The organism is Mesorhizobium sp. Root157 (assembly GCF_001427385.1).
Lineage (GTDB): Bacteria > Pseudomonadota > Alphaproteobacteria > Rhizobiales > Rhizobiaceae > Mesorhizobium.
In genome coordinates, this window is sequence record NZ_LMGJ01000003.1 from 1 (window position 1) to 110,932 (window position 110,932).

The 110,932-nt window shown below is 60.3% G+C and carries 97 protein-coding genes; 56 read left to right on the forward strand and 41 right to left on the reverse strand.

Annotation, left to right across the window (positions count from 1 at the left end; all coding sequences use genetic code 11):
- Positions 1-616: 616 nt before the first annotated feature.
- Positions 617-1,716, reverse strand: a protein-coding gene (locus ASD64_RS03290) for an IS3 family transposase (protein ID WP_156459988.1) whose coding sequence is annotated in 2 segments (ribosomal slippage) — positions 617-1,464 and positions 1,464-1,716 — 1,101 coding nt in all. Because the reading frame shifts where the segments join, the coding sequence is not laid out codon by codon here.
- Between the two features lie 189 nt (positions 1,717-1,905).
- Here ASD64_RS03290 and ASD64_RS20875 point away from each other — a divergent pair.
- Both ASD64_RS20875 and ASD64_RS03305 read left to right on the forward strand, forming a co-directional pair.
- Positions 1,906-2,277 carry a hypothetical protein gene (locus tag ASD64_RS20875; protein WP_156459989.1) on the forward strand — a complete coding sequence of 124 codons (372 nt, stop codon included), beginning with the start codon at positions 1,906-1,908 and terminating at the stop codon, positions 2,275-2,277.
- Positions 2,274-2,489 carry a hypothetical protein gene (locus ASD64_RS03305; protein WP_056100678.1) on the forward strand — a complete coding sequence of 72 codons (216 nt, stop codon included), beginning with the start codon at positions 2,274-2,276 and terminating at the stop codon, positions 2,487-2,489. The genes ASD64_RS20875 and ASD64_RS03305 overlap by 4 nt, the downstream gene beginning before the upstream one ends.
- A 596-nt stretch (positions 2,490-3,085) precedes the next feature.
- On the opposite strand, the gene ASD64_RS03315 is transcribed toward ASD64_RS03305, so the two are convergent.
- The 7 genes from ASD64_RS03315 to ASD64_RS03345 form a co-directional block, all read right to left on the reverse strand.
- A complete protein-coding gene (locus tag ASD64_RS03315) occupies positions 3,086-4,594 on the reverse strand; it encodes a tripartite tricarboxylate transporter permease (RefSeq protein ID WP_056100684.1) in 1,509 nt (502 codons plus the stop codon).
- 10 nt (positions 4,595-4,604) lie between these two features.
- Entirely contained in the window at positions 4,605-5,066 is a 462-nt protein-coding gene (locus ASD64_RS03320; RefSeq protein WP_056100687.1) for a tripartite tricarboxylate transporter TctB family protein, read from the reverse strand.
- A gap of 84 nt (positions 5,067-5,150) precedes the next feature.
- A complete protein-coding gene (locus ASD64_RS03325; protein WP_056100689.1) occupies positions 5,151-6,128 on the reverse strand; it encodes a tripartite tricarboxylate transporter substrate-binding protein in 978 nt (325 codons plus the stop codon).
- Positions 6,129-6,342: 214 nt separating this feature from the next.
- On the reverse strand, positions 6,343-7,698 hold the full coding sequence (locus ASD64_RS03330; RefSeq protein ID WP_056100691.1) for a sigma-54-dependent transcriptional regulator: 1,356 nt from the start codon (positions 7,696-7,698) through the stop codon (positions 6,343-6,345).
- The gene (locus tag ASD64_RS03335) at positions 7,695-9,536 is read right to left on the reverse strand and encodes a sensor histidine kinase (protein ID WP_082549840.1); all 1,842 of its coding nucleotides are present in this window, start codon (positions 9,534-9,536) and stop codon (positions 7,695-7,697) included. Before ASD64_RS03335 ends, ASD64_RS03330 begins: the two co-directional genes overlap by 4 nt.
- 88 nt (positions 9,537-9,624) lie before the next feature.
- Positions 9,625-10,788 carry an alpha/beta hydrolase gene (locus ASD64_RS03340; RefSeq protein ID WP_056100694.1) on the reverse strand — a complete coding sequence of 388 codons (1,164 nt, stop codon included), beginning with the start codon at positions 10,786-10,788 and terminating at the stop codon, positions 9,625-9,627.
- A gap of 95 nt (positions 10,789-10,883) precedes the next feature.
- On the reverse strand, positions 10,884-11,990 hold the full coding sequence (locus tag ASD64_RS03345; RefSeq protein ID WP_056100698.1) for an alpha/beta hydrolase: 1,107 nt from the start codon (positions 11,988-11,990) through the stop codon (positions 10,884-10,886).
- Positions 11,991-12,168: 178 nt separating this feature from the next.
- On the opposite strand from ASD64_RS03345, the gene ilvA reads away from it, so the two are divergent.
- Both ilvA and ASD64_RS03355 read left to right on the forward strand, forming a co-directional pair.
- Positions 12,169-13,425, forward strand: a complete 1,257-nt coding sequence (ilvA, locus tag ASD64_RS03350) for a threonine ammonia-lyase IlvA (protein WP_056101473.1) — start codon at positions 12,169-12,171, stop codon at positions 13,423-13,425.
- Complete coding sequence (locus tag ASD64_RS03355; protein ID WP_056100700.1) at positions 13,422-13,973, forward strand: DUF1697 domain-containing protein; 552 nt, start codon at positions 13,422-13,424, stop codon at positions 13,971-13,973. The genes ilvA and ASD64_RS03355 overlap by 4 nt, the downstream gene beginning before the upstream one ends.
- An 8-nt stretch (positions 13,974-13,981) precedes the next feature.
- Here the strand turns inward: ASD64_RS03355 and gloA are convergent, their stop codons facing one another.
- Positions 13,982-14,422: a lactoylglutathione lyase gene (gloA, locus tag ASD64_RS03360; protein WP_056100702.1), complete on the reverse strand. Its 441-nt coding sequence runs from the start codon at positions 14,420-14,422 to the stop codon at positions 13,982-13,984.
- Positions 14,423-14,698: 276 nt separating this feature from the next.
- Between gloA and ASD64_RS03365 the strand changes: the two genes are divergently transcribed.
- The 3 genes from ASD64_RS03365 to ASD64_RS03375 all read left to right on the forward strand — a co-directional run bounded on the left by ASD64_RS03365 (position 14,699) and on the right by ASD64_RS03375 (position 16,683).
- Positions 14,699-15,226 (forward strand): cold-shock protein, encoded by a 528-nt coding sequence (locus ASD64_RS03365; RefSeq protein WP_320410177.1) that lies wholly within the window; start codon positions 14,699-14,701, stop codon positions 15,224-15,226.
- Positions 15,227-15,354: 128 nt separating this feature from the next.
- The gene (locus ASD64_RS03370; RefSeq protein ID WP_056100707.1) at positions 15,355-15,897 is read left to right on the forward strand and encodes a DUF192 domain-containing protein; all 543 of its coding nucleotides are present in this window, start codon (positions 15,355-15,357) and stop codon (positions 15,895-15,897) included.
- Positions 15,898-15,915: 18 nt separating this feature from the next.
- A complete protein-coding gene (locus ASD64_RS03375) occupies positions 15,916-16,683 on the forward strand; it encodes an alpha/beta fold hydrolase (protein ID WP_056100710.1) in 768 nt (255 codons plus the stop codon).
- A 23-nt stretch (positions 16,684-16,706) separates the two neighbouring features.
- Here ASD64_RS03375 and ASD64_RS03380 read toward each other — a convergent pair whose 3' ends face one another.
- Genes ASD64_RS03380 through ASD64_RS03390 form a run of 3 tightly spaced genes read right to left on the reverse strand, consistent with a single transcriptional unit; the run spans position 16,707 to position 18,278 of the window.
- Entirely contained in the window at positions 16,707-17,315 is a 609-nt protein-coding gene (locus tag ASD64_RS03380; RefSeq protein WP_056100712.1) for a hypothetical protein, read from the reverse strand.
- Positions 17,316-17,328: 13 nt separating this feature from the next.
- Complete coding sequence (locus ASD64_RS03385) at positions 17,329-17,982, reverse strand: hypothetical protein (protein WP_056100716.1); 654 nt, start codon at positions 17,980-17,982, stop codon at positions 17,329-17,331.
- On the reverse strand, positions 17,979-18,278 hold the full coding sequence (locus ASD64_RS03390) for a DUF3572 domain-containing protein (protein WP_056100718.1): 300 nt from the start codon (positions 18,276-18,278) through the stop codon (positions 17,979-17,981). The genes ASD64_RS03385 and ASD64_RS03390 overlap by 4 nt, the downstream gene beginning before the upstream one ends.
- A gap of 258 nt (positions 18,279-18,536) precedes the next feature.
- Between ASD64_RS03390 and ASD64_RS03395 the strand changes: the two genes are divergently transcribed.
- Positions 18,537-18,893 (forward strand): response regulator, encoded by a 357-nt coding sequence (locus ASD64_RS03395; protein ID WP_082549853.1) that lies wholly within the window; start codon positions 18,537-18,539, stop codon positions 18,891-18,893.
- Between the two features lie 34 nt (positions 18,894-18,927).
- Entirely contained in the window at positions 18,928-20,301 is a 1,374-nt protein-coding gene (locus ASD64_RS03400; protein ID WP_056100721.1) for a PleD family two-component system response regulator, read from the forward strand.
- Positions 20,302-20,807: 506 nt separating this feature from the next.
- On the opposite strand, the gene groL is transcribed toward ASD64_RS03400, so the two are convergent.
- Together groL and groES are read right to left on the reverse strand one after the other, a co-directional pair.
- Positions 20,808-22,457 (reverse strand): chaperonin GroEL, encoded by a 1,650-nt coding sequence (gene groL, locus ASD64_RS03405; protein WP_056100723.1) that lies wholly within the window; start codon positions 22,455-22,457, stop codon positions 20,808-20,810.
- Between the two features lie 67 nt (positions 22,458-22,524).
- On the reverse strand, positions 22,525-22,821 hold the full coding sequence (gene groES, locus ASD64_RS03410; protein ID WP_056100728.1) for a co-chaperone GroES: 297 nt from the start codon (positions 22,819-22,821) through the stop codon (positions 22,525-22,527).
- 328 nt (positions 22,822-23,149) lie between these two features.
- Here groES and ASD64_RS03415 point away from each other — a divergent pair, with 328 nt between their 5' ends.
- From ASD64_RS03415 to ASD64_RS03430, 4 genes are all read left to right on the forward strand, one after another.
- Positions 23,150-23,674 carry an OsmC family protein gene (locus ASD64_RS03415; protein WP_056100731.1) on the forward strand — a complete coding sequence of 175 codons (525 nt, stop codon included), beginning with the start codon at positions 23,150-23,152 and terminating at the stop codon, positions 23,672-23,674.
- Between the two features lie 141 nt (positions 23,675-23,815).
- Positions 23,816-24,304 (forward strand): MarR family winged helix-turn-helix transcriptional regulator, encoded by a 489-nt coding sequence (locus tag ASD64_RS03420; RefSeq protein WP_413813569.1) that lies wholly within the window; start codon positions 23,816-23,818, stop codon positions 24,302-24,304.
- Positions 24,301-25,461: an HlyD family secretion protein gene (locus tag ASD64_RS03425; protein WP_056100734.1), complete on the forward strand. Its 1,161-nt coding sequence runs from the start codon at positions 24,301-24,303 to the stop codon at positions 25,459-25,461. The genes ASD64_RS03420 and ASD64_RS03425 overlap by 4 nt, the downstream gene beginning before the upstream one ends.
- Before the next feature lie 74 nt (positions 25,462-25,535).
- Entirely contained in the window at positions 25,536-27,068 is a 1,533-nt protein-coding gene (locus ASD64_RS03430; RefSeq protein WP_056100737.1) for a DHA2 family efflux MFS transporter permease subunit, read from the forward strand.
- A gap of 26 nt (positions 27,069-27,094) precedes the next feature.
- Here the strand turns inward: ASD64_RS03430 and ASD64_RS03435 are convergent, their stop codons facing one another.
- The 3 genes from ASD64_RS03435 to ASD64_RS03445 form a co-directional block, all read right to left on the reverse strand.
- Positions 27,095-27,610: a CAP domain-containing protein gene (locus tag ASD64_RS03435; protein ID WP_156459991.1), complete on the reverse strand. Its 516-nt coding sequence runs from the start codon at positions 27,608-27,610 to the stop codon at positions 27,095-27,097.
- A gap of 50 nt (positions 27,611-27,660) precedes the next feature.
- A complete protein-coding gene (locus ASD64_RS03440; protein WP_056100740.1) occupies positions 27,661-29,637 on the reverse strand; it encodes a pilus assembly protein in 1,977 nt (658 codons plus the stop codon).
- 184 nt (positions 29,638-29,821) lie between these two features.
- Positions 29,822-31,735, reverse strand: coding sequence for a TadE/TadG family type IV pilus assembly protein (locus tag ASD64_RS03445; protein ID WP_056100742.1), 1,914 nt, complete (start codon positions 31,733-31,735; stop codon positions 29,822-29,824).
- Between the two features lie 231 nt (positions 31,736-31,966).
- On the opposite strand from ASD64_RS03445, the gene ASD64_RS03450 reads away from it, so the two are divergent.
- The gene (locus ASD64_RS03450; RefSeq protein ID WP_056100743.1) at positions 31,967-32,827 is read left to right on the forward strand and encodes a TIGR01459 family HAD-type hydrolase; all 861 of its coding nucleotides are present in this window, start codon (positions 31,967-31,969) and stop codon (positions 32,825-32,827) included.
- A gap of 16 nt (positions 32,828-32,843) precedes the next feature.
- Positions 32,844-33,818, forward strand: a complete 975-nt coding sequence (locus ASD64_RS03455) for a bifunctional riboflavin kinase/FAD synthetase (RefSeq protein WP_056100747.1) — start codon at positions 32,844-32,846, stop codon at positions 33,816-33,818.
- Positions 33,819-33,829: 11 nt separating this feature from the next.
- Here ASD64_RS03455 and ASD64_RS03460 read toward each other — a convergent pair whose 3' ends face one another.
- The gene (locus tag ASD64_RS03460; protein ID WP_056100750.1) at positions 33,830-34,384 is read right to left on the reverse strand and encodes an HdeD family acid-resistance protein; all 555 of its coding nucleotides are present in this window, start codon (positions 34,382-34,384) and stop codon (positions 33,830-33,832) included.
- A gap of 193 nt (positions 34,385-34,577) precedes the next feature.
- Here ASD64_RS03460 and ASD64_RS03465 point away from each other — a divergent pair, with 193 nt between their 5' ends.
- The 3 genes from ASD64_RS03465 (at position 34,578) to ASD64_RS03475 (ending at position 39,414) form a co-directional block, all read left to right on the forward strand.
- A complete protein-coding gene (locus tag ASD64_RS03465) occupies positions 34,578-35,378 on the forward strand; it encodes a MipA/OmpV family protein (protein WP_413813570.1) in 801 nt (266 codons plus the stop codon).
- A gap of 266 nt (positions 35,379-35,644) precedes the next feature.
- Positions 35,645-38,563 carry an isoleucine--tRNA ligase gene (gene ileS / locus ASD64_RS03470; protein WP_056100755.1) on the forward strand — a complete coding sequence of 973 codons (2,919 nt, stop codon included), beginning with the start codon at positions 35,645-35,647 and terminating at the stop codon, positions 38,561-38,563.
- A 170-nt stretch (positions 38,564-38,733) separates the two neighbouring features.
- Positions 38,734-39,414: a hypothetical protein gene (locus ASD64_RS03475; protein WP_244480702.1), complete on the forward strand. Its 681-nt coding sequence runs from the start codon at positions 38,734-38,736 to the stop codon at positions 39,412-39,414.
- A 47-nt stretch (positions 39,415-39,461) separates the two neighbouring features.
- Here ASD64_RS03475 and ASD64_RS03480 read toward each other — a convergent pair whose 3' ends face one another.
- A complete protein-coding gene (locus ASD64_RS03480; RefSeq protein ID WP_056100758.1) occupies positions 39,462-39,914 on the reverse strand; it encodes a nucleoside deaminase in 453 nt (150 codons plus the stop codon).
- A 50-nt stretch (positions 39,915-39,964) separates the two neighbouring features.
- On the reverse strand, positions 39,965-40,696 hold the full coding sequence (locus tag ASD64_RS21570) for a hypothetical protein (protein ID WP_244480710.1): 732 nt from the start codon (positions 40,694-40,696) through the stop codon (positions 39,965-39,967).
- On the opposite strand from ASD64_RS21570, the gene ASD64_RS03485 reads away from it, so the two are divergent.
- The 5 genes from ASD64_RS03485 (at position 40,607) to ASD64_RS03505 (ending at position 46,220) form a co-directional block, all read left to right on the forward strand.
- Positions 40,607-42,001 (forward strand): pseudouridine synthase, encoded by a 1,395-nt coding sequence (locus tag ASD64_RS03485; RefSeq protein WP_244480707.1) that lies wholly within the window; start codon positions 40,607-40,609, stop codon positions 41,999-42,001. The two genes, ASD64_RS21570 and ASD64_RS03485, sit on opposite strands and share 90 nt — an antisense overlap.
- Positions 42,002-42,556 (forward strand): 16S rRNA (guanine(966)-N(2))-methyltransferase RsmD, encoded by a 555-nt coding sequence (rsmD, locus tag ASD64_RS03490; protein ID WP_056100765.1) that lies wholly within the window; start codon positions 42,002-42,004, stop codon positions 42,554-42,556.
- Between the two features lie 94 nt (positions 42,557-42,650).
- The gene (locus tag ASD64_RS03495) at positions 42,651-44,018 is read left to right on the forward strand and encodes a M16 family metallopeptidase (RefSeq protein ID WP_056100767.1); all 1,368 of its coding nucleotides are present in this window, start codon (positions 42,651-42,653) and stop codon (positions 44,016-44,018) included.
- 4 nt (positions 44,019-44,022) lie between these two features.
- Positions 44,023-45,378, forward strand: a complete 1,356-nt coding sequence (locus ASD64_RS03500) for a M16 family metallopeptidase (RefSeq protein ID WP_056101490.1) — start codon at positions 44,023-44,025, stop codon at positions 45,376-45,378.
- The gene (locus tag ASD64_RS03505; protein ID WP_056100769.1) at positions 45,375-46,220 is read left to right on the forward strand and encodes a patatin-like phospholipase family protein; all 846 of its coding nucleotides are present in this window, start codon (positions 45,375-45,377) and stop codon (positions 46,218-46,220) included. Before ASD64_RS03500 ends, ASD64_RS03505 begins: the two co-directional genes overlap by 4 nt.
- A gap of 18 nt (positions 46,221-46,238) precedes the next feature.
- On the opposite strand, the gene ASD64_RS03510 is transcribed toward ASD64_RS03505, so the two are convergent.
- A complete protein-coding gene (locus ASD64_RS03510) occupies positions 46,239-46,655 on the reverse strand; it encodes a VOC family protein (RefSeq protein WP_056100772.1) in 417 nt (138 codons plus the stop codon).
- 171 nt (positions 46,656-46,826) lie between these two features.
- Here ASD64_RS03510 and ASD64_RS03515 point away from each other — a divergent pair, with 171 nt between their 5' ends.
- The 6 genes from ASD64_RS03515 (at position 46,827) to lpxK (ending at position 52,421) form a co-directional block, all read left to right on the forward strand.
- Positions 46,827-48,170: a TldD/PmbA family protein gene (locus ASD64_RS03515; protein WP_056100775.1), complete on the forward strand. Its 1,344-nt coding sequence runs from the start codon at positions 46,827-46,829 to the stop codon at positions 48,168-48,170.
- Positions 48,157-48,966 carry a 3'(2'),5'-bisphosphate nucleotidase CysQ gene (locus ASD64_RS03520; protein WP_056100778.1) on the forward strand — a complete coding sequence of 270 codons (810 nt, stop codon included), beginning with the start codon at positions 48,157-48,159 and terminating at the stop codon, positions 48,964-48,966. Before ASD64_RS03515 ends, ASD64_RS03520 begins: the two co-directional genes overlap by 14 nt.
- A 75-nt stretch (positions 48,967-49,041) precedes the next feature.
- Positions 49,042-49,287 carry a DUF4170 domain-containing protein gene (locus ASD64_RS03525; RefSeq protein WP_056100781.1) on the forward strand — a complete coding sequence of 82 codons (246 nt, stop codon included), beginning with the start codon at positions 49,042-49,044 and terminating at the stop codon, positions 49,285-49,287.
- 14 nt (positions 49,288-49,301) lie between these two features.
- Positions 49,302-50,078 carry a lysophospholipid acyltransferase family protein gene (locus tag ASD64_RS03530; RefSeq protein ID WP_162249053.1) on the forward strand — a complete coding sequence of 259 codons (777 nt, stop codon included), beginning with the start codon at positions 49,302-49,304 and terminating at the stop codon, positions 50,076-50,078.
- Entirely contained in the window at positions 50,075-51,391 is a 1,317-nt protein-coding gene (gene waaA / locus ASD64_RS03535) for a lipid IV(A) 3-deoxy-D-manno-octulosonic acid transferase (protein WP_056100787.1), read from the forward strand. The genes ASD64_RS03530 and waaA overlap by 4 nt, the downstream gene beginning before the upstream one ends.
- Before the next feature lies 1 nt (position 51,392).
- A complete protein-coding gene (gene lpxK, locus ASD64_RS03540) occupies positions 51,393-52,421 on the forward strand; it encodes a tetraacyldisaccharide 4'-kinase (RefSeq protein ID WP_056100790.1) in 1,029 nt (342 codons plus the stop codon).
- A gap of 6 nt (positions 52,422-52,427) precedes the next feature.
- Here lpxK and ASD64_RS03545 read toward each other — a convergent pair whose 3' ends face one another.
- Positions 52,428-52,661 carry a DUF2093 domain-containing protein gene (locus tag ASD64_RS03545; RefSeq protein WP_056100792.1) on the reverse strand — a complete coding sequence of 78 codons (234 nt, stop codon included), beginning with the start codon at positions 52,659-52,661 and terminating at the stop codon, positions 52,428-52,430.
- 52 nt (positions 52,662-52,713) lie between these two features.
- Positions 52,714-53,664: a LysR family transcriptional regulator gene (locus tag ASD64_RS03550; RefSeq protein WP_156459992.1), complete on the reverse strand. Its 951-nt coding sequence runs from the start codon at positions 53,662-53,664 to the stop codon at positions 52,714-52,716.
- Between the two features lie 87 nt (positions 53,665-53,751).
- Between ASD64_RS03550 and ASD64_RS03555 the strand changes: the two genes are divergently transcribed.
- Positions 53,752-54,645: a DMT family transporter gene (locus ASD64_RS03555; protein WP_056100795.1), complete on the forward strand. Its 894-nt coding sequence runs from the start codon at positions 53,752-53,754 to the stop codon at positions 54,643-54,645.
- A 23-nt stretch (positions 54,646-54,668) separates the two neighbouring features.
- Here ASD64_RS03555 and mutL read toward each other — a convergent pair whose 3' ends face one another.
- Positions 54,669-56,522 carry a DNA mismatch repair endonuclease MutL gene (gene mutL, locus ASD64_RS03560; RefSeq protein ID WP_056100798.1) on the reverse strand — a complete coding sequence of 618 codons (1,854 nt, stop codon included), beginning with the start codon at positions 56,520-56,522 and terminating at the stop codon, positions 54,669-54,671.
- A 248-nt stretch (positions 56,523-56,770) separates the two neighbouring features.
- Between mutL and ASD64_RS03565 the strand changes: the two genes are divergently transcribed.
- Together ASD64_RS03565 and ASD64_RS03570 are read left to right on the forward strand one after the other, a co-directional pair.
- On the forward strand, positions 56,771-58,339 hold the full coding sequence (locus ASD64_RS03565) for a trimethylamine methyltransferase family protein (RefSeq protein ID WP_056100800.1): 1,569 nt from the start codon (positions 56,771-56,773) through the stop codon (positions 58,337-58,339).
- 29 nt (positions 58,340-58,368) lie between these two features.
- Positions 58,369-58,839: a DUF3828 domain-containing protein gene (locus ASD64_RS03570; protein WP_056100803.1), complete on the forward strand. Its 471-nt coding sequence runs from the start codon at positions 58,369-58,371 to the stop codon at positions 58,837-58,839.
- A 41-nt stretch (positions 58,840-58,880) separates the two neighbouring features.
- Here ASD64_RS03570 and queF read toward each other — a convergent pair whose 3' ends face one another.
- Together queF and ASD64_RS03580 are read right to left on the reverse strand one after the other, a co-directional pair.
- Entirely contained in the window at positions 58,881-59,342 is a 462-nt protein-coding gene (gene queF / locus ASD64_RS03575; protein WP_056100806.1) for a preQ(1) synthase, read from the reverse strand.
- 179 nt (positions 59,343-59,521) lie between these two features.
- Entirely contained in the window at positions 59,522-61,600 is a 2,079-nt protein-coding gene (locus ASD64_RS03580) for a putative bifunctional diguanylate cyclase/phosphodiesterase (protein ID WP_056100810.1), read from the reverse strand.
- Positions 61,601-61,891: 291 nt separating this feature from the next.
- Here ASD64_RS03580 and ASD64_RS03585 point away from each other — a divergent pair, with 291 nt between their 5' ends.
- Together ASD64_RS03585 and tdh are read left to right on the forward strand one after the other, a co-directional pair.
- Positions 61,892-63,079: a glycine C-acetyltransferase gene (locus tag ASD64_RS03585; protein WP_056101498.1), complete on the forward strand. Its 1,188-nt coding sequence runs from the start codon at positions 61,892-61,894 to the stop codon at positions 63,077-63,079.
- Positions 63,080-63,109: 30 nt separating this feature from the next.
- The gene (tdh, locus tag ASD64_RS03590; RefSeq protein ID WP_056100813.1) at positions 63,110-64,144 is read left to right on the forward strand and encodes an L-threonine 3-dehydrogenase; all 1,035 of its coding nucleotides are present in this window, start codon (positions 63,110-63,112) and stop codon (positions 64,142-64,144) included.
- A gap of 496 nt (positions 64,145-64,640) precedes the next feature.
- On the opposite strand, the gene ASD64_RS03595 is transcribed toward tdh, so the two are convergent.
- A complete protein-coding gene (locus ASD64_RS03595) occupies positions 64,641-65,084 on the reverse strand; it encodes a MarR family winged helix-turn-helix transcriptional regulator (RefSeq protein WP_056100816.1) in 444 nt (147 codons plus the stop codon).
- 113 nt (positions 65,085-65,197) lie between these two features.
- On the opposite strand from ASD64_RS03595, the gene hmgA reads away from it, so the two are divergent.
- The 3 genes from hmgA to ASD64_RS03610 all read left to right on the forward strand — a co-directional run bounded on the left by hmgA (position 65,198) and on the right by ASD64_RS03610 (position 68,208).
- A complete protein-coding gene (gene hmgA / locus ASD64_RS03600; RefSeq protein ID WP_056101500.1) occupies positions 65,198-66,511 on the forward strand; it encodes a homogentisate 1,2-dioxygenase in 1,314 nt (437 codons plus the stop codon).
- 106 nt (positions 66,512-66,617) lie between these two features.
- A complete protein-coding gene (locus ASD64_RS03605) occupies positions 66,618-67,631 on the forward strand; it encodes a fumarylacetoacetate hydrolase family protein (RefSeq protein WP_056100820.1) in 1,014 nt (337 codons plus the stop codon).
- 40 nt (positions 67,632-67,671) lie between these two features.
- Entirely contained in the window at positions 67,672-68,208 is a 537-nt protein-coding gene (locus ASD64_RS03610; RefSeq protein WP_056100823.1) for a DinB family protein, read from the forward strand.
- A gap of 21 nt (positions 68,209-68,229) precedes the next feature.
- Here the strand turns inward: ASD64_RS03610 and hppD are convergent, their stop codons facing one another.
- Positions 68,230-69,342, reverse strand: a complete 1,113-nt coding sequence (hppD, locus tag ASD64_RS03615; RefSeq protein ID WP_056100827.1) for a 4-hydroxyphenylpyruvate dioxygenase — start codon at positions 69,340-69,342, stop codon at positions 68,230-68,232.
- A gap of 141 nt (positions 69,343-69,483) precedes the next feature.
- Here hppD and ASD64_RS03620 point away from each other — a divergent pair, with 141 nt between their 5' ends.
- Positions 69,484-69,948: an Lrp/AsnC family transcriptional regulator gene (locus ASD64_RS03620; protein WP_056101503.1), complete on the forward strand. Its 465-nt coding sequence runs from the start codon at positions 69,484-69,486 to the stop codon at positions 69,946-69,948.
- 20 nt (positions 69,949-69,968) lie between these two features.
- On the opposite strand, the gene ASD64_RS03625 is transcribed toward ASD64_RS03620, so the two are convergent.
- From ASD64_RS03625 to aztA, 4 genes are all read right to left on the reverse strand, one after another.
- Positions 69,969-70,307, reverse strand: coding sequence for a TIGR01244 family sulfur transferase (locus ASD64_RS03625; protein WP_056100830.1), 339 nt, complete (start codon positions 70,305-70,307; stop codon positions 69,969-69,971).
- A 129-nt stretch (positions 70,308-70,436) separates the two neighbouring features.
- A complete protein-coding gene (aztC, locus tag ASD64_RS03630; RefSeq protein ID WP_056101506.1) occupies positions 70,437-71,408 on the reverse strand; it encodes a zinc ABC transporter substrate-binding protein AztC in 972 nt (323 codons plus the stop codon).
- Positions 71,409-71,427: 19 nt separating this feature from the next.
- Positions 71,428-72,303 carry a zinc ABC transporter permease AztB gene (aztB, locus tag ASD64_RS03635; RefSeq protein WP_056100831.1) on the reverse strand — a complete coding sequence of 292 codons (876 nt, stop codon included), beginning with the start codon at positions 72,301-72,303 and terminating at the stop codon, positions 71,428-71,430.
- Positions 72,300-73,115, reverse strand: coding sequence for a zinc ABC transporter ATP-binding protein AztA (gene aztA / locus ASD64_RS03640; protein ID WP_056100834.1), 816 nt, complete (start codon positions 73,113-73,115; stop codon positions 72,300-72,302). Before aztA ends, aztB begins: the two co-directional genes overlap by 4 nt.
- Positions 73,116-73,334: 219 nt before the next feature.
- Between aztA and ASD64_RS03645 the strand changes: the two genes are divergently transcribed.
- On the forward strand, positions 73,335-73,676 hold the full coding sequence (locus tag ASD64_RS03645) for a RidA family protein (RefSeq protein WP_056100839.1): 342 nt from the start codon (positions 73,335-73,337) through the stop codon (positions 73,674-73,676).
- A 109-nt stretch (positions 73,677-73,785) separates the two neighbouring features.
- On the opposite strand, the gene hutC is transcribed toward ASD64_RS03645, so the two are convergent.
- Positions 73,786-74,532, reverse strand: a complete 747-nt coding sequence (gene hutC / locus ASD64_RS03650; protein ID WP_413813571.1) for a histidine utilization repressor — start codon at positions 74,530-74,532, stop codon at positions 73,786-73,788.
- Positions 74,532-75,896 carry a formimidoylglutamate deiminase gene (locus tag ASD64_RS03655; RefSeq protein WP_056100842.1) on the reverse strand — a complete coding sequence of 455 codons (1,365 nt, stop codon included), beginning with the start codon at positions 75,894-75,896 and terminating at the stop codon, positions 74,532-74,534. The genes hutC and ASD64_RS03655 overlap by 1 nt, the downstream gene beginning before the upstream one ends.
- 115 nt (positions 75,897-76,011) lie before the next feature.
- On the opposite strand from ASD64_RS03655, the gene hutI reads away from it, so the two are divergent.
- From hutI to ASD64_RS03700, 9 genes are all read left to right on the forward strand, one after another.
- Positions 76,012-77,226 (forward strand): imidazolonepropionase, encoded by a 1,215-nt coding sequence (hutI, locus tag ASD64_RS03660; RefSeq protein WP_200957792.1) that lies wholly within the window; start codon positions 76,012-76,014, stop codon positions 77,224-77,226.
- On the forward strand, positions 77,223-78,758 hold the full coding sequence (hutH, locus tag ASD64_RS03665) for a histidine ammonia-lyase (protein ID WP_056100846.1): 1,536 nt from the start codon (positions 77,223-77,225) through the stop codon (positions 78,756-78,758). Before hutI ends, hutH begins: the two co-directional genes overlap by 4 nt.
- Positions 78,755-79,573 carry an N-formylglutamate deformylase gene (gene hutG / locus ASD64_RS03670; protein WP_056100849.1) on the forward strand — a complete coding sequence of 273 codons (819 nt, stop codon included), beginning with the start codon at positions 78,755-78,757 and terminating at the stop codon, positions 79,571-79,573. The genes hutH and hutG overlap by 4 nt, the downstream gene beginning before the upstream one ends.
- A gap of 30 nt (positions 79,574-79,603) precedes the next feature.
- Positions 79,604-81,280: a urocanate hydratase gene (gene hutU / locus ASD64_RS03675; RefSeq protein WP_056100853.1), complete on the forward strand. Its 1,677-nt coding sequence runs from the start codon at positions 79,604-79,606 to the stop codon at positions 81,278-81,280.
- 3 nt (positions 81,281-81,283) lie between these two features.
- A complete protein-coding gene (locus tag ASD64_RS03680; RefSeq protein ID WP_056100858.1) occupies positions 81,284-81,871 on the forward strand; it encodes a HutD family protein in 588 nt (195 codons plus the stop codon).
- Between the two features lie 277 nt (positions 81,872-82,148).
- Positions 82,149-90,707, forward strand: coding sequence for a GH36-type glycosyl hydrolase domain-containing protein (locus ASD64_RS03685; protein WP_056100862.1), 8,559 nt, complete (start codon positions 82,149-82,151; stop codon positions 90,705-90,707).
- 252 nt (positions 90,708-90,959) lie between these two features.
- Positions 90,960-92,741, forward strand: coding sequence for a glucan ABC transporter ATP-binding protein/ permease (locus ASD64_RS03690; protein ID WP_056100865.1), 1,782 nt, complete (start codon positions 90,960-90,962; stop codon positions 92,739-92,741).
- 71 nt (positions 92,742-92,812) lie between these two features.
- Complete coding sequence (locus ASD64_RS03695) at positions 92,813-93,568, forward strand: heme ABC transporter permease (protein WP_056101512.1); 756 nt, start codon at positions 92,813-92,815, stop codon at positions 93,566-93,568.
- 60 nt (positions 93,569-93,628) lie between these two features.
- A complete protein-coding gene (locus tag ASD64_RS03700) occupies positions 93,629-94,315 on the forward strand; it encodes a D-lyxose/D-mannose family sugar isomerase (protein ID WP_056101515.1) in 687 nt (228 codons plus the stop codon).
- A gap of 211 nt (positions 94,316-94,526) precedes the next feature.
- Here the strand turns inward: ASD64_RS03700 and ASD64_RS03705 are convergent, their stop codons facing one another.
- The 7 genes from ASD64_RS03705 to ASD64_RS03735 form a co-directional block, all read right to left on the reverse strand.
- The gene (locus tag ASD64_RS03705) at positions 94,527-95,345 is read right to left on the reverse strand and encodes an MBL fold metallo-hydrolase (RefSeq protein ID WP_056100869.1); all 819 of its coding nucleotides are present in this window, start codon (positions 95,343-95,345) and stop codon (positions 94,527-94,529) included.
- Positions 95,346-95,347: 2 nt separating this feature from the next.
- Positions 95,348-96,142 (reverse strand): TatD family hydrolase, encoded by a 795-nt coding sequence (locus tag ASD64_RS03710; protein ID WP_056100872.1) that lies wholly within the window; start codon positions 96,140-96,142, stop codon positions 95,348-95,350.
- Positions 96,142-97,692 carry a methionine--tRNA ligase gene (gene metG, locus ASD64_RS03715; protein WP_056100876.1) on the reverse strand — a complete coding sequence of 517 codons (1,551 nt, stop codon included), beginning with the start codon at positions 97,690-97,692 and terminating at the stop codon, positions 96,142-96,144. Before metG ends, ASD64_RS03710 begins: the two co-directional genes overlap by 1 nt.
- An 85-nt stretch (positions 97,693-97,777) precedes the next feature.
- The gene (locus ASD64_RS03720; RefSeq protein ID WP_056100881.1) at positions 97,778-98,830 is read right to left on the reverse strand and encodes a DNA polymerase III subunit delta'; all 1,053 of its coding nucleotides are present in this window, start codon (positions 98,828-98,830) and stop codon (positions 97,778-97,780) included.
- Complete coding sequence (gene tmk, locus ASD64_RS03725) at positions 98,827-99,501, reverse strand: dTMP kinase (RefSeq protein ID WP_056101517.1); 675 nt, start codon at positions 99,499-99,501, stop codon at positions 98,827-98,829. Before tmk ends, ASD64_RS03720 begins: the two co-directional genes overlap by 4 nt.
- 88 nt (positions 99,502-99,589) lie before the next feature.
- Complete coding sequence (locus ASD64_RS03730; protein ID WP_200957793.1) at positions 99,590-100,759, reverse strand: D-alanyl-D-alanine carboxypeptidase family protein; 1,170 nt, start codon at positions 100,757-100,759, stop codon at positions 99,590-99,592.
- A gap of 124 nt (positions 100,760-100,883) precedes the next feature.
- Entirely contained in the window at positions 100,884-102,125 is a 1,242-nt protein-coding gene (locus ASD64_RS03735; protein ID WP_056100884.1) for a septal ring lytic transglycosylase RlpA family protein, read from the reverse strand.
- Between the two features lie 407 nt (positions 102,126-102,532).
- Here ASD64_RS03735 and ASD64_RS03740 point away from each other — a divergent pair, with 407 nt between their 5' ends.
- From ASD64_RS03740 to ASD64_RS03775, 8 genes are all read left to right on the forward strand, one after another.
- Positions 102,533-102,754, forward strand: coding sequence for a hypothetical protein (locus ASD64_RS03740; protein ID WP_056100888.1), 222 nt, complete (start codon positions 102,533-102,535; stop codon positions 102,752-102,754).
- Positions 102,754-104,163, forward strand: a complete 1,410-nt coding sequence (locus ASD64_RS03745; RefSeq protein ID WP_056100891.1) for a 50S ribosomal protein L11 methyltransferase — start codon at positions 102,754-102,756, stop codon at positions 104,161-104,163. Before ASD64_RS03740 ends, ASD64_RS03745 begins: the two co-directional genes overlap by 1 nt.
- 8 nt (positions 104,164-104,171) lie before the next feature.
- Entirely contained in the window at positions 104,172-106,691 is a 2,520-nt protein-coding gene (locus tag ASD64_RS03750) for a sulfatase-like hydrolase/transferase (RefSeq protein WP_082549841.1), read from the forward strand.
- A gap of 294 nt (positions 106,692-106,985) precedes the next feature.
- Positions 106,986-108,185, forward strand: coding sequence for a tyrosine-type recombinase/integrase (locus tag ASD64_RS03755; RefSeq protein WP_056101522.1), 1,200 nt, complete (start codon positions 106,986-106,988; stop codon positions 108,183-108,185).
- A 276-nt stretch (positions 108,186-108,461) separates the two neighbouring features.
- A complete protein-coding gene (locus tag ASD64_RS03760; RefSeq protein WP_056100896.1) occupies positions 108,462-108,668 on the forward strand; it encodes a helix-turn-helix transcriptional regulator in 207 nt (68 codons plus the stop codon).
- Positions 108,665-110,152, forward strand: a complete 1,488-nt coding sequence (locus ASD64_RS03765; protein ID WP_056100898.1) for a DNA N-6-adenine-methyltransferase — start codon at positions 108,665-108,667, stop codon at positions 110,150-110,152. The genes ASD64_RS03760 and ASD64_RS03765 overlap by 4 nt, the downstream gene beginning before the upstream one ends.
- On the forward strand, positions 110,149-110,409 hold the full coding sequence (locus ASD64_RS03770) for a hypothetical protein (RefSeq protein ID WP_056100901.1): 261 nt from the start codon (positions 110,149-110,151) through the stop codon (positions 110,407-110,409). Before ASD64_RS03765 ends, ASD64_RS03770 begins: the two co-directional genes overlap by 4 nt.
- Before the next feature lie 58 nt (positions 110,410-110,467).
- Positions 110,468-110,728 (forward strand): hypothetical protein, encoded by a 261-nt coding sequence (locus ASD64_RS03775; protein WP_056100904.1) that lies wholly within the window; start codon positions 110,468-110,470, stop codon positions 110,726-110,728.
- Positions 110,729-110,932: the final 204 nt, after the last annotated feature.

A 110,932-nucleotide genomic window follows, 5' to 3' on the forward strand; every position in this document is an offset into this window, starting at 1 on the left:
CCCAAAGGGATCAGCCTAGCCACTGGACGGTTTTTACTCCGCCCGCACCAGCATTATGCCGGCGCTCCATGGCCTAATTTGTCACCGCCGCGCACAAACCATTCCTTACCTGATTGAGATATGCATATGCGAGCCAAGAGAACCGTGCTCCACACAACAACTAGCGAGATAGTTGTTAGAATTTCTGACATTCCTTCCCCCGGGTGCCAACAGAATGTGTGTGCTCTAAACCCAACGCTCCTGTTTAACAAGAATGAATAGGCCTCGACCGACCACGGAGTTACCTTCGCGAATCTCATCGCCATATAGTTAAAGCCAAGGCGTGGCATGCACCTGTCAATCGAGTCACGGTGCACCCGGCTGCGTCCGGTGTATCCCAACCATATCTGACCCTACGACTTGGCGGGCGTCGACAACGGCCTCAAAAATTCCACTACGTAGGCTCGACTGCGATGCCGCCGGACTAAATGAGGACTTTTCCAGCCTTCACAATTAAGGTGACAGCCGATGACCTGAGACCCAGATCTCCTCCGGTTTGGGAGAGAGTCCTAGGTTTTGATTGACGTGCTCCCCGATTTTGGACCGCCCGGCTGGGGGAATTTCCCGGGGGTAGCACTCACGGCGGACCGGATGCGCCGGAGGCATTCATGAGCGATATCGGCGGCTTGTTACCGATGGCGCTGTGAGGACGAACCTCGTTGTAGTCTCGACGCCATTCCTCCATTTTCTGACGGGCGTCGTCAAGGGTCAGGAACCAGTGCTGGTTCAGGCACTCGGCGCGGAACTTGCCGTTGAACGACTCGATATACGCATTGTCCGTGGGCTTGCCGGGCCGTGAGAAGTCCAGGATCACGTCTCGCTGATAAGCCCACAGATCGAGGTCTCTGGAGATGAATTCGCTTCCATTGTCCACCCTGATCGTCTTGGGATAGCCAACCTCCCGGCAGACCCGCTCGAGCGTCTGCACAACGTCTTCACCCCGGTAGCTGAATCGCGGATCCGTCGCCGGCGCATAGCGGGAATGGGTGTCGACGATGGTCAGGATGCGCAGCTTCCGGCCGGTGGCCAACTGGTCATGCACAAAGTCCATCGCCCAGACCTGGTTGGAGTGGGTGGCATCGGTTCTATCCTCCCGCAGCTTGGCCTTTACACGCCGCTTAGGCGTCTTGTTGCGCAGTTGCAGCCCCAACTCGTTGTAAAGCCTACGAGTTCGCTTCATGTTGATTGGCCATCCTTCGCGCAAAAGCAGGACATGCACCCGCCGGTAGCCGTAGCGAACCCGCGTCTCGCAGATCTGCTTGATCCGATGCTTGAGATCGGCCTGCTCACCGCGCTTCGACTTGTAGGTGTAAAGGGACCGGTCGATCCGCAAGGCATTGCAGGCTTTGCGGATCGAGACCTTCCAGACGTCCCTTAACTCATCGACAAGCTGGCGCCGGCGGGCAGGCCTCAGAGCTTTTTTGCCAAGACGTCCTGCAGCATCGCCTTGTCCAGCGACAGATCCGCGACGATGCGTTTGAGCTTGGCGTTCTCTTCCTCGAGCTGCCGCAGCCGCTTCACCTCGGACGGCATCAGACCAGCGTAGCGCTTGCGCCAGTTGTAGAACGTCGCCTCGGATATCCCGATCTTCCGGCACACCTCGCCGATCGCCGTTCCGTCCTCAGCCTGCTTCAAAACAAAGGCGATCTGCGCCTCCGAAAACTTCGATGCCTTCATCGGATTCTCCATATCCCGGTCGAGGGATCATAACTGGAAAATCCCAGCCCAAAACGGTCCGAATTACTGGGAGCACGTCATCATTTCTGGCCTCATCGTGCGAGCGTCGATAGGCTACAAAAATTCAAATCGCGCCTCACGGACAAAGTCCGGGAAATTCACTCGCCATCCGGGAAGATTATAACCAGCGTGAGCGTAAAGATAAGCCATGCGGCCAAATTCGCGCTTCGCCACCTGGCCAGCTTCCGCTATGCACCAGACGATCATTTCATGCTCTGCTGGTCGGTCGTAACAGCCTTCACGCCATATCGGGGAAATCCAGACGTTCGCCAATTAATGCCTCACATTGAACGGAAAGCGCCCTCCGATGCCGAGCGCGAAAGGAACCGCCTTTCCGCGCCGTCCGTCCGGCAGGGCCGGCAGAGAAGGGCCGTTCACATGCTGACAATCCCCAAGGGTTTCCGGGTCAATAGTGTGGTTATCGATCCGGCAGATCGGCCTGCGCGAATTGCCTTTGTTGAGAAAGTCATCGCCAAAATGAGAGAGAGGATGACCCCATGATGAATATCGTAGTGGCTTTGGTTTTGGCGTGGGTGTCGGGAGGATTGTTTTTTATTCGAAGCGCGACAACTGCCGCACCAAACTCCAACTCCGACGCGTTCCTATCGGGACTTCGACGGGCCGAGCCTGCCGCCGTGGTGGCTTTGGTATTCTTCATGGCGGTCTGGCCGGCGGTGTGGATCGGCGCGCATGTCAGAAAACTAGTAGGCTAACCGGGGAAAATTGAACCCGGTTGCAACGAAATCGACAAAATTATCAATAAAATCAATGCTTGGCTGCTTTGAGCAGAGCTGACAACTACGATCTTACATTGGACAGGCTCAAAGCGGCCAGTGCGACCGTGGCCCATCTTGTAGTCGAAGACGAGGTGTATGCGCCGATATTTGCTAGGCTCGATTCGGAGATAACTGCCGAAGAGGCGAGGGCCGATGTTGTCGCCCACGCCCGTGCAATTGTTGCAAGACTTTTTCAGATCAGTGGGATTTGTAATTCCAACACCGGTTCCAACTTTCGGCTATAAATCATTGTTTTCATTAAATTATTATGTATGAAGTTGGTTCCCCGTCGTCCGCACCATTGCCAATCAGGCAATATGGTGGAGACGCAAGGCAGCCGGCACAAGACCCCTTTGGCGTTAGCCCTTTACCCTTGCGCCGAGCATGCCCTGCGCCCCCGGCATGTTTTGCCAGAATCTGGATCGCGGCGCCACCTAAACGCATTCTTAATCTTAGCCGCTAACGTTAATATTACCGGCGCGCGAGGGCGTGTTTCTTCCAATTGGCGAAGAATCCGCAAGATGGGTGCATGGTCAATCGTCCTCGACGAAGACCTCTTCGCGCTTTTTCTGGATGCTGGGCAGGAACACGACCACCAGCACGGCAACCGATATTGCCAGCAGGATCGCGCTGATCGGGCGCGTGACAAACGTTGTCGCGTCGCCGCGCGCCAGGATCATCGCCCGGCGCAGGTTTTCCTCCAGCAATGGCCCAAGCACGAAGCCGAGCAACAACGGTGCCGGTTCGCAGCGCAGCTTGAGCAGCACGTAGCCGAGCAGGCCGAAGAAGGCGACGGCATAGAGGTCGAAGACGTTGGAATTCACGCTGTAGACGCCGATCGAGCAGAACGCCATGATGATGGGAAAGAGCACGTAGTAGGGGATCGTCAGCAGCTTAACCCACAGGCCGATAAGAGGCAGGTTGAGCACGATCAGCATCAAATTGCCGATCCACATCGATGCGATGATACCCCAGAACAGGGCGGGCTGCTCGGTGGCCACATTGGGGCCGGGGACGATACCCTGGATGATCATCGCGCCGATCATCAGGGCCATCACCGGGTTGGCCGGGATGCCCAGCGTCAGCATGGGAATGAAGGAGGTCTGGGCGCCGGCGTTGTTGGCTGATTCAGGACCGGCAACACCTTCGATGGCACCTCGGCCAAATTCCTCGGGGTGTTTCGAAACGCGCTTCTCGACGGTATAGGAAGCAAACGAGGCCAGGATTGCGCCGCCGCCGGGCAATATGCCCAGCGCCGAGCCAATCGCCGTGCCGCGGATGATCGGGCCTATCATGCGCCGGACATCGTCGCGTGACGGCAACAGGCCGCTGACCTTGGCCATCAGGACGTCGCGGCCCTTTTCGTTCTCAAGGTTTCGCAGGATCTCGGCGATGCCGAATACACCGACTGCGACGGCGACGAAATTCAGGCCGTCGGAATACTCGCGGATGCCGAGCGTGAAGCGCGGTGTTCCGGAATAAATGTCGGTCCCGACCAGGCCGAGCAGCAGGCCGAGGACGACCATGCCTAGGGCCTTGATGATCGAACCATGCGCCAGCGCGATAGACGACACAAGGCCGACGACCATGAGCGAGAAATACTCTGCCGCGCCGAACTTGAGCGCGATTACCGTCAGTGGCGGTGCGAAAAGCGCGACCAGGAAGGTCGACACCGTGCCTGCGAAGAACGAGCCGATGGCGGCAATCGCCAGAGCAGCACCAGCGCGGCCATTGCGGGCCATCTGGTAGCCATCGATGGCAGTGACCGCCGATGACGATTCGCCCGGCATGTTGATGAGGATCGCGGTGGTCGACCCGCCATACTGAGCGCCGTAATAGATGCCCGAAAGCATGATCAGTGCCGACACCGGGTCGCCGATCTGGAAAGTGATCGGCAAAAGCATGGCGATCGTGGCGGTGGCGCCGATGCCGGGAAGTACCCCGATCAGCGTGCCAAGTATCACCCCGATCAGGCAGAACAGGATATTCCAAAGGGTTGAAGCGGTGGCGAACCCGAGCGCCAGATTGTTTAACAGATCCATCGGTTTGCCCTTAGAATCTCGTCCATGGGCCAAACCGCTGGAACGGCAGTCCGAGGGCGTAGCTGAAAACGACGACTGCAAAGAGGGTCAACCCGGCCGAGAGCAGCAACGCGGTCAGCGGCTTCATTCTCTGGCTGGCGAAACCCGCGATCAGGCCCGTCAGGAAGATCGACGGCACGAAGCCCAATCCGCGCACGGTAAGGCCGAAGAAGATCGGCGCAGGCAATATAAGGAAAATGCCGCGCCAGGCGATGTGTCCGATAGGTTCGCTTTCCGTCTTGATGGCGCTGAGAAAGACGATCACGCCGAGCAGGATCAGCAGGATCGCAAGGAGAAGCGGGAAATAGCCCGGCCCCATGCGGACCGCCGTGCCAAGGTCGAGACCGAGCGACTGGGCGGCAAAGAAAATGCCGAGCCCGATGAAGAACGCCGCACACAGCCCGTTGGTCTTGTCGATGGAGAAGGACTTCATGACAGTTCCCGTGCACCAAGTGACTTAAGGCTTTGAATTCACGGTGGCGGCGGAAGGCTCGCTCGGAGCCTTCCGCCTGGACCATTAGTCCGCGTATTGGCCAGCGGCCTCGATCACCGGCTTCCAGCGGGCGATCTCGCTCTCTACCTTCGCCTTGAGCGCTGCCGGCGTCGCATCTTCCTGTGAGGACGGTGCGGTGCCCAGTTCTGCAAAGCGCGCAGCGACGTTTTCGTCCTTCAACGCGAGTTGAAGCGACTTGGAAAGCCGGTCGACGATCTCGGCAGGGGTGCCTTTCGGAGCATAAAGGCCGTGCCAGATGGAAACTTCCATGCCGTCGACGCCGGCTTCCTTGGTGGTCGGAACATCCGGCAGGACGTCGAGCCGTTGCGGCGCGGTGACGGCATAGGCCTTGATGGTGCCAGCCTTGATCTGCTTGGTCGTATTGGTCGTCTGGTCGCACATGATGTCGACCTGGCTACCGAGCAAGTCGGTCATCGCCGGACCGGTTCCCTTGTAGGGCACCGTGACCAGAGGTGTGTCGATCGCGCTCATGAACAGCATGCCGCAAAGGTGGGATGCCGCACCAATGCCGGCATTGGCCACAGTCACGGTATCCTTGTTGGCCTTCGCATATTCCACCAAGGACTTGAAATCAGTCGGTTCGAGATCCTTGCGGGCAACGATCGTCATCGGCACTTCGGTGACGAGGCCGATATATTCGAAAGCGTTCAGCGTGTCATACGGCAGTTTGCGGTAGAGCGTAGCACTGGTCGCCATGCCGATGTGGTGGAGAAGCAGCGTGTAGCCGTCAGGGTCGGCCTGGGCCACGCGCCCGGCACCCAGCGTACCGCCGGCACCGCCGACATTCTCGACCAGCACCTGCTGGCCAAGGTCTTTCGACATGGCTTCGGCGACAAGACGGGTGACCGTATCGGTCGGACCACCGGCCGAGAACGGCACGACAACTGTGATCGAGCGCTCAGGGTAGGTTTGGGCACCAGCGAAAGATGTGCTGAACGAAAGGGCGGCGACCGCGCCAAGCGCGGCAATAAGCTTCTTCATCGAGATCCTCCCAGGACTTTCAATTGCCATCCGGGGCGAACGGACTACTTCATCCCCAATGGTTGGGCACATTAAGCGAAGCTGAATTATACCGCTGCAAACCCAAATTGGCCAAGAAGGAGCATTTCTCGGGTGTCTTTCGGCGGACATGGGTAGAAAAAGTGACATTCGCGGCAAATGCATGTGTGAGAATCCACACACATGACGGGGCTCTCTAGTCCTGCGGGAGATCGTAGCCGGAGAGGTTCTTGTCGAGGCCGTAACGGCGCATCTTGTCGTAAAGCGTCTTGCGGGAGATCCCCAGCGATTCGTAAACCGCTTTCAAGCTGCCGCCATGGGCAAGCAGGCTCCCGGAGATGACGCTTTTTTCGAAATCCGCCACCCTGTCGGCGAGCCCCGATAGTGCGGCGCCGGACAAAGCGTCCTCATTCATCCTCTGATCGATGCCAAGCACATATCTGTCGGCGGCATTTCGCAGCTCGCGAACGTTTCCCGGCCATTCCTGGCGCGAGACATCGGCGATCACATGCGGCGGGACGTCGATCTCTTCGAGACGATAGCGCGCCGCCGCCTCACGGACGAGTTGGAGAAAGAGCAGCGGAATGTCTTCGCGCCGGGCTGCCAGGGGAGGCAAGCGCAATGTGACGACGTTGAGCCGATAAAGCAGGTCCGGACGGAAGCGTCCGGCTGCGACCTCAGCTTGCAGATCCGCCTTGCTGGTGGCCACGAAACGGACATCAAGCGGAATTGATTCATTCGAGCCAAGCCGGGTGATGACGCGCTCCTGGATAACGCGTAGCAGCTTGATTTGAAGGTCATCCGGCATCATGCCGATCTCGTCGAGCAATATGGTGCCGCCGCGTGCATGCTCGAATTTTCCGTAACGGGACCGGATGGCGCCCGGAAAGGCGCCGGCCTCATGGCCGAACAATTCGCTTTCGATCAGAGCGGCAGGCAACGCAGCGCAATTGATGGCCACGAAAGGTTTGCTGGCGCGCGAACTGATGTCGTGCAGGGCGCGTGCCGCTACCTCCTTGCCCGTTCCGGTGTCGCCGATAATCAAGACATCGGCGTCGGTTGCGGCAACCGCTCGCAGCCTATAGCGAAGGTCGATTATCGCCTGGGTGCGGCCGGGCAGGCGGGCCTCGATATCGTCGCGCTTGCCAGCAACGGCGCGCAATAGTCGGTTTTCGAGGATCAGGCTGCGCCAATCGAGTGCGCGCCGCACGACTGCCGCAAGATTCTGCGTGGTAAATGGCTTCTCGATGAAATCGTAGGCGCCTTCGCGCATCGCCTTGACGGCAAGCTGGACGTCGCCATGACCCGTCGTGATGATGACCGGGATGTCCGCATCGATTTCGTGGACACGGCCCATGAACGTCATGCCGTCCATGCCAGGCATGCGGATGTCCGTCACGACGATACCGTTGAGGCCCGGATTGATCAGATCGAGGGTACGTTCGGCGCTGGCCAGATCGCGCACCTTGAAGCCCGACAGGTCCAGCGATTGTGCGGTTGAACGGCGAAGCTCGTCTTCGTCATCGACCAGCAGGACAAGCGGCTGCTTCATTCCGCAGCCTCATGGGTGAGCGCGTTAGCCGCTGCAAGCTCGATGCGGAAAACGGCGCCGCCATCGGAATGATTCTCGACGGTGAGACTTCCGCCGAAATCCTTGATGATATTGTAGGAAATCGACAGTCCAAGGCCAAGGCCCTTGCCGACGCCCTTGGTGGAAAAGAAGGGGTCGAATATGCGCCCCGATATGGCCTCGGGAACGCCTGGGCCGTGATCGCGAACGGTGATCTCGACGGTGTCGGCATTGTGCCGCGCTGTTAGCTCGATCGTGCGGTCGGTCAGGCCCTCTACGGCGTCGGCTGCATTGGAGATGATGTTCACGAGCACTTGTTGAAGGCGAACGCTGCCGGCACGCACGGTGAGGGGTTCGACGCCGAGATCAAGGATGACCTCCGCATCCGCGGCCGTGAGACGCCAGCCCACGATTTCAAGCGTGTCGTGAACGACTTCGTCCAGATGGACCAAGCCCAGCCGTTCATTAGGCTTGCGAGCGAAGTTCCTGAGATGCCGGCTGATCGAAGCCATTCGATCCGTCAACGCGAGGATGCGAGCGACGTTGTCGCGTGCCTCTGCTATCCGCTTGCGGTCGATCAGGATCGCGGCATTGTCGGCATAGGTCTTGACCGCAGCGAGCGGCTGGTTGAATTCATGCGACAAGGCCGCCGACATCTGCCCCAACGCGGCAAGCTTGCCTGCCTGGATGAGATCGTCCTGTGTCTTGCGCAACTGCAGTTCCGTGGCTCTGCGCTCGGTTACTTCGAGTTCAAGCTGGCTGTTGACGGAAGCGAGGTCCGCGGTGCGCTCTTCGACACGCTGCTCGAGTTGCTCGCGCGCTGTGCGTTGCAGTTCCATGCGTTCGGCAAGACGCGCACGGCGCTGAAAGACAACGGCCCCCAACAGCGCTGCTAGGCCAAGCAGGAGCAACGCCGCCAGTACGCTGGTGATGGCCTGGGCGCGTGCGGAATTTGTGTCCAGAAGCACGCTGACCGTCCAGCCGGCTTCCGTCATGGGTTCCTCGACAACGAGGTACTCCCGCGCGGATTTCTCGGCTTCGATGTTCATGAGTTGGCGCGCGTTCTGAAAACTGGCGCGCACGACAGGAAGTTCCCGCAACGGCGCGTCGGCGTACCGCCGTGAGATCGCGGTCCTGGCCAGTCGATCCGGCGTCAGGGGCAGAAGGCCGGAATAGAGCCATTCAGGCCGCCCGGACATGAAGATGATGCCCTCCGGATCGGTGACGACGATCTCGTATTCGTCCGATTTCCACGATGCTTCGATCGGCTCGATATCGACCTTGAATACGACCACGCCACGAATTTTGCCGTCGATGCGAACGGGCGAAGAAAAATAGTAGCCACGTTTCAGTGATGTCGTTCCAAGTGCGAAGAACCTTCCCTGCTTGCCCTTGATCGCATCCTGATAATAGGGCCGGTAATTGAAGTTCTCACCGACAAAACTCAACGGCGCATCGTAGTTGCTGGCGGCGATCGTGAAGCCACCGGTCAGCATGACGTAGATATCCGATGACTTCAGAAGCCCGTTGATTTCCTTAAGATATGTGTTGGCCCTGGCCCGCAGCGAAACGTTGGCCGGGTCGGCAACAAGGGCCTGGATATCGTCGTGGTCGGCTATCAGCGCCGGCAAAGGCTCGAAGCGGCTCATATGACCGCGCAGCGCGGCTACGGCCAGCCGCAATGTCGTTTCGCCGCGCGTTGCAGCCTGGTCCAGATAGGCGCGGGTGGCAAAAGCGTTGCCGAACACGGCAATGACACCAGCAATTGCGAGCAGTGCCAGTCCGAGCAGGATCGCGCGTGCCTTTGAAACTGCCCTCATCGCATTGCCACCCGGAATTCCGGCCGTTTGTTCCCTTGGGCTCTACTATACCGTGCCGGACTTGCGCACAATCGGCGCCGGATTGGTCCTAGTTGCCTTGGACAACCACGTTCAGCACCTTGAATGGCGTGGTGATGACGATATCGGCAACGGACCCAACAGCCTGACCAATTCCTCTCCCGAGATTGCTGACCGGTTGCCCGAAGTCTTCCTCGGGAGAGGCCAACCCGGCCGGTGTCTGCAGGCTGGTTCCCAGCAACTGCACCAGGATGGGGTTATCGGCGAACTTGGCGTGGTTCAGGCGGTTGGCCGACTTGGCCTGCGTCAGGTCGACGACGACGACGCCGTAGCTTGCGAGGTCTGCCGCATCTCCGTAATCGCCGACGCGCGGCTTGTCGCCCGAGATCAGGCTGGACAATTTCAACGCCCGGTCGTCATCGGACAAAAGAATGGCGAATGGCTTGTCCGGCTTGCCGTAGCGGATCATCTGCTTCTTGAAGACATCGACGTCGATGTCGGGGGAGGCGAGGACGACATAGCCGAGCTTGCCGCCGAGATCCCGGTCGCCGGTGATCGCCAGTTGGCGCAGCGCCTCCATCGTCACCCACGTTCCCATTGAATGGGCGATGATGTCGATGCTTTTTACTTTGGTTTTGGCTAGCATGCGCAGCGTCGCTTCGAGATCGTCGCGGGCGGCGTTGGCGCTCTCCTTGTCATAGATGTAGCCGGTGGTCTTGCCGCTGGACGCCCACGAAAACAGGACCGGCGTGCCGGTGTAGTTGGTATCCTGCGCGATCTGCGTGATGCGGTAGATGCCGTCGTCGAAACCATTGTTGAAGCCGTGCACGAAGACAAGCACGCGCTCGTCGCGACGCTGGATATCCGCGCCGACCGCCTGAGCGAATTGCGGCGCGCCTTCGTAGAAGGTGACGCTGGAGGCAGTGAAATGCTTGGCGGGGTCGGGTGACGCCGAGCCTTTGGGGCGTTCGATATTTCCGACCTTGTGCGTCTTGGGAATTGTAATGTCGACACTGGCAAAGCTTGTCGTCAAGGAGCGATCGCCATCGAACACCTGGCGTGGCTCCGTCATCGCCTTGTTTCGTGTCGTGGCGACGAAAATCTGATGTGTTGCGGCGATTTCAGAAGCGGGCGCGGTGACGGCAGTCTTGGCGAGGAGATCGTGGGAACGCGGCCCGGCGCATCCAGCGACAAACAGGGCCAAGGCAACGAGGGACAATACCTTCAAGCGCACGGTACGTCGCTCCTTGAACTGGGGTGGGGACCTTGGGCGCTCCTGCTCAGCGCGTGGTAACCGATTATCGTTAGATCGGACTCCAGGTCCAGTCCCTAAAGAAGACCGGCCTGAATCTGCCGGCTAAGCTGATTTATGCGATCGGTCACGTCTCGGTCGCTGGCAAAGCCGTCGTCCTCGCGAAGCCGTTGGCCAAGCATCTTCACCATTGTGGGGTTGTCGGCGAATTTGTTGTGGTTGAAGGTGTCCATGCCTTTTGCCTTGGAGAGATCGACCACGGTGACCCCGTAGTCGGCAAGGTCGGCGGCGTTCTTGTAGTCGCCGACGCGCGGGCGCGACCCTGCGATAATGCCCGACAGGCGCAACGCCCGGTCATCGTCGGACAAAAGCAGGATGAACGGCTTGTCCGGTTTGCCGTAGCGGCGCATCTGGCTCTTGAAGACGTCGACATCGATGTCGGGCGAGGCCAACACCACGTCGCCAAGCTTGCCGCTCAGGTCGCGGTCGCCGGTGATTGCCAGTTGCCGCAAGGTTTCCATCGTGACCCATGTGCCCATCGAATGGGCGACGATGTCGATGCGCCGCGCGCCGGATTGTGCCAGCAGCCGCAGTGTCACCTCGAGTTGATCGCGCGCCGCGCTGGCGCTTTCCTTGTCGTAAACATAGCTGGTGGTCGACCCTCCTGAAGCCCAGGAGAACAGGACCGGCGTTCCGGGATAGCCGGAATCGTGCGCGATCTGGGTCAGGCGGTAAACGGCAGCGTCAAAGCTCGTATTGTAGCCGTGGACAAACACCATGACGCGGCCGCCGCGCGCGGCTATGTCGGCATTGAGGGCTGCGGAGAATTCCGGCGCGGTATCGTAGCCGATCGCCTCGGACGCCATGAAATATTTTGAAGGATCGTCGGATTTGCCACGCTTGCGGCGTTCGATCTGGCCGACCTCGTGGATCTTCGGCACCGTGACGTTGACCCGCGCGTAGTTCAGCGTGGCTGAACGTTCGCCGTCGAAAACCTTGCCCGGATCGCTCGCATGCTTGCGCGTCGTGGCAATGAAGATCGAATGGTTGCCGGAAATGTCTGCGACGGATGCCGTGACCATGGCGCTGCCGAGAATTTCCTGTGGCTGGCGGCCAGCACAGCCGGTAACCAGAAGCGCAAGGGTGATAGCGAAGATGGTCTTCAAAGGCACGTCAAATTCCATTTGATTTCAGGCGTGAACGATACGGGACACCGTCAGCCCGCTCTCCCCACGTGGAGAGTGCGGCGGAAGTAAGTCGATCCATATCGAAACCGGCATCGGGCGGGCGGGAACTGTCGCGGTGTTGCGCAAATGCCAAAATGGCGGCAGGAACGATTGCTCCAACAACCGGAACCAGACCATGACCAATTTTGCCGACAGGGTCGCATCCGCTGCGACAGCCATACGCGGGATATTCCCGGAGACGCCCTTGCAGCAGAACGACTATCTGTCGCGCAAGTTCGGCGCGCGCATCCTTTTGAAACGCGAAGACCTGACGCCGGTGCGCTCTTACAAAATTCGCGGCGCATTCAATTTCTTTCGAAAGACGCTCGCCGCCGGCAACGAGGCCGAATTGTTCGTCTGCGCATCGGCCGGCAATCACGCGCAGGGCTTCGCCTTTGTGTGCCGCCACTTCGGGCGCAAGGGCGTGGTGTTCATGCCGGTGACGACGCCTCAGCAGAAGATCGACAAGACCCGGCTGTTCGGCGGCGATTTCGTGGAGATCAGGCTGGTTGGGGATTTCTTCGACGATTGCTATCGCGCGGCCCTCGATTTCACCGACAGTGCCGGCGCCCACATGGTGCCGCCCTTCGACCATCGCGACATCATCGAAGGCCAGGCGACGGTCGCCCATGAGATATTCGCCCAGATGGCGGGAGCAAAAAACCCGGATATCGTCATGCTGCCTGTCGGCGGCGGCGGCCTTGCTGCCGGCATCACCCAATATTTCGCGAGCATGGACAGGCCGACGCGCTTCGTCTTTTGCGAGCCGGCGGGGGCGCCAAGCCTCAAGAGCAGCGTGGGCGAGGGCAAGCGCGTGAAACTGGCCAAGGTCGACAATTTCGTCGATGGCGCGGCGGTCGCAGAGATTGGCCGCGAGAATTTTCGACTCCTGAAGGATTTTCCGGCCGATGCGATAAGGCTCGTGCCTGAAAACAGGCTGTGCGCGACGATGATCGAAATGCTGAACGTGGAGGGCGTGGTGCTGGAGCCGGCCGGTGCGCTGGCGATCGACGCGCTGAAGGATTTTCCGAAGAAGGAAATCAAGGGCAAGACGATCGTGGCCGTGGTTTCGGGCGGCAATTTCGATTTCGAGCGGCTGCCCGATGTCAAGGAACGGGCGCTGCGCTTCGAGGGATTGAAGAAGTACTTCATTATCCGCTTTCCGCAACGGCCCGGCGCGCTGCGCGACTTTCTTGAAATGCTCGGCCCGGAAGACGATATCGCGCGCTTCGAATACCTCAAGAAGTCTGCGCGCAACTTCGGTTCCGTGCTGATCGGCATCGAAACCAAGGACAAGCGCAATTTCGACCTGCTCAAGGCAAAGTTCGACGCCGACGGGGTGCAGTATCAGGATATAACCGACAACGAGACGCTGGCAGCCTTCATCATATGAGCGGCAAATCTGAGCGGCATGTTTTCATCGTGTTGTTTCGTGGCGTCGGTGGGGCAACGCAATTGCCGACGGCGCCTTTGAGGAAGGCGTTGGGCGAAGCCGGCTTTGGCGACGTTTCGACTTATATCAACAGCGGCAATGCAATCCTGTCCTCGACGCTGGGGTCGAAGCAGACACATGCGCGGATAGCCGAAATCGTCAAGCGCAAGTTCGGCTTCGAAAAGGACGTCATGCTGGTCGAACGCAACCACTGGCAGCGCATCATCAGGGAAAATCCATTTCCGGATGCCGGGAATCAACCGACCACAATGCATGTCTTCGTGCTGGCAAAAGCGCCTGATCGCGCGGCGGTGGAAGCCTTGTCGGCGCGCGCCGTTGGCGGGGAACGCCTGGAGGTCAGAAACAACGTTCTCTACCTGCATGTCCCCGACAGCTTCTGTGTTTCGAAGCTGCCGCCGGTCATCGACCGTGTCCTTGGGACGGTCTCGACCGCACGCAATTGGCGCACGGTGCAGGCTCTTGGAAAAATGGCCGCTGAAGTCGGGTAGGGCGTGCCCTACCAGGTTCCGGTATTGGCCATGGAGGCCCACGGCTCGACCTTGGGCTTGGCCGGACCCTTCTGCAACAGTTCAACAGAGATGCCGTCTGGTGATTTGATGAACGCCATATTGCCGTCGCGGGGCGGACGGTTGATGGTGACGCCCTTTTCCATCAGGCTTTGGCACGTCGCGTAGATGTCGTCGACTTCGTAGGCAAGATGGCCGAAATTGCGGCCGCCTTTGTAGTTCTCAGGGTCCCAGTTGTAGGTGAGTTCGACGAGTGGCGCCTTGTCGCTGACGCCGGTCTCTTCGTCGTCGGGCGCGGCAAGGAAGATCAGCGTGTAGCGCCCTTGCTCGCTCTCGAAACGGCGCACTTCCTTGAGGCCCAGCTTGTTGCAGTAAAAATCGAGCGAAGCATCGATGTCTCCGATACGGATCATGGTGTGCAGATAGCGCATGGGGTTCTCCTGGCAGGTCGCCGCTAACATAGGCAGGGGCTCGGCGGGCTGCAACTGGAACGGCGCTGGGCAAAATCGGCGACACTCTGTGGCCGTCAAGATGAACCGTGAAAAAAGGCACGTCAGGTCTTGCGCATTCTCGAAGAGGAAATGTTATCCTCCGTTCAAGAATCAGTTGCGGTATTTTCGACAAGAGGGGGCATTCTTATGGGGGAAAAGGCCTCTTTCGCGGAGCAGGACGATATCCTTGGCGAAGCAGCCAAGCGCGACGAAGGCATGGATTCGGCGGACCTCACCGAGGTTTCGGGCGCCATCAAATGGTTCGACGTAGCCAAGGGTTATGGGTTTATCTTGCCCGATGACGGCACTTCCAGTGACATTCTTCTCCATGTGACTTGCCTCAGGCGCGACGGCTTCCAGACCGCACTCGAAGGTGCCCGGGTGGTCTGCCTGGTCAAGCAGGGGGAACGGGGGCTGCAGGCGTTCCGCGTCCTTTCCATGGACATTTCGACGGCTATCCATCCTGCCGAAATGCAGGAACAGCGCACGCACGTTACCGTTACTCCGCAAAGTGGCCTGGAGCGGGCTCTGGTCAAGTGGTTCAACCGCACCAAGGGCTTTGGTTTCCTGACGCGCGGCGAGGGCACGGAAGACATTTTCGTGCACATGGAAACATTGCGCCGCTATGGCGTGACGGAACTGCGGCCGGGGCAGGTGGTGCTGGTGCGGTTCGGGCGCGGCGACAAAGGCCTTATGGCTGCCGAAATTCACCCTGATATGGGTACCTTGCCGGTTTCGCACTAGAGCGCGTCGCGATCTTTCAGATTCGCTGGCGCGCTCTAAGTACCTGTTTTTATGCATGTCGTTATCCCGAAACCGGTCCCCACTTGCGGGCGACAGGCATTAGGCGTTGCCGGATCGAGGGCCGTAGAATGATCGCAAAGCTTTGGCCGGTGGCGGGTAAGGTTTTGGCCGCATGTGCCGTCATGCTGGCGGCCTTGATTTTCCTGTATGTACCACAAACCAGTTCGGCTGATGGGCAAGCCATGATGCTGCCTGTCGATGAGGCCCCGCTGGTGGCATCGACGCCGAATGGAGAGCGTGTGTTCTCCGTCGAGATTGCGGATGAAACAGCGGAGCGGGCAGCGGGCCTGATGTTTCGTGAAACCATGCCCGACGATCGCGGCATGCTGTTCGTTTTCGAGGAAACCCGGCCAATCGGCTTCTGGATGAAGAACACGCCGATGCCGCTCGATCTGATTTTCATCGGACCGGACGGCAGGGTCAAGGCAATCATGCCCGGCGAGCCATATTCGGAGGCTGCCATCTCGCCCGGCCAACCTGTGCGCTATGTTCTTGAACTCAAGGCAGGCACGGCAGCAAAGCAGGGAATTTCAGATGGGGTTCTGGTAAAACATCCCCGGATTGTGGAGTCGCCGTTGCCGAGTGAAGCACCGTCCGGCAACGGCAATTGATGCCGACGGGATATTTCGATGCAGTTCTTCAACCACGATGGATTCGATTTCGCGTTTCTTGACCGCGAGCCGGCGAAAGGGAAAGGCGATCCTGTCCTGCTCATTCACGGGTTCGCGTCGAGCCACTACGTGAACTGGGTTTCGCCCGGCTGGTTCAAAACGCTCAACGATGCGGGATACCGCGCGATCGCGCTGGACAACCGCGGCCATGGCTCATCGTCGAAAAGTTACAACGAGGCCGACTACACGCCGGACAAGATGGCATCCGATGCAGCGGCGCTGCTGAAGCATCTCCACATCGAACGCGCCCATGTCATGGGCTATTCGATGGGCGCGCGCGTGTCGGCTTTCCTGGCGCTGGCGGAACCGGACAAGGTTGCCACGCTGGTGTTCGGCGGTCTGGGCATCGGCATGGTGGACGGTGTCGGCGACTGGGACCCCATCGCTGCAGCATTGCTGGCAGACGATCCGTCGAAGACAAGCCACCCGCGCGGGCGGTCTTTCCGGGCGTTTGCCGACCAGACCCGCAGTGACCGGCGGGCATTGGCTGCCTGCATCACCACGTCCAGAGAACTGCTGACGGATGAACAAATGGCGCGTATTAGCCAGCCGACGCTCATTGCGGTCGGCACAAAGGACGACATCAGCGGTTCGCCTGATGAGTTGGCGGCGCTGATGCCGCGCGCTACGGCATTCCATATCGAAGGCCGCGACCACATGCTCGCAGTTGGAGACAAAAGCTTCAAGCAACGAGTATTGGAATTCTACGCCGAGAACCAGCTTTAGAAAATGCTGACAAAATACAGAAACTAGGTGTCTTTTCCTTTGAGAGATGCCAGCGACCGCTCAATGTTGGCACGGGCCCGGTGCTCTAGCCGGACGCGAAATTCCTCGCTGTGGTAGATGTAGGGCCGATCAAGAAACGTGCGCAGCACCGCGCTTCGTCCGGCAATCCAGGCATCTTCCGGCACCCAGGCATATTCGCGGCGGATCGCCGCTTCATAGGCGTCGAAGACTTCAGGTGAAGCTCCAAGGATGGACAGATCCATGTCGAGGAACAGGGCTGCATCGCGCACGGCGTCGATATTCGCGAAGACTGGCACCTCATGCATTGCCGTGGCAAGAATCATGGCGGCGACGCGAGCCATCCGAGCTGGCTGCAACCGGTGAGCAAGGAGCTGCCGGGCGAGTTCCGCACTCCTTGCCTCATTGTCTTTGGCTCGGCTGTCATAGATCGCGTCATGAAACCAGATTGCCGCCTCCACCGCCTCTGGGTCTGACAGTTTCGAGCGGCATTCCACGGCCAGCGCCAGCAGTGCCTCGATATGCGCGAGGCCGTGGTAGTGACGGTTCTCATCCCGATAAAGCGCGGTCAATTCGCGTTTTGTTTCTTCATCGATTGGATGTGAAGTCGCCATTGGTGATCTCAAATCACAGGCCGAGAACTCTCGCGATTTTCGGCGTCGCCTCATGCCAGTCCTGGACGACGTTGATATCGTCGGGTAGCGGCGGTAGGAATTCCCGCAGGCTGTTGTCGGCCATCAGATGGAAAAGATGGGCGTCCGCAACTGATTCCCGCGCCGATACGAGATTTGGCGGCTGGTCGTCGACAAAGGCGATCGGGCGCCCATGCGGGCCGCGCAGCTTAGCAACGGCAGGCCCCTTGGCCATCTCGGTGGTGAGAAGCGGGTAGGACAGGCCCAGCGCGTCGAGATGGGCACGGCGGATGGCACGGTGCCTGTGGGGCATGGCCGTGAGCAGGACGATCTCGGCCTGTTCGGAAAACCGCGACAGCGCCTCCGCCGCTCCGTCAGTGATGCTTTGCCACGTAGCCTGGTCCTGGAAGAATTCGTCGAGAAGCGCCCAAACCTCGGCCTGCTCGACCAATCGCCCATTGGCACGCTCGGCAATGTTTCCCGTCAGGCGGAAAGACGCGATGGTCAAGGCGAAGCCACGCTCTTCAAGGAAACGCGGAAAAGGACGAATGAACTCCAGGATCACATCGTCGACATCGAGAACCAGCAAGGGTCTGTCGTCGGAAGCCAGTTCCTCGATCTGGCGCGCGGTTTCGGGATCATCACTCATGTCGAACTCTCATATCTGTCTTCACCTGCGGGCAGGTACTTTTGTGCTTCTCCGACCGAAGCCGGAGGTACACCGGTTTCCTGTGCGAACCGCAACAGCGTCGGTTCATGCGCCAGGATGAATTGCAGGACGCCGGCCAGAAAGCCGGGTTCTGCGGCTGCGCGTCTTATCGACGATGCTTCGATGCCGGTGATGGCAAGGAATCTCGGCAGAAGTTCGGGATCGGCGGCAATGAACCCCAGAGCCTTGACGGCAATGGCCTCTGCTTCCTGGCGTATTGACGCATTGTCTGGCATCGCTACCTTCCCCATCGTCGGGATTGGGATTCTTGAGTCACCCCGGCAAGTAGTTGCATCTGCCGCCCACGGCAAGTTGCAGAGGGATACTTATCAGCGGCCAGGCGGATGCGGATGTTTTTCGAACGGTTGATTTCCGTTTTGTCAATCATCTTGCAGTAGTGTGGGAACCGGGTTTGGTGCGTTCCGGCTGAACGCATGGCGGTTGCTGCTCCTATGGATGGCAGCCGGGACGGGAAGTCGATGCCGAAAAAAGTTATGATCGTCGAGGACAATGAGCTCAATATGAAGCTCTTTCGCGACCTCATCGAGGCCAGCGGATATGAGACCGTGCGCACGCGCAACGGGCTTGAGGCGCTGGATCTGGCGCGCACCCACAGGCCCGACCTGATCCTGATGGACATCCAGTTGCCCGAGGTTTCCGGGCTAGAGGTGACCAAGTGGCTGAAGGAGGATGATGACCTTCATGTCATTCCGGTCATTGCCGTTACCGCATTCGCCATGAAGGGAGATGAGGAGCGCATTCGCCAGGGTGGTTGCGAGGCTTACATCTCCAAGCCGATCTCGGTGCCTCGATTCATCGAGACCATCAAATCCTATCTGGGTGATGCCTGATGATAGCCCGTTCCAAACATCGAGGGCGCTGTAGATGACTGCCCGCATTCTCGTGGTCGACGACATTCCGGCTAACGTCAAACTTCTCGAAGTTCGCCTGCTTGCCGAATATTTCGAGGTCTTGAAGGCAAGTTCCGGACCGGAAGCCATCGAAACCTGCGAAACCAGCAAGGTCGACGTCGTACTGCTTGACGTGATGATGCCCGATATGGACGGCTTCGAAGTGTGCCGCCGCCTGAAGAGCGATCCCGCCACCTCCCACATACCGATCTTGATGATCACCGCTCTCGGCCAGGTGACCGATCGCGTGCGCGGACTGGAGGCCGGTGCCGACGATTTCCTGACCAAGCCAGTCAACGACCTGCAACTGATGACACGGGTCAAGAGCCTGGTTCGGCTCAAGATGCTGACCGATGAACTGCGCTTGCGTGCGGCAACGACACGCAACATCGGCATCGAGGAATTGCTCGGCCGCAACTTCCCGTCGCAGGAGACCGCACCCAAGGTGCTGCTTGTCGATGAGCGCCAGAACTCTTTCGAACGCATCCAGGCGATGTTGCGCGGCTCAGTGGACCTCGACGTAGCGACCGATCCGCATGCTGGTTTCTTCCAGGCGGCGGATTCCAATTATGAATGCGTGATGATTTCGACCGGCTTTGCCGACTTCGATCCGCTGCGGCTGTGCTCGCAGTTGCGGTCACTTGATCGAACCCGTTTCCTGCCGATCATCCTCGTCGCCGAGGCAGGTGAGGAAGACCGCATCATCCGCGGACTGGAACTCGGTATCAACGACTATCTGGTGCGCCCGATCGACCCGCATGAATTGACCGCGCGGCTGCGCACGCAGGTCCGCCGCAAACGCTATAACGACCAGTTGCGCGCCAGCGTGACCCAGACCATTGAAATGGCCGTCACCGATCCGCTTACGGGCCTGCACAACAGACGCTATCTGGATAGCCATCTGCAGACGCTGTTCGATCGGGCCGTGGCGCGCCGCCGGCCGCTGTCGGTCATGATCACCGATCTCGACCGCTTCAAGTTGGTGAATGACACTTACGGCCACGATGGCGGCGATGACGTGCTCAAGGAATTTGCGCGCCGGCTGCGCCAGAACGTGCGCGGCATCGATCTGGCATGCCGCTTCGGCGGCGAAGAGTTCGTCATCGTCATGCCGGACACGGACGGCCCCATTGCCGAGAAGGTTGCGGAGCGAATTCGCGCAGAGGTCGCGCATCTGCCGTTTTCGGTCGGCAAGGATGGAAAGTCGATCGACGTCACGGTGAGCGTCGGGGTCTCATCGATCCGCAAAGGCGCGGACAGTGTCGAGGCACTGATGAAACGTGCCGATCTTGCTCTCTATGAAGCCAAGAGCGGTGGCCGCAACCGCGTGGTTGCCAAGGCAGCCTAAAGGCTGAAGGCAAGTCAACCAACAGATTTAGCTGGTCATGCCGTAAAGGTTATGAATTTACCTTAATCCGAGCCTTCGACAAAGCTTGGTTAAGAAAGTGTTGATTTTCATAAGCTCTTGCGCAACTGTCCGTGCTGTTGAGAGGACTGTTCCGGCGCGAGGTGAGTTGCGGAACGGTCCGAAAAATACCCCATGATGCTCAGGTCCGCCGCATCTCCTGGGTCCGTGGGGTCGGCCGGCCGGCGCTGGCACATAGTGGCCTCCTCGTACCGCTGCCAACCGTCGACCGGCCCCCTGTTCCATTTCTCGGTTAGAAATCGAAACGTGTTCCCGCGCCGGGATGGACTGGGGCCGGCTGTGTGCGCCAGCGTGTGAGCCACATGCGTGATCCCGAAACCGGTTAAGCTTTCAAGCGACCTACTTTAGGCGGATGACCTCAGCTCAAAAAACTCAGGCCCGCCGAAGCGAGCCTGAGCTTAGTCAGTTTGGATGTTGCGGTGGACTTCTTAGAAGTCCATGCCGCCCATGCCACCCATGCCGCCGGGCATGCCGCCGGGCATACCGCCGGCGGATTCCTTCTTCGGCGCATCGGCAATCATGGCCTCGGTGGTGACCAGCAGGCCGGCAACCGAGGCTGCGTCCTGAAGCGCCGTGCGAACGACCTTGACTGGGTCGACGATGCCGAGCGAGATCAGATCGCCATACGTGTCGTTGGCTGCGTTGTAGCCGTAGGAAACGCCCTTGTTGTCGAGGATCTTGCCAACGACGATCGAAGCTTCTTCACCGGCGTTCGAAGCGATCTGGCGGGCCGGGGCCTGCAGAGCCTTGCGAACGATGGAGATACCAGCGGTCTGGTCGGTGTTCGCGCCTACAGCCTTGATGCTGGTGGAAGCGCGCAGCAGAGCGACGCCGCCGCCAGCCACGATGCCTTCTTCGACGGCAGCGCGGGTTGCGTTGAGCGCGTCGTCAACGCGGTCCTTCTTTTCCTTGACTTCCACTTCGGTCGAGCCGCCGACGCGGATGACGGCGACACCGCCGGCGAGCTTCGCCAGACGTTCCTGCAGCTTCTCCTTGTCGTAGTCGGAAGTGGTTTCCTCGATCTGCTGCTTGATCTGGGCAACGCGACCCTGGATCTCGGCCTTCTTGCCGGCGCCGTCGACGATGGTGGTGTTCTCCTTGGAGATCGACACCTTCTTGGCGCGGCCGAGCATGTTGAGGCCGACGTTCTCGAGCTTGATGCCGAGATCTTCGGAGATGACCTGGCCACCGGTCAGGATGGCGATGTCTTCCAGCATGGCCTTGCGGCGATCACCGAAGCCCGGAGCCTTGACGGCAGCGATCTTCAAGCCACCACGCAGCTTGTTGACGACGAGTGTGGCCAGAGCCTCGCCTTCGACGTCCTCCGAGATGATGAGCAGCGGCTTCGAAGTCTGAACGACGGCTTCGAGGATCGGCAGCATCGCCTGCAGGTTGGACAGCTTCTTCTCGTGGAGAAGAATGTAGACGTCCTCCAGATCAGCAACCATCTTGTCGGGGTTGGTGACGAAGTAGGGCGACAGGTAGCCGCGGTCGAACTGCATGCCTTCGACGACTTCGAGTTCGGTCTCGGCGGTCTTGGCTTCTTCAACCGTGATGACGCCTTCATTGCCGACCTTCTGCATCGCTTCCGCGATCATCTTGCCGACGGATTCGTCGCCATTGGCCGAAATCGTGCCGACCTGGGCAACTTCTTCCGAAGTCTTGATCTTCTTGGCCGACTTGACCAGCTGGGCGACAACGTCGGCAACGGCCAGATCGATACCGCGCTTCAGGTCCATCGGATTGATGCCGGCGGCAACGTATTTATGGCCTTCCTGAACGATGGCTTGTGCCAGCACGGTTGCTGTCGTGGTGCCGTCGCCGGCCTTGTCGTTGGTCTTCGAGGCAACTTCGCGAACGAGCTGTGCGCCCATGTTCTCGAACTTGTCTTCCAACTCGATTTCCTTGGCGACGGAAACGCCGTCCTTGGTGATGCGCGGGGCGCCGAACGACTTGTCGATGACGACGTTGCGGCCCTTGGGACCAAGCGTCACCTTCACTGCGTCGGCGAGGATGTTGACACCGCGCAGCATGCGCTCGCGGGCGTCACGGGAGAATTTTACGTCTTTAGCAGCCATTTCTTACTCCTGGGCTCTGCGCCCGAAATTCTGATTGCCAGTTTCTATGCAAATGCGAACGGCGTTATCAGCCGATGATGCCCATGATGTCGGATTCCTTCATGATCAGAAGGTCTTCGCCATTGAGCTTGACTTCGGTGCCCGACCACTTGCCGAACAGCACGCGGTCGCCGGCCTTGACGTCCAGCGGAACCAGCTTGCCAGCCTCGTCGCGCGCGCCGGAGCCGACAGCCACGATCTCGCCTTCCTGCGGCTTTTCCTTGGCCGTATCGGGGATGATGATCCCGCCAGCGGTCTTTGCTTCGGATTCAACCCGGCGAACGACCACACGGTCATGAAGCGGGCGGAATTTCGACTTTGCCATTTGATTTCCTCGATGACAGTGATGAGAAACGATTTCCTCTATCCGGCGATGCCGGACTTTGGTTAGCACTCCTGATAGGCGAGTGCTAACGTGCCGCTGAAATAGTCTTGCCTCCCGTGCGAGTCAAGGAGGCGGGGGAGATCAGGCGCGAAGAAAAATACGCCAGTCGCGTAACGAGGGCGGATTTTCGTTCTCCATGCGGCCAGAACAATGAAACACGCGGCCTCGTTTCGGCGCTCCGGCAGTTTGCACTTTCCTTCTTAAGCGCGGTCAGGCGAGCGAAACTCGCACGCTGGGCATTCACGCCGAAGGATAGTGAGGAATTTCGATGAGTTTTCGTTTCAAGGATGTATTCGACCAAACCAATGCAGCGCTCGGCGCCGACGCCTCGCAGGCGCAGGTCGTATTCGAGGCCCGTTCACAGCTTGCCGATGGGTTCCGTAGCAATGTGGCGGTGCGCCAGTTCGACGTTGGTGTCGACGAGCCGCCGGCTCTAGGTGGTCAGGACTCGGCTCCCAACCCCGTCGAATACATTCTGGCAGCACTGGGGTCATGCCAGGAAATCACGTACCGGCTCTATGCCGATGCACTTGGCATTCCGTTGACAGGTGTTTCCGTTCAGTTGAGCGGCAGCATCGACCTGCGCGGCTTCTTCAACGTGGATCGGAATGTCCGGCCTGGATACCAGCAGATCAACGCCGAGGTCATCATCGACAGCCCAGCCTCGCAACAGGATATCGCTCGGCTGAAGGAGACAGTGGATCGGCACTGCCCTGTGCTGGACATCCTTCGCAATCCGACGCCAGTCAATCTCAGCCTTCGAACCGAAACTGCGCAGATCGCTGCGGAATAGATTCGTTCCAAGCGCTTGTTTATTGAGGCCGGGCCATTTGCCCGGCCTTTTTTGTTCGGTGACGATATTGGTCGAGCCACCATCATAAATTTCTACGTTTGTGCGATGCAGTATCTTGAAAGATAAGCACGCTTATTATATATGCCGCTCATGATTACGGAAGGCACTGAAAGGCTAGGATTTCTAATCCATGACGCAGCACGGCTGATGCGCAAGCGATTCGAGGCGCGCGCCAGCGGAATGGGTCTGTCGGCAGCACAGTGGCGCCTGATGGTCAGGGTCACCAAGGAAGAGGGTGTTGCCCAGGCCAGACTGGCCGAACTGCTTGAAATCGAGCCTATCAGCGTTTCACGACTGATCGATCGTATGGAAGAGGGGGGCTGGATCGAGCGCCGCGCCGATGCGTCCGACCGCCGTGTTCGCACGATCTTCCCGACGCCGAAGGCCCTTAAGGCTTACGCCCAGGTAAAGGGCTTGGCTGGCGAGGTTTACGAGGAAGCACTTACCGGCATGTCCGATGACGACAGGCGCGCATTGATCAAGGGGTTGCGAGGGCTGGTCGAAAACTTGTCGGATGACGAAGCCATGTCATGCAAGCAAACGAACAAACTGGAAAGCACCGCACAATGAACGCAGTGACGAAAGTTGATGACAACGCGACCAAGCTGGAAATGGAATCTCCGGCGGCGCAGGTGTCCGCCTCCGCCATGTCGCATCCGCTTGCGGAAAAGGCCAAGCGCGGTCGCCCATCGAATCGCTTCGTATGGATGGTCTCGCTACCGCTCCTGCTTGCCGTGGCCGGTGGCTATGTGTGGGTGACAGGTGGCCGTTACCAGGAAACCGAGAATGCCAACCTGCGCCAGGCGCGGGTATCCATTGCCGCCGACACCGCGGGCCGCATCGTCAAAGTCGATGTCAACGACAACCAGGCGGTGAAGAAGGGCGACGAGCTTTTTGCCATTGACCCCGAGCCCTATCGGATTGCGCTGGCGCGAGCCGAAGCCGCGGTTGCGGGTGCAAGGCTCAATGTCGAGCAGTTGCGCGCGGCCTACAATCAGGCGACGTCGCAGGAACGGGTGGCTTCGAGCGAAGTCGACTACCTGCAGTCGCAATTCGATCGCGCGACCGACCTGTCGAAGAAGGGCATCAGTGCGAAGTCGTCGCTGGACGAGGCGCGCAACGACCTCGACAAGGCACGCCAGCAGCAGGCCGTGGCCGAACAGGGCATCGCCAGCGCCAAGGCAGCGCTCGGGGGCGATCCCGACATTGCAACCGACCGGCATCCGACCGTGTTGGCGGCGCTCGCCGCGCGCGACCAGGCCGCCTATGAACTTGCCCAGACGACGGTGCGCGCACCCGCGGATGGCATTGTCTACCAGGCGTCGTCATTCAAGGTCGGACAGTTCGTCGGTGTGGGTACGCCGCTGTTTGCGCTGGTTGAGACCGGCGACACCTGGATCGACGCGAACTTCAAGGAAACGCAACTTACCCATATGAAGCCGGGCCAGAAGGCCGAGGTGGTGCTCGACACCTATCCGGGCCGCACCTTCGAGGCGACAGTTGAGGCGATCGGCGCCGGCACTGGGGCGGAGTTCTCATTATTGCCGGCGCAGAACGCCACCGGCAACTGGGTGAAGGTTACCCAGCGCATTCCGGTCCGCATCAAATTCACGGACGAAGACGCCAAACTGGCGCTGCGTACCGGCATGAGCGCGACGGTCAGCGTGGACACGGGCGTGTCGCGCGGCCTGCCGCATATATTTGGTCACGCGGTCGCGGCCGAGTGATCGACGGCAGGCCGAACTGAAGACCGGACGGCCGGGCTGATTTCGTATCCACAGAGTTTCGGAAGCGCGAACCCATGTCACAGGGTGAGACCCATCGCGAGGTGCCGCATCGCGGCCTGATCACATTTTCGATCATGCTGGCGACCATCATGCAGGTGCTCGACACGACCATCGCCAACGTCGCCTTGCCATCGATGACGGGCGACCTCGGCGCGTCGCAGGACACGATCAACTGGGTGCTCACCTCCTATATCGTGGCGGCGGCGATCATGACGCCGGTTACCGGGTGGTTGTCGGACCATCTCGGCCGCAAGCAACTGTTCCTGGCCTCGGTGGTGGGATTCGTCGTCTGCTCGATGCTGTGTGGCGTTGCCTGGAGCCTGGAAAGCATGGTTGCCTTCCGTTTGCTCCAGGGCGTATTCGGCGCGGCGATCGTGCCGTTGTCGCAAACCTTCCTGCTCGACATCAACCCGCGCGAGCGCCACGGACAGGCGATGGCCATATGGGGCGCCGGCATCATGGTGGGGCCGATCATCGGGCCGACGCTCGGTGGCTGGCTGACCGAAAGTTTCAACTGGCGCTGGGTGTTCTTCATCAACCTGCCGGTGGGCATCGTCGCCTTTCTTGGCTGTGCTGCCTATCTGCCAAGCGTTGCAAAGCGGGCGCGCGGGTTCGACTTCTTCGGCTTTGCCATGCTGTCGCTGGGCGTCGGCGCGTTGCAACTCATGCTGGATCGCGGCGCGGAAGTGGACTGGTTCGCCGCGGTCGAGATATGGATCGAGTTCGGCCTGGCCATTACCGGCTTCTGGATCTTCATCGTTCATATGGTCACGGCCAAGCATGCGTTTATCGACCCCAAAATTTTCCTAGATCGCAATTTCGCGACCGGGCTGGTCTTCATCTTCGTCATCGGCGTGATATTGCTGGCAAGCTTGGCGCTGCTGCCGCCGATGCTCTCTGTGGTTTTCGGTTATCCGACTATAACGACGGGCATGGTTATGGCTCCGCGAGGCGTCGGCACGATGATTTCGATGCTTCTGGTCGGCCGGCTTGTGCGCGTCGTCGATCCGCGCATGCTGGTCGTCACCGGCCTGCTTCTGACTGCCTATTCGCTTTACGACATGTCCGGATTCTCACCGCAGATGGACGATTGGCCGATCATTACTACCGGGGTGATCCAGGGCCTGGGGCTTGGGCTGGTGTTCGTGCCCTTGTCCACGGTCGCTTTCGCCACGCTCGATGCGCGTTATCGCACGGACGCCACGGCACTGTTCAGCCTGGTGCGCAATATCGGTTCGTCGATCGGCATTTCGATCGTGACAGTGATGCTGACTCGCAATGCCCAGATCAATCACGGTGAACTGGCAGCGGGGATCAATCCTTATAACCCCAATCTCTGGAGCGCGTCGCCCGGCGCAGCGCTGGGAGACCCTGCCGCGCTTTCGCAACTCAATGGTCTCATCAACGTCCAGTCGCTGATGATTTCCTACGTCAATGATTTCAAGCTGATGATGATGGTGACGCTGCTGGCGCTGCCATTGGTGTTCCTGTTGCGCCGGCCGCAATATGCACCGGCGGGCGCCGCCCCCGCAGCGCATATGGATTAGGAGAGTGTCGCCTAACCTCTATTGCTTCACTTGCCCAACAACAGCGCCCAGTAGCGCCACTCCGGGTTTTTGCCATCGCGGACATAGGCAAGGCCGAAGCGGGTGAAACGGGCATCCAGAATATTGCGCCGGTGGGGCGGAGAATCCATCCACATCTCGAACAGCCTGCGAATATCCATGCGCCCTTCGGCAATGTTTTCTGCCGCTGCTCCCTTGATGTCATTTCCGTCGACGCGCGAGGCGAAATCCTTGCGCCAACCGGTGGTATGCGTCATGCGCTTGGCACCGGCCATATAACCTGCTTGCTGCAACGCGGCCCGTTCCAATTGGTTGTCGGGAGCTAGCCCGGATCGTCCTGCTGCGCTGCGGATGCGACCCAGCGTATCGGCGGCGGAATTCGAGGCCCCGGCTCCGGAGCCTATCGGCGCCACGGTGCCGCAACCGGCCAGGACCGTAAGAAGGCCTAGACCTATGATGAAGGTGCGGCGCTCCTGATGGAAAGCCGTGTTGGAAGCCAGGTCTTTGGAATCGATGCCGGTCATGCTCATGTCGCCTGATAGGCAGGCGATCATGGCTTTTGGCGGGCAGGGCGCTAACTGATGATGCGCAGGTTCGACAGTTCGTTGCCGATTTCCTCGAAATCCTTCGATAGCGATGCGCCGGTGGCGTTCCAAAACAACTTGGCCGGCTTGCTCGGATCGCTCGAATCCTTGCGGAAGCGTGATTCCGAGGCGCATGCCTTGAGGGCTTCGATGGCTTTGTTTTCGCTAGTCTTGGTTGTGGACAGGTCGAGCGCCACGGTCATGACAATGATCTTGGCGGCCTTGGCGTTGTCGCACAGCTTGGTCAGCTGTTCATTCAGCGCGTTGGTATAGTTGCTGTTCGTATAGTTGAGCGTGCCGATTGCACCGGACGTGCCTGAAAACAGGCGCGTCGTGGCGGTGCCATTGTAGCCAACGCCAGTATAGCCATAGGCCGCATAGGTCGACTTGTTGCCGGCGGGATCGTTGCCGGGTACCGAATAGGTATTCTCGCCGTCGGTCAGCACGATGACGACCTTGTCGTTGCCTTTTTCCGTTTCAGCACGACCCTGCGCGAAAGGTTCCGTGCTGGACACCAAGCGCCATCCCCAGGCCATGCCTTCCGGAACATCGGTGTTGCCATTGGCGATCATGCCGTCGATGGCAGTCTTGATCGTCTCGAGACCTTCCGGCGTCGTGACGTTGGTAAGCGGCGTCAGCGGCTTCGTGGTGCAACTGTAGTTGGGGCCGGCGCCGGTTTTGAGGACGGGCGCATCGTACGACCTGGCCTGGAAGTATTTCGCCATATTGTTCTGGCGTGTCTTGCCCGTCGTGCTGGATGGGTCGTCGTTCCACCAACTATTGGTAGCACTATAGGTCTTGGGTGCGGATTCATCGGGATCTTGCGTCAGCTTCCAATGGTTTCCCGGCTCGTCCGGGGCAAACATCGGTACGAACATGGTGGCAGGATCGCCAAAGCCGACGCCCGTGTTGTTCGGGCCGCCGGATGCCGCGCTATCGTCTATATTGTAGGGGTAGGGGCGAGCCTCGATACAGCCTTGCCAACTGGCAAAGGGTCCATAGGAATCGACATAGTCGTATTCCTTATGGCTGCGCTCGCAGGTGTTGTTCCAGCGGTATTTGTCACAGACCACGCGCTCGCTGCCGTCGACGCGCTCATGGCTGGTGACGACCTTCATGTCCTTGTAGAGCGAGAAGCGCGTGAGCATCTCGCCCTCTTCAGATCCCCAGCCGGTTCCTGCCTTGCGCCAGATGCCGAAACCATCCTTGGTTGCGTGTTTGTCCGGCGCCGACAACGTCGACCAGTCGAAATTCTCATTGTGGACCGGCGACAGGCCAGCGATGTCGATCCAGGAACTGCCATCGTTCTGCGGACCGACATTGACCGAGGCGGCAAACGGCACCAGCCCGAACTGCACGGGCTTGTCCACCTGCTTGATCTGGTTTGCCTGGAGTGCAAGCGTATCGACCAACTGTTTGGAGGCATCCTTGAGCAGGTCGATGCGCCGCTGTCCCGAGCCGGTGCCGTAATTGGACATCGAACCGGAATTGTCGAGCACCAGGGCAACTTCCAGCGTGTTCTTCAGGCGCACTTCCGAATCGACGCCGAAGGAGATCTTGCGGTTCGCCGTTTCGGCGTCCTCGCCCGCCATTCGAGCGAAAGCCGGATAAAAATAAGGTTTGTAGTTCAGGTTTGCGGTTAGCTTGAGCGTGCCGCCACCCGCAGTGCTATCCGGGAGCTTGACGCTCAAGGCCGTGTTGCCCGGATCGACGCCGTTCAGGTTGGCGTGGAAGAAATCCAGCGCATAGGCGCGCAATTGATCGTCCGTCGCACCCTCCACGATGCGCCTGGCTGTTGCGATATTGGCGGCATCGAGCGCGTTGGTGACGATCTGCTTCTGGCGCACCATCTCGCTGTAGTCCACCGCAAGTGCGACGGCGCCCATGATCGGCAACAGGGCGATTACCGTCATGAGAGCGTAGTTGCCGCGTGTGTCGCTGCAGAACGTACGCCAAAGTGCAGGCATGATGGTTGCGGCCCCCGCCGGATGGATATGTCAGGCGTTCATTGTGTCAGCAAATGCTGAAAGACCAGTGTTGGCCGACGATTGATTTGCACGATCGGACTTCAGGGCCTGTTAACCAATCGGATAGCTGCAGGAAAGAAAAACCCCGCCAGGCGGCGGGGCAGTCGACATCCGTCGGCGATGATCAGCTTACGATGCGCAGGTTCGACAATTCGTCGGCGATTTCCCTGAAATCGTCGGAGAGCGTTGCTCCCGTAGCGTTCCAGAACAGCTTCGCCGGCTTGTTGGGATCCGAGGGATCCTTGCGGAAGCGCGATTCAGACGCGCAGTCCTTCAATGCGTTGATCGCTTTTTTCTCGGCAGATTTCGATTCCAGAAGATCAAGTGACACCGTCATGACGATGATGTTGGAATTCTTGGCGTTCTTGCACAGCATCTGCATCTGCTCATCGAGCGCGGCGGTGAAGTTGCTCGACGTGTGCGTGGACTTTTTGACGTCCGAGCTTGTGTTGAGGAAAAGGCGTGTCATGCCGGTGTCAAGGTATTTGACGCCCGTGTAGCCATAGGCGGCGTAGGTCGACCTGTTATTGGCGTAGCTTGAATCGTCATCGGGCGAATAGGTGTTGGCGCCGTCCGTCAGGACAATGATGATCTTGTCGTTGCCGCGTTCGACTTCCGATCTGCCTCGCGTGAAAGGTTCGGCACTCGATACCGTGCGCCAACCCCAGGCCATGCCTTCAGGAACGTTGGTATTTCCGTCGGCCTGCATCGCGTCGATGGCAGTGGTCAGCGTGGTTTTCTCGGCATCTTTCTGCAAATCCTGCATAGGGGTGATCGGTGTGGTGGTGCAGGAATAGTTCGGAGTTCTGTCGGAATTCGCAGATGAGGAGTTGTAGGGCTTGGTCACGAAGTATTTGCGCATGTCACGCTGGCGCTGCCTGACATCTTGGCCGCTTCCGCTGATTTTCGCCCAACTGGCGTATTCGTTCCAATCCATCCACCAGTTGTTGCTGTAGCTATAAGACGCACTGCTGACATCGTTGTTGCCGTCGCGATTGAAATCCCTCCATACCGTTCCTGCTTCGTCAGGAGCGAACATCGGTACGAACATCGACGCCGGCGTTGAGGTCGACGGCGCGAAGTCGCTGGCATTGTACGGGTAGGGGCGAGCTTCGATGCAACCGGCCCAACTGGTGTATGGGCTCGTGCCATACACGTACTTGCCGCCGGAGGTCGTGCGGCTCGATTCGTAGATAATATCATCGTAGAGGCTGAACCGGGTCATTTCATGATCCTCGGTCAGCCCCCAGTTCTTGCCGCGTTTGTACCAGATATCCCCGACCTTCTCGACATATTTGTCCGCGAACGGCGAGTTGTTCTTGGTCATCGAGGACCAGTCGAAATTTTCGTGATGAATGGGAGATATGCCTTTCGTATCCATCCAGCTCGCGTCGCGGTATTGCGAGCCTACATTGACCGAAGCGGCGAAAGGGACGAGCGAGAATTGAATCGGCTTGTCCACCTGCTTCATCTGCTTGGCTTCGATGGACATCTGTTCGACGAGTTGCTTGGCTGCGGCTTTCAGGAGAGCCAGGCGCTGCTGCCCGGTACCGGAGCCCTTGGTTGTCATGGAGCCCGAATTGTCGAGCACCAATGCCACCTCCAGGGTATTCTTGAGCCGGACTTCCGAGCAGATGGAAAAATCGAAGTCGCTGGATTCCTTGCCGATCAGTTTTGCCGCCGCCGGGAGGAAATAGGGCGAGTAGACCAGACTCGCGCACATGCGCATTTCGCCGCCGCCGGTGCTTCTGTCAGGCAGGGTAACGAAGAGCTCGGTCTTGCTTGGACTGACGTGGCGAAGATTGGCTAGGTAAAAATCCTTGGCGTAGGCCTTCGCTTCGGTTTCGTTTGCCCCAGCCTGGATCTGGCGGGCCGTGGCAATGTTGGCCGCGTCGAGCGCGTTGCGCGTATCGAGCCGCTGACGCGACAGTTCGGTATAGTCGATGGCGATCGCCAAAGCCCCCATCAATGGCGCCATTACGAGCGCCGTTATAAGGGCATAGTTGCCGCGCGTATCTTTCCGGAATTTGTGGAACATCGGCTTCGTGACCCCCTGCCAAGCCCAATTCGCAGCGGTAAGATGACAGAAACAGCTAAATTTCAGGTTCGTGGAAACCCAGCAAAATGAGGCGCGACATTTCCGTCCGGTTAACCACGACGTGGCCTCTCCGGAGAGGAAAGCTGGTGACAGTGCCGGGCTCATCGGCTAATTCGAGCCTCACAACGGCGATCGACCGAGACAATTCCAGCGACAGGTTCGGGAAACGACATGACGGTGCACTCCGGGATAATTGCTTCGTTCGACAAGATATCGACGCGCTATGCAGCGTTGCTGTGTGATGTGTGGGGCGTCGTGCACAATGGCGAGACACATTTTCCGGCAGCCGCCGCAGCACTGGAACAGGCACGCGCGGAAGGGCTTGCGGTGGTCATGATCACCAACTCGCCGCGGCTCAGCGCCGACGTGATTGCCCAGATGCGCCTCATCGGCGTGCCGGATGGCTGCTTCGACAAGGTGGTGAGTTCAGGCGACGTGACGCGCGACCTGATCGCTGAGGGACCGAGGAAAGTCTTCCATCTCGGACCCGACCGCGACGCCAACATCTATGACGGGCTCGACGTCGAACTGGTCGAGGAATTCGAGGCGCAAGCGATTGTCTGTACCGGACTGTTCGACGACGAGACGGAAACGCCGGAAGATTACAAGGATATGCTTTTCCGGCTCCGGTCCCGCAATCTGCCGTTCATCTGCGTCAATCCCGATATCGTGGTGGAGCGTGGAGAGCGCCTGATCTGGTGCGCCGGTGCGCTGGCACGCGACTACAGCCAGCTTGGCGGGCGCACCTTGATCGCCGGCAAGCCGCATGCGCCCATTTATCGGGCCGCGCTGAAAGCAGCGTCGCAGATTATCGGGCGTGATCTTGACCGCAGCGAGGTGCTGGCCATCGGGGATGGCATGATGACCGACATCAAGGGCGCGTCTGACAATGGGTTCGACGTGCTTTATGTCTCGGGCGGCATCCACGCCCGCGACTATGGCGATCCGTTGGCGCCTGACCCGAACCTGCTTGCCGCATTCCTTGGCAAACACGGCTACCGCCCCGTGGCGGTCATGCCGAGGCTTCGCTAGCACGGACATCGCCAGGATGTGTGTCCGCCTCCCGGGAAATCAACGGCTGCCCGAAAGCCTCAGGGGCGGCGTTGTGGCAATCGGCAATTTCGATGGTGTCCATCGCGGCCATCAGGCTGTGCTCGGCCGTGCGCTGGGGGAAGCTGAAAAGCTGGGCGTTCCGGCCTTGGTGCTGACCTTCGAGCCGCATCCGCGCAAGGTGTTCCGGCCGGACGAACCGCTATTTGTGCTGACGCCGCCGAAAATGAAGGCGAAACTGCTTGCCAAGCTGGGATTTGCCGCTGTTGTCGAGCAGGCGTTTACGCGCGAATTCGCGACGAAGTCGGCCGAAACCTTCGTGACGGCAATTCTGGAGGAGAACCTCGGCATCGGCCATGTCGTCACCGGTTTCAATTTTCATTTCGGCAAGGACCGGCAAGGTGGACCGGCCTATCTGATGGATGCCGGCAAGCGCTATGGTTTCGAGGTAACCTTGGTCGATGCGTTCCGAGACGAGGACGCAAGCATCGTCTCGTCGAGCCGCATCCGCTCGCTGCTGGCCGAAGGCGATGCCGTGCAGGCAGGCGGGCTGCTCGGCTATCGTTTTACCGTTCAGGGCGAAGTGATCGGAGGGCAGAAGCTTGGTCGCACACTCGGTTTCCCGACCGCCAACATGCGTCTGCCGGCTGATACGGCTTTGAAGGAAGGCATCTATGCGGTGCGCTTCCGAAGGGCCGATGGAACACTGCACGATGCGGTTGCAAGCTTCGGCCGTCGCCCGACCGTGGACGACAATGGGGCGCCGCTGCTTGAGACGTTTCTGTTCGATTTCTCGAGCGATCTCTATGGCGAGGTCTGCGACGTTCATTTCTTCGGCTATCTGCGCGGAGAGGAAAAATTCGACGGGCTCGAGGCGCTCGTCGCGCAGATGAAGCGCGACGAGGCCGAGGCGAGGGCGTTGTTGGCGGGCGTCAGGCCCTTATCGGAACTGGACGCCATGATCGCCTTTTGAGCAATGCGGCGCTATCTCTTCAGCGCCAGCCCGAAGGCGACGAAAGTCCATCCCTGGAAAAACAGGTCGACCGCAAGGAACAGGCCAAGAATCCACAGGCTGTTGACGGGCCAGCCCATGGCAATGACAAGCCCGGCGAGCATGGTGACCACGCCAGCCGTGATGATCCAGCCAGAGCCGCGTTGCTCGCGATGCTGGTAGCCAACCCAGGCCCTCAATGCTCCTGATGCCACCAGAGCGACTGCCAGCAGGAATGTGAGCACGGCCGAGGCAAGCAGGGGATTGTAAAAGGCAAAAAAGCCGGCGAACGCATAAAGCAGGCCGCTTGCCAGCCAGTAGAAGAAGCGCCCCCAGGTCTTGACGCCGAAAGCATGGACGATCTCGATAATGCCGGAGATCAGCATCAGCCATCCGACGAAATAAACCGAAGCCACCGTGGCGACGACAAGGTTGGCAAAGGCGATGCCGCCGAGAATGAGCAGGATGACGCCCAGCGCCACGAACCATCCCCACTTGTCGCGCGCCTCGCCAATGGCATTCTTGAGCCTGTCGTTCTGAAAAGTCATGTCGCCACTCCAGAGACGTTTCAAACCAGCAGCATTGAAACTAGCGCGTGCAGCTACGTCGGTCCAGCGCAGGAGGTTTAATTCGTCACCATGACAGAGTTGGTGCGCTGCGTGTTTAAATCAAATTTTACCGACCTTCGCGCAAGAGTTGTCCTGCTCCCATTGTCAGGCGTAACGGCGAGGCATGCATCCGATGAGAACAATTTCCGCGCTTGCGGCAGCAGTGCTGTTTGGTGTCACGACAAGCGCAACCGCTGGTGAAGGCCTTGGCGGGTGGCTGTCCGGCGATTGGTATTTGACACTCGGCGCAACAGGACTGGTCGCGCCGAATTTCGAAGGCGGCAAGAAATACCTTGTCAGCGCCACGCCGATCATTTCGCTTGGAAAGGCTGGCAGCGCGGTGCGCTTTTCCTCGCGCAACGACAACATCTCGCTGGCCTTGATCGACGACGGCAATGTGCGCGCCGGCCTGACCGGGAAGTTCCTTTGGGGTCGCGACAACGATGCCGATGAACTGCGTGGCCTCGATCCGGTACGCTGGGGAGGCGAGGTGGGCGGTTTCTTCGAAGTCTATCCGCTCGATTGGATGCGGTTGCGTGGTGAATTGCGACACGGTATCCGTTCCCACAGCGGTTTCGTTGCCGATATCGCCGCCGATGCGTTCTACGACGTCACGCCAGAAGTGCGCATCTCAGGCGGACCGCGCATATCGATCGCCTCATCCAAATACTTCGATGCCTACTACGGTGTCAGTGCAGCGGAATCCGTTGCCTCGACACTAAGCGAATACCATCCCGGTGGGGGCATCAAGTCCACGGGCGTAGGCGGGGCCATCACTTGGAAGGTCACCGATCCGATCACGGCCAGCCTGTTCGGCGAATATTCGCGCCTGGCGGGCCCGGCGGCCGATTCCAGTCTGGTGCAGGAACGTGGTTCTCGCGATCAGTTCACGATCGGCGTCTCGACCAGCTACCGTTTCGATTTCTCCATGTGATCCGGGTGGCCGATTTGACGGCCGCGACCCGCAGGCAGCACTTTATTCTTCGCCGATCATCAGGTAGAAGCGCCGCGATGACCCATCCAACGCGTCATATCGCGCTCGCGATACGAATTAGCAGCCCGGTGTTCCGGGCGGCCTGAGGTGCGCCTCAGCCGCCGGAGTCGCCGGGAATCGTGGCGCGTGCCTCTCGCGCTTTTTCCAGAACATGATAGGTCAACGCCCGAGGCCGGTTCCGGCCGGGCAATCCATATGGCGAACTGATGAACGACACCACGGAAACGATCGATTATTCAAAGACACTCTACCTGCCGCAGACGGAGTTTCCGATGCGCGCCGGGCTGCCGGAAAAGGAACCGCTGCTGGTCAAGCGCTGGCAGGAAATGGACCTTTACAAGCGGCTGCGCGCAGACGCGGCCGGACGCACCAAATATGTGCTGCATGACGGGCCGCCCTATGCCAATGGCAACATCCATATCGGGCACGCGCTGAACAAGATACTCAAGGACGTCATCACTCGTTCGTTCCAGATGCGCGGCTTCGATTCCAACTACGTGCCCGGCTGGGATTGCCATGGCCTGCCGATCGAGTGGAAGATCGAGGAACAGTACCGTGCCAAGGGCAAGAACAAGGACGAGGTGCCGGTCAACGAATTCCGCAAGGAATGCCGGGAGTTCGCCGCGCACTGGATCGGGGTGCAAGGCGCGGAGTTCCAGCGGCTTGGCGTCATCGGCGATTTTAAGAACCCCTACACGACGATGAATTTTCACGCCGAGGCGCGGATCGCGGGCGAGTTGCTGAAATTCGCCATGTCGGGGCAGCTTTATCGCGGCTCCAAGCCGGTTATGTGGTCCGTGGTCGAGCGCACCGCGCTGGCCGAAGCCGAAGTCGAGTACCAGGACTACGAGAGCGACACGATCTGGGTGAAATTCCCGGTCGCCCAATCCACCAATCTGGAAGGCGCCCATGTCGTCATCTGGACGACAACGCCGTGGACGATCCCCGGCAACCGGGCCGTGAATTTCTCGCCCCGGATAAACTACGGTCTCTATGAGGTAACCGCAGCCGAGAACGACTTCGGTCCGCGACCCGGTGAAAAATTGATCTTTGCCGACGCGCTGGCGGAAGAATCCGCTCTGAAAGCCAAGCTGACGATGAACCGCGTTCGCGGCGTGTCAGGGCAAGAACTTGAAGCTATTACGCTTTCTCATCCTTTCATGGGCTTCGGCGGCGGCTATCATTTCACTGTGCCGATGCTTCCCGGCGACCATGTTACCGACGATGCCGGCACCGGTTTCGTTCACACCGCCCCGGGTCACGGCCGTGAGGACTTCGACGCCTGGATGGACTCAGCGAAGGATCTGCGCGAGCGCGGTATCGACACCGCCATTCCGTTCACGGTGGACGACGCCGGGTTCCTGACCAAGGATGCGCCGGGTTTCGGGCCGGATCGAGAGGGTGGATCTGCTCGTGTCATCGATGACAATGGCAAGAAGGGTAATGCGAACCAGGCCGTCATCGACGAACTGATCAAGCGCAATGCGCTGTTTGCGCGGGGACGGTTCAAGCATTCCTATCCGCATAGCTGGCGCTCGAAGAAGCCGGTGATCTTCCGCAACACGCCGCAATGGTTCGTCCACATGGACAAGGAGCTTGGCGACGGCACCACGCTGCGCAGCCGTGCACTGGCCGCCATCGACGCCACGCGCTTCGTACCCGAGGCAGGGCAGACGCGCCTGCGCGCCATGATCGCGGAGCGCCCGGACTGGGTGTTGTCGCGCCAGCGCGCCTGGGGTGTGCCGATCGTCGTGTTTGCGGACATGGACGGCAATCTGCTGAAGGACGAGGCGGTCAATGCGCGCATCGTCGAGGCCTTCGAGGCGGAGGGCGCGGACGCCTGGTTTGCCGAAGGCGCGCGCGAGCGTTTTCTAGGCAGCCGGGCCAATGAGCCGTGGACGATGGTCAAGGACATCCTCGACGTCTGGTTCGATTCCGGCTCCACCCACACCTTCACGCTTGAGGATCGGCCGGACCTGAAATGGCCGGCTGACGTTTATCTCGAGGGTTCCGACCAGCATCGCGGCTGGTTCCATTCCTCGCTGCTGGAAAGCTGCGGCACCAGGGGCAGGGCGCCTTACGATACGGTCGTCACTCATGGTTTCACCATGGATGAGGAAGGCCGCAAGATGTCGAAGTCGCTCGGCAACACAGTTGTCCCGCAGGATGTGATGGCGAAGTCGGGTGCCGACATCCTGCGCCTTTGGGTGATGACGACCGACTATTGGGAAGACCAGCGGCTCGGCAAGAACGTGCTGCAGACCAACATCGACGCTTACCGCAAATTGCGGAACACCATCCGCTGGATGCTGGGCACGCTTGCGCACGACGAAGGCGAGGAAGTGCCGCTTGCCGAAATGCCGGAACTGGAGCGGCTGATGCTGCACAGGCTGGCCGAACTTGATGAAGTGGTGCGCTCCGGCTATGACGGCTTCGAGTTCAAGCGCGTTACGCGGGCGCTGCTCGATTTCATGGTGGTCGAGTTGTCGGCCTTCTACTTCGATATCCGCAAGGACGCGCTTTACTGCGAAGCGCCGTCGAGCACCAAGCGCAAGGCGTCGGTTCAGGTCGTGCGCCATCTGTTCGAATGCCTGGTGAAATGGCTGGCGCCGATGCTGCCGTTCACTACCGAGGAAGCGTGGCTCGATCGGCATCCCGAGGCGAAGTCGGTCCATCTGGAGCAGTTCCCGCAGGTGCCTTCCCAGTGGAAGGACGAGGCGCTGGCGGAGAAGTGGCGCAAGGTACGCCAGATGCGCCGTGTCATCACAGGGGCACTGGAGATTGCCCGGGCCGGCAAGGTCATCGGGTCGTCCCTGGAGGCTGTTCCAGTCGTCTATCTCGACAATTCCGCGCTGGAGCAGGAGATCGCCGGGATCGACATGGCCGAGATCAGCATCACCAGCGGGCTCGACTTTTCCTATGCGGGCGTGCCTGCCGGCGCGTTCACCCTTGATGACGTCAAGGGCGTGGCTGTGGTGGTGGAAAAGGCGGCCGATCGCGGCCTGAGCAAGTGCGCGCGCTCGTGGCGCTACACCGACGACGTCGGCAACGACAATGACTTCCCCGACGTCTCGGCGCGCGATGCTCTTGTGCTGCATGAACTGCAGGCGAGCGGCCGGATCTAGGGTCAGGAGATGCGCAGGACGGTAGCGCGCCAACGGTGCGCGTTGCTCTCCATGAAGGGTTCGGGTAAAGAACTGAAATTGCGGACGACAAATTGTCGCCGGATTCTCCGTTAGAACAGCGGTGCAAGATACGCCGGCATCGGCTGGCAGCGACCAAGGGGCCGTCCAGAGTGAAGTTTATAGGCATCACCGATAAACGCCATGCGCGCCTTGCATGGTTGGCGCCACTTGCTGTGTCGGGCCTCGCCCTTTCGGGCTGTATGTCTTCGCCGACCTACGGGACGGACAAGACGGCGATGGAGCAGCTTACCGAAGACGTGAGCGGAGCGATTTCGTTGAAGCCGCCGCCGCGGGAAAAGATCGATTACACGCCTCGGCCCACGCTTGTGAAGCCGGCTGCCGGCCAAAAAGGTACATTGCCGCCTCCGCAGGACAATATCGTGCAGACGGCGAGTGCGCAGTGGCCCGAGTCGCCAGAACAGCGGCGGGCGCGCATCCGCGCAACTGCGACTGCCAACCAGGACAATCCCCTGTTCGAGCCGGAAGTCATCAATGACGTGTCGGTGCAGAAGCCGTCAAACGGGCCTCGAGAGGGTGACGATGACTTCAATCCGGCAAGAGCGGCCTACACCAACAAATCGGCTCGGGAAGAAGTCAAGCGTCGGCTGATTGAAACCAAGCAGGGCAATCCGACCCAGCGCAAATTTCTGAGCGAGCCACCGTTGGACTATCGTGTCGCCGCCTCGACGGCTCCACAGAACGATATCGGCGAGGACGAGTACAAGAAAGAACGCCGGCTGAAGAGAGAGGCAAGCAAGGGTGGCGGTCTGTTTGGCTGGTGGCCCTGGTAAGGCCTTGGGTCAAATGTGACGGAGCGGTTTCGCGTCCGCTTTTTACGCTATGCCTGCCGCAATCCCAGGAAGAATTGCTTGAGCAGCGAGCCAGCCTCGACTTCGCCAAGCCCTGCATAAATGTCGGGCACGTGATGGCAGGTGGGTGAGGCGAAGAAGCGCACGCCGCTGACTATGGCACCGCCTTTTTCGTCCGTTGCCCCGAAGTAAAGCCGGCGCAGGCGTGCAAACGAAATTGCTGCGGCGCACATGGTGCAAGGTTCCAGCGTCACGTAAAGGTCGCATTCGCCTAACCGCTCGCTCGACAGCTTGCCGCACGCGTCGCGGATCGCCAGAAGCTCCGCATGGGCGGTGGGATCTGCAAGCTCGCGTGTACGGTTGCCCGCTTGTGCCACAACGATGCCGTTGAAGACGATAGCCGCGCCGACCGGCACTTCGCCGCGCTTGGCAGCGGCTTGTGCTTCCTCCAGTGCAATGGCCATGAAGTCCGGCCGCGTCATCGCGGTTCTACTCCCATTATGTCCTCGCAACCCGAGGGCTATCCTGTTATCTAGCCGCGCAAACGAGCAAACACCACATGAGTGACGACGACAAATTCAAGCGCAAGCCCGGCGCAAAGCCAGCCGGCTTCCGTAATCGCACGTCTGGCGACGTTAAATCTGGCAAGCCTGCTTTTGCGGGCCAGAAGAAACCTTTTGTCAAGCGATCCGATACGGCTGCTACAGGCGAGCGGCCAAAGCGCGATTTCAAGCGTGATGAGCGGCCACGCGACGGTGAGGCACGTGCGGAAGGACCCTTCCGCAAGGGTCCGCGTCCAGAAGGCAAGCCTTTCGAGAAACGCGACGGGCCGCGCAAACCATTCGTGCCGCGCCAACCCCGCCCCGAGGGCGGCGAACGCCCGCAGCGCGATTTCAAGCGCGACGACCGGCCCCGCGAGGGCGAAGCACGTGCAGAAAGACCGTTCCACAAAGGGCCTCGTCCGGAGGGCAGGCCCTTCGAGAAGCGCGACGGGCCGCGCAAGCCATTCATGCCGCGCCAACCCCGCCCCGAGGGCGGCGAACGCCCGCAACGCGATTTCAAGCGCGATGAGCGGCCACGCGACGGTGAGGCACGCGCGGAAAGACCGTTCCACAAAGGACCTCGTCCGGAGGGCAGGCCCTTCGAGAAGCGCGACGGACCACGCAAACCATTTGTGCCGCGCGAGAACCGGGCCCTTGGTGAAGGTGGTGAGCGAAGCGACAAGCGCTTTGCCCGCCCCAAACGCGACTTTGGTGGTGATCACAAGCCATCTGGCGGGTTCAAACCCAGACCTCGCGCGAGCGACGCTTCCGTGGAGACTGGCGAGCGCATTGCCAAGCGCCTGGCGCGGGCTGGTATCGCCTCGCGCCGCGACGCCGAGGAATTGATTGCGGCAGGCCGGGTCAAGGTCAACGGCAAGATACTGGAATCTCCGGCATTCAACGTTGCGCAGAACGATATCATCCACCTCGATGGCATGGAGATTCCGCCGATCGAGCGCACCCGTCTGTTCCTGTTCCACAAACCAGCCGGCGTGGTGACGACCAATCGCGATCCCGAAGGGCGCAAGACAGTGTTTGATGTGCTGCCTGCCGATTTGCCGCGGCTGATGACGATCGGCCGACTGGATATCAATACCGAAGGCCTGTTGCTGCTGACCAACGACGGTGGCCTGTCGCGTGTGCTGGAATTGCCCGCTACCGGCTGGCTGCGGCGTTACCGGGTTCGCGTCCATGGTAAAGTGGAAGAAAAAGCGCTGGCGAGCCTGAAGGAAGGCATTGCCGTAGACGGCGTGTTCTACGGCGCCGTGGAAGCCAGCCTGGACCGGGAGCAAGGCACCAATGCCTGGCTGACGATCGGCTTGCGCGAGGGCAAGAATCGCGAGGTTCGGAACATTCTCGGCGCACTCGGCCTCGACGTTACGCGGCTGATCCGCATTTCCTACGGGCCGTTCCAGCTGAACGAACTGCCGGAAGGCCATGTTCTGGAAATCAAGGGACGTATGCTGCGCGACCAACTGGGCGAGCGCCTGATCGAAGAATCCGGTGCCAATTTCGAAGCCGACATCGTCAAGCCGTTCTCCAACCAGCCGGTGCGGCGCGTCGAGCCGCGGGCGGAAGAAACCCCGCGCCCAAGGCCGGCGCGCTCCGAAATCGGCGAGGGAGGCCTGATCAAGCGGCGTAAATTCCGTGAGAACAGCCGCGACGAAGCGTTGGGCAAACTGTCGACGCGTCCAAAACGTGATTTCGGCGAGCGTGGAGGAAAGCCGGAGCGTGACGGATTCGGCGGTAAGCCGGGGTTCAAGAAAGCCGATCGCGACAAGCCGCCGCTCGATCCGCCTGGACAGCGCAAGGCCAATGTTTGGATGGCGCCTGGCGCTCGCCCGCCGGGCAAGGGCCGGGAAGCGGAAAAGGCAGAGGCCGATACCCGCAGGCCCGGCAGATCCGGCCCAGGCAGGTCGAGGGACGATCGTCCACACGGCAATACGCGTAGCGACCGGCCAGACCGGAACGGTGGCGGAGACAGGCCCTTCCACAAGGGCCCGGGCAAAGGCCCGAAGGCGCGCTAGATGCGAATCGTCGGAGGGGACCTTCGCGGCCGCCCACTGGCCACGCCGCACTCTAACGCCATCCGCCCGACCTCGGACCGGACACGTGAAGCCGTGTTCAATGTGCTGGCGCACCGCTTTTCCGACAGGCTTGAGGGTGCAAGGGTGCTGGATCTTTTTGCCGGCACCGGTGCGCTGGGGTTGGAAGCGCTCTCGCGCGGCGCCGTCTATGCCGTGTTCATCGAGGAATCGGCCGAAGGGCGCGGCCTGATCCGCACCAATGTCGAAGCCTTCGGTCTAACTGGACGCACGAAGATATTCCGGCGCGATGCCACCGGTCCTGGAGACGCCGGAACGTTGGCACCGTTCAACCTGGTCTTCGCCGACCCACCTTACGGCAAAGGCCTGGGTGAACGAGCGCTTCGCGGTGCCAAGCAAGGCGGCTGGTTGGCGGCGAACGCGCTGTGCGTGGTGGAAGAGGCCGCGTCGGCATCTTTTGATCCGGGTCCGGATTTCTCTGTCGTTGACGAGCGCAACTATGGCGAGACGGTCATCCGTTTCATCGAGGCCGCCTGACTTTAGCCGCCTTCGACGGTCAGATGACGAACAATTCACTTTTGTCGTCATATCTGCCCGCCTATCGTCCTTGGCATGATCACCGGAGCCAGCAATGAAACCTGACGCCCATTGGCTGCGCCGGACCGTATTGACACTGGCGGTCGTCGCCATATCGGTCGCACCAACTGCCGCGGAAACAGCGTCGAGCGAATGGAAAGTTACGGATTTCCTGCTTAGCAACGGTATGGAAGTGGTCATCATCCCGGATCGGCGTGCGCCGATCGTCACTCATATGGTGTGGTACAAGGTCGGCAGCGCCGACGAACTGCCCGGCAAGTCCGGCATTGCCCACTTCTTCGAGCACCTGATGTTCAAGGCCACCACCAGCCATGCAACCGGCGAGTTCGACCGTGCGGTGGCGGCCATCGGCGGCAGCAACAACGCCTTCACCTCCTACGACTACACGGCCTTTCATGAGACAGTGGCGCCCGAAGCCCTCGAGCAGATGATGGGGTTCGAAGCCGACCGTATGCGCAACCTGATCCTCAACGACGAGGTGATCGCGACGGAGCGCGATGTGGTGCTCGAAGAACGCCGCTCACGCGTCGACAGCAATCCCGACGCGCTGTTGGAGGAAGAGGTCAGCGCTACGCTTTACCAGAATCAGCCTTATCGGATTCCGGTCATCGGTTGGATGCAGGAAATTGAAAAACTGAATAAGACAGACGCAAAGCTATTCTACGACCGCTATTACACACCGAACAATGCCGTTCTGGTGGTAGCCGGCGACGTGGAACCCGACGCGGTCAAAGCGATGGCCGAACGCACCTACGGCAAGGTGGCGCGCGGGCCGGACCTGCCACCGCGCTTGCGACCGGTCGAGCCGGAACAAAACACCATGCGTGCTGTAACGCTGACCGACGCGCGGGTGAATGTGCCAAGCTTTTCGACTCAGTGGGTGGTGCCTTCATACAACACCGCCAAGCCTGGCGAAGCGGAAGCGCTGGACCTTTTGGCCGAGATTCTCGGCGGTGGTTCGCGTAGCCGGCTTTACCAGGAGTTGGTGGTCAAGAAGGGGATTGCCGCCAGCGCCGGTGCTTCTTTTGCCGGAACGATGCTGGATGACACGAGTTTCTCGGTCTATGGCGCGCCGCGCGGTGATGCCTCGCTCGATCAGGTAGAAGAAGCGGTGAAAGCCGAGGTGGTGCGCATCGCTCGCGACGGGGTGTCGGCGGACGAACTGGAGAAGGCCAAGAATCGCTTTGTGCGCTCGATGATCTTCGCACGCGACCGGCAGTCGAGCATGGCCAATATCTACGGCAGTACACTTGCCACCGGCGGAACGGTCGAAGATGTCGAGAAATGGCCCGAACGCATCCGCAAGGCTACTGCGGAGGACGTAAGGGCAGCGGCGCGCTATCTGGTACCGGACCATGCGACGACGGGATATTTGTTACCTGAAGCGCAGACGGGGAACTGAGTTGATGACTTATCTCAGACTTGCCCGGAAACGGTTGATTTTCCCTTCGATTGTTCTTTTCCTGTCGGCGTTTTTCCTCATCCTGCCAACGCTGACCGCGCGTGCGGCGGTGACGATCCAGGAAGTGAAGTCCGAAAAAGGGATCACCGCATGGCTGGTGGAAGATTATTCGGTCCCTATCATCGCGCTGCGTTTCGTTTTCGACGGCGGTAGCACTCAAGATCCTGACGGCAAGGAAGGCCTCGCCAACCTGATGACCGGCCTGTTCGACGAGGGAGCGGGCGATCTTGACAGCGACGCTTTCCAGGAACGGCTCGACGACGCGGGCGCCGAGATGCGGATTTCAGAAGGCCGCGACGGCATATCGGGTGCCATGCGCATGTTGGCGGAGCAGAAGGACGAGGCGCTGGACCTGTTGCGGTTAGCCATCGAGAAACCGCGCTTCGACCAGGCGCCGATAGACCGCATACGCGGGCAGATACTGGCCGGCATCACCGCCGGCGAGCGCGATCCTAACACGGCAGCGGAGACCGAATGGCGGCGTGCCGTTTATGGCAGTCATCCCTACTCGCGGCCGAGCGAGGGTACCAAGAAAAGTCTGGCAACGATTACCGCAGACGATCTCAGGGCTTTTCACAAGGCGACCTTCGCCCGAAGCGGCCTGCATATCGCCGTTGTCGGAGCAATAGACGCAAAAACCTTGCAACGTGAACTGGATCAGCTTTTCGGGGGGCTCCCGGAAAAGCAGTCCCTGGAGCAGGTGCTCGATGCGGACCTGAAACTCGGTCAGCAATTGCAGGTGACCTACGATCTGCCGCAAACTTCCATCCAGATGGCGTTTCCGGGTGTAAAGCGATCGGCGCCGGAATTCTACGCGGCGACCTTGATGAACGAGATACTTGGCGGCGGCACCTTCACCTCGCGCTTGTTCGAGGAAGTGCGGGAAAAGCGCGGCCTTGCTTATTCCATCGATTCAGGGCTCTCCAACCTGGAGCATGCCTCGTCGCTGATCGTGACGACCGCCACCCGAGCGGATCGGGCTATTGAAACGCTGGCAGTGGTGCGCGATGCGATCAAGCACACGGCCGACGAAGGGCCGACGGAGGCTGAACTCGCGGCAGCCAAGAAATATCTTGTCGGCGCCTATGCCATCAACAATCTGGATTCATCGGGCGCGATTGCCAGCACGCTGATAGGCTTGCAGCTAAACGGGCTGGGAATCGACTACATGGATCGCAGGGCGGGGTTGATCGATAGCGTCACACTGGACGAGGTGAAGGCGGTGGCGAAGAGGCTGCTTTCGGTGGAGCCGGCGGTCATGGTGGTCGGACCCGCACTTACCGATGGGAGCAAGGGGTGACCCCGACTTTCGGCATAGCCTTCGGCGGCGGCGGCGCACGCGGTCTGGCGCATATCCATGTCATCGAGGCGCTTGACGAACTGGGCGTCCGGCCCGTCGCCATCGCCGGCTCGTCCATAGGCGCCATCATGGGAGCAGGCATGGCCGCCGGCATGTCCGGAAAGGAAATCCACGATCATACCCGCTCCATCCTGTCGCGACGTGCGGAAATCGCAAGCCGCATGTGGAAGGCGCGTCCCGGTAGTCTGGCGGAAGTTATGAAGGGCGGGCTGCATGTCAGTCAGTTCAATGTCGAGCGTATCTTGAAGGCCTTTCTTCCAGAAGCAGTACCTGAAACCTTTGCCGATCTGAAAATACCGCTGAAGGTGACGGCAACGGATTTCTTCGGCCACAAGCTTGCCGTGTTCAGCGAAGGAGATCTCTATTCGGCGCTGGCCGCATCGGCGGCGATCCCTGCTGTATTCCGGCCGGTGGTTCGTGACGGGCGTGTGCTGATCGATGGTGGTATCTACAGCCCCGTACCTTTCGATCTGATCGAGCACGATGCTGACATCATCATCGCCGTCGATGTCGTGGGAGCGCCGACGGAAGCGGAGCGCAAGCGGCCAAGTTCCGTTGACCTGATGTTCGGCGCCACACAACTGATGATGCAGTCGATCATCGCCAACAAGCTCAGCCAATGCCGGCCGGACATCCTGATCAGGCCGCCGGTTTCACGCTTTCGCGTACTCGATTTCATGAAGATCGAGAGCGTGATGACTGAAACCGCATCCGTGAAGGGCGAAGTGAAGCGTGCAGTCGAGGCAGCACTCAAGGCCCACTACGAGCCTCACAAACATTGAGGAAGTAATCGTCGCAATTCAGTGCGCGAAGACCTGTTCCAGCGACCGGAAGCCCTTGAATTCCAACGCATTGCCGGAAGGATCGCGGATGAAAAGCGTGGCCTGCTCGCCGGGCTCGCCTTTGAAGCGGATCATCGGTCTTTCCAGCCAATCGATGTCATCGCGTGCTTCAAGCCGTTCGGCAAGCTTTCTCCACTCGTCCATCAAGAGGACGGCGCCAAAATGCGGAATCGGAACGACGACACCGTCGACCTGGCCATCGCGCGCGGCAGTCGAGGCCTGCGGCCGCAGATGTGCGGACATCTGATGCCCGAAAAGGTCGAAATCGACCCAGGTCGTGGAGGAGCGGCCGATGGCACAGCCCAGCACGTCACGGTAGAAGGCGCGGGTTTCTTCAAGGTCGCGAACGGGGAAGGCGAGATGGAACGGTGTCATTAGCAAGTCTCCGCAAGCGTCACGATGACCATATTTCCGCCAGTTTAGCGTCGAGGCCGGCCAACCGCTACCAAGCGATCGTCTTTCTTCCCATTGCACAAGCAAGGCCGGAACAATAGATGGTGCGATAGGCGATCCACGCTTACGTGGATCGAGTCACGGGATTTGAATATGGCCAATTCGATCGACGCGGGCAAATTGACGGATCGCGTCGCAGCACTGGTCGAGGCAGCCAGGCGGGCAGGGGCGGACGCGGCGGACGCCGTGGCCGTGGTAGGCCGTTCCAAGGGTGTTTCTGTCCGACTGGGCAAGGTGGAGAGCACGGAAGCTTCGGAGAGCGAGGACGTTTCGCTGCGGGTGTTCGTCGGTAAGCGGCTGGCAAGCGTTTCGGCAACGGCCGGGTCAGATCCGAAAGCGTTGGCGGAGCGCGCCGTTGCCATGGCGAGGGTTTCGCCGGAAGATTCTTTTCAGGGGCTTGCCGACCAGGCGCTACTGGTAAAGACGCCCCGCGACCTTGACCTGTTCGATGCGACCGAGGTTTCCGCCGAACGGCTCAAGGAGGATGCGCTGGCGGCGGAAGAGGCCGCACTTGCAGTCAAGGGAATAACCAATTCTTCCGGCAGCGGCGCCAGCGCCGGGTTTGGCGGTTTGGTTCTTGCCACGTCAAACGGCTTCGTCGGTCAATATGTCGCCACGCGCTTTTCGCGCTCCGCCAGCGTCATAGCGGGCGAGGGCACCGGTATGGAACGCGACTACGACTATTCCTCACGCCAGCATTTCGCCGATCTAGATACGCCGCAGGACATTGGCCGGAAAGCAGGCGAGCGAGCGGTGAAGCGCCTCGGTGCGCGAAAGGCGGCAACCGGGCCGGTCACGGTCGTGTTCGATCCGCGCGTGGCGCGGGGCATAGCCGGGCATCTGGCCGGCGCGATCAATGGTGCATCGGTGGCGCGCAAGACCAGTTTCCTGCGTGACATGATGGGCAAGCAGGTGGCGTCGGCATCCATCACCGTATCGGACGAGCCGCTACGCCGGCGCGGCCAGGCGTCGAGACCTTTCGACGGCGAAGGGGTCGAGGGCGAGAAACTGCTGATGGTCGAAAAGGGCATGCTGAACCACTGGTTCCTGTCTACATCGGCGGCCCGGGAACTCGGCCTGACAACCAACGGACGCGGCTCCCGCAATGGATCGTCGGTGTCGCCGTCATCCACCAATCTCGCCATTGAGGCGGGAGAACGGTCGCCGGAGGATTTGATCGGGGACCTGAAGTCTGGTTTCTACGTCACGGAGGTGTTCGGCCAGGGCGTCAACATGGTGACGGGTGAATACAGCCGTGGCGCGTCGGGCTTCTGGATCGAAAACGGTGAACTCGCCTATCCCGTCTCGGAAGTGACCATCGCCTCCAATCTGAAGACCATGTTCCTCAATCTGGTTCCAGCCAACGATCTCGATCGCAATTTCGGCACGGCGGCCCCGACACTGTTGATTGAAGGAATGACCCTTGCCGGGAGTTGACGAAGCCGGCCTTGCTACGGCCCAGGAAGATCTTGCGCTCTTGCGCGACGCCGCGCGTGAGGCTGGCGCCATCGCCATGCGTTATTTCGGCAAAAGTCCCGAAGTATGGATGAAAGGCGGAACCTCGCCGGTGAGTGAGGCCGATTATGCGGCCGATGCCTATCTTCGTGAAACGTTGTTGAAGGCGCGGCCGGACTATGGCTGGCTCTCCGAGGAAACAGCCGACGATCTTTCCCGGCTGAAGGCACGCCGTACCTTTGTCGTGGATCCGATCGACGGCACGCGTGCCTTTCTGGCAGGCAATGCCACATGGTGTGTCAGTGTTGCCGTGGTGGAGCGGGGCCGGTCGTTGGCGGGCGTTCTCGATTGCCCGGCGAAACAGGAAACCTACTGGGCTGTTTCAGGATCTGGCGCGTTTTGCAATGGCAGCCGCATCGCTGTTCGGCTAACCAGACCGGAACCGGAAGTGGCGGGACCGAAGGCGCTCGTTGATCAGCTGCCGGTCGGTTTGCTGGAACGGTTACGGCGGGTGGCCCATGTTCCGTCGCTCGCCTACCGGCTTGCCATGATTGCGGCCGGTACCATCGATGCGAGCTTCGTGAAACCGAATTCGCACGACTGGGACATTGCCGCCGCAGCACTGATCCTGAGCGAAGCCGGTGGCGAAGTGCGTGATAGCAGCGGGCATGCGCCATTATTCGCCCGCGAAAAGATCAGACATGGCTCCCTTGCTGCCGGCAGCGGTGAATTGCTTGGCGCCCTGTCGTCCGTCATAGCCGAGCCGAATACGCTGTAGGCATATTCGCAGGTTTAAATGTTAGCAGGTTTGGATTAGACCAAGCGCCAATCTTTCAAGTTTCAAAGGACAAACATGAGCGGTAGTGACGGAAAGCAGCAACTTCTGCATCTGGTGTTCGGCGGAGAGCTGACCGAATTGGGCGGGACGGAGTTTCGCGACCTCGATGCGCTCGATGTCGTCGGTATCTATCCTGATTACCAATCCGCCGCGGCGGCCTGGAAAGCCAAGGCGCAGGCCAGCGTCGACAATGCGCATATGCGCTACTTCGTAGTGCACCTGCACCGGCTGTTGGAACCGCAAAACAAGGCTGACGCTTGACAACGGAGCAGGAAATCGCGCCGTCGCGGGCCAAGAACTCCGTGACAGGCCCAAAGCGAAACAGGCCGCTCAAGAAGGCATGGCGGACGATTCGTCAGCCTTTGGCCGAGTCGCGCTTCGCCAAGGGTGCGATTGCCAGCCTGTTTGCTCAAGTGCTGCGTTTCATCCGCCTGACCAATCTGCCGGCCAAAGGGTCCGCTTCGATCTCGGGGGGCGAATACAAAACCCTTGAGCCAGGCATCATCGCCCTGTGGCATGGCCAGCACATTCTCGCGCCGGTATTTTATCCGAAGGGCCGCCCGTTGGTCGCCATGGTATCGCGCAGCGCCGATGCCGAACTCAATGCACTGGTCGTCGAGAAATTCGGCATCGAAGCCGTGCGTGGCTCAGGCGGGCGTGACAATGCCCGCCATCTCGACAAGGGCGGGGCCAAGGCTTTGATTGCGCTGAAGAAGGCGCTGGTCGCAGGCAAGAATGTCGCCATGATCGCCGATATCCCGCACGGCACGCCGCGCGATGCCGGTCTGGGCATTGTGCTGCTGGCGAGGTTGTCCGGCCGGCCGATCCTGCCCACCGCCATCACCACCAGTCGACGCAAGGTGCTGGAACGAAGCTGGGACAAGACCACCATCAATCTGCCCTTCGGCCGGTCTTCGGTTGTTGTCGGCGAACCGGTATTCGTACCCAACGATGCCGACGAGGCAGAAATGGAACGCAAGCGCCAGGAAGTTACGGATTCGCTCAACGCGGCCACTGCCAAGGCCTACCAACTGGTGGGCTCCGCCGAATGAGCGAACGCACCGCGCGAATGATGTTGTCGGCATACCGCTACGTCGGCGCTGCCGCCTATCCGCTCATCGGGCCCTACGTGGCCTGGCGCGCCTCCAAAGGCAAGGAGGACCGCAGCCGCAGCCGCGAGCGCTATGGGGTTGCCGGCCGCGAGCGCCCGGACGGGCCGCTTATCTGGGTGCATGCCGCAAGCGTTGGCGAAACCATCGCGGTCGTACCGCTGGTGCAGAACATTCTGGGCTACGGCGTCCATGTCGTGCTGACCACAGGCACCGTCACGTCCGCCAAGGTGGTGCAGGAGCGATTGCCGGATCGCGTCATCCATCAATATGTACCACTCGACCTGAAGCCCGCAGTCAGCCGCTTCCTCGACCATTGGCAACCGGACCTGGCAATTATTGCCGAATCCGAAATCTGGCCGATGACGATCCTCGAACTCGGTGCCCGGCGGGTACCGCAAGTTCTCGTCAATGGCCGTATGTCGGATCGTTCGTTTGCCTCGTGGAAGAAGCGCGCGAGCCTGGCTGAGGCACTATTCGAGAACCTGGCTCATGTTGTTGCCCAGTCCGAAGTCGACGGAGAGCGATTCAGGGCGCTGGGCGCACGACCGGTCACCGTATCGGGCAATCTCAAGGTCGACACCGCGCCCCCGCCCGCCGATGAAACGGCGCTGCACGCGTTAAAAAGCCAGATCGACGGGCGCCCGACATGGGCCGCCATCTCGACCCATGACGGCGAAGAAGCGATGGCTGCCGAGGTTCATGCTGCCTTGCATGCGCGCCATCGCGGTCTGCTAACGATCATTGTGCCACGCCATCCGGAACGGGCCGAGGCACTTGTCACTCAACTGGAGGGCATGGGCCTCAAGGTGGCGCGCCGGAGCCTTGGCGAAAAAATTTCTCCCGACACCGATATCCTGCTTGGCGATACGATCGGCGAGATGGGGCTCTATCTGAGACTGACCGAGATCGCCTTTGTCGGGCGCTCGCTGACATCGACAGGCGGCCAGAATCCGTTGGAGCCTGCCATGCTGGATACAGCAGTTCTGGCAGGGCGAAATGTTCAGAATTTCCGCGACTCCTACCAAAAGTTGATTGAGAGCGGCGGCGCCAAGCTGGTGCGGGACCGCAACATGCTCGCCGGCGCCGTCAACTACCTGCTGAGCAACGAAGTCGCCCGCCACGACATGATGACGGCGGCGGCGGCAACGGTTGAAGAAATGCGCGGTGCGCTTGCAGCGACGATGAAAGCTCTGGAACCCTATATCCAACCTCTCGTTGTGAAGGCGCGGCTTTGGCGCGCGGGTAGTCAGTAGGATGGCGAGCGAAGCGCCGCCGTTCTGGTGGGAGAAGCCGGACTGGCGCGCCTTTGCGCTGTCGCCGCTGTCTTTTACCTATGGTTTCGTCGCCGGCCGACGCATGCACACGGCGAAAAGGGAGAAGATTGCGGCTCCCGTGCTCTGCGTCGGCAATTTCACCGTCGGCGGGACCGGCAAGACGCCGGTGTCCATAGCATTGGCCCGGCACGCGAAACGCATGCAATTGAAGCCGGGCATTCTTTCGCGCGGCCATGGTGGTGGTTTTTCCAGCTCGCACATCGTCGATCCACAACACGATAGCGCCAAGCACGTTGGCGACGAGCCGCTGCTTCTGGCCGAGCATGCGCCAGTTGTTGTGACGCCCAATCGTGCAGTCGGAGCGCGGCTGCTGATCGAAAAGCACGGCTGTGATTTCCTTATCATGGATGACGGCTTTCAGAGCGCGCGCATCCATATCGACTATGCGCTCGTAGTGGTCGACGCCCGTTATGGGCTTGGCAACGGCAGGGTCATCCCGGCAGGGCCATTGCGGGCCAGAGTGGTCGACCAACTGGTGTACACGAGTGCGTTGCTGAAAATGGGAGAAGGGACGGCTGCCGATGGAGTCGTGCGCCAGGCGGCGCGTGCCGGCAAGCCCATTTTCGAGGCCCGCACGCGACCCCGCGGCAGGAAAGCGTTCGCCGGAAAGCGGTTCCTGGCCTTCGCCGGCATAGGCCACCCGGACAAGTTCTTCGACACGGTTGCCGAAACCGGCGGAACCGTGGTGCTGTCGCGCTCCTTTCCGGATCACCATGTCTATGGCGAGGATGAACTTGCGGAGTTGTTGAAGACCGCCCGTGCCAACGACGTGCGCCTGATAACGACAGCCAAGGATGCCGCACGGCTTCGCCATGGGGCTGCGCCGGGTGAATTCCTTGAGATGCTGGACGTTCTGGAGATCGACACAGTGTTCGAACAGGAAGACGCGCCGGTCCGTGTCATCAACGAGACGCTGGAAGCTTGGCGGTTGCGTCGACTCAAGGGCTGAAATCCTTTACCGCCGGCTACGCCACTCCGGGTGCATTTCCAGTGCGCGGTTGAAGGAAATTATGGCGCTGACGTAAGGCTCTTGCCGCTCGACGCTCCAATATTTCAGTTCGTCGAGGGGGATGCTTTCGCCGGTAACGGCGCAGCGCACGAACGCGCCGGGGCTCGTCACCTGGAAATCGCCATCAAGGTAACGGATGCGGGCTTCCCGGCTGCCGGGGCCTTCAAAGCGGTTCATCATGTGAGGGCACCAAGCTTCATGTGCATGTCATCGCCACAAATTGGCATCGAGGTCAAGCTTCAACGGTTGGTATGGCTGAGTGATCGGCCGCGAGGAAAGCATCGATACGCTGGGCATCGGTCCCGGCTTCAGCGCCGATGCGGCGTGCCAGTTCTATAGCCGCGGCGCGAGGCCGCCCCAATGGTCGATCCAGCCAATAGGAAACGGGATTGAGAACGCGGCGTTCATCCACGGCCACGATACGTCCGCTTTCCAACTGCTGTACCGTGAGGGGCGGGCGGGCGAGTGCGACCCCAAGGCCATTGGCCGCGGCGTCCAGTACGAGGTTGTAGTCCTCGAAACGGCGGTCCTGTGGCCGTGGCCGATAATCGATCCCCTGTGCGGCAAACCATGCGCGCCACGCAGAGGCATCCGAATCGTGGACCAGCGGAAATTTAAGGAACCTGGCTGCGTCGCCTTTGCCGATTTCCGCCGCAAGGGCAGGCGAGGCGATGGGAAAGCAATGTTCTTCAAACAGTTGCAGCGAGACGCGGCCGGGGATACGCCCGCGCCCGCAGCGAATCGACAAGTCGATGCCCTCGTCGGCAAGGTCCGCCTGGCGGATATCGACGTCGAGAACGATGCGCAGACGCGGTTCACGGCTCTCCAGCGCCAAAAGGCGCGGCATCAGCCAAAGTCCGCTGATCGATGGTATCGAAGTGAGACGTACGACAGCCGCGCCCCGAGGCTCGACCCAGCGGTCCGAAGTGTCGGCTATCAGAGCGAAGGCCTCGCTGGTACGAATGTGCAATCGCTGACCTTCGAGGGTGAGGGAAACGCCACGTGCACCGCGTTCGAACAGCTTCAGGCCAAGCCAGCCTTCCAGTTTGGCGATCTGACGACTGACGGCGCCGTGCGTGATGTTCAGTTTGTCGGCTGCGTTTGAAAAGCTTCCGGTACGCGCGGCCGCGTCGAAGGCGCGCAGGGTTTCCAGCGGCAGCATGGCGTTCAAGCTGTGATCCATAGTCACAGCTCATCCTCGATTTGTTCGTTTGTCAATGTACGTAAACAGGTGCTCTTTAGATGCTGCTAGAATCGAACAGGAATTGGCATGAATTCGGTGGCCGACACACAAGACTCCCGGCGGGCCATGGATGCAGCGGCAGGAATTGCCGTTGCTGTCACAGTGGTCGGCTGGGCATCGGCGTTTCCAGCGATTCGAGCAGGGTTGGAAGCATTCGGTCCGCTGGAACTTGGCGCGCTGCGCTTTGCCATCGCAGCCGTGCCTGCCGCTCTCTATCTTGCGATCACGCGCCCGACCTTTCCGAAGCCCAGCGAATTGTGGCGCTTCGCCTTCGGCGGCATTGTGTTCGTGGCGCTTTATACGGCCATGCTCAACGTTGGCGAGCAGACCGTATCGGCGGGTGCGGCGAGTTTCATCATCAATGTCAGTCCGATCTTTACCGCGATTATGGCAATGATGATTTTGGGCGAGCGTTTCTCTGTCGTTGCCTGGGGTGGCACCTTCTTGTCGTTCGCGGGTATCGGCATCATCGCGATAGGGGAGAGTAACGGACTCCAATTCAACACGGGCACGCTGCTGGTGCTAGGGGCCGCACTATGTTCCGCCACCAACACCATTGTCCAGAAGCCATTGTTTTCTCATCATAACCCTCTCGGCGTTGCGGCGTGGAACATGGTGCTTGGCGCCCTGTGCCTGCTGCCTTTCCTGCCCAATGGGGTTGCCGAAATGCAGGTTGCTGACACGGCTGGGTTGGGCGCGGTCATCTACCTCGGCATCGTGCCCAGTCTGATCGCCTATGCCGCATGGGCAATCGCACTGTCTCGCCTGCCAGCTGCCCGAGCCACGAATTTTCTCTATTGCGTCTCCCCGGTGGCAACGCTGATCGGTTTCTTCTGGCTCGGGGAAGTGCCGACATTGCTCGGCATCATTGGAGGTGTCTTGGCCCTGGGCGGCGTGGCCGTTGTCAATCTGAAGCGATAGAATGCCAGAACCTCTGGCCGTATTCAGCGCCGGCCGAACAGCCGCTCTATATCGGCAAGCTTAAGCTCGATATAAGTCGGACGGCCATGGTTGCAGGTACCGGAACCCGGCGTCGCTTCCATTTGGCGCAACAGCGCGTTCATCTCGTCAGGTTTCAGCAAACGGCCCGAGCGCACCGAGCCGTGGCAAGCCATGGTCGCGGCGATGTGGTGCAGGCGCTCCTTAAGGGTCTCGGTTGTATCGTTGTCGGCGATCTCATCGGCAAGGTCGCGCACCAATTTCTGCGTATCGACTTCTCCCAGCATGGCAGGGGTTTCACGCACGGCCACGGCGCCGGGGCCAAAACGCTCGAGACGCAAGCCGAAGCAGGCGAGCGTTTCGCTGTGCAGTGCAAGGCGCTCCGCGTCATCTTCCGGCAGATCGACGATCTCCGGCAAAAGCAGCATTTGCGAAGGCAGGGCGCGCGAATAGAGTGCGTTCTTCAAGGCTTCGTAGACGAGCCGCTCATGCGCCGCATGCTGGTCGACGATAACCAGCGAATCGTTGGTTTGCGCCACGATATAGTTTTGATGCACCTGCGCCCGGGCAGCGCCGAGTTGAGTGCCGAGCAGGGCTTCCGGTGCTTCGTTTTGGCCAGCGCGGCTGTCGGCGCTGAGCATTGCATCGGCATCGAAGCCAGATTGCGGGCTTTCGCCAAAGCCGTTGCGGAAGTCCATATCGAGCGGCCGCTGTGACGAACGTGCAGGGTCGTACCCTGTTGCCGATGAGCGGGACGTTGCATCGTAGCTTCGGTGAGCATTCGATGGGCCGCCGCGATCATAGGAGCCGAATCCGGGTCGAAACGCTGCCATCATGCCGGCAGCTCCCGTCGTTGCGGCGCGGATGCCGGCGGCACCCAGACCTTCGCGGATGGCGCCAACGATGAGGCCGCGCACGAGACCAGGATCGCGAAAACGCACATCGGCCTTGGCCGGGTGTACGTTGACATCGACGGTGGCTGGATCGAGCGTCAGAAACAGCACCGCGACGGCATGCCGGTCGCGCGGCAAGACATCGACAAAAGCCCCGCGGATGGCCCCGGCAATCAGTTTGTCACGAACGGGACGGCCGTTAACATAGGCGTATTGCTGCAATGCGTTGGCCCGCGTGAACGAGGGAATCGAGACGTGACCCTGCAACCGAACGCCTTCGCGCTCGGCATCGATGGCAATCGAGTTCTGCGGAAAATCAGCGCCCATCACCTGTGCTATGCGCCGCAGACGCCCGTCGGGGCTGCCGTCAGCGGCGGCAAGCTCCAGCGTCGAGCGGTCAGTACCGGCGAGCGTAAAGCGTACGGAGGGAAAGGCAATGGAAATGCGTTTGACGACATCGCTGGTGGCGGCGGTTTCGGCTCGTTCGCCTTTCATGAATTTCAGCCGGGCAGGGGTAGCGAAAAACAGATCCCTTACCTCGACGGTCGTGCCACGATTGGCCGCAGCCGGCCTGACGGGCGAGACACGTCCGCCATCGATGCCAATTTCTGCAGCATTGTCGCTGGTTGCGGTGCGCGACCGGATCGACAGGCGCGCCACCGAGCCGATCGAGGGCAAGGCCTCGCCACGGAAGCCAAGCGAGCGGATGTCGTGAATATCGTCAGAGAGCTTTGAGGTGCAGTGGCGCGCCACCGCCAGCCCCAGTTCCCGTTCTGAAATGCCGGCGCCATCGTCCGTCACGCGGATCAGGTTCAGCCCGCCGCCGGCGGTGACGATCTCGACACGCGAGGCATGGGCATCGAGTGCGTTCTCGACCAGTTCCTTGACCACGCTGGCGGGACGCTCGATCACCTCGCCGGCCGCGATCTGGTTGATCATCGTTTCGGATAGCTGGTGGATTGGCATGGCGTCACACTAGCCGGATTCTACCGGGTGATGAAAGCGATTCAGGGCTCGCCTGGAAGTCAATCCCGCACCTTTTGTTCCGTAGGCCCGTTCGGCGGGGCAATGCTCTCGAATTCAGCGCACGAATGGCTGGCAGACTGGAAATCCCACATAAGAAAAGCTCATGGCAATCATCATGATTTTCCAACGTTACAAGCCACTTGCATCTGTTAGCATGACGACAGGGTATCCACAGGATCGACCTTGTCATGAACGTTCCAACCGTAACGGAAACGACATCCGAGCAGCCCGCACGACGCGAGCGCGGCGGCCGCAGTGCCCGCAGGGAGATGCGTTCGCATGGCTCGCAAGGCCATGGCCGGCCCTACATCGTCCGCAACATACCGACCTACGATATCCTGTCGGAGGAAAACCTGCTCCGCATCGAGCAAACCGCCGACCGTATCCTGGCGGAGATCGGCATTGAATTCCGCGATGATCCGGCGACACTCGATCACTGGAAGCGGGCGGGCGCGACAATCGACGGCGCGCTGGTCAGGTTTGAGCCCGGCATGCTGCGCGAAATCCTCAAGACCGCGCCGGCAAGCTTTACGCAGCACGCACGCAATCCGGCGAATTCGGTCGAAATCGGCGGCAAGAGCGTGGTGTTTTCGCCAGCCTATGGCTCGCCCTTCGTCATGGATCTCGACAAGGGCCGCCGCTACGGCACTATCGAGGATTTCCGGAATTTCGTGAAACTGGCGCAGTCGTCACCATGGCTGCACCATTCGGGCGGGACCATCTGCGAGCCGGTCGATGTGCCAGTCAACAAGCGCCACCTCGATATGATCTATGCCCATATCAAATACTCCGACCGCGCCTTCATGGGCTCGGTGACGGCGGAAAACAGGGCGGAAGAGTCCATAGAGATGGCGCGCATCGTCTTCGGGCGCGATTTCGTCGACCAGAATTGCGTCATTCTTGGCAACGTCAACGTCAATTCGCCGCTGGTCTGGGACGCGACCATGACGACGGCGCTGCGGGCCTATGCGCGCGCCAACCAGGCGGCAGTGATCGTGCCGTTCATTCTCGGCGGCGCAATGGGTCCGGTAACAAATGCAGGAGCCATTGCCCAGTCGCTGGCCGAGACGATGGCCGGTTGCGCATTGACGCAGTTGGAACGGTCCGGAGCACCGGTGATCTTCGGCAATTTCCTGTCGTCGATGTCTCTGCGCTCGGGTTCGCCGACCTTCGGGACGCCGGAACCGGCCATCGGCTCGATGGTGGTGGGGCAACTGGCGCGCAGGCTAAACCTGCCGCTTCGGTGCTCAGGCAATTTCACCACCTCGAAGCTACCGGACGCACACGCGATGAACGAAGGCACGATGTCGATGCTGGCGGCAGTCCATTGCGGCGCCAACTTCATCCTGCATTCGGCCGGCTTCCTCGACGGGCTGTTGTCCATGTCCTATGAGAAGTTCGTCATGGATGCCGATTTCTGTGGGGCGCTGCACACCTATCTCGACGGGGTAAAGATCGACGATAACCAGCTTGCCCTCGGCGCTTTTCGCGAAGTGGGGCCAGGCAGTCACTTCTTTGGCAGTGCGCATACGCTCGCCAATTACGAGACCGCATTCTGGGATTCGGAAATCGCCGACAATGACCCGTTTGAGAAATGGGAAGCGGCGGGATCGGAGGATGCTGCCATCCGTGCCAACCGTCGCTGGAAGAAAGCGCTGGCCGATTATCAGCCGCCGCCTCTCGATCAAGCTGTTGACGATGCGCTAAAAGACTTTGTTGGCCGCAAAAAAGCCGAGATACAAGACGCGTGGTACTAAAGGTGTCGCTTCATCATCCGGGGAACAAGATGAAATTGCCGTTGCTCGCCGTCACGTTCTGCCTTTCCATGTCGGCTGCTGCAATGGCCGGACCCGCTTCGGATGCGGTGAAGTTCTTCTATTCTCCCGGAAAGTTCGTGGCGGACGCCGACTATCGCGACCGGTTCGTGGAACCTGTGACGAAGCTTTTCGAACAGAACGACAAGGCCATGGACAGCGCCGATGCCATTCCCTGCATTGATGCCGACCCTGCGCTGGATGCGCAGGATTTCGATCAGGGCGAATTATCGAGGACGCTAAAGCTTTCGGAGGCGGTGAGTGGAGACTCGGCGGAGGTCACCGCCACGTTCAGCTTGTTCCCGGATGGCGAAGGAGCAGAGCGCGAAATGGTGTGGTCGCTGAAGAAGATCGGCGGCAAGTGGAAAGTCGCCGATATCGCCTCGAAGACCAATGGCTGGCGCTTGAGCGATCTGGAATGTGTTTCAGGTCAGGTGGAATAAACAGGACTGCATCGCGCCCGGCTTCTATTCCGTTCCCTCGCTCACCCCCGGCCCCGATAAGGCGCCACGCCCGTATCGGGAAGCCAGGCCCCTTCGGGCGGCGCGCCGGTCTGCCAAAAGACATCGATAGGAATGCCACCGCGCGGATACCAGTAGCCGCCGACGCGCAGCCACAGCGGCTTGGTGGCGGCGACGATACGCCGGCCTATCATGATCGTGCATTCCTCATGGAACGCGCCGTGGTTGCGGAACGACACCATGAACAGCTTCAGTGACTTCGATTCAACCAGCAAGGCGTCCGGCGCGTAGTCTATGACGATATGGGCGAAATCCGGTTGCCCGGTGACTGGACACAGCGAGGTGAATTCCGGACAGGTGAAGCGCACGATGGCCGGCGGGCCGTCGCCGCGCGTGAACGGAACGGTCTCCAGCACGGCCTGGTCTGGGCTGTCCGGCGTCACGACCCTGGTGCCGAGTTGGATAAGGTGTTCACTCTCTGTCATGGGATGCTCTAAGGTTTTGGGGCAGGTACCGGATGGCACAGCCAGCATCGATCATAAAGTGAGAAAATGATGGCCAACAACAATCCGCTCAGCCAGCTCTAGCAGATGAAGCAACTGACGCCGAAGAACCGCGTCATGTCGACCAGCCATGGGTATGCGCGACTAGGCTTTGCCAACTATCAGGCGACGCCGCCGTGGACGACCTTGAGCTTCCCGGTCTTTGGCTGACGACGGGATTCCAACCATTCCCGCGCCTGTTCCTGCGGCATCGGGAAGGCGATGGAATAGCCCTGCACCTGGTCGCAGCCAATTGCCATCAGTGAGTTCAACTCGGCTTCGGTTTCCGCACCCTCTGCGATGATCGAGATACCGAGTCCGCGCGCCAGTTCGGTGATGGCGCGCACAATCTTGGAATTGTCGCCATTCTCGTTGATGCGTTGAACAAAACGGCGGTCGATCTTGAGGCGGTCGATCTCGTTCGGGTTGACGTGGCTCAGCGAAGCGTAGCCTGTACCGAAATCGTCAAGCTCAAGATTCACTCCGGCGGCGCGGATATGGCGCAATTTTGCCGCGATGCCCGTCTTCTCGTCGTCGAGAATGACAGATTCCACGATTTCCAGCGATAATTTCTGAGGGGGCAAACCTGCGCGCTCCAACGTGTCGAACAGGAAGGCGTCGAAGTCGACTTCGCGCAGTTCCCCGCCTGAGACGTTGACTGCAAGGCGGCCAAACGGAATGCCTGCCCGGTACCATTCGGCTGCCTCGTTGATCGCCTTGGTGATAACGATGCGGCCGACGCCGGACATGTAGCCGCATTTTTCCGCAATCGGAATGAATTCGCCGGGCGAAATCATGCCGCGTTTGGCATGCTGCCAGCGCACCAAAGCCTCCACGCCGGTGATCCTGCCGTCAATAAGCGAGATCTGCGGCTGGAAATAGACCTGGAACGCCTTTTCGGCGATGGCGATACGGATATCCTGTTCGAGTTGCTTGCGGTTTTCGAGTTCGTGCCGCAGCTCCTCCGAAAAGAAGGAGAAGGCGCCGCCGCCCTGCTTTTTGGCGCAATAGAGCGCCAGGTCGGCATGAACCAGCAGATCCTGCGCATTGTCCGCATCGACCGGATACACGGCGATGCCGGCGCTCGCGCCGGGGAAAATGGTCACGCCCTGGAAGGCGACCGGTTCGTTGATGTTGGACAGGATGCGGGTTGCCAGCATGTCGATATCCTGCGTGGTGCCGGCACCATTCAGCACCATGACGAACTCATCGCCACCAAGCCTTGCGCACAAATCCGAGCCGCGGCAGGAATCGCGCATGCGCTGCGCCGTGACCACAAGCACATAGTCGCCCGCGGCATGGCCCAGTGAGTCGTTGATCTGCTTGAAACGGTCGAGGTCGAACTGGATGACGGCGATGCGTTCGCGGCGTCGCTTGGCGCCCTTGATCAAAGTGTCGAAATGGTCGGTCAGGAAGCTGCGATTGTGCAGTCCGGTCAGTCCGTCATGCACGGCGATAAAGGCCATGGAGTTGCGGGCATCAACCAGTTCGTGCGTCTTGCGCAGGATGGCGTTGGACATGGGCCGAAAGATGAACAGCGCGACCATAACCAGGACACCGAGTGTCGCGAAGAACAATTTGCGGTGCAGGTCGAGCAGGCTTTGCGACCGCGTGTTGGCCTGATCGCCGAGCCTTGTGCCAAGCTCGGCGTAGCCGGACAGGGTGGCATTGGCAACCGAAGCATCAAGTGGCACGCTGCCATTCCCGCCCTTGTAGCCTTGCCCTGTCTGGCCGATATTCAGCTTGGTTTCGAAGGCGGAAACCAGGCGCCGGCCGTTGGCGGCAAGGCTGACGGTGAAATAGTCGAGATGAAAGGGCTTCGAAAACAGTACGTTTTCGATCGAGTCCGTATTCAAGCGGATCGGAGATTCGGAATTTGCTCCAGTTCTGTCGAGCAGGAGATCGTAGTTCGTTTCGAACTGGTCGGTCGCATCCTTGAGCGCCATGACCAGTGCCGGCTGCTTATCCCTGTTCGACGTTTCTGTGGCGCCGGCCAGGAAGACGATGCGCTGTGACAGGGTTTTTTGCGTCGATACGATGTCAAGCAGCGCCTTGTCACGCTGTTGCGCCGTCATCATCTGCTGCAGCAGGATGAACGAGGCCAGAGCCATCGCTGCTATGATCAGCAGGGCGATCCAATATGCACTTTTGACGAGGAAGACGAGCCTGCCTGAGACGGCTTGGACTGGCTGCTGCGACATGCTCCGGGACGCTTTCGATCATGCGGATTCCACTAGTCGGCACCCTCGCAGAGATAGGTTAACAGGACGAGAAGCCGGCGTGTTGACGGGCCAAAGGTAACCAGAAACTGACGGAATGGTTATCGCCTGCTTTCGGTGGTCGATTCACTTTTCATTTGTTTGCCAATTCTCACGCTCGCGCCTATGTCACGAGCAGCCGCCGCGGGGATTCGGTCTCCGTTCACGATCGCTTTTGGAATGGATTTTTCAGCTGTGCGGCGCGACAGTCGGGCCGCCAATCAGGACCAGATCATGACAGCAGCATTCCTTTCCCATCTCGACAGCGAACTCGAGGGCTTGAAGGCGGCAGGGCTTTACAAGTCCGAACGGGTCATCACCTCGATGCAATCGGCAGAAATCGAAGTCGGTGCCCAAAAGGTCCTGAACTTCTGCGCGAACAACTACCTGGGCCTGGCCGACAGCGCCGAGTTGAGGTCCGCAGCTACCAAGGCACTAAACCGGTATGGATATGGCATGGCCTCGGTGCGCTTCATCTGCGGCACTCAGGAGGAGCACAAGCAACTGGAGGCGCGGATTTCCGGTTTTCTCGGCATGGAGGACACGATCCTCTACGGGTCCTGTTTCGATGCCAATGGCGGTCTGTTCGAGACGCTGCTGGGCGAGGAGGATGCCGTGATTTCCGATGCCCTGAACCACGCCTCGATCATCGATGGCGTGCGCCTGTCGAAGGCCAAGCGCTTCCGCTATGCCAACAACGACATGGCGGCGCTTGAGGAAGAACTCAGGAAGGCCGAGGGCAGCCGCTTCAAGTTGATCGCCACGGACGGCGTGTTCTCGATGGACGGCATCATCGCCAACCTTCGAGGCGTCTGCGATCTGGCCGAAAAATACGGCGCCATGGTGATGGTCGATGACAGCCATGCAGTCGGCTTTGTCGGCAATAACGGACGTGGTTCAGCCGAGCATTGTGGCGTCGAGGGCAGGGTGGACATCATCACCGGCACGCTCGGCAAGGCGCTGGGCGGGGCATCGGGCGGTTATACATCCGGCAAGCGGCAGGTGGTGGACTGGCTGCGGCAACGCTCGCGGCCTTACCTTTTCTCGAACACGCTGATGCCGGCCATTGCCGCAGCCTCGATCCGCGTGCTGGACCTTGTCGCGCAAGGCGACGGTTTGCGACGCAAGCTTTACGACAATGCAACCCGCTTCAGGACCGAAATGGGCAAGCTGGGCTTTACGCTCGCCGGCGCCGACCATCCGATCATCCCGGTGATGCTTGGAGACGCGGCCTTGGCGCAGGAAATGGCGGCGCGCATGCTGAAGCGCGGTATCTACGTCATCGGCTTCTCGTTCCCCGTCGTGCCGAAGGGGCAGGCACGTATCCGCACGCAGATGTCGGCGGCGCATTCGAGCGCGGACATCGATCGCGCCGTGGAAGCATTCGGCGCGGTCGGCCGTGAACTTGGTGTGATTGCCTGAGCCAACTCAATTTCTTGCAAGGATAAATCGATGTCGAACATGATGCGGGCGCTGGTGAAGGCAAAGGCCGAGCCGGGGATCTGGATGGAGCAGGTGCCGGTTCCTGAGATCGGCCCCAACGATGTTCTCATCAAGGTGAAGAAAACCGCGATCTGCGGCACCGACGTTCACATCTACAATTGGGACCAGTGGGCGCAAAAGACGGTGCCGGTGCCGATGGTGACCGGCCACGAATTCGTTGGAACTGTTGCGGATTTCGGTGCAGCGGTGACGGAGTACAAGATTGGCCAACGCGTTTCAGGCGAGGGTCATATCGTCTGCGGCCATTGCCGTAACTGCCGCGCGGGCAGGGGGCATCTGTGCCGCAACACGCTGGGCGTCGGAGTGAACCGGCCAGGCGCGTTCGGCGAATACCTCGCCATCCCGCAGCACAATGTCGTTCCGATCCCCGACGACGTGTCCGATGAAATCGCCGCCATCTTCGACCCGCTTGGCAATGCCGTGCACACGGCGCTGTCATTCGACCTCGTCGGCGAGGACGTTCTGGTCACTGGCGCAGGCCCCATCGGCATCATGGGCGCATTGGTGGCGCAGTGCGTCGGCGCGCGAAAGGTGGTCATTACCGACATCAACCCGGTACGGCTGGAACTGGCAAGGAAACTCGGCGTGCAGCACGTCGTCGACGCCTCGAAGGAAAAGCTGAGAGAGGTCATGCCGTCCCTTGGGATGACGGAAGGATTCGACGTGGGGCTTGAGATGTCCGGAGCGGCACCGGCTTTCCGCGACATGATCGATGCCATGAACAATGGCGGCAAGATCGCCATTCTCGGCATCGCACCGACCGGCTTCGAGATCGACTGGAACAAGGTCATCTTCAAGATGCTGCATCTCAAGGGCATCTACGGGCGCGAGATGTTCGAGACCTGGTACAAGATGATCGCACTGGTTCAGGGGCCGCTCGATGTCTCGGGGCTGATCACGCACCGCATCGGCATCGATGACTACATCACCGGCTTCGAAGCGATGCGAGATGGCAGCGCCGGCAAGGTGGTCATGGATTGGTGAGGCCGCGCCTCTGCGTTGCCACGCCCGGAGTTTGCTCCGCCTGGCTATTGTCAAAGAACGCTCCCTTTTTGGGGAGAAGCCGGGAAGCGGGCGCGGGCCGTGCCTCCTAATTGAAACTAACGGCGCGGTGATCCCGCGCCCGCCAGTGTTCTTCCCTCAACCGGCGCAACGGCCATGCGGTGGATAGATACCCGCCGGCACACGATGCCCGGTTCGAGGGCCGGACTTGGGGGCTCATCACCCAGCCGCCTACCGCAGACGACCAGCCCGGCACCGTCGCTCTTCTCGAATACCCGGTGCGCATCCGAGTTCCCGCAAGAGCGATGGCAGGATTATGCGAGACGATGGAGAGGATGTGGACAAACTCGCAACTGCGGTGCTTGCGGAAATCGGATAAGTCTCGGGGCCGAAAGCGTTCTTTTCCCGATGCCGGCGATGCCGGCGCAGCAATCTTCCCACACATGCCGCAAAACAAGCAGCAACGGGGTCTGGAACCTCAATCTCTACCGAACTTCGCTTCCAGCGCGGCAAGGCCAACCGTCAACGCCGCCTGTTCCGACCGCGTAAGCCTGCTTAGCATTTGCGCCTCGAACCGCTTCGCAAGCGGAACCATGTCCCGATAGGCTTCGGCACCGGCTTTGGTCAGCGTCAATTGTTCAAGCCTGCGGTCGTCACTGTCCGGCACGCGCAGCAGCCAGCGCCGCCGCTCCAGTTCCGCAACAGCGCGCGATACCTTGGTCTTGTGCATGGCCGACTGTTCCCCAAGAGCCGTCGCGGTCATCGTGCCGTTTTGGCCAAGACCGGCCAGAACGCGCCACTCCGGTCGCGTCAGGCCCAGCCGATCCTTGTAGATTCTGGAAAATTCGCGGCTGACCAGATCGGCGAGATGGTAGAGCCGGTAGGGCAGAAACGCTTCAAGATCGAGAATTTCCGGCTCCATCCGCTCTTCTGCTCCCGCCTATATCTGCAACGGCCATGTCGTTGATAGTTACAAAATCAATGGTTACAAATGCAACCGATTTGGCAAGCTGCCTGACCGCCACGGAGGATGCAATGGCCTTTTCCTATATGCCGGGCTTCGGCAATGATTTCGAAACCGAGACGCTGCCAGGATCGCTGCCGCAAGGCATGAATTCGCCGCAACGGCCGGCTTACGGCCTCTATGCCGAACAACTGTCCGGCTCGCCGTTCACCGCACCGCGGGGGACAAATGAGCGCTCGTGGCTCTACCGTATCCGCCCGAGCGTCAAACACACCGGGCGCTTCAAGGCGTTGAACCATCCGCTTTGGAAGACCGCGCCCAATATTGGCGACCACGAATTGGCACTTGGGCAGTATCGCTGGAACCCGGTGCCGATGCCTGCCGAACCCACCGACTTCATTTCCGGCATGCGCACGATCACTACGGCTGGCGATGCGCTAGGCCAGTCGGGCATGGCGGCGCACGTCTATGTCGCCAATCGCTCGATGGTAGACGACCATTTCTTCAACGCCGACGGCGAACTGCTCATCGTGCCGCAGATCGGCCGCCTCAACTTCATTACCGAGATGGGCGTGATCGAGATGAAGCCGGGTGAGATCTGCGTGCTTCCGCGCGGCCTGGTGTTCAAGGTTGAACTGGTGGACAAGGAGGTTCGCGGCTATGTCTGCGAAAACTACGGCGCCAAGTTCACCATGCCCGACCGCGGGCCGATCGGCGCCAACTGCCTTGCCAATCCGCGCGATTTCAAGACGCCGCGCGCCTGGTTCGAGGAAAAGGAAACGCCTTGCCGGCTGATCGTGAAATGGTGCGGGGCTTTCCATGTCACCGAACTTGATCAATCGCCGCTTGATGTCGTCGCGTGGCATGGCAACTATGCGCCGTATAAATATGATCTTGCTACATTTTCTCCTGTTGGCGCAATCCTGTTCGATCATCCCGACCCATCGATATTCACCGTGCTGACCGCCCCGAGCGGCGAAGACGGCACGGCCAATGTCGACTTCGTGATCTTCCCGCCCCGCTGGCTGGTTGCGGAAAACACGTTCCGGCCACCCTGGTATCACCGCAACATCATGAGCGAATTCATGGGCCTCATCCACGGCCAGTACGACGCCAAGGAGGAAGGCTTCGTGCCCGGCGGCATGAGCCTGCACAACATTATGCTGGCGCATGGCCCCGATGCGCCGGGTTTCGAAAAAGCCTCGCGGGCGGAGTTGAAGCCGCATAAACTTGAGAACACGATGGCCTTCATGTTCGAGACTCGATTCCCCCAGATGTTGACGCGCTATGGCGCCGAACTGCCGACCCGGCAGGACAACTACATCGACTGCTGGAAGGGTTTGAAGAAGCGCTTCAACGGCACGCCGGAAGGCGACTGGAGTTGACGTTTCCATCCGGGGAAGGGCGACGAACCAATTCGACCGCCCGACGGTGAAATGTGGTGGCATTGTCGTGCGATTCCGCGCAGGGTGACACGGAGAGGGACCCCATATGAAGCTTGCTACCTTGAAGGACGGATCGCGGGACGGGAAACTGGCCGTCGTTTCACGCGATCTGACGCGATACACCGATGCGTCATACCTGGCGCATACGCTGCAGGCGGCGCTGGACGACTGGGCGCGCATAGCACCCCATCTGGCCACGCTTTCGGAATCGCTGGAGAGCGGCGCGGTGCCTTCGGCGCGCTTTCACGAGCACAAGGCACATTCGCCGCTGCCGCGCGCCTATCAATGGGTGGACGGGTCTGCCTACGTCAACCATGTCGAACTGGTGCGCAAGGCACGCAACGCCGAAATGCCGGCAAGCTTCTGGACCGATCCGCTGATGTATCAAGGCGGTTCGGACAGTTTCATCGCGCCCCGCGACAATATCCATATGGCGGACGAGGCCTGGGGCATCGACATGGAGGCTGAGGTCGCTGTCATCGTCGACGATGTGCCCATGGGTGCCACTATAGACGAAGCGCGCAATGCCATCCGCCTGATCATGCTCGTCAACGATGTTTCGTTGCGCGGTCTCATTCCGGCAGAACTCGGCAAGGGCTTCGGCTTTTTCCAGTCGAAGCCGTCATCAGCCTTTTCGCCGGTTGCGGTCACGCCTGACGAATTGGGGGATGCGTGGGACGGCGGCAAGCTTCACCTGCCGCTGGCCGTCGACCTGAACGGCAAGCCGTTCGGCCGTGCCAACGCCGGGGTCGATATGACATTCGATTTCCCGACATTGATCGCCCACGCCGCCAGGACGCGACCGTTGGCTGCCGGCAGCATCATTGGATCGGGCACGGTTTCCAACAAGCTCGACGGGGCCGCCGGCAAGCCGATAGACGCAGGCGGTGCCGGCTATTCCTGCATCGCCGAGATGCGGATGGTCGAGACCATCGAAGGCGGCGAAGCGAAAACGCCGTTCCTGCGCTTTGGCGACACCGTACGTATCGAAATGAAGGACGCTTCCGGCCGCTCGATCTTCGGCGCCATCGAACAGACGGTGGAGAAGAACAAAAGCTGATTGCCGGCGCGGTCGGGCTACAAGCCCGGAGGGCCAGGAGATGACCTTGATCGATCATTTCCGCCGCATGGCGCGCAACAATCTATGGTCGAACGACCGCCTGTACAGGGCCGTGCTGGCGCTGCAGCCGGGTGAATTCGAGGCCAGGCAAACCAGTTTCTTTTCCTCGATCAAGCAAACGCTCAACCACATTCTCGCGGTCGATCATCTTTATCTGGATTTTCTGGAGGAAGGGCCGCTTGGTGCCGCCGCATATGACGGCTTCATTCCGTTCGAGGATGCCCCGGCGCTATCGAGGGCGCAGGCTGCCGCCGATCGAAGGCTGCTGACGTTTTGCGAGACGATCGAGGCAGGCGCGCTCGACCGGCGCGTTGTCACGGATCGCCGTGAAGACGGCAAAATTCCGGAGCGTATCGGCGATCTGCTCGCCCACCTTTTCATCCACCAGATCCATCATCGCGGGCAGGTGCATGCGATGCTGGCGGGCACGTCTGTTGCGCCGCCGCAACTGGACGAATTCTTCCTCGACTACGATTTCAAGCTCAGGCGAGCGGAGGTCGAACGGCTGGGTTTGTGAGATGCCCGACCTCGTTAGAGTTTACTCTGCCGCCTGGACCTTGATGACGCCGCGGCGGATCTGGTCTTCCTCGATCGATTCGAACAAGGCGCGGAAATTGCCTTCGCCAAAACCTTCGTCGCCCTTGCGCTGGATGAACTCGAAGAAGATCGGGCCGATGACGGTCTTGGAGAAGATTTGCAGCAGGATCTTGGTCATGCCGCCGTCGACGACGCCTTCGCCATCGATGAGGATGCCGTGCTTCTTCATCCGCTCGATCGGCTCGTCATGGCCGGTGACGCGCTCGCGGCTCTTTTCGTAGTAGGTGTCGGGCGGACCGGGCATGAACTTCAGCCCGTTGCTGTCCAGCCTGTCGGTCGCGTCGTAGATGCCGTCGGTGCCGACGGCGATGTGCTGGATGCCTTCGCCATTGTATTTCTTCAGATATTCGACGATCTGGCTGGTCTCGTCCTTGGATTCGTTCAGCGGAATGCGGATCTTGCCGCAAGGCGAGGTGATCGCCCTGCTGACCAGGCCGGTGATGCGCCCGTCGATGTCGAAATAGTGGATCTGCCTGAACCCGAACAGTTCGCGATAGAAATCCCACCATTTGTCCATGTTGCCGCGGTAGACGTTGTGGGTGAGATGGTCGAGATAATAGAAGCCGACACCCGTCGGCCTTGGATTGCGCTCACCCAGCCACTCGAACTCCACATCGTAGGCCGAGCCCTTGGCGCCGTATTTTTCGATGAAGTAGATCAGCGAACCGCCGATGCCGACGATGGCCGGCACGTCGAGCGCCTTGTCGTTGCCCTGATAAGGTGTGGCGCCCTTGGCCACCGCATGGTCGAAGGCGCGTTTGGCATCGACGACGCGCCAGGCCATCGAGGCCGCGCAGGGGCCATGCTGGTCGACGAATTTCATCGCGTGCGAGCCTGGCTCGGCATTGACGATGTAGTTGATGTCGCCCTGGCGCCAGACTGTGATGTTCTTGGTGCGGTGTTTGGCGACAGGCGCGTAACCCATGCGGGCAAAAAGATCGGCAAGCTTTTCCGGTTCGGAATGAGCGAACTCGACGAACTCGAAACCGTCGGTGCCGGCCGGGTTTGCCGTGGTGATTTTTGCCGGCGGGGCGTCGTGCGGGAAGGGACCCATGGCATATCCTCCAATGCGGATGCGGCCCGAACAGGACCATTCCACACATTGTAATCCCGGCAGGGCGCATGGTGCTTGCATTCGCACGCTTCAGATGATGAAATCGCGCACGGTTTGTGTATGGATGTCAGGGTACATGCGATGGATGAGCGGATTGATCAATTCGACCGCAAGATATTGGCGCTTCTGCAGGGTGACGCGCGGCTGACGAACAATGATCTGTCGGAGCGAGTGAACCTGTCGCCGTCGCAGTGCTCAAGGCGTAGGCAGCGGCTGGAGGAGGGCGGCTATATTCGCGGATACCGCGCCATACTTGACCGCGACAGGCTGGGTTTTTCGCTGGTCAACGTCATTTCGGTGACGCTCGCCACCCACAACCGCGACAATGCAAGGCGTTTCGGTGAACTACTGGCGCGGCTGCCGGAAGTGCAGGAGGCGCACGCGCTGACCGGCGAGATGGACTACATCCTCAAGGTCGTCACACCCGACCTGAAATCGCTATCGGAATTCGTCAACGGCGTGCTACTGCCGCACGAATCCGTGCAGCACGTGAAAACGGCGATCGTGCTGGAGACGCTGAAGGAAACCGGCGCGCTGCCAATCTGAGCGCGCCGTCGATTGCCTCGTCAGCCCTTGGCTTGCTGGGCCGCGGCGAAGAGGTTGGTGCTGCGCGCGCCGGAGCGGCAATAGGCAAAGACCGGTCCCGGCAGTTCATCAAGCGCCTTGCCATGGTCCGCGACATTGTCGGCAGTCATCTGGCCGCTGATGACGGGAATGTAGCGGAAGGTAAGCCCAGCCGCTTCGACCGCCGCCCTGACTGCCTCGTGCGACGGCTGGTCGGGCTGTTCGTTGTCCGGCCGGTTGCAGATGACGCTCTTGAAGCCGGCCGCCTTGATGGCGGCGACCTCTTCCGGCGCAATCTGGCCGGAAACCGAATAGTCTTCACTGATCTGGCGGATGTCCATTTTCGTCCTCGTGGTCGTTCGCCTGCGCGTGTCGGCGCAGTCTTGCCACTCCCCGTGGCGAGGGGCAATGACGAAATCCGGATCGTGGAAAACTTTGCTGCCGCAGCCAGTCACGGCAGCAAACCATGCTCAGCTTCCCAGGATCGCGCCTTTGATTTCGCCGATATTGTTTTTCATCATGTCGATATAGGTAGCGGCGGGACCGTCCGGTTGCGAGAGCGCATCGGAATAAAGCGTGCCGCCGACCTTGACGCCGGTTTCATTGGCGATCTGCTCGATGAGGCGCGGGTTGGAGATGTTTTCCACGAAGATCGCAGCGGCACTGTGCTGCCGGACCTGTTCAACGAGTTTGGCGACGTCCGCTGCCGAAGGCTCTGCATCCGTCGAAAGGCCTTGCGGCGCGAGGAACCGCAAGCCGTATTCGTGCTCGAAATACCCGAACGCATCGTGCGACGTGATGACGACGCGCCTGGCCTTGGGGATCGAGGCGATGGTTTGCCGGATTTCCGCGTCCAGCGCGGCGAGTTTTGCGGTGTAGGCGTCGGCATTGGCCCTGTAGGTTTCGCAGTCTTCAGCGTCGGCGGCACAAAAGGTATCGGCGATGTTCTGCACATAGATATTGGCGTTGGCCACGGACTGGAAGGCGTGTGGATCGGTCGGGCCATGATCGTGACCCTGGTGATTTTCTTCGTGCTCATGGTCTTCATGCCCGGCCGCAGCGCCTTCGGGTTCCTCTGCGAATTCCGGACCGAATTCGATGGAGGCAACTCCCCTGGTCAGTTCGACGATGGCGGCCTTGGTTGCGCTGGCGTTCACCAAGCGCGTCAGGAAGCCTTCGAAATGCAGGCCGTTGACAAGCACCACGTCGGCTTTGGCCATAGCCGCCGCATCCGCCGGTTTGGGCTCGTAGACATGCGCATCGCCATCGGGGCCGACCAGCGTCGTGACCTCGACCCTGTCACCGCCGACGTTCTTGGCAAAATCGCCGATGATGGAAAAGCTTGCGACCACCTTGAGCGGCTCGGCTGATGCTGCGGAGTTTGCCGTTGCAATAAATGTTATAACGCTCAGTGCGAGGGCGGCAGAAATGGCTCTCATTATCGGCAAAACTCCCTTTGGATCAGGCGGTTCTGTGGCGCTGGTGGACGATGCGGGCGCGCAGCGCCCCACGCGTCCCGAACAAGACGGATATGAAATAGACGACGCCCGCTGCAAGGATGATCGCCGGACCGGACGGCAGCGAGGCGTGATAGGACAAAAGCAGGCCGGCAATACAGGAAGCAAAGCCGATCGCCACGGCCAGAACGCACATCGGCTCGACGCGCGTTGCCCAGAAGCGGGCAGCGGCGGCAGGCAGCATCATGAGGCCGACCGAAAGCAGTGTGCCTAGTGCCTGAAAGCCGCCGACAAGGTTGAGTACGACCAAGCCGAGGAAAACGAAGTGCACCGGACTGCCCAACCGGCTGACCGATCGCAGGAAAAGCGGGTCGAGGCATTCCGCAACCAGCCCACGCCAGAAGAAGGCAAGGCTGGCAAGCGTGACCACGACAATTCCGCCTATCAAGACAAGCGCCTCGTCGTTGAGGGCGAGCACGGTTCCGAACAGGACATGCATCAGATCGACGCTGGAGCCGCGCATCGATACCATCAGCACGCCGACGGCGAGCGAGATCAGGTAGAATGCCGCCATCGAGGCGTCTTCGCGCTGGATGGTGAAGCGCGAGACTGCGCCGGCACCCAGCGCCACGATGGCGCCGGCAATCAAACCGCCGACCGTCATCGGCAGGATTTCAAGCCCGTAAAGCAGGAAGCCCGCCGCAGCGCCGGGCAAAATGGCGTGAGCCATGGCATCGCCGGTCAGGCTCATACGCCTCAGCATGAGAAACACACCGACCGGGCAGGCACCAATCGACAACAGCAACGACCCGAACAGCGCCCGCTGCATGAAGGCGAAATCGACAAAGGGCGCAATAAGGAAGGCATATGCGGCACTCATGATGCCGCCCTCGTGTCGTGGTCGTGATGGTCGTGCGGGCCGTCAGACTGTTGGTCGCGACAATGATCGTGGGTATCGCCAGACGGTTCGCACCAAGGTGCATCTTCTTCCCAAGCCTCATGGAAGCGGCGGGCACGCAGCAGATTTTGGGGATGGAGAGCCCGGCCGGTCGCCTCCCATGCCACCGGGTTGCGGGCAAGCAGGAGCGTCCGCGGAAAATTCTGCCGCACCAGGTCAAGGTCGTGGGCTACGACAAGGACGGTGCGCTGTTCGCCATGCCAATGCTTGATCAACGCCAGCAGGTCACCGACAGTCCTGGTATCGACGGCATTGAAGGGCTCGTCGAGCAGGATAAGGTCCGCATCCTGGACCAGAACGCGCGCAAACAAGGCGCGCTGCAACTGGCCACCGGACAGGGTGTCGAGCGACCGTTTTTCGAAGCCGGCAAGGCCGACCGCTCTCAAGGCATCGCTGACCGAAGCGCGGTCGTCGGCCGTATAGCGGCCGAGCAAGCCACGTTTCGGCCACAGGCCAAGCGAGACAAGGTCGACGACACGGGCAGGAAAGGTGCGATCCAGTTCGGATTGCTGCGGCAGGTAAGCGATGCGCGTCCCCTCCGCCTTGGTCACGCTGCCGGCCATCGGCTTCAGGGCACCGACAATGCCCTTCATGAGGGTCGATTTTCCGGAACCGTTGGCGCCCACGACCGCCGTCAGCGAACCTTTTTCTACAACGCCGTCGAGGTGATGCACGGCCGGATGGCGGCCGTAACCCAGCGTGAGATCGCGGAAGGTGAGGCAAGCCTGTGTCATGCGATCCGGCGCAGTTCATTAGAGGTAACAGTGAAATATGTGATGTTATTACATATGTCAACAAGCCGGTGATCCAAAAATGCGACGGACCAAAAGGGCCCATGGATCGAAGTCCGGCAGCTATTGGCGTGCGCAGGGCTTGCCCCTCGGCGACGCAGTATCTACACAAGCGCTTCCTGAAGCCTGACCAGGCGCAATCAAGTGAAGAAGGGAAGAAACATGAGCATTCGCCGTATCGATGTGGGCCCGCGCATGAGCCAGGCCGTTGTCCATGGCAACACCGTTTATCTTGCCGGCCAGGTTGGCGAAGGCGAGGGCGTCGAGGCCCAGACAACGGACATCCTCGCTTCGATCGACAAGTTGCTGGCTCAGGTTGGCTCGGACAAGACCAAGATCCTGCAGGCAATAATCTGGCTTGCAGACATGAGCGATTTTGGCGCGATGAACAAGGCTTGGGAAGCCTGGGTTCCGCAGGGCCACACGCCGGCCCGCGCGACCGGTGAAGCCAAGCTCGCCGCCCCGAAATACAAGGTGGAAATCATCGTCACCGCCGCGATCTGACAGAGCATCGGACCCGAAAAGCGGAATCCGGTTTTCGGAGTATTCCGACGCTCATTCAAAGTGATGGATCGTCCTCTATGCGTCCGGGTGGACGCAGGGCGATCCAGAGTCAGGCCTGCGAGGGCGCAAACCTGGCCACCAGCGTGTGGCTGTGCGCCGGGTAGGTGAAACGGACATGGGTGACCGGCTGGCCGGCACTCCATGTCCGGCGCTCCACGACAAGGCAAGGCGAGCCGGCGGCAATTTTAAGTGCCGCCGCGGTCGCCTCGTCTGCCGCCGTTGCGCGGATGCGATGTTCGGCGCTGTTCCAAGGCACGCGCGCGACCAGCCAAGGGCCGGGGGCAACCTCCAAAAAGCTTTCCACAGCGGCTTCGGGCACTGCTTTGAGGCTGATCACGCGTTCCTCCCGGCAGAACGGCCGCATGCCGGCAAAATGCAGACCTTCCAGCACAAGCATGGGTTCCGACGCATCAAGCCCCAGGAATTCCCGGTCGCTCTGGCTGCTCTTCCTTTCATGACGGGACGTGCGCTCGTACCGGTAAGCCAGCCCCAGCGCCTCGACTTCGACCCGGATGTCGTGAATTTCCAGTATGGCCGCCTGTGACTGCGGGCGGCTGACGAAGCTACCCGATTTGCGCCGTCGCTCGATCAGCCCGGCCTTGGCGAGTTGGGACAGGGCCTTGTTCACCGTCATGCGCGAGCAGCCGTACTGCTCGGTGAACTCGTGTTCGAAGGGAATGCGGTGGCCCGGCGCCCATTCGCCCGACAGGATGCGCTCGCTGATGTCGGCCAGGATGCGCTGATGCAACGAGGTCGCCTCGCCGGTGGCCGCTTCCGTTTCAGGCGCCATTTCCATTATCCCCAACTCGCCGAGAGCTTCTGCATGGCGTCGCGGAAGCGGGCCGCAATCGCGTCGCGACGTAGATGCCTGCCGTCGCTGACTTGCTTGATGCCGTTAACCCACACGCAATCGACCTTGGTGGCATTGGAGAATATCCAGGCGTCCAGAACCGAATCTTCGGCCTTGCCGGTTAGCGACACGGAACCGGCATCAAGCGAGACGAAGTCCGCCGGCGCACCGACGGCAAGCCGGGAAGACCCGGCGCCGAGTGCCGCAGCCCCGCCATCAAGTGCGGCATCGAACAGGGCACGGCCATTGGATTGGCCGGGTTTAGCCAGCACGTTGCGGGCATTGTGAAACAGGCGCTGCGAATATTCGAGTTGCCGCAACTCGTCGGGCAAGCCGATCAACACGTTGGAGTCCGAGCCGACGCCGAAGCGGCCGCCATGCTCGATGAACGAAGGGGCAGGGAAGGTGCCATCGCCGAGATTGGCTTCCGTGATCGGGCAAAGACCCGCTATGGCGCCGGCCTTTGCCATGCCGATCGTCTCGGCCTCGGTCATGTGCGTGGCGTGGATCAGGCACCAGCGCGAATCCACCTCGGCGTTGGCGAGCAGCCATTCGACGGGGCGCGCGCCCGACCAGGCCACGCAATCGCCCACTTCCTTCATCTGCTCGGCGATGTGGATGTGGAACGGCGTTGCCGGCGAAAGGCCGGATAGGTGTGCAAGTTCTGCCGGCGTCACTGCGCGCAGGCTGTGGGGCGCAACGCCGACAACAGCATGGTCAAGATGAGCGATTGCATCATGTGTTTTTTCAAACAGACGATGGAATCGATTGATATCGTTTATGAATCTCCGTTGCCCGTCCGTTGGAGCTGTGCCGCCGAAGCCCGAATGCGCATAAAATACCGGCAACAGGGTCAGGCCGATCCCGGTTTGCGCCGCCGCCGCCGCGATGCGTTCGGCCATTTCGGCAATGTTCGCATAAGGCCGGCCGTCGAGATCGTGATGAAGATAGTGGAACTCGCCGACGCGGGAAAAGCCGGCCTCGAGCATTTCGACGTAAAGCTGGGCCGCGACCGCCTCGACCTGATCCGGCGTCATCGACAGCGCAAAGCGATACATCACCTCGCGCCAACTCCAGAAACTGTCCGCTCCAGGACCGCGCGTCTCGGCAATGCCGGCCATGCCGCGCTGGAAGGCATGACTGTGCAGGTTCGGCATGCCGGGCACGATGATGGCGTGCCGTTCGTCGGAAGGCGTCGGGGCAACGCCGATGTCGATGCCTGAGACCCTGCCGTCAGCCATGGTGAGGCGCACATTGTGCCGCCACCCTTCCGCTAGCAGGACCTGTTCCGCGAAAACCGACGCCGTCATTCCGTCTCCCCTAATCTTCACAGAGCGGCACGATATCACTTGCGCCAATCTTCTATATGTATATACATAACTGGAGCCAATTGATACGGAAAAATTCCTGGTCGCGGAGGATGGAGTGCAGGCAGACAAGCAGCACATCTGGCGCAATGCGCGTCTCGTGACGCTGGCCGGAACGCTGCCGGGCCTGGGCTTGGTCGAACATGGCGCGGTCGTGGCGGAAGCTGGCCGCATTGTCTATGCGGGACCACAGGCCGAAATGCCTGCCGCGCCGTCGAACGCAGAAGTCATCGATTGCGAGGGCCGCTGGATCACGCCTGGGCTGATCGACTGCCACACGCACCTTGTCTATGCCGGCAACCGCGCCAATGAGTTCGAGATGCGGCTTGCCGGCGCAAGCTATGAGGAAGTGGCGAGGGCAGGCGGGGGCATTGTCTCATCCGTCAAGGCGCTGCGCGCCGCTAGCGAAGAGGAACTGGTGGCGCAATCGCTGCCGCGCCTCGATGCGCTGATGACTGAAGGCGTCACCACAGTAGAGATAAAATCGGGTTACGGCCTCGATCTCGACAACGAGGCGAAGTCGCTGCGCGCCGCCCGCAGGCTTGGCGCCGACCGGCCGGTGACGGTGAGCACCAGCTTCCTTGGCGCCCATGCGTTGCCGCCGGAATTTGGCGGCGACAAGGACGGTTATATCGATAGCGTCGCGAAAACGATGCTGCCGGCTATCGCCGCCGAGGGCCTGGCCGATGCGGTGGACGGCTTCTGCGAGGGCCTTGCCTTTTCTCCCGATCAGATGGCGCGGGTGTTCGATGCGGCGAAGGCGGCCGGGCTTCCGGTCAAGCTCCATGCCGACCAGCTTTCGAACCTGCATGGCGCCGAACTTGCCGCGCGCTATGGCGCGCTTTCGGCCGATCATCTCGAATATACCGATGAGGCTGGCGCAATAGCCATGGCCAAGGCCGGCACTGTGGCAACCATCCTGCCCGGTGCCTTCTATTTCATCCGCGAGACGAAGAAGCCGCCGGTCGACCTGTTCCGCAAGCATGGCGTGAAGATGGCGATCGCCACCGACAGCAATCCCGGCACTTCGCCGCTGACCTCACTGCTTTTGACCATGAACATGGCTGCGACCCTGTTTGGCATGACGGTGGACGAGTGCATCGCCGGCGTGACGCGCGAAGCGGCGAGGGCGCTTGGACTGCTTGGCGAAACCGGCACGCTGGAAGCCGGCAAATGGGCCGACCTTGCCATCTGGGACATAGAGCGCCCCGCCGAACTCGTTTACCGCATGGGGTTCAATCCGCTTCATGCCCGTATCTGGAGAGGACAATGACCGAGCTTTTGTTGAAACCGGGCAACGCCACGCTTGCCGATTGGCGCGCGATTTGTCGCGGTGCGGCGCCGAGGCTCGACCCGGCCTGCAAGCCAGGGATTGAAGCCAGTGCGCAAGCGGTGGCGCGCATCATCGCCAAGGGCGAGCCGGTCTACGGCATCAACACCGGCTTCGGCAAACTGGCCAGTGTGCGCATTCCGGCCGCTGATCTTGAAACCTTGCAGCGCAACATCGTCCTGTCGCATGCGGCAGGCGTCGGCGAGCCGATGCCGGTCGCGATCGCAAGGCTGATGATGGCACTGAAACTCGCCAGTCTGGCGCAAGGCGCGTCCGGCGTGCGCCCGCAGACCGTCGAATTGCTGGAAGCCATGTTGGCGAACGACGTCATTCCGGTCGTGCCGGCGCAAGGCTCCGTCGGCGCCTCGGGAGATCTCGCCCCGCTTGCGCATATGACGGCGGCGATGATCGGCGTCGGCGAATGTTTTACGCCGCATGGCCGTGTTCCCGCGCAGGTCGCGTTCGTGTCGCATGGGTTGGAGCCGGCGGTGCTGGGCGCCAAGGAGGGGCTGGCGCTGCTCAACGGCACCCAGTTCTCGACGGCCTATGCGTTGGCCGCCCTGTTTGAGGCGGAGGTTCTCTATCAGTCGGCGCTCGTTGCCGGCGCGCTTTCGACAGACGCGGCGCGCGGTTCCGACGCGCCGTTCGATCCGCGCATCCATCTGTTGAGAAAGCACCGCACCCAGATCGAGACGGCTGAAGCACTCCGCAAGCTCATGGCAGGAAGCGCAATCCGTGAATCGCACCGCGTCGGCGACGAACGCGTGCAGGACCCATACTGCCTGCGCTGCCAGCCGCAGGTGATGGGCGCGGCCCTTGCCGTGCTGAGGCAAGCCGCCGATACGCTGGGCACCGAAGCCAATGGCGTCACCGACAACCCGCTGATCTTCGCCGAGGACGACACAGCCCTTTCCGGCGGCAATTTCCACGCCGAGCCGGTAGCGTTTGCCGCCGACATGATCGCGCTTGCCGTGTGCGAAATCGGTTCGCTGTCGGAACGGCGCATCGCCATGCTGGTCGATCCGGCATTATCGGGCATGCCGGCCTTCCTGACCCCGAAACCCGGCCTCAACTCCGGCTTCATGATCCCGCAGGTGACGGCGGCGGCACTTGTTTCGGAAAACAAGCAGAAAGCATATCCGGCGAGCGTGGATTCCATCCCGACTTCGGCAAATCAGGAAGATCATGTCTCCATGGCCGCCCATGGCGCGCGTCGTCTCATCGGCATGATCGAGAACGCAACGGCCGTTATCGGCATCGAACTTCTGGCCGCCGCCCAAGGTTGCGATTTTCACCAGCCGCTGGCGTCGAGCACGCCGCTGGAGGCCGTGCGCAAGCTGATCCGCGCCCAGGTGCCGCATCTCGACACTGACCGGCATTTCCACCCCGACATGGAAAAGGCCATCGCGCTGGTGCGTTCGGGTGCCGCGATCCAAGCCACGAAGGCGGTGAAGTTGCCGGGAGTGGCATCATGAGCGCGACGCCATGGTTGACCGTGACGCGCGGTGATGCACCGCTGCTGGTGTCCATCCCGCATACCGGCATCGATCTTGCCGGCCTTGAACCCCGGCTGGTGTCGCCCTGGCTCGGCCGGCGCGATTGCGACTGGTGGATAGATACACTGTACGATTTCGCGAAAGGTCTGGGCGCGACGGTCGTGCATACGGCGATTTCGCGCACGGTGATCGACGTCAACCGCGACCCTTCCGGCGTGTCGCTGTATCCCGGCCAGGCCACGACCGGCCTTTGCCCGACCGATACCTTTGACGGCGATCCGCTGTACCGCGCCGGTGAGGAGCCAGAACAGGCTGAGATCGACGAGCGCCGCGAAACCTATTTTGTGCCCTACCATGCTGCATTGCAGGCCGAGATCGACCGTCTGCGCGCACGGCATAACAAAATCGTGCTCTACGATTGCCATTCGATCCGCTCGGTGCTGCCGCGCCTGTTTGAAGGCACTCTGCCAGTATTCAATCTCGGCACAAACGACGGCAACAGCACCGATCCGGTGTTGCAGGGACTGGTCGCGAACATTCTGGCCGGAACAGGTCAAAGCCATATCGTCAACGGCCGCTTCAAGGGTGGCTTCATCACGCGGCATTTCGGCCGGCCGCAAGACGGCGTCCATGCGCTGCAAATGGAACTGTCCAATCGCGGCTACATGCGCGAACCGGAAGGCAAGGGCACGCCTGAAACCTGGCCAGTGCCTTACGATGCCGGCTTTGCCGCCCCGATGCGCACAACCCTCACCGAAATCCTCGAAGCCGCGCTCGCCTGGGCGCGTGGCTGACTTGCGCGCCAATCCTTTCTGGAGGCAATCATGACAACGCATACCCGCATCGACAATGCCCGCACCATACGAGCGGCCACCGGGACCGAATTGACGGCAAAAAGCTGGCTCACCGAAGCGCCGCTGCGCATGCTGATGAACAATCTCGATCCGGGCGTCGCCGAAAAGCCGGGCGAACTGGTCGTCTATGGCGGTATCGGCCGCGCCGCGCGCGACTGGGAAAGCTTTGACCGCATCGTCGGCGCGCTAAGAAACCTCGAAGCCGACCAGACTCTGCTCGTCCAATCCGGCAAGCCGGTCGGCGTGTTCCGCACCCATAAGGACGCGCCGCGTGTCCTGATCGCCAACTCCAACCTTGTGCCGCACTGGGCCAATTGGGATCACTTCAACGCCCTCGATAAGAAGGGCCTGATGATGTACGGCCAGATGACGGCCGGCTCGTGGATCTATATCGGCTCGCAGGGCATCGTTCAGGGCACCTACGAAACCTTCGTCGAACTCGGCCGCCAGCATTACAACGGCGACCTTTCCGGCCGCTGGATCCTGACCGCCGGGCTTGGCGGCATGGGCGGCGCGCAGCCTTTGGCGGCGACCATGGCCGGTGCCTCGTGTCTGGCGATCGAATGCCAGGCAAGCCGTATCGAGATGCGATTGAAGACCGGCTATGTCGACGTGCAGGCCAAGGATCTCGACGAAGCGTTGGCCATTATCGACAAGGCGTGCAAGGAAAAGAAAGCGGTATCGGTGGCGCTGCTCGGCAATGCCGCCGATATTTTCCCGGAACTGGTCAAGCGCGGCGTCAAGCCGGATGCGGTGACCGATCAGACCTCGGCGCACGATCCGGTCAACGGCTATCTGCCCCAGGGCTGGACCGTGGCGGAGTGGGAGGCAAAACGCGAGCGCGACCCTAAGGCGGTCACACGTGCTGCGAAGAAGTCGATGGCTGTCCATGTGCGGGCCATGCTCGACTTCCACAGGCTAGGCATTCCGACCGTCGATTACGGCAACAACATCCGCCAGATGGCGCTGGAGGAGGGTGTGGAAAATGCCTTCGACTTCCCCGGTTTCGTGCCAGCCTATATCCGCCCGCTGTTTTGCCGCGGCATCGGCCCTTTCCGCTGGGCGGCGCTTTCAGGCGATCCCGAGGATATCTACAGGACCGATGCCAAGGTGAAGGAACTGACGCCCGGCAACAAGCACTTGCACAACTGGCTCGACATGGCGAAGGAGCGCATCCATTTCCAGGGCCTGCCGGCGCGCATCTGCTGGGTAGGGTTGGGCGACCGCCACCGTTTGGGCCTGGCTTTCAACGAAATGGTCGCCAAGGGCGAGTTGAAGGCGCCAGTGGTCATCGGCCGCGATCATCTCGATTCCGGCTCGGTGGCTTCGCCAAACCGCGAGACCGAGGCGATGAAAGACGGCTCCGATGCCGTATCCGACTGGCCGTTGCTCAACGCGCTGCTCAATACCGCGTCAGGCGCGACATGGGTATCGCTGCACCATGGCGGAGGCGTCGGTATGGGCTTTTCGCAGCATTCGGGCATGGTCATCGTCGCCGATGGCACCGAAGACGCGGCGCGCCGCCTGGAGCGCGTGTTGTGGAACGATCCGGCGACCGGCGTCATGCGCCACGCCGATGCGGGTTATGACATCGCGATCCAGTGCGCAAAGGAACATCAGCTCAATCTGCCCGGCATTCTTGGCTGATCCATGCAGATCCTGCGCGCCAGCGATTATCGTTCAATGCCATGGAAGAACGGCGGCGGCGTCACGACAGAAATCGCCGTCTCGCCGGGCGGCTCGGGACTGGAAGATTTTGACTGGCGCATTTCGATGGCCAGGGTCGAAAGCAGCGGCCCGTTCTCGACGTTCGCCGGGATCGACCGAACCCTGTCGATTCTGGAAGGCGAGGGGATACTCCTGAATGTCGATGGCCGAATTCCCATCGGCTTGACCGCTCAGTCGCAGCCATTGCTGTTTCCCGCAGACGTGCCGGCGACGGCTGCCCTGATCCGCGGCCCTATCCTCGACCTCAACGTCATGACGCGCCGCGGGCGGCGCAGCCATACCGTGGCGGGGGTGACCTTTTCGGCACCGCTTGTGGTCGATCCGCGAACCGACACCGTGTTTGTCTTCAACAGTGAAGGCGTTGTGGAAATTCAGGCTCCAGATCCCGTTCGACTCGACCCTCACGATACGATCATGCTGGCGCCCGATGGCGAAATGATACGGCTTGAAACCCCGCAATCCGCCACTTTGTTCATTATCCGTATCCACGCAAACGCATCCGGCCAATAGTCTTAGCCGCCAAGCTTCGGACTATATGGCGGGATAGCCTGTTTGACGCCGCATCGAACACGAAAAAGCCCAAATCCTTTCCTTTCGATCCGGCCGGCCCGCGCACAAAGCGCGCGCTCAAGGTTGTCGGGGAGATAACGCGTGCTATTGTCTGTTGGGATGCTGAAGCTACCCCATTCGGCCATTGCTGCGATGCAACCAATCGCATTTGAACCGGTTTAATGAACGCGGTCGCGCCAGTTTGGTCGCACCCGCGTTCCTGCCGCACGGATTGTTAATGAATATTCAAGCCAGCCCAGACCTTTTGCAACGCTCAAGCTCGACGTTTCCAACCGCTCCGGAAGCGCCGATCCGCTCCCAATTCTTCCAGGAAGATCGCCTGCGCGTGCTTGGTGAGGCCATCGCCAGCGGTGAGGTCGATGCCTTCGCAGGTGTTGGAACATTCGATTTTCAGGCCCGCATCCGTGAGAATGCCAAGAAAATCCTCGAGGTCTACCGCTCGACCAACGCCGCGCAGGCGAAGGGCGAAGCGATTACGCCAGCCGCGCAGTGGCTTCTCGACAACAATTATCTGGTCGAGGAAACCATCTACCAGATCAAGCGCGACCTGCCGCGCCGCTTCTACCGGCAATTGCCGACACTCAAGCTGCCTGACGGAACCAGCGTTCCGCGCGCGCTGGTGCTGGCTTGGGCATATGTCGCGCATTCCGACAGTTCCGTGTCCGCGCACATGTTCAAGTCGATGGTGGAGGGATTTCAGTCCGTCGAACCAATGAGGATTGGCGAACTGTGGGCGCTGCCGTCGCTGCTGCGTTTTGTGCTTATCGAGAATTTGCGCCGGCTGGCGGTACGTGTCAGCCGGGCGCGCGACATGCGCCTCATCGCCAACGAGGTGGCCGACCGTGTGCTCGCTTCTGCCGGAGGCGGCGAAGGTCACGACCTGCTTGCCGGCTACAGCGCCCATGCGCAGGACACCACCTTCGCGACCCAACTTCTCTACCGGCTGCGCGACGGCTCGCAAAACGCGGGCAGGGCGCTTGAATGGCTGGAAGGCGAATTGGAGAAGTCCGGCTCCGATGCGGAAGAAATCATAATCGCCGAACACCAGACATTGTCGAGCGGCAACGTCACCACCGGCAACATCATCCGTGGCCTGCGCCTCATCAATGACGTCGACTGGACTGTTTGGTTCGAGGGGGTCAGCAAGATCGATGCCTTGCTGCGTGAGCGCACCGGGTTCGGCGCACTCGACTTCGCCTCGCGCGACCAGTACCGGACCGCTGTCGAGGAACTCGCGCGCAGGTCCGACAAGTCGGAATACGAGGTGGCCGAAACCGCCACCGATCTGGCCAAATATGCGCCGCATCCGCACGTTGCGGCCGCCGACGATGAAGCGACGCCTTCTTCCACCGACGTCGGTTTCTATCTGGTCGGCCGTCTCCGTCCCGAACTGGAAAGCGCCGTCGGCTATCGCCCGAGCCTCGGCCAACGGCTGAAGAGAGCGTTCCGCAAGACCGGCTGGCTTGGCATTTTCATCCCGGTTTTTGCACTCACGGCACTGCTTCTTTACGCGACCGGGAACGCCCTTGCGGCGTTGGGCCTGCCGGTTTCCGCGATCGTCTTGATGCTGGTGCTGTTTGCGGTGCCTGCCAGCGAAGGCGCACTGGCCTTTTTCAATACGTTTGTCCTCCTGTTCCTCAAGCCAACCAGGCTGATCGGCTACGAGTACAAGGACGGCATTCCTGCCGAGGCACGCACGCTTGTCGTCGTTCCCTCCCTGATCGGCTCGCGCGACGACGTCGAGGAAAACATCCGCAACATCGAAGTCCACTACCTCGCCAACACGTCAGACGAACTTTACTTCGCGCTGCTGTCGGACTGGCCTGACAGCAACAGCGAAGTTGCTGCGGGCGACATGGAAATCCTGGACTTCGCCCGTAGCCAGATATCCCGGCTCAATCAGCGCTACCCAACGGAAGGTTCGCCGCGGTTCCATCTGCTGCACCGCCGCCGCCTTTACAATCCGGGGCAGGGCAAATGGATGGGTTGGGAGCGCAAGCGCGGCAAGCTGCATGAACTCAACCTTCTGCTGCGCGGCGACGGCGACACCACCTTCATGCCGGTCGATGCACCGCTGCCGGAGAATGTCGTCTATGTGATGACGCTCGACGCCGACACGCGCACCACGCGCGACGCAATCGCCAAGCTGATCGGTAAACTGAGCCACTCCTTGAACCGGCCGCATTTCGATGCCGCGAGCCGGCGGGTTTCGTCCGGCTACACGATCCTCCAGCCACGCATCACGCCGTCATTGACGACCGGCGACGAGGCCTCGTTCTTCCAACGGGTGTTTTCTGCCAATCGCGGCCTGGACCCTTATGTCTTCGCGGTGTCCGATCTTTATCAGGACCTGTTCGGCGCGGGTTCCTTCACCGGCAAGGGGCTCTATCATATCGATGCCTTCGAGGCGGCACTGAAGGACCGCTTCGAGGAAAACACCATCCTCAGCCACGACCTGATCGAAGGCGCCATGGCGCGCTCGGCCCTGGTCACCGATGTCGAACTGGTCGAGGATTACCCCACGCGCTATTCGGTCGATGCATCGCGCCAGCACCGCTGGGCGCGCGGCGACTGGCAATTGCTCAACTTCATCCTCGATCCGCGTTCCGGCGTGCCGGCGTTGTCGCGCTGGAAGATGGTCGACAATCTGCGCCGGACGCTGACGCCGATTTTCTGGGTGATGGCTGCGATTGCCGGCTGGACCCTGCTGCCGTTCACTCAAGCGGCCCAGTGGCAAGCGCTTCTGATCCTCACCCTGTTCATGGCGCCGACATTCGATATCGTCAACGCGATCCTGCCGAAGAACCGCGATGCAACGCCACGCGGCCATTTTTCAGCGCTCGCGCATGACGTCGCCTTCGGTACGGCACTGGTAGCACTCAAGATCGTGTTGATGGCCCATACGGCCTGGATGATGGCCGACGCCATCGTTCGCACGCTCTATCGCCTGTTCGTCAGCCGCAGGAACCTGCTGGAATGGCGCACGGCTTCGCAAGCGCACAAGGGCGGCGACAACGACCTCGGTTCCTACTACGGCGGCATGTACGGCGCCGTCATCATCGGTGTCGTCGGTCTTGCCATTCCGGTGTTCGCGGACTCGACAGGTGCTTTTGTCGCCTTCTTCTTCGCCCTGTTCTGGATCGGGTCGCCGGCCTTCGCCTGGGTGATCAGCCGCTCGGCGGAAACCGAGGATCGGCTGCATCTTTCGGCACGCGACATGCATGCCTTGCGCATTGCCGCCCGCCGCACCTGGCATTATTTTGAAAACTTCGTCACCGACGAACATCACGACCTGCCGCCGGACAATTTCCAGGAAAGTCCGTCCCCGGTCGTGGCCCAGCGCACCTCGCCGACCAATATCGGCGTCTATTTGCTGTCGGTCGTTTCCGCGCGCGATTTCGGCTGGATCAGCCTGGCCGACGCGATAACCCGCATCGAAACGACGATGACGACGATCGAGAATATGCCGCGCAATCGCGGGCATCTGTTCAACTGGTACGACACCAAGACGCTGAAGCCGTTGCACCCGCTCTACATTTCAAGCGTCGATAGCGGCAACCTGGCCGGCCATCTTGTTGCAGTGGCTGCGACATGCGCCGAATGGGCCGAAGCGCCTTCGGTGCACCTGCAAGGCGATTTCGGCGGCGTTCTCGACGTTGTCGCGATCCTTGGCGAGAGCCTCGACGAACTGCCGGACGACCGCCGCCAGTTGCGGCCGTTGAGACAAAGGCTGGCGGACAGGCTGGATGGCATGCAGCGCGCCGTGCGCACCATCAAGGCGCAGCCGGAGATGGCTTCGATCCGCACCATCAACCTGTCGGTGCTGGCCGGCGAAATCCGCAAGCTGGCGGCGGCCATCCATACGGAAGTCGGCTCGACGCGAAGCGACATCATCGTCGACTGGGCGATGCGGTTGGAATCGACCTGCGAGGCCCATCTTCAGGACTCTCACATCGACGACAATGCCCTCGCGACAATACGGGCAAGGCTGCTCGAACTGCGCGAGCGTACCCGCCGTTTCGCCTTCGAGATGGATTTCTCGTTCCTGATGCGGACGGAGCGCAAGCTGCTCTCGATCGGCTACCGCGTGGATGAACATCAGCTGGACGAAAGCTGCTACGACCTGTTGGCTTCGGAAGCCCGCCTGACCAGCCTGTTCGCCATCGCCAAGGGCGACCTGCCGACGGAGCATTGGTTCAAGCTCGGCCGTCCGATCGTCGAGATCGGTTTTCGCGGCGCCTTGATGTCGTGGTCGGGTTCGATGTTCGAATATCTGATGCCGCCGCTGGTCATGAAGGAGCCGCACGGCAGCTTGCTGAACCAGACCAGCAAACTCGTCATCAAGCGGCAGATTCAGTATGCGCGATCGAAGAATGTGCCGTGGGGCATTTCCGAAGCCGCCTACAACGCCCGCGACAGGGAACTGACTTATCAGTATACCAATTTCGGCGTGCCGGGCCTCGGCTTGAAGCGCGGCCTCGGCCAGAACACGGTCATCGCGCCATATGCGACCATTCTCGCCGCACAGTTCATGCCGCGCGAGGCTGTCGAAAACCTACGGCGGTTGAAGGAGATCGGCGCGCTCGGCCGGCACGGATACTACGACGCCGTCGATTTCACGCCGCAGCGGGTTCCTGAAGGAACGGACCACGCCGTGGTGCTGAGCTATTTTGCGCACCATTCCGGCATGTCCATCGCAGCGGTGGCCGACGCGGTGTTCGAAGGACGACTGCGCGACCGCTTTCATAGCGATCCGGTCATCGAATCCGCCGAGCTGCTTTTGCAGCAAAAAGCACCGCGTGAAATCCCGGCGGATACCGTGCGCACCGAGGCCGAAGAGAGGCCCGGATTGGACGAACCCGAAGTCCAGAGCCTCGATACGCGCATCGTTCTCGACCCGGCATGGGCGCTTCGCTCGACCAGCCTGATGTCCAACGGCCACTATTCGGTGATGGTGGCCGCAACGGGATCCGGCTACAGCCGGTGGGGCGAGCTTTCGGTAACGCGCTGGCAACCCGACCCGACCGAGGACCGCCTTGGCTCGTATATCTTTCTGCGTGATGCCGATACCGGGGATTGGTGGTCGGCCACCGTAGAACCGAAACAGGCACCGGGCGAAGTAACGCAAACCCTGTTCTCCGACGACAAGGCGAGTTTCATCAAGACGGTTCGATCGCTGCGCTCGGAGGTGGAGTGCATCGTCATTTCCGAAGGCAATGGAGAAGGCAGGCGCGTCACCCTTTTCAATGACGGCGCAACCGACCGGCACATTGAAGTCACATCGTTTGCGGAACTGGTGCTCGGCTCCGAGGCGTCCGACAATGCCCACCCGGCGTTCTCGAAAATGTTCATCGAGACCGAGATCGCGCCTAACAATGGCGCCATCTTCGCCACGCGTCGCAAGCGCGACCACAATGAACCCGATTTCGCGGCGGTGCATTTCGTCACCGACCCGTCAGGGCTGGCGCGTGATACCGAGGCAGAAACCGACCGGCGCTCGTTCATCGGCCGCGGGCGCACGATCGCCGATCCAGCAGCCATGGACAGCGGCGCGCATCTTGCCGGCGGCGCCGGCTTCACGCTCGATCCCATCGCCGCGTTGCGGCGTCGGGTTCGCGTCCCGGCCAACAAGAAGGTTTCGCTGACCTTCTGGACCTGCGTGGGATCGACCCGGACGGAACTTGAGGAAGCGGTCAACCGGCTCGACCACCCGGAGAGTTTCGCCAGGCAGGCCATGCTGGCCTGGACGCGTTCGCAGGTACAGACGCGCCATCTGGGTCTCAGCCTGGCGGATGCCGCCATCGGGCAACAACTTGCACGCTACCTGATCTATCCCGATTCCAACCTGCGTTTACCATCCGAGGCCATCGGGTCAGGCCTCGGCAAGCAATCCAGCCTCTGGCCAACCAGCATTTCGGGCGACTATCCGATCTTCGCATTGCGCATAGACGATCTCGCCGATCTGGAGATCGTGGCGCAGGCTTTGCGGTTCCAGGAATACATGCGCGCCCGCGGCATGATGGCCGATCTGGTGATCGTCAACGAACAAGCCTCGTCCTACGTGCAGGATCTGCAGCAGGCCATTGATTCCCTGTGCGAAAACAGCCGCCTGCGCGGCACTGAGCTTGGCCCGCGCCAGCATATCTTCGCCGTGCGGCGCGACCTGATGGACGAGCCGACCTATCGCACCTTGCTGGCTTCGGCGCGGGTGGTGCTGCACACACGCAACGGCACGATTGCCGACCAGATAGAGCGTGCCGAAACAACGGCGCTGCAGGCGCGCGACACCCTGCATCCGGGCGGGCCAGCCATTTCGCATGACATGGCGAGCATCTCGGCAACGTCGCTTTCCCGCAATATTCCCAGTGACGGAAACGGCTTGTCCAGTTGGAACGGCTTTGGCGGTTTCGACGATGACGGTCGCCACTATGTCGTGCGGCTGACTGGCCGCAAGACGACGCCGCAACCGTGGATCAACGTCATTTCCAACGAGAGCTTCGGCTTCCACACTTCGGCCGAGGGTGCTGCCTTCACCTGGAGCCGCAACAGTCGCGACTATCAATTGACGCCCTGGTCGAACGATCCTGTGACAAACCGGCCGGGCGAGGGCATCTATATCTACGATCACGCCAATGGAACGGCGTTTTCGCCGACGGCAGCCGTAGTGCGAGATCCCTCCATGACCTACGAGGCGTGGCACGGACAGGGATTTTCGACCTTCCGCTCCCAGCGCGGCCAGCTTTCCATGGACTTGACCCATGTCGTCGATCCGGTCGATCCCGTTAAGCTTTCCCGGCTGCGAATTCAAAACTCCGGCGCGACAGCCGTGCGATTGCGCATCTATGCATATGCGGAGTGGGTTTTGGGCACGCACCGTTCCCGGACCGCCGGAACGGTCATTCCGTCGCAAGACCCCTCCACCGGCGCGTTGCTGGCCATCAATCCGTACAATCTGGACTTTGGCGGGCGCGTCGCATTTTTGGCCAGCGACAGGAAACCCCAATCGGCAACAGCCGACCGCCAGGAATTTCTCGGGCGAGGGGGCGTCACCACAGCGCCGTACGCGGTGCTGGCCGGTGCCGCATTGTCGGGCCGCATCGAAGCAGGCGACGACCCCTGCGCCGCCTTGGCCCGCGACATCGAGGTGCCTGCGAACGGCAATGTAACGCTGCTGTGGCTTCTGGGCGACGCCGCATCGGCTGACGAGGCTTCCGAACTGATCAAACGACATTGTGACAAGGATTTCGACCAGCGCCTTGCCGACAATGAAAAAACCTGGCGCGGCTTCCTCGACACCATTCAGGTCGAGACGCCGGACAAGACATTGAACGCCATGGTCAACCACTGGCTGCCATATCAAAGCGTTGCCTGCCGGATCCGGGCCCGCTCGGCCTTCTATCAGGCGAGCGGCGCTTTCGGCTTCCGCGACCAGTTGCAGGACACGCTGGCCCTGCTTGCCCATGATCCGGGCCTGGCAAGGGACCAGATCCTCAATGCCGCCCGACGCCAGTTCCCTGAAGGCGACGTGCAGCACTGGTGGCTGCCGCGCACCGGAGCAGGGGTGCGCACGATGATTTCGGACGATGTCGTCTGGCTGGCCTATGCCGTTGCCTACTACATGGCGGTCACGGGCGATCGGGCGATCTTGAAGGAAAGCCTGCCGTTTATCGACGGCGAGCAACTCGGCGAAGGCCAGCACGACGCGTTCTTCACGCCGGAAGCCTCAAAAACAACCGCGACGCTCTACGAACACTGCGCCCGCGCGCTGGACCTTGCCATCAAGCGCAGCAGTGCAGGCGGCCTGCCGCTGATTCTGGACGGGGACTGGAACGACGGAATGAACAGCGTCGGCGACGAGGGCAAGGGCGAAAGCGTCTGGCTCGGCTGGTTTCTCCTCAAGACACTCGGCGATTTTGCTGCAGTCGCGAAGGCCGAAGGCGATACCAAGCATGCCCAGGCCTGGCAGAAGCATGCCAACGCCTTGAAGCGGGCCTTGGAAAATACAGCCTGGGACGGCCAATGGTATCGGCGCGGCAGTTTCGACGATGGCACGCCGCTAGGGTCGAAGAATTCCGAGGAGTGCAAGATCGACTCCATCGCCCAATCATGGAGCGTGCTTTCGGGTGAGGGCGACCCGGCCCGATCGCATACGGCCATGGACCAGGCGATCGACCTGCTTGTCGACGACGATCTCAAGATCGTGAAGCTGTTCACGCCGCCCTTCTCCAAGACCGAAAAGGATCCGGGATATATCAAGAGCTATCCGCCAGGCGTGCGTGAGAATGGCGGGCAGTACACCCATGCCGCGACATGGTTTGTCATCGCGCTTGCAGAAATGGGGCGCGTCGACGACGCCTATCGGTGTTTCTCGATGCTCAACCCCGTCATGCATTCGACAAGCGAGGCTAAGGCTGAGCACTATCGCGTCGAACCCTATGTCGTGGCGGCGGACATCTATTCCGGCGACAAGGGAGGACGGGGCGGCTGGACCTGGTACACGGGCTCGGCCGGCTGGCTCTACCGTGCCGCGGTCGAGGCAATCCTCGGCATTCAGCGGCGCGACACCCGCATCGAAATCAACCCGCGCATCCCAAGCCATTGGGACGGTTATTCGGCGACGCTCAACATGTTGGGTGGCCGTCAGAAAATTCGCGTACTGCGGACCAAGGGCGCAAAAACCCTTTCGATCGAGGTGAATGGCGCCAAGGTGAAGGGCTCTGCTTTCGAGCTCGTAAAGGATCGGGAAACCGAGGTGGTCGTGCGCATTCCGATGTGAAGGCGCCACGCCACACTAAATGTGACTAAAATAATGGCAGCGGCCCGCCGCTGCCATTATTTTGCCGCATGAGGGGCATTTCACCTTTCTTCTCAAACCGTTAGGTGATCACGCCAGATTTCTTCCCGTAGCCATCTTTTGTTCGCGAATTCGGAACTGAAGGGATATGGAGGCATTGTTTTGTGGCGCATCGGTCGATACGTGTTTCGGAAATGGTGCATTGCACAATGAGCGATTTCGCGGAGTAAGCGAGTGTCCCTTCTGCAAGTCTACTGGCGTGCGCTCGGCTATCTTGCCGCCGACAAGAAGCGGGTTGCCCTGATCTGCGGTGCCAACATCATGCTGGCAATCGTAGCGATCCTTGAACCGATCATGTTCGGGCGCGTCATCGACGCGATTTCCGAACATATCAATGTCGTTCCCGCTCTTACCTTGTGGGCGGGGCTGGGTGCCTTCAACATCATCGCTTTCGTGCTGGTTGCGCGCGGTGCGGATCGTTTCGCACACAGGCGCCGCGCCGACGTGCTTTGCGAGTCTTTCGAGCGCGTAATCACGATGCCGCTTGGCTGGCATCACGAGCGCGGCACGTCCAATTCGCTTCATACGTTGCTGCGGGCGGTGGAATCGCTGTTCAGCTTGTGGCTGGAATTCATGCGGCAGCATCTTTCGACGGCGGTTGCGCTGCTGCTGCTTATTCCAACGGCGCTGACCCTGGATCTGCGCATGTCGATGGTGCTGATGGTTCTGGGCGCCCTGTATTTTTGCATTGGCCGCTTGGTCATGCGCAAGACCAAGCAGGGACAGGCGAATGTCGAGCAGCATTACCATGCGGTTTTCGCGCATGTGACGGACTCGGTCAGCAATGTCGCTGTTCTCCAAAGCTACAACCGCATCAGCCACGAGACAGAGACGCTGAAGCGCTACGTGCGTGACCTGTTGAGCGCTCAGTATCCCGTTCTCGACTGGTGGGCGCTGGCAAGCGCGTTGCACCGCCTGTCGTCCACCATCTCGATGATGGTGGTGCTGCTGATCGGGTCCTACCTCGTCATGCACGGCCAGTTGCGCATCGGCGACGTCATCGCTTTCACCGGCTTTGCCTCGCTCCTCATCTCGAAGCTCGATCAGATATCCGCCTTCGTCAACCAGATCTCCGAAGCCCGCGCCAAGCTCGAGGATTTCTATCGGATGGAGGATTCCGCCCGCGAGGTTTCCGAGCCCGCAGGCCTTCGCGAACTTGGTGGCGTAACCGGCCACGTGCGTTTCGAAAACGTCGGCTTCGAATTTGCCAATTCGGGGCAGGGTGTGGACGATGTGTCCTTCGAGGTCCATGCCGGGCAGACCGTCGCCATCGTAGGCCCTACCGGCGCCGGCAAGACGACGCTCATCAACCTCTTGCAACGGGTGTTCACCCCGCAGCGCGGCCGCATTCTCATCGACGGTGTCGACACCCGCACCGTCACCAACCGTTCGCTGCGTCATTCGATTGCGACAGTGTTCCAGGACGCGGGCCTGCTCAACCGCTCGATCGAGGACAATATCCGCATCGGCAGGGCGGAAGCGACCTATGACGAGGTCCATGCAGCCGCCGATGCCGCCGTCGCCCAGGATTTCATCCTGTCGAAGGGCGGCGGCTACGACACAGTCGTGGGCGAGCGTGGCGGGCAGTTGTCCGGCGGCGAACGCCAGCGCATCGCCATTGCCCGTGCCGTGCTGAAGAATGCGCCGATCCTGGTCCTGGACGAAGCGACGAGCGCGCTCGATGTCGAGACCGAGGACCGAGTGAAGCAGGCGATCGACGAACTGCGCCGTGGCCGCACAACCTTCATCATCGCCCACCGTCTCACAACCGTTCGCGATGCCGATCTCGTCGTGTTCATGGACAAGGGCAGGGTGGTTGAAATGGGCGGCTTTGCCGAACTTTCCCTGCGCAATGGCCGCTTTGCAGCGTTGCTGCGCGCCGGTGGATTGCTCAATGACGAGGAGGTTCGCCGGCTTAGCCGCATCTCTTCCGTCAAGGAAGACGCGGCCGCCTGACGGGTATGTGATCGAGGGGCTTTCGAGGGCTGATTGCCCGAATCCCGGGCTGGGTCTATTAAGCTTGGATGATGAGCACCACACGCAGCCGTTTCGCCAACTGGATCGACCTCGCCAACCCCACGCGTTTCGTCGCGTTTGCCGACCGGATCGTTCCTTGGCTGGCAGGTGCTGCGTGCCTGTTGCTGGTAGCGGGCCTCTACATGAGCTTTGCTGCGCCAGAAGACTACCAGCAGGGGTCTACCGTACGCATCATGTACATCCATGTGCCGTTCGCATGGCTGGCGATGATGTGCTACGGCCTGATGGCGGTATCCGCGCTGGGCACGCTGGTCTGGCGTCATCCGCTTGCCGATGTCGCGCTGAAATCGGCGGCACCGATAGGGGCGGCCTTCACGGCGCTCGCGCTGATCACCGGCTCGATCTGGGGCAAGCCGATGTGGGGGACCTGGTGGGTGTGGGACGCGCGGCTGACCTCGGTTTTCGTGCTGTTCCTGATGTATCTGGGCATCATTGCGCTGACCCGGGCGCTAGACGATGTCGGCCGCTCTGCCTGGGCAGCCGCGATCATCACGCTCGTCGGCTTCATAAATATTCCGATCATCAAATTCTCGGTGGAATGGTGGAACACGCTGCACCAGCCGGCTTCAGTCCTGCGCCTGGATGGTCCGACCATCGATCCGAGCATGCTTTGGCCGTTGCTTGTCATGGCGCTCGGCTTCACCATTCTCTTTTTCGCGCTGCATCTGACGGCCATGCGCACCGAAATCAGCCGGCGCCGCATCGCCGCCATGCGCAGGCTGGCGGCCCGAAGCAGCGATGCCTGAGAAATAGGGGCGCAGGCACCTCCGGTTCTCGTCCGAATGCACGCAGACGTGGAAACAATCATGAAGCGATCGACGATCAACTCCATCATTCACGAAGCGGATACCTTCATCCGTTCGTTTGGCTATGTCATGCCGCCCTTCGCTTACTGGACGCCGGAAGAGATGAAGCGGCGCCGGCAAAACTCGGCAGGCATCTTCGACGCCCGGCTTGGCTGGGACATCACCGACTACGGGCAGGGCAAGTTCGATGAACTGGGGCTTTTTCTGTTCACGGTGCGTAACGGCCGTTTCGAGGACATGAAGAAGGGTGCCGGCATGCTTTATGCCGAGAAAATCATGATCTCGCGCAAGGATCAGCTTTCACCCATGCACCGGCACGTCATCAAGGCCGAGGACATCATCAACCGCGGCGGCGGCAAGCTGGTGCTCGAATTGTTCATGCCGGACACCGACGGCGGCATCGATGCTCATGCCGAGGTTGCAGTTCCAGTGGACGGGACAATCCGCAAGCTGCCGGCTGGTGGCTTGCTGAAACTTGACCCCGGTGAAAGCGTGACACTTCTGCCGGGCGTGTGGCATGCGTTCTGGGCCGAGGGCAAGGACGTGTTGATCGGTGAGGTTTCGACGGTCAACGACGACCTGACCGACAACATCTTCCGCGAACCCATTGGCCGGTTCTCTGACATTGAGGAAGACACGGCACCGATGCACCTGCTGGTTTCCGACTACGAGCGCTGGGTCGGATAGTTTCAAGCGCCACGGCCACGCAGGGGTTCGCCCTGTCTAAAAGTCGCATAAGATATATTATGGAACTGACGGGTACATCAATATCGAGCAACACTCCTTAGAGCCGTCATTTTCAGATTCGCTGGCGCGCTCTAAGGACCTGTTTCCATGCATGTCGTTATCCCGAAACCGGTTCCCTCTTTCGGGTGACATGCATTAGAATCTGGCGGTATCAGTTTGATCCATAAGGCAGTTCGAGAACCATGCCGTCATAGGCTGGTTCGACATGCGCCGGCGTTTCGGCCAAAACCGTTTCATAGTCCAACGGCACGTGCATGTGCGTGAGCACGGCCCGGGCCGGCTTCAGCCTGGTTATCCATTCGAGAGCCTGATGGAGCGAAAAATGGCTTGGATGGGTCCGGTACTGCAAGGCATCGATGACCAGCATATCCACATCCTGCAAGCGCCTGACGGTCGCTTCCGGGAAGTCGCTGACATCAGGACAATAGGCCAGTGTGCCGATCCGGAAACCGAGCGAAACAATGTCGCCATGCACTTGCGGCAACGGTTCAAAGGAGAGGGCGCCGCCCTCGCCTTCGATGACGACCGGTCGGTCATGATCGATGTTCCGAGCCCAAAGAATCGGCGGATATGAACTGCCCGGCGGCGTTTCGAAACAATAGCCGAATGCCTCGCGCAAGCGTTGCATTGTATGTTGATCCGCATAGATGTCGATCAGGCGCCGCTGTTCCAGCACGTAGCCGCGCAAATCGTCGATGCCATGGATGTGGTCGGCATGCGGATGCGTGTAAAGCACCGCATCGATGTGTTTGACGCCCGCCATCAGCATCTGGGAACGGAAATCCGGCCCAGTATCGATTATGACGGTCGTCTTCTTGCCGTCCGCGGCGATACGCTGAACCATTGCGGAGGTTCGCATACGACGGTTCTTGGGGTTTTTCGGGTCGCAGTTGCCCCAATCACCAGTAATGCGCGGTACGCCCGGTGACGATCCGCAACCCAATATGGTGAGGCGCAGCAGGTCCGACACGCTCAGACGCCCGGCGCGTCAGGTCGAGGCATCTTCTTGAAAAGATTGAAGAAGTTGTCGGTGGTCAGCGCGGCGATGTCGTCGTTACCGACGCCTATCGTCTCGGCCAGAACCGCTGCCGTATGCGCCACAAAGGCAGGTTCGTTGCGCTTGCCGCGATGCGGCACCGGGGCCAGATATGGCGCGTCTGTCTCGACCAGAAGCCGGTCATGCGGCACGCCGGCGGCGATCTCGCGCAGTTCTGCTGAGTTCTTGAACGTCAGTATGCCGGAAAACGATATGTAACCGCCCAGTGCCACGCCAACTTCAGCCAGCCTGCGACCTGACGAAAAACAATGCAGAATGAAGGGGAAGGCACCCTTCCCTGTCTCGTCCTCAAGTATCGCGGCGACATCGCCGTCAGCGCTGCGCGCATGGATCACCAGCGGCAAGCCTGTTTCGCGTGCAGCCGCTATATGCGTGCGGAAGCCCTGGACCTGGGCTTCGCGCGGCGCGTAGTCATAGTGATAGTCGAGGCCGGCTTCGCCGATGGCCACGACCTTGGGATGCGACGCCAGCCGTACGAGTTCCTCCGCCGCAACATCGAGTTCTTCGGCCGCATTATGAGGGTGCGTGCCGACCGAGCAAAAGACTTCGTCGAAAGATTCAGCTATTTCAATGATCTGGTCGAATTTTCTGACGCGAGTCGAGATCGTTACCATTCGCCTGACGCCAGCAGCCTTGGCGCGGGCGACGATGGCCTCACGCTCCTCGGCAAAATCCGGGAAATCCAGATGACAATGGCTGTCGACAAGCATCAGGCGCTGGCTTCCTGCTCGACATAGCGCGGAAACACCGGTTGTGGCGCTGGCAGCGCCGTACCGGATTCCAGTGCATAAGCTTCGGCGACATGTGCGAACGATCGTGCATCCTCAGCCACTGCCAGTATGTCGAGCAGTTTGGTGGCCGAATCCGGGATATAAGGCTGGCACATGATCGCCACGCGCCGGATCGTTTCGGCAGTGGTCCACAATACCGTTTCCATGCGCGCCGGATCGGTCTTCTTGAGCGCCCACGGCTCTTGCGCCGCGAAGTAGCGGTTGGCTTCCGCCACCACTGCAAAGATCGCGGCCAATGCCAGATGTATCCCCTGCTCCGCCATCGCCGCGCGCGCCGTGACCAGCGCTTCGCCTGCCTGCTCCAGAATTGCCTTGTCCGCATCCGCCAGATCGCCACGCGCCGGCACGAGGCCATCGCAATTCTTGGCGATCATCGACAGCGAGCGCTGCGCCAGATTGCCGAGATCGTTGGCAAGGTCAGCGTTGGTGCGGTTGACGATGGCTTCGTGGCTGTAGCTGCCGTCCTGGCCGAAAGGCACCTCGCGCAGGAAGAAGTAGCGCACCTGGTCGAGCCCGTAGTGTTCGACCATGGTGAACGGGTCGATGACGTTGCCGAGCGACTTCGACATCTTCTCGCCCCTGTTGAACAGGAAGCCGTGCCCGAAAACCCGCTTCGGCAATTCGATGCCGGCAGACATCAGGAACGCCGGCCAATAGACGGCATGGAAGCGAACGATGTCCTTGCCGATGATGTGCGCATCGGCAGGCCAGAAACGCCATTTTCCATCGTTTTCATCGGGATAGCCTGTGCCTGTAATGTAGTTCGTGAGCGCATCGACCCACACATACATGACATGCTTTTCGTCGCCGGGCACAGGCACGCCCCAGTCGAACGTCGTGCGGGAGACCGAAAGATCCTTGAGGCCCGACCTGACGAAGCTTGTGACTTCATTGCGCCGTTCGGCAGGCCCGATGAATCCGGGCTGGCTCGCATAAAGGTCCAGAAGCTTGTCCTGATAGGCCGACAGCCGGAAGAAATAGCTTTCCTCCTCGACCCACTCGACCGGGGTTCCCTGCGGGCCGTAGCGGACATTGTCGGCGCGGACTTCAGTCTCTTCCTCGCCGTAATAGGCTTCATCGCGCACCGAATACCAGCCGGCATAGCCGCCCTTGTAGATGTCGCCGTTGGCCGCCATCGCTTTCCAGATCGCCTGGGAGGCTGCGTAGTGGCGGTCCTCGGTGGTACGGATGAAGTCGTCATTGGAGGCGTTCAGCGCTATGGCCATGCGCTTGAATTCGGCGGCATTGCGGTCGGCGAGTTCGCGCGCCGATATGCCTTCCTTCTTGGCCGTCTGCAGCATCTTGATGCCGTGCTCGTCGGTACCGGTAAGGAAGAACACATCCTTGCCGTCGAGGCGCTGGAAGCGGGCGAGCGCATCGGTGGCAATGAGTTCATAGGCATGGCCGATATGCGGCTTGCCATTGGGATAGGAAATCGCCGTGGTGATGTAGAAAGTGTCGCGTGACATGAAAGGACCGTGAGAGCCTGCGGGAAGGAATGGGCGGTGGATATCGCATCGGGGCGGCGAACGCCATCCCGAAGCAAACCGAGCTTCACATTCGCAGTGCGGAATTCAGGCGGTCGATCATCGTAAGCGCATGTTGCTTCTTGTCGAGATTATAGGTCTCGGTTTCAATTATCGCTTCGCGCGCATCCTGCCAAGTGTCCGTTAGCGCTTTGGCGCGGCCAAGATCGCCGGCCAATGCGGCCTCGCTGGCGCTTGCCGAAAGGAGATCGAGGGCGCGGCGGTTGAAGATATCAAAGGGAATGGCCCGGTCGCGACCGGCAACGGCATCGGCGAGACGGTGCGCCTCGCCGGTGCCCGCAAGCCTTGACCGGGCAAGTTGATCCAACGCTTCGGCGATCTCCAGTCCGCCATATTGGCTGAGCAGGATCGCATTGCGCACGCTGCCCCCTGCCCGCTCGGCCAGCGCCGCCTGTGCGGAAGGTTCAGCGGCTGCCGGTTCGATGGCGCTGAGGACGCTCACAAGACTGTCTGTATCGAGCGGTGCAAGCCGCACGATCTGGCAGCGCGAGCGAATGGTCGGCAACAGCGAGCCTGGCGCGTGCACGATCAGGATGAACAGCGTGCGCGTCGGCGGCTCCTCAAGATTCTTGAGCAAGGCATTGGCAGCGCTGGTATTCATGTCGTCCGCCGGATCGACGATGACGACCCGGTAGCCGCCGTCATGCGAGGTCAACGACAGGAAACTGCTGACCTTGCGGATCTCGTCGACCGTGACCACCGATTTATAGGTCTTGGTCTTTTCGTTGAACGGCCGGGTGAGATGCAGCACCGATGGATGCGCACCCTGCGCGACCTGCCGAAACAGGGACGATGCCGGATCCGGCACCGCAAGCGTCTCGGGGGAAGCCTCGTTGCGCGGATATTTCAGCAAATGGTTTGCAAGATGGAACGCCAGCGTCGCCTTGCCGATGCCGACGGGACCGACGAAGATCAGCGCATGCGGCATCTTGCCGGCACGATAGGCGGCGATCAGCATATCGGCCGCGTCCATGTGGCCGACAAGGCGCGCCGTCTCGGAAGGCTCAGGCACACCGTCCAACGTGTCGTGCTGTTCGGGAGCGATCCGCTCGAAGATCATGCGGGCGCCGCCTGCCTGACACAGCCAGGCATATGCGCCTCCAGCCCGCTGAACACAGCCGCGGTTATGGCGTCTTCCACCTCGCTCGGCGGCTTCGACGCATCGATCACGATGCAGCGCCCGGGCTCTGCCGCGGCAATCGCCAAGAACGCTTCACGGCGCTGCTGGTGAACGGCCACGGTTTCCTTTTCGAAACGGTCCGGAACGTCGTTGGGAGAGCGACGAACCGCCGCCCGCTTCAGGCCCTCGGCCGGGTCGATGTCAAGGATCAGCGTCATATCCGGCACCATGCCGTTGATCGAAACCCGCTCCACGACTTCCATGAAGGCCGGGTCGAGCCCGCCTGTCACGCCCTGATAGACCCGCGAGGAATCGATGAAGCGATCGCAAAGCACGATGGAGCCGCGTTCGATGGCCGGCCGGATGACCTGCTCGACATGGTCGGAGCGAGCGGCAGCAAACAGCAGCGCTTCCATCTTGGGTCCGAACGGCTCGGCGGCGCCAGACAGCAACACATGGCGCACCGCTTCCGCGCCGGGCGAGCCGCCCGGCTCTCGCGTGACGAGGATATCGTACTTCTTGGCGCGCAGCTTGGCAGCAAGCCGCTCGATCTGGGTTGACTTGCCAGCCCCCTCGCCACCTTCGAAAGTTATGAAAAACCCATTCGCCACTGGCAGACGCTTCGTCCTGTTGTCGTCTTCGTCATAGTGCGGGCAGATCGAAAGGTCCACGCCATGGACACCTCCGTCAGCGCTCAGTCTAACGCAGCCAGCCGACCGCCAGTTCCGTGACCGCATCGAGCGCGCGGCTTTGCAGCGTGCCGACTTCGATAGTCTCAGCGGCAAAGAGCGGGGTTTCCTGGCTCAACGTATCGCCGATCCACACGCGCAGCGTGCCGACGGGCTGGCCTTCTTCGACAGGCGCCGAAAGCGGTCCCTGATAGATGATGCGGGCCGTCACCTTGTCGCGGTTGGTGATCGGCAGGAATATGTCGATCGGCCCCTTGGCTTTCAACGCAACGCCGGGCCGCGTGCCGCCATACACCTGCGCCTCGCCCGCCACCTCGCCGGCCGCGAATATCTCGGTCTTTTCGAATGAGCGCAGGCCCCATTCAAGCAATTTACGCGCCTCTTCCGCACGCTCGCGGTCCGAAGCGAGGCCGCTCATGGCCGCGATCACGCGCTTGCCGCCCTGCGCCACGGACCCGACGATGCCGAAGCCGTTCTGCTCACTTGCCCCCACCGCCAACCCGTCCGCACCGATCTCCATGGCTAGGAGCGGATTGCGATTGCGTTGTGAAATCTTGTTCCAAGTGAAATCCCTCTCGCCAAAATAGCGAAAGAGGTCCGGGTATTCGCGCCAAAGATGGTGGGATAGCTGCGCCAGTTCCCTAACAGTTGTCATCTGGCCGTCCGCAGGCAAGCCAGTGGAGTTGACGAAGGTCGATTTCGCAAGGCCGATTTCACGGGCGCGTTCGGTCATCTGCAAGGCGAAGTTGGTTTCCGATCCGGCAACGCCTTCCGCAATCACGATGCAGCCGTCATTGGCCGACTGCACGGCAATGCCGCGAAGCAGGTCCTCCAGCCGGATGGTCGACTTCACCGCCGCGAACATCGTCGATGTTCCGGAAGGCGCGCCGCCGGTGCGCCATGCATTCTCGCTGACCACAAAAGTGTCTTCCCGGGTAAGCCGGCCGGACTTGATGGCCTTGAAGGCCAGTTCCAGGGTCATGAGTTTGGCAAGCGAAGCCGGTTGGATCGCCGCATCGGCGTCCTTGGAAAACAACACGGTGCCGGTTTCCGCATCGATCATGAAGGCCTGCGTGGCCTTGGTCTCGAACAGTTGTGCGGCGGCTTCGTTCACGGCCACGGCCATAAACAGCGCAACAGCCAACAAACCGGCAATCGGTGTGCGAAGACCCTTTGTCATCGAAGAATTGCCCTGTTCGGTCGCAAGCGGCGGGATGTCGGAAGCTATCAGCCCCCTGCCCTGCAAATCAACCGATGATGATACCTGCCCGGCGCCGTATGCGCATTACCGAACGACCGATCGATCAGTTGCGCACCACCAGCGCGTCGGGCGCTCCGTGCGTCCACGCCGCCTCGAGCATTGCGTCGAGCCCAGCCTGGCCATTCGAGTAAAGGTTGACCGAGTGCCACAGCTTGCCGTCGAGTTCGGCTTTTTGAACCTCGACCCGGCCAAATGCCCGGAGTTGATCCGCCACGCGCATGGCATCGCCAGCTTTGTCGAAGGAGCCGGCGGCGACATAGTCGAGGGTCAGGCGGGCACCGTCAGCCTTGCTTTTATTGAGCCGCTTCCAGGATGAAGTGACATCCGCCGGTGTCATCCTTGCATTGTCCAGCACGGCGAATGCACCGGCAGCCGCTTCGATGCGTTTATCCGCGTAAGACAGCGTCGCGATGGTGAACGGCGTCTGTGCCGGCAGGTTCACATCCGGCCTTTGAGGGACAATCGGTCCGAAATCGGGCAGGACTACGAATCCGACAGACGACGCCTGTGCCGTCATGAAAGTCGGTTGAGCGGCTGCGGAATCGACCAGTTGCCCCGGGAACGGGACCGCGGGCGCGGCGAACGCCGCGCTGGGTGTCGAGCCGTTCATGGCGATCATGACCCCTGTCGGCAAGCCGACCGAAGGATCGTTCGGCCGGTTGCCTGGATTGTAGGAAGCCATCAGATACTGGTCGTCATCGCCGTCCAATGGCGCGCGCCCGATATAGTCGACTTTGACCTTGGCGGTTCCGATGCTGGCGTAGTCGAGCATTTCGGCAGCACGCTTGGAAAGGTCGATGATGCGGTTTCCGTGGTAGGGACCGCGATCGTTGACGCGCACGATGACCGAACTGCCGTTGGCCGTATTGGTGACGCGGGCATAACTGGGCAGCGGCATGGTGGGATGCGCGGCTGTCAGATGCGCAGTGTCGTAGATTTCGCCATTGGCCGTGAGGCGGCCATGGAAGGCGTCGCCATACCAGGAGGCCGAGCCGACCTTGGAGTATCTCCGGTCTTCCTTGGGGTAATACCACTTGCCGGCAACCTGGTAGGGCTTGCCCAACTGGTCGCGGCCGCCTCCCCGCTTGATTCCGTCACGGCCGAACGCAACGCGCGGGCTTGCCTTCACGCCATACTTGGATTCGGGAAAATATTCCTTCGAGCGGACCTGCTGCGCAACCGACTTCGGCTGCGGCGTTCCACAGCCGGCAAGCAGAGCTGCACATGCCGTAAACGACACGATCGTGATAGTGCGACGAAGACGCGGTCGCGCCACAGCCTGCATGTAAGATTATCCCCTGTAGGTTCCGTCAGAATTGTTTCGCCACAACCAGCGAACGCCTTGCCGAAACTACCCGCTTCCTTGATCCGCACCCTCATTTGCGCAGGAATTGCTTATTTCCTTATTAACCGATTGTGACGGGAACCCGGCAGCATTGTGGCAAGGGCTTGCTCCGCTCTCAAAGCCGCATGCATATCTGCAATTATGGCGAATCGACATGGTGGCCGAGACGGATTTTTCTCCAAAACCGATCACGGAATTTTACCTAGCCGACCATTTAGTTGTGCCGAAAACCGCCACAAAATCAACGTGATCTAAATCCTGTGTTGATAGTTCCGACCGATCAAGTTAGAGCGGGCTAATGCTGAGCGGTCACACCTCAGCTACCCTGGGGGGCCAGGGAGAACGCTATGTCCAAACTATTCGCCGCCATCTCGTTGTTCGTCATGTGCATCGCGGTCACGTCTCGACCTGCCTATGCATATCTCGATCCCGGCACGGCAAGCATGCTGCTACAAGGCCTGATCGGAGGGATAGCGGCAGCCGGCGCCGTAATATCTCTCAACTACCAGCGCCTGAAGCATGCCATCCAGACAAGGTTCGGCAAAAAAAACGACAAGTCTGATCATTGATGCCCGGTCTGGCACTTGATACGGGATCGTTTCGCGACCCTTCCGGCAGCGTGTACGACAGCGGTCAGAATATTCTGAGGACCGTCACCGAGCGCGCTCGAAAGGCATATGAAGCGGTCCGCGATGCCGGGGTTCTGCGCGAACTCATAGCCGCTGGCAGCCTGGTGGATAGCGTCGAGGTCCAGCCGGAAAACTGGCCGGACGAGCTCAGGCACGCAGCCTACGTGATCGAACATTCAAGGATACCGTACATATCCTATCCGTACGAATGGTCCTTCGCGCAGTTGAAAGCGGCGGCACTTCTCCATCTGGACATGCAAATCGAACTCCTGAAGCGCGACGTGGTCCTGTCAGACGCATCCGCTTACAACGTCCAGTTCGTGAACTCGAAGCCCGTCTTCATCGACTTGCTGTCGTTGCGGCCTTACCGCGAAGGCGAATTCTGGCACGGACACCGTCAGTTCTGCGAACAGTTCCTGAATCCGCTATTACTGCGGGCGCTCCTCGGTGTTCCGCACAATGCCTGGTTTCGAGGCTCTCTCGAGGGGGTGCCGACCCTTCACCTGGCCAAGATGCTGCCGTTCAGGAAGCGCTTGTCCTGGAACATCGTCAGCCAGGTGCTCATGCAGGCCGGTCTCGAGCGGCGCGCGCTCAATGCGCCTGAGGCGTCCATCGACAAGGCGAAATCGAGCAAGTCCCTGTCGCGAACCGGCTACAATGGTTTTCTGGTGCAGCTTCGAAATTGGATCGCCGGTCTCGAACCGGCCGACACCGGCAAAACTGTTTGGGGCGAATATGCCACGACGCACACCTACACTGACAAGGAAGCCGACGCCAAGCGGATCGCGATCGAGGAATTCGCGGCCTCGGCCAAGCCTGGACGGTTGATTGATCTGGGCTGCAACACTGGTGACTATTCGGTCGCCGCTCTTGACGGTGGAGCCGGCTATGTCATCGGATTCGACTTTGACCAGACTGCGGTCGACATCGCTTTTTCGCGATCGCAAAAACAGAAGCTCAATTTCCTGCCGCTTTGGCTTGACGCAGCCAACCCAAGCCCCAGCCAAGGGTGGCGGCAAAGCGAGCGCCGGGGTTTTGCCGAGCGGGCAAACGCCGATGCCTTGATTGCACTGGCGTTCGAGCATCATTTGGCGATCGGGCGAAATGTTCCCCTGCATGATGTCGTCGACTGGCTGATCGGCCTGGCGCCTGTCGGGATAATCGAGTTCGTTCCAAAGGCCGACAGCACGGTTCAAAAGATGTTGGCGCTTCGGGAGGACATTTTCCCCGATTATCACGAGGCCGCGTTTGAGGAAGCGATAGGCCGAAGGGCAGTAATCGTCGGGAAGCAGGTCATCTCGGAGTCCGGTCGAACTCTGTATCGCTATGACCGAACTGCATCAAGATAGGCTGGCTCATGGACGTGTCTGGAACATCTGCATCTCGACCGTTCTGGGTTGAGGTGCTGCACATTTTTGCGCTTGTCGGGATCGCTGTTGCCCAGCCAATCTATAGTGCACTCGCCGGCGGGCCTGAATTCCTGGTGGCTCACAACGCAAGTTCCCTGGATATCACCGCATTCGTATTCGTCCTCTCGGTTGGCCTGCCTCTTGCGGTCATACTTGTAGAGGCGCTCGTGCGCCTGGTTAGCCTGCCGATGCAGCGGGGCATTCACCTCGGCGTGGTTTGGGCGCTTCTGGTTGTGCTGGCCCTGCAGACGGTAAATCGCTTCTTCGGCGACGCCGTGGTCACGCCGGTTGTGCTGGCGACCATGGCTGCGACGATATGCGTAGCCCTCTATGCGCGATCGATGACCGCAAGGCGGCTGGTCAGCATCCTGGCAATCGGCTCAGTGCTTTTTCCATTGCACTTCCTGTTCATGTCTCCGGTATCCAAAGCATTTTCCGATGAAAATGCGCAAATTGTGCAGGTAGATGCGTCAAATTCGACTGCGCCGGTGATCTTCGTAATATTTGACGAATTCAATCCGACGGCTCTTCTTAAGGAAAATGGCGAGATAGATGCGGTGCGATTTCCGCATTTTGCAGAGCTGTCAAAAAGTGGCTGGTGGTTCCCGCATGCCACTTCAACACATCCGCAAACGCAATTTGCCGTCCCGGCAATCCTGACTGGGGCGCTACCAAGCCGTGAAAAGGACGCCCCGACATACAAAACGCATCCCAAAAACCTGTTTACGATGCTGGGTGGCAGTTATTCACTGAACGTCCATGAAACTTTGACCTCCCTGTGCTCATCCACAATGTGCACTGCGAAGAAGGAGGCGTTTGACCCTTCAAGTTTTGCTTCGGATATATATGTCGCCTTTCAACACGCCATCTTTCCACGCGCATTGGCAGCGGAGATTCTGCCTCCCCTTGATGCCGGATGGAATAATTTCCAGGCGGGCGCAGCTCCTCGAGAAGCAAGTGCGGAAAGCCATGACGTCTCGGTAGATCAAGAGAAGTTGCTGATCGAGACATTTAAAAAGAATGCGAACAGGTCACGCCTTGCAACATTTAGAGATTTCATCTCTTCCATAAATGGCGGCGAAAAGCGGCTGGATTTCATACATTTACTGCTGCCGCATCAACCATATCAATTCTTCCCGGACGGGGCATTTTATCAAGGCGTCTCGGATATCGGATTGACCCATGACGTTTGGACCGCCGACCAACATGTCATCGACGTCGCGTATTCCAGATATTTGATGCAGGTCGGGCTTGTTGATTCACTTGTCGGCGAGTTGATGCAGCGCCTGAAGGACGTGGGCATTTACGATAAAGCGCTGATTGTCATTACAGGTGATCATGGCCGGGCGTTTACCGCCAATGTCAACTCCCGAGCGCTCACGGAAAAGAATGCGGACGTATTGCATGTGCCGCTTTTCATCAAAACCCCGGGGCAGAAGAGCGGCGGCGTCAATCCGATGCTCGTCTCCAACATCGACATAGTCCCGACGATCGCCGACGTGCTGGGCATCGATGTCGATTGGACTTTCGATGGTGAATCCGTTTTCGCCAAGAATCGAACGGAAAGTGACGTCCTGAACGTTCAATTCCAGGATGAGACGTTCAAGTTTGACAGAAACGTTATAGTTGGCACGCCGTTGCTCGATTGGCAGGCAAAAACCTTTGGCTCCGGAACCTCGCTAGCCGATCTGTCGATTTCCAGCCCGTACAACAGACTGCTGGGGACGGATACCCGATCACTCGACGTTGCAGAACCCCCTCCCGGAGACGGCCTTCGGTTGACTCAGAATTTTTCAGCGTTCGAGGCCATCGATACTCGCAACGGCTACATACCTGCTCTTGTGTCCAGCGAAGTCATTGGTTTGCATTCAGAGGAAAAGGCATGGATTGCTCTTGCCTTGAATGGAAAAATCGCCGCCGTTACCCCTGCGTACAAGGATATCAATGATACACAGCGGATCCTGACTCTGCTCCCGCAAAACTCGTTCACCGATGGCCGGAATATTTTGACAGCCTTTGTTATCGACCCAAGCGACGAGCTTGGATTTATCCCAATCGGCACCACATCGGAAAGATATTCGCTCGAGAGCAAGGCAGATGGATCCGATCTGCTATTGTCATCCGGCGGGGAAGCTTACCCCATAGTAACGGGCAAGACATTTGGCACAGTGGACATCGCAGAGGTGGACGGCTCCACCATCACACTGGCAGGATGGTCGGCGGAAATCGACAAGTTGCAGCCTGCAAAATTGGTAGTGGCTTTCATCAATGGTGAATTTGCGTGTGCAGTTAGCCCGACCGTCAATCGTGTCGATGTGGCTGAGGCATTCAAGTCATCTGATGTCGCGGCGAGTGGATTTTCAACGCAGTGTCCTTTCAAAGGCGACTCACTGGCCCCTAGCTCCCTACGCGCTTTTGCAATTACGCCTTCTGGCGCGGTTGGAGAATTGCGCGACTCGGGCAAGTGAAGCCGCGAATTGCGGCCTGAAGCTGACGCGCGGCTTGACGTAGAGAGCCTCGTGGTCGCACGGCACGACACCATCTCCAACCGCGCTTGCGGCCGCATGAGCAAGTGCGGCCTTATTCTCGGCGTCGACATGGTACGCATCGGTTCATGCGATCTGGCGGATGGGGTGCCCGCCGCTCCGCCGTTTTTATTAACTTTTCTGGCAACTAACCCCTGAAAAGGTTATAAAAATCGCTATGGGCAACTTGGTGGTTATGATAACTGTTAAACCTATATGGGTTTGGCGGAGATCATTATGGCACGAAACAAGTTATCGGAAACTAGGATTCGAACTCACGACACGCCAAGCATTCTTGGTGATGGAGACGGTCTTTGGCTTCGCGTCCAGAAAGGCGGATCGAAGAACTGGATATTCATCTATCGGCGCGGCACCGAGCGCGTCGAAATAGGCCTTGGCGGATATGGCCGCGGCACTGCGCCTGTGTCGCTCGCGCTGGCACGAGAGAAGGCGGAGGCGATCCGCCAGCAACTTGCTCGGGGTGAAGACCCTCGGGCCATTCGCCGCCCGCTTAAGCCGAAGACGTTTGCCGACTGCATGGAAGACCTGATCTCCGCAAAGGAGTCAGAGTGGACAAATCCAAAACATGCGGCGCAATGGAAGATGACCCTTCGAGAGTACGCGAAGCCGCTCCATGATCTGCCCGTCGCTGATATCGTCATGGGTGACGTGAAGGATTGCCTCATGGAGCACTGGCAGGATCGGCCCGAGACGGCCGACCGACTGCGCTCCCGCATACAGGCAGTCATTGACTACGGCATCGCCCATGAATGGCGTACAGCAGGCAACCCTGCCCGATGGAAGGGATTACTCGACAAGGTAATGCCCAAGCGCCAGAAGCTAAAACGAGGTCACCACGCGGCCTTGGCGTACGCTTCTGCACCCGCAATGATGATGAAGCTTCGGCAATCATCTGGCACGGCGGCACGAGCCGTGGAGTTTCTCACCTTGACCGCTGCCCGAACCGGCGAGGCTCGGGGTGCGCTCTTCGATGAGATCGACGTCTATGCCAAGACTTGGACTTGCCCGCCCGAGCGTATGAAGGCTGGGAAGGAACACGTCGTGCCGCTTTCCGACCGTGCCCTCCAGATAGTTGAAATCATGCGCCAACGTGCCACCGGCCCGTTTATCTTCGGCGGAGGCGTCGACGGCAAGCCGGTCTCAGACACGGCCATGACGAAGGCCCTGCGGCTAGCGTCACCGGACAAGAAAGCAACCCTACACGGGCTGCGCAGCATGTTCCGCGATTGGGCGGGCGATTGCACTACGCACCCACGCGAGATTGCAGAAATGGCGCTGGCTCACACTGTTGGCAACGCCGTGGAACAGGCTTACCGCCGATCCGACGCCATAGAGAAGCGTCGCCTTCTGATGACCGACTGGGCGACGTTTTGTAGCGCATCTAGTGCCGAGTCACCAGTCAAGGACAAAATGTAGCATTTCTGAAAATAAATCCTTTGACTTTGCCGTCCGAGACACGCTTTATGGGACTATAGCGATTTTGTGGTGGAATCGCTTGCCAGTAGTTTGCTGGCTGTCGGGGTGGTGCCCGACCATTGCTGCGGGTTCTCCCGCCCGAGTTGCCCGGTGTTGGCATCGGAGCTTCGGCTTCACGGTCAACCTCTAACCCCAGCTTACCCGCTGGGCTTCTCACTCGAAAATTCAACCCAATCGAAATGCGCTTGGATTCTGTCCAGCGCAGAGAAGGACACCATGACTCCCGATAATGATAACCAGCCCCGGCTGGTCTCCATGAATGACGCGTGCCGCCTCACCTCGATGAGCCGGACCATGCTCAATCGCCTTCGCACGACGGGCGACTTTCCTCTTGCCGTTCCTCTGGGCGAGCGCCGCGTGGCTTTCGTGCGCAGCGAGGTCCAGGCATGGATTTCCGACCGCATTGCGCGGAGGGCGGCATGACGGACGAGGAAGTTACTCCGGAAGTCATCGCCATGCGCGAGCACTGGAAAGATGTTCCGGATGCGGAAGTCTTACTTGCGTATGACGCCGACGAGATCATGGACGCGGACACCATGCGGCGGGCCGCCCGGCTGTGGCAGAGACGGGAAGAATCTGCCGAGGGGTTTTTGCGCTTTCCGCTCGGACGCTATTATAAGAAGAATGCGGAAACTGACATCTTCGTTCACGACATCGGCTACATCCAGATGTCGCCCGATAGGCGCGTTCTCTGCGAAGAGAGTGTCGTGAGGTTAATGGAGTCCATTCGAAAGATTGGACTACTTAGCCCTCCCATTGTCATGCGTCGCGACGGCATCGTCATTGACGGCGAAGTGGAAGACAATGTGCCGGTTCTTATCGCCGGTCGCCATCGGGTAGAAGCTTGGCGGCGGCTGGGGCATAGCAAAATTGCGTGCATCGAAATCAGGGACGTGTCGGACCTCGACGCCGAGCTTATCGAGATAGCCGAAAATCTCCACCGCGCCGAACTGACTGCCCTTCAGCGTGATGAGCAGATCGCTCGATGGATAGTGTTGACCACGACCAAGCGCGAGGTCGCGGCTCAGACGGAGTATGACGAAGACGGAAGCATTTTGCGTCAACCTGACGCGAAACCCGGTCGACCGGAAGGTGGCGTCCGCGCTGCTGCTCGTGAACTACGACTATCGGAACCCGATGCCCGACGCGCCGTCAAGGTGGCATCCCTATCGCCCCAAGCGAAGGCTGCTGCGGTCGAAGCGGGGCTCGACAATAACCGTTCCGCGCTGCTGGCGGCGGCAAGAGAGACCGAACCAGAGAGGCAGGTCGAGGCCCTGGTCGGACGGCCCCTGGTCGCTGCTAACCAGAATAGTCCCGGTCCAGCCACCTACCGAACCAGCTTCACCGGCAATAATGAGTGGTACACGCCCGCTCGCTATGTCGAGCTTGCCCGGCAAGTTCTCGGACAAATCGACGTCGACCCTGCATCCAATCCAGTAGCACAAGCCACCGTGAAGGCCGCTACATTCTACACGCAGGAGACGAATGGCCTGGATAAGGAATGGCACGGTACAGTGTGGATGAACCCGCCGTATAGTCAGCCGGAGATTGTCCACTTCATCGAGAAGGTCATCGCCGAACACAAGGCTGGCCGATGCACCAATGCAATCGTCCTGACGCACAACAGCACCGATACCGCATGGTTCAACATCCTGTTTAAAAACGCCGACGCCATCTGCTTCACCACAGGCCGCATCCGGTTCGAAAACCCGGAGGGCGAGAAGGCCGCACCCGCAATGGGGCAGGCCTTCACCTATTTCGGACCGCGGCCAGAACGGTTCGCGGAGGTGTTTTCTGAGGTGGGGAATGTCGTCAACATGGTGCGGCAGGCATCTGCCGTTCAAGATTTCGCACCTCCCGTCCGAACGCCTATGGGCCGGGAATGGGAACTGGAGGATGCAGCATGAGCGAAGACCCGAACAAAGCATTGCGGGAAGCTGTAATCGCCATGGCTTCGAGTAGACCGAGGCGTCGATCCAACCGGAATCCGATCTACAAACCCGATCCCGCATTTAGGGAATGGGCGAGCCTGACTGGCTATTGCGATGGAATATTGAGCTTGGATTTCGACCTGGCTCGGGATGGACCGGTGGACGGCGCGCAGCAGGCGCGAGACATGATTAGCATCCGCGCTGCAATGAAAAAGCTTTCCGAGCACTTCTAAAAATAAGAGCCGCACATACCGGCCAGCACTGACTACCAAATCAACGGGAACCATAACTTTGAAAATCCTATCGATTAGACCGCTGCCGCATGGTGGCGGAGAGAAGAATCTCGCGCGTTTCGACGTCGAGGTAAGCGAGCAACTGCGGCTCTATGGCCTGCTTCTACGGCAATGGCCCGATGGCACCCGGCGTATTGCCGCGCCGCAAGCCAACGGCCGCCACATGGTCACGTTCCATTCCGTGCTTGCCGCGGAAATCACCGACCACGCATCTCAAGCTTACGAGGGCCATAATGCCGACCACCGCTTCAGCCACTAAATCCAATCCCCTTGTCGACCCCATTCGCTCACATGTCGAAATGCTTCATTCCTTGGCAAAAGGACTGACTGGCGTTCTTGTCGTCTCCGTGTTTCACGCGTCGGCAACAGGTGCCAAGGACGTACCCGGCACAGTCACCCACCATGCGATCGGGGACGTTGACGGCATGGTGGGTGCTATCGAGGCGCACGGCAACACGCCCGG

Coding starts and splice junctions, on each gene's coding strand:
- ASD64_RS03305 (WP_056100678.1), top strand. CDS start 2,274: ATGATGAATATCGTAGTGGCTTTGGTTTTGGCGTGGGTGTCGGGAGGA.
- ASD64_RS03315 (WP_056100684.1), bottom strand. CDS start 4,594: ATGGATCTGTTAAACAATCTGGCGCTCGGGTTCGCCACCGCTTCAACC.
- ASD64_RS03320 (WP_056100687.1), bottom strand. CDS start 5,066: ATGAAGTCCTTCTCCATCGACAAGACCAACGGGCTGTGTGCGGCGTTC.
- ASD64_RS03325 (WP_056100689.1), bottom strand. CDS start 6,128: ATGAAGAAGCTTATTGCCGCGCTTGGCGCGGTCGCCGCCCTTTCGTTC.
- ASD64_RS03330 (WP_056100691.1), bottom strand. CDS start 7,698: ATGAAGCAGCCGCTTGTCCTGCTGGTCGATGACGAAGACGAGCTTCGC.
- ASD64_RS03335 (WP_082549840.1), bottom strand. CDS start 9,536: ATGAGGGCAGTTTCAAAGGCACGCGCGATCCTGCTCGGACTGGCACTG.
- ASD64_RS03345 (WP_056100698.1), bottom strand. CDS start 11,990: ATGGAATTTGACGTGCCTTTGAAGACCATCTTCGCTATCACCCTTGCG.
- ilvA (WP_056101473.1), top strand. CDS start 12,169: ATGACCAATTTTGCCGACAGGGTCGCATCCGCTGCGACAGCCATACGC.
- ASD64_RS03355 (WP_056100700.1), top strand. CDS start 13,422: ATGAGCGGCAAATCTGAGCGGCATGTTTTCATCGTGTTGTTTCGTGGC.
- gloA (WP_056100702.1), bottom strand. CDS start 14,422: ATGCGCTATCTGCACACCATGATCCGTATCGGAGACATCGATGCTTCG.
- ASD64_RS03365 (WP_320410177.1), top strand. CDS start 14,699: ATGGATTCGGCGGACCTCACCGAGGTTTCGGGCGCCATCAAATGGTTC.
- ASD64_RS03370 (WP_056100707.1), top strand. CDS start 15,355: ATGATCGCAAAGCTTTGGCCGGTGGCGGGTAAGGTTTTGGCCGCATGT.
- ASD64_RS03375 (WP_056100710.1), top strand. CDS start 15,916: ATGCAGTTCTTCAACCACGATGGATTCGATTTCGCGTTTCTTGACCGC.
- ASD64_RS03380 (WP_056100712.1), bottom strand. CDS start 17,315: ATGGCGACTTCACATCCAATCGATGAAGAAACAAAACGCGAATTGACC.
- ASD64_RS03385 (WP_056100716.1), bottom strand. CDS start 17,982: ATGAGTGATGATCCCGAAACCGCGCGCCAGATCGAGGAACTGGCTTCC.
- ASD64_RS03390 (WP_056100718.1), bottom strand. CDS start 18,278: ATGCCAGACAATGCGTCAATACGCCAGGAAGCAGAGGCCATTGCCGTC.
- ASD64_RS03395 (WP_082549853.1), top strand. CDS start 18,537: ATGATCGTCGAGGACAATGAGCTCAATATGAAGCTCTTTCGCGACCTC.
- ASD64_RS03400 (WP_056100721.1), top strand. CDS start 18,928: ATGACTGCCCGCATTCTCGTGGTCGACGACATTCCGGCTAACGTCAAA.
- groL (WP_056100723.1), bottom strand. CDS start 22,457: ATGGCTGCTAAAGACGTAAAATTCTCCCGTGACGCCCGCGAGCGCATG.
- groES (WP_056100728.1), bottom strand. CDS start 22,821: ATGGCAAAGTCGAAATTCCGCCCGCTTCATGACCGTGTGGTCGTTCGC.
- ASD64_RS03415 (WP_056100731.1), top strand. CDS start 23,150: ATGAGTTTTCGTTTCAAGGATGTATTCGACCAAACCAATGCAGCGCTC.
- ASD64_RS03420 (WP_413813569.1), top strand. CDS start 23,816: ATGCCGCTCATGATTACGGAAGGCACTGAAAGGCTAGGATTTCTAATC.
- ASD64_RS03425 (WP_056100734.1), top strand. CDS start 24,301: ATGAACGCAGTGACGAAAGTTGATGACAACGCGACCAAGCTGGAAATG.
- ASD64_RS03430 (WP_056100737.1), top strand. CDS start 25,536: ATGTCACAGGGTGAGACCCATCGCGAGGTGCCGCATCGCGGCCTGATC.
- ASD64_RS03435 (WP_156459991.1), bottom strand. CDS start 27,610: ATGACCGGCATCGATTCCAAAGACCTGGCTTCCAACACGGCTTTCCAT.
- ASD64_RS03440 (WP_056100740.1), bottom strand. CDS start 29,637: ATGCCTGCACTTTGGCGTACGTTCTGCAGCGACACACGCGGCAACTAC.
- ASD64_RS03445 (WP_056100742.1), bottom strand. CDS start 31,735: ATGTTCCACAAATTCCGGAAAGATACGCGCGGCAACTATGCCCTTATA.
- ASD64_RS03450 (WP_056100743.1), top strand. CDS start 31,967: ATGACGGTGCACTCCGGGATAATTGCTTCGTTCGACAAGATATCGACG.
- ASD64_RS03455 (WP_056100747.1), top strand. CDS start 32,844: ATGTGTGTCCGCCTCCCGGGAAATCAACGGCTGCCCGAAAGCCTCAGG.
- ASD64_RS03460 (WP_056100750.1), bottom strand. CDS start 34,384: ATGACTTTTCAGAACGACAGGCTCAAGAATGCCATTGGCGAGGCGCGC.
- ASD64_RS03465 (WP_413813570.1), top strand. CDS start 34,578: ATGAGAACAATTTCCGCGCTTGCGGCAGCAGTGCTGTTTGGTGTCACG.
- ileS (WP_056100755.1), top strand. CDS start 35,645: ATGAACGACACCACGGAAACGATCGATTATTCAAAGACACTCTACCTG.
- ASD64_RS03480 (WP_056100758.1), bottom strand. CDS start 39,914: ATGACGCGGCCGGACTTCATGGCCATTGCACTGGAGGAAGCACAAGCC.
- rsmD (WP_056100765.1), top strand. CDS start 42,002: ATGCGAATCGTCGGAGGGGACCTTCGCGGCCGCCCACTGGCCACGCCG.
- ASD64_RS03495 (WP_056100767.1), top strand. CDS start 42,651: ATGAAACCTGACGCCCATTGGCTGCGCCGGACCGTATTGACACTGGCG.
- ASD64_RS03500 (WP_056101490.1), top strand. CDS start 44,023: ATGACTTATCTCAGACTTGCCCGGAAACGGTTGATTTTCCCTTCGATT.
- ASD64_RS03510 (WP_056100772.1), bottom strand. CDS start 46,655: ATGACACCGTTCCATCTCGCCTTCCCCGTTCGCGACCTTGAAGAAACC.
- ASD64_RS03515 (WP_056100775.1), top strand. CDS start 46,827: ATGGCCAATTCGATCGACGCGGGCAAATTGACGGATCGCGTCGCAGCA.
- ASD64_RS03525 (WP_056100781.1), top strand. CDS start 49,042: ATGAGCGGTAGTGACGGAAAGCAGCAACTTCTGCATCTGGTGTTCGGC.
- waaA (WP_056100787.1), top strand. CDS start 50,075: ATGAGCGAACGCACCGCGCGAATGATGTTGTCGGCATACCGCTACGTC.
- lpxK (WP_056100790.1), top strand. CDS start 51,393: ATGGCGAGCGAAGCGCCGCCGTTCTGGTGGGAGAAGCCGGACTGGCGC.
- ASD64_RS03545 (WP_056100792.1), bottom strand. CDS start 52,661: ATGATGAACCGCTTTGAAGGCCCCGGCAGCCGGGAAGCCCGCATCCGT.
- ASD64_RS03550 (WP_156459992.1), bottom strand. CDS start 53,664: ATGGATCACAGCTTGAACGCCATGCTGCCGCTGGAAACCCTGCGCGCC.
- ASD64_RS03555 (WP_056100795.1), top strand. CDS start 53,752: ATGAATTCGGTGGCCGACACACAAGACTCCCGGCGGGCCATGGATGCA.
- mutL (WP_056100798.1), bottom strand. CDS start 56,522: ATGCCAATCCACCAGCTATCCGAAACGATGATCAACCAGATCGCGGCC.
- ASD64_RS03565 (WP_056100800.1), top strand. CDS start 56,771: ATGAACGTTCCAACCGTAACGGAAACGACATCCGAGCAGCCCGCACGA.
- ASD64_RS03570 (WP_056100803.1), top strand. CDS start 58,369: ATGAAATTGCCGTTGCTCGCCGTCACGTTCTGCCTTTCCATGTCGGCT.
- queF (WP_056100806.1), bottom strand. CDS start 59,342: ATGACAGAGAGTGAACACCTTATCCAACTCGGCACCAGGGTCGTGACG.
- ASD64_RS03580 (WP_056100810.1), bottom strand. CDS start 61,600: ATGTCGCAGCAGCCAGTCCAAGCCGTCTCAGGCAGGCTCGTCTTCCTC.
- ASD64_RS03585 (WP_056101498.1), top strand. CDS start 61,892: ATGACAGCAGCATTCCTTTCCCATCTCGACAGCGAACTCGAGGGCTTG.
- tdh (WP_056100813.1), top strand. CDS start 63,110: ATGTCGAACATGATGCGGGCGCTGGTGAAGGCAAAGGCCGAGCCGGGG.
- ASD64_RS03595 (WP_056100816.1), bottom strand. CDS start 65,084: ATGGAGCCGGAAATTCTCGATCTTGAAGCGTTTCTGCCCTACCGGCTC.
- hmgA (WP_056101500.1), top strand. CDS start 65,198: ATGGCCTTTTCCTATATGCCGGGCTTCGGCAATGATTTCGAAACCGAG.
- ASD64_RS03605 (WP_056100820.1), top strand. CDS start 66,618: ATGAAGCTTGCTACCTTGAAGGACGGATCGCGGGACGGGAAACTGGCC.
- ASD64_RS03610 (WP_056100823.1), top strand. CDS start 67,672: ATGACCTTGATCGATCATTTCCGCCGCATGGCGCGCAACAATCTATGG.
- hppD (WP_056100827.1), bottom strand. CDS start 69,342: ATGGGTCCCTTCCCGCACGACGCCCCGCCGGCAAAAATCACCACGGCA.
- ASD64_RS03620 (WP_056101503.1), top strand. CDS start 69,484: ATGGATGAGCGGATTGATCAATTCGACCGCAAGATATTGGCGCTTCTG.
- ASD64_RS03625 (WP_056100830.1), bottom strand. CDS start 70,307: ATGGACATCCGCCAGATCAGTGAAGACTATTCGGTTTCCGGCCAGATT.
- aztB (WP_056100831.1), bottom strand. CDS start 72,303: ATGAGTGCCGCATATGCCTTCCTTATTGCGCCCTTTGTCGATTTCGCC.
- aztA (WP_056100834.1), bottom strand. CDS start 73,115: ATGACACAGGCTTGCCTCACCTTCCGCGATCTCACGCTGGGTTACGGC.
- ASD64_RS03645 (WP_056100839.1), top strand. CDS start 73,335: ATGAGCATTCGCCGTATCGATGTGGGCCCGCGCATGAGCCAGGCCGTT.
- hutC (WP_413813571.1), bottom strand. CDS start 74,532: ATGGAAATGGCGCCTGAAACGGAAGCGGCCACCGGCGAGGCGACCTCG.
- ASD64_RS03655 (WP_056100842.1), bottom strand. CDS start 75,896: ATGACGGCGTCGGTTTTCGCGGAACAGGTCCTGCTAGCGGAAGGGTGG.
- hutH (WP_056100846.1), top strand. CDS start 77,223: ATGACCGAGCTTTTGTTGAAACCGGGCAACGCCACGCTTGCCGATTGG.
- hutG (WP_056100849.1), top strand. CDS start 78,755: ATGAGCGCGACGCCATGGTTGACCGTGACGCGCGGTGATGCACCGCTG.
- hutU (WP_056100853.1), top strand. CDS start 79,604: ATGACAACGCATACCCGCATCGACAATGCCCGCACCATACGAGCGGCC.
- ASD64_RS03680 (WP_056100858.1), top strand. CDS start 81,284: ATGCAGATCCTGCGCGCCAGCGATTATCGTTCAATGCCATGGAAGAAC.
- ASD64_RS03685 (WP_056100862.1), top strand. CDS start 82,149: ATGAATATTCAAGCCAGCCCAGACCTTTTGCAACGCTCAAGCTCGACG.
- ASD64_RS03695 (WP_056101512.1), top strand. CDS start 92,813: ATGAGCACCACACGCAGCCGTTTCGCCAACTGGATCGACCTCGCCAAC.
- ASD64_RS03700 (WP_056101515.1), top strand. CDS start 93,629: ATGAAGCGATCGACGATCAACTCCATCATTCACGAAGCGGATACCTTC.
- ASD64_RS03710 (WP_056100872.1), bottom strand. CDS start 96,142: ATGCTTGTCGACAGCCATTGTCATCTGGATTTCCCGGATTTTGCCGAG.
- metG (WP_056100876.1), bottom strand. CDS start 97,692: ATGTCACGCGACACTTTCTACATCACCACGGCGATTTCCTATCCCAAT.
- ASD64_RS03720 (WP_056100881.1), bottom strand. CDS start 98,830: ATGATCTTCGAGCGGATCGCTCCCGAACAGCACGACACGTTGGACGGT.
- ASD64_RS03730 (WP_200957793.1), bottom strand. CDS start 100,759: ATGACAAAGGGTCTTCGCACACCGATTGCCGGTTTGTTGGCTGTTGCG.
- ASD64_RS03735 (WP_056100884.1), bottom strand. CDS start 102,125: ATGCAGGCTGTGGCGCGACCGCGTCTTCGTCGCACTATCACGATCGTG.
- ASD64_RS03740 (WP_056100888.1), top strand. CDS start 102,533: ATGTCCAAACTATTCGCCGCCATCTCGTTGTTCGTCATGTGCATCGCG.
- ASD64_RS03745 (WP_056100891.1), top strand. CDS start 102,754: ATGCCCGGTCTGGCACTTGATACGGGATCGTTTCGCGACCCTTCCGGC.
- ASD64_RS03750 (WP_082549841.1), top strand. CDS start 104,172: ATGGACGTGTCTGGAACATCTGCATCTCGACCGTTCTGGGTTGAGGTG.
- ASD64_RS03755 (WP_056101522.1), top strand. CDS start 106,986: ATGGCACGAAACAAGTTATCGGAAACTAGGATTCGAACTCACGACACG.
- ASD64_RS03760 (WP_056100896.1), top strand. CDS start 108,462: ATGACTCCCGATAATGATAACCAGCCCCGGCTGGTCTCCATGAATGAC.
- ASD64_RS03765 (WP_056100898.1), top strand. CDS start 108,665: ATGACGGACGAGGAAGTTACTCCGGAAGTCATCGCCATGCGCGAGCAC.
- ASD64_RS03770 (WP_056100901.1), top strand. CDS start 110,149: ATGAGCGAAGACCCGAACAAAGCATTGCGGGAAGCTGTAATCGCCATG.